Raw genomic sequence first — 90,810 nt, 5'->3', positions numbered from 1 at the left:
GCAGTTCGCACCAAGGAGGCGCTCTGGACGACCATCGGAGAACTGCTCGACAGCTTCCCGGCGGACGAATGCCAGAACTATCTCAGCAACTGCGGATACGAGTTCACCTAAATCGAATCCGCTCTAATATTGTGTCTAAGCTCTCTAATCCGCCCTAGTCGCGGATCCATGAATCATCAAGATTTTGCCGTTACAAAATTTTACCGATGGTTAGAATGATGGGAGCCGCCATGTCTAAAGGAGCTAGCGGCGTAACAGTCAGTGCCCTTGCCGGCTGGGCGGTGATTACCAGCTATTTCATGCAGCCAGAAGAACTGCCGCCGATATCGAGTTTCGTCGCCTTCTGCGGCTTTCTCTTCGCAGCTGTGGCAATTATATGGGCGATTGACGAACTCGCCGAGATACTACGGGCTTGCTATAAGCATTGGGCCGCCCAGCGAAGTTATTCAGACCAGAAGGGAACAAGTAAATCACCTTCTACGCCAGAGCGTCTCACTTAGGGGCTAAGCAGCCGCCGATTTGCAATATTGAAACCTCATCACTTCAGCAGTAGGATTTAACCAAATTCTAAATATCCGATATACTAATCCAGACAACAGGATATCTCTTGGTAAGCGGTCCAAATTTTATGCCGCGAGGCTCAGATGGACATTGTCAAGAGTATTAAGAATGAGAATCTCGTCTACTGGAGCTGGCGCGGCCTCGTACGCGCAAAATTTTCTTCCACAGCCCGCATAGGCTCGAGCGGTCTATCTCAGGAAATCCGCGTCCACGCGGCAGATAAGAAACACCGCACACTTGTCCTGACACGTGACATCCTCATTGAGAAGGATGACGATGTTTCCTTGGTCTACGTCCGCAGAATCGAAGCAGATAAGGGGGTTCTTGTCGGCATTGTGAATCATTCGAGGAGCAGCTTTCTCGCAATGCCGCAGGGAACTGCGCCTATCAAACTGAGGTCGCCTCTGCTCGTGAAGCTGCTCAAGCGCGTCGAACGCTTCTCGCTCATCGGTGCCATGAGCCTCCTGTCAAGTGTCGCAGCAATATGGCTCCACTTCCTGGTGAATATTCGATTTTCTCTGCCCACCTGGATTTTGATCGGCTCGACCGGACTTGCGCTCCTTTGGTCCTTTACGGTGCTAGCCGACTGGTGGGAAGATAGAGCCGCGCGTTTTCTCCTCTCGGAAACAGAGATCCTTCTGGCTGAAATTCTTTATGAAGGTAGTTTCTCAGAGAATGAGTCCGGCAGCGAGATTAACAACATGTCCAGCAGTTCCAAGTTCCTGCGAGGAACGGAACTCGCCTTGGAGACTGGACCTCTTGTGGACGGATCCCGAGAAACCGAACCTCTACTCCTAAACAGGGCCGAGGCACCGCGTGCGCATTCCTCCGCATCGTAGCGAGCAGTTCATCGATCTGCCCATCCTGCTGTGAAGAGGAGGCTGCGGGGATACGTTCAAAGTCGCTTTGTCGACGATTGTTCAATGATTGTTTCAGACGTCACAACCACCCATCCAGTTTTCGCCTGCTCAATCGATAGGATTTGACCTGCACCAGGTAATACGGCACCGGGAACTACGGCTCGAAGCCCGTCCGGCCCTTCCACCAAAGCGACACCCTGGCTCACGCTCCAAACCACGTACCGCTTGGAAGCCATCTTTACTTCCGATACGGAGGCAGAAGCCGTTTTCGAGCCTTGCGTCTGATCCACCGAACCGTCCTCTTTGAACACGGCCCCAGTCGTGGCTGGATCATAGTTCGTGAACCGTCCCTGAGCCGCGGCAGCAAGGCTTTTATTAACGGGAATGGTGCCGACGATGGGAGGCAGAATACGCGGCACATCCGGTTGACCGGCACTGGCGTGTATGGCGTAGACCGGGAATGCGATTGCAGATACTGTAAGCCCCAGGCCGAGGAATATTGTAACCCGATCTCCCGCCGCCTCTCTGGCGCGGATGATTTCCTCAGGACGCAGGCTCGCTCGCTCACCTGCGCCAGAGCCAAGCCCCTTACGGCCGGCCATTGCCACCTGCTCGAGCACCTTCGCGAATCGAACACTCATCGACGCCAACCTGGTTAGGACTATTTGTCGCAAATCCTGCATCAACAGGCTTAACGCTGGGTAAACAGCCTAAGGAGTATTATCTGCACATCACAGCGCGGCTCACGTGAGCGTCTGGCAGACGCATAATAACACATTATAACGTGCACACGTAAACTCTCTCGAACTCTAAGATACCAGCACAATTTTGAGCCTGATCGGTGCCCCTGATCGACTATTGCTAGTCATCCCTGAAACAATATTTTAGCATTGCCGTTAGCCGAACGAGTGGAAGAGTCTTCGAATACGCTTTTCGCCTAGAGCCAGCTTCCCAGGAGTTCTCCAATGACCACGCTCAAGGAATTCGAGGAAGCCTTGCGTGAGCAAGGAATGAATATGGCACTCGCCGTCCTGCAGAAGCTGCGTGAGCGGGATCGCGCCAAGCGATCCATTGCGCCAGCCCGACGGATCGCCGGTCGCAAAATGACTCCAGAACTTGCCAAGCAAATTCTGGATCTTCATGCGACGACGGATATGACCCAACAGGAAATAGCCTTCAGGCTTGGAGTCAACCAAGGCCGAGTGAATGAGGTCATCAAGCGCGGGAAGTGGCTGCAAGATGATCCTTCCGCACCTGAGGCTGTTGCAAGGGACCGAGCCAAGGCACGCTTGACCGATAGGACGCATACACCGCGCCAAGCCAAGCGAAAGAATCCGCACCCAAGCCCTCGTGAGCAGAAGCGTGATCGGCAGGGCGGAAGCCGCCAAACCGAGCTTGCCTTGGGAGGGGACTAAAGCTCTTAGGAACCATTCAGCCCGATTACTGCAGGTTTGTCCTCGGCTGCATTCCAAGTGAAAGCGTGAGCCGAATGATTCAGTCTCCGGTCAGAACCACCTCTCGACGGCAAGCCGAAGAACAATTTGCCCTTGAGGAAAGGCATAAAGGTGAGACCTACAGGAAGCAAAATAACCTGCGTTGGAGGGGCCGCTGTCGACCGCAAGCTTCGTTCGGAGGCTTCCGTTGTATTCGGGACATCGAACCCGGTGCGCTCCGAGCGCTCCTTTGGGGGAGTCGCTCGCAATGTCGCAGAAAACCTTGCGCGCCTTGGAGCGCAATGTTCTCTTATGTCCCTTCTCGGCAATGACGAGAATGGTCGCCTCATCCTACATCATCTTAATCAGGTCCGTGTCGACACAAGCCTGATCCTCATTTCTGAAGAATACGGCACAGCAGAGTATACAGTGGTCCTGCAGCCCGATGGAAATATTGCCCTCGGCTTGGCCGACATGTCGATTTTCGGCACTTTCTCGCCTGAGCTGTTGCAGAGGGCTTGGCCTGAACTCGCCTCCTCCTCCTGGATCTTTGCTGATTGCAACCTTCCGGCAGAGACGATAGCCGATCTTCTTTCATTGAAACGCCATCACTCTCCCATGCTTGCCGTTGATGCCGTTTCGAAATCCAAGGCATTGCATCTGCCGCCCGATCTGCGCGGCATTGACGCTCTGTTCCTGAATAGCGACGAGGCTCGCTCACTGCTGGGCCAGGATTCAGATGATGCATTCTCCGCGATCGAGGCCGCAGTGAGCCTTCGCCAGCGCGGCGCGGCGCGCGTTATCCTAACCTGCGGTGCAGCTGGGCTCATCGCAGCCGATGAATTGGAGGTAGAGTTCATCAGGGCGGAAGGCACACAGGTCATAGACGTCACTGGAGCCGGGGATTCTCTGATCGCAGCAACTCTGCTCGGGTTGATGAAGGGGAACCCTCTCGCGATCTCTGCCAGACTGGGAATGGTTGCAGCCCGCCTGACGATTGAGCATTCTGCAAGCGTTCGTCCCGATCTTTCGCTCGCCTTGCTGAAAGCATCTATGCCAAGTATTCAGAATCTCATTCTTGAACAAGGATTCCCATGACATCCTATATGGGCCAGCACCATTTCGATGTTGCACCGGAGGTGAAAGCTGCTCTGGAGAATGGTGGAGCGGTTGTCGCCCTTGAATCCACGATCATCACTCATGGGATGCCCCACCCGCAGAACGTTACGACAGCGCTGGACGTAGAGTCAGTCGTACGCAGTAACGGGGCTGTTCCTGCTACCATCGCCGTCATCGCCGGCCGGATCAAGGTAGGCTTGTCTCGGGATGAACTGGAATGGCTCGGCACGGCAGAAGATGTACTGAAACTGAGCCGCTCCGATCTACCCTATGCCGTCTCGGCCAACCGGCATGGATCGACCACTGTGGCGGCTACCATGATCTGCGCTCACCGTGCCGGGCTCAAGGTATTCGCAACCGGTGGCATAGGCGGCGTTCACCGCGGCGTCGAGAAGACAATGGATATCTCCGCGGATCTGGACGAGCTGGCTCATACACCCGTCACTGTTATATGTGCCGGAGCCAAGGCTATTCTCGACCTCCCGCGAACCCTAGAATATCTAGAAACCCGAGGTGTTCCTGTCGTTGGATATCAAACGAACCGATTTCCAGCGTTTTGGAGCCGGGAGAGTGAACTGCCGATCACTATTCGCATCGAGACGCCTGAGGCTGTTGCCGACCTCGTCACTGCAAAGCAGGAACTCGGTCTCAATGGAGGAATTCTGGTCGCCAACCCTGTGCCGGAGGAGGATGAGATTCCAATGCACGAGATGACCGGTTTCATAGAGGATGCCATTGAAGAAGCGAGGAACCACCATGTTACAGGAAAGGCAGTGACGCCTTTTCTGTTGTCTCACATCTTTGAGAAGACCGGCGGCCGCAGCTTGGAAACAAACATTGCTCTGATCAAGAATAATGCCGCCCTGGCGGCACGTATCGCCACTGCTCTCGCGCGACGCATCGGGTAACGTCTACCTCTGCGGGTCCCGCACGAGAGGTAGACGAGCGATCAGGACTCATCCGGCTGCGTCATAGGCCGGAGACGATCCTCATTGAAGGCGCGGCGGCTTCATGAAGCGATTCCGATCGGCAGACGTGACCGTGACATCAAACCTGTCGCCTTCGCGTTCCAGAGTAAGCGGCACATCCACCCCTGCCCTCCCGAGCGCCCACATCGCACGATAGAAATCCGGCAGCGATGAAACCGGCGCACCTGCTACCGCATGTACGATGTCTCCAGCGCGGAGGCCCGCCCGCTGTGCAGGCGCATCTCCTGCAAGCCCGACGATGATGACGAGGCTGTCTTCCGCTTCAGTCGCATAAAGTCCAAGCCAGGGCCGAGGTGGGCGGTTCGTCCGTCCCAAAGTCAGGAGGTCGTCAAGAATCGGCTTTAGGAGATCGATAGGCACACTCATGTTGAGCGGAACGGCGCGTCCACCCGATGCCTGGTGCTGCAGTTGAAGTGAGCCTATACCGACGAGATCACCCTTGGGTCCGATCAGGGCCGCGCCACCCCAATTAGGGTGAGCAGGCGCGGTAAAGATCGCATCATCAATGAGGTATTCCCAGTAACCGGCGAACTCCTGTCGGGCTACGACCTGCGCGGCAAGGGAACGGGAGGGCCCACCCGCGCCTCCCATAACGACGGAAGTCCCTGCACCTAGACGCCGTGCATCCCCCAATCCTAGGACCGGAACATCGAGCGCCCCCAGCGCCTGAACAAGGCCGAATCCGCTCTCATAGTCATAGGCGATTATGTGGGCCTGGACGGCTCGCCCGTCGCCTGTTCGAAGCCAGACCTCATCTGCCTCGGCGATCAGGTACCCTATGGTCAGAACGAGCCCATCGGTGCGAATGGCGACTCCGTACCCTGCTCGCTCCGTTCCAAGGGTATGTGCCGTGAAGGCATCGGAAGGAACTGTGGTTCTCAGGGATACGACCGCGTTCAAGGCATGCTTGAGGTCGTAAGAGAACGCCTTCGGATCGGGCTGAAAATCGGGCGGAATCTGCCACTCATCCGGTGTGTGCATGGGAGGCTCCTCAGCTCGGCTCGACTTGGTAACCTTCGCAATCGTGTAACGGTTCAATCTAGCCATAGAACTTAAGCCTGAGCGCACCCCCATTGAAGGACGGTTCGGCTGCTGTCATCCAGTTCGATCAGCCAATCACCGTTAGGCCATACTCTGCCTTGCACCGCCGCACCACGGCTTTTCTTTCCTATGCTCTGGCAGGCAGGGGCATTAGCCACCCTATAGATGCAAGCCTACTCGTCCCTTCTTCGGTGAAAAGGCTTGCCGGAAGGTGATTTCGATCCACTTTTTGTTCTTTCAGACACTGGAGGCCGCGATGGCACCGAGGCTCCGTAGTATAGTTACACTCCTGTCAGCGGCGTATTTATGGACATCCCTCTCGGTAACCGCCAAGGCAGAAACCGAAGTCGATCTCGCCCTTGTTTTGGCGGTTGACGTCTCGCGCTCCATGGATCCGGATGAACAGGAACTTCAGCGTCAGGGCTTCATCGAAGCCTTCCGTTCCTCTCTCGTGCACGACGCCATCCGCAACGGCATGCTTGGGCGGATCGCCGTTACCTATGTCGAATGGTCCGGTGTGGACGACCAAACCGTAATCGTCCCTTGGACGGTCATTGGCGATTCCGAAGGTGCGATAAAGTTCGCTGATGGGCTCAGCCAAACCCCCATCGGGCGCATACGACGTACATCTATTTCCGGCGCCATCGACTTCAGCGTGCAGCTACTTGGGGAAATGGACGTGGAGCCAATGAGAAGGGTTATCGACATCTCCGGAGACGGGCCCAACAGCAGCGGAAGGGGAGTCGTAAAAGCACGGGATGAGGCTGTTGCACGAGGCATAACGATCAATGGCCTCCCAATTATGCTGAAACGTCCCTCGGGCTTCGGCGATATGGAGAATCTCGACCATTACTACCGCGATTGTGTCATTGGCGGACAGGGCGCGTTCCTCATTCCTGTGCGCGAGCGTCATCAGTTTGCAGAGGCGATCAGAACGAAGATCATCCGCGAAATCGCGGGACTTCCCCCTCAGGCGCAAATCGAGAGAGTACAAGCAGAAGCCCCTGTAGACTGCTTGGCCGGTGAGCGTCGCATGTACCGTTGGAACAGGAACTGAGAGCAGAACCGCTCTTCTTTCAACCTCATGCATGAAGCCAAGGGACAATCTCTTGACACCCGCTTTCTTACGCTTCAGGCTTTCTGATCGGCAGTTAGCGTCTCAAGGTAGTTCGGCTACGGTGCGCCTCGCCCCATTTTCGTAGAGCCTGCGCAGACACTCAGTGACCGCATCCGTAAAGCGGGCATCATGAGGAAGGTCACGCCCGAAGATCTCAGTTACGGTGAAGAGCTTCTGCGAGAGGTGCTCAATGGATCCTTCAGCCTCGTTAGCCAATGACCGGAGACGCGCCGCCATCGGATCGCGTACATCGATCGGTGCACCGGTCTCGTCGAACCCGGTGACATATCGCATCCAGCCGGCAACTCCGAGAGCCAGGCGCTTGATGGGTGCATCCTCACGGAGCCGGTCACGGATTGTGCCTAGGAGCCTTTGCGGCAGCTTCTGTGAGCCATCCATTGCAATCTGCCAGGTACGATGTCGTAGGGCCGGATTCTTGAACCGCTCGATCAAGGCGCGCTTGTAGGACGAGAGGTCCGCGCCTGGCGGCATATGCAGAGTCGGCGTAACCTCCTCATCCATAAGCCCTTCCACAAGCCGGACGAAGGACGGATCGGCCATGGCTTCCGCGACCGTCCGGTACCCTGCAAGATAGCCGAGATAGGCCAACGTCGAATGGCTTCCATTAAGAAGCCTGAGCTTCATGTGCTCATAAGGCTCCACATCTGCCACGAACTCAGCCCCGGCGTCCTCCCAGGCGGGTCGCCCTTGCGGGAAGCGGTCCTCGATCACCCATTGGGTGAAAGGCTCTGTTACAACGGGCCATGCATCAGCCATGCCGAGACGCTGACTGATCCGCTGCCTGTCCTCATCGCTGGTAGCCGGCACAATCCTGTCCACCATCGTTGACGGACAAGAAACCTCCTCTGCTATGAAGCGCCCCAGCTGAGCGTCAAGCAACTCGGCAAAGCGCGTGATAACCCGCTTCACAGTACGGCCGTTCGCCGGAAGATTGTCGCAGGTGAGAACAGTAAAGGGCGGTACCCCTTTGGCATGGCGACGGCGCAAGGCTTCCACGATCAATCCAGGTGCAGTGTGGGGCCTGTTCGGTGTCGCCAAGTCTTGAAGGACATCGGGATGTTCCTCGTTGAGGTTGCCCGTCGCCGGATCATGGCAGTAGCCCTTCTCCGTGACCGTCAAGGTCACGATACGGGTTGCCGGGGTCGTCATGGCGTCGAGCAGGTCATCGACATTATCGCGCGCAACGATCACCCGCAGGATCGAGCCAATGACGCGTAATGCCTCGCCCTGCTGTGAGCGAACGGAAAGTGTGTAGAGGCCGTCCTGGGGAGAAAGAGCGTCGTAGGTATCGGGGCTGCGCAAGCTTGCGGCGACAATGCCCCAACTTGGATCACGGGCTAGCACGTCGTCCGTGTAGACGGCCTGGTGAGCCCGGTGGAAGGCACCCACACCCAAGTGCACGATACCCGGGGAAACACCCCTGCGCGAGTAGGCCGGACGCAGGATTTCGACAGGAACCTCTCCCAATCCGGCCGCATTCAAACGCCTCTTAGACATTCTGCCCTCAATGCGCCGGTTGCTGCTTCGCGCGGGTGACGATCTGAGTCGGATTCACAAATCGCAGGGCAATGATAAGCCATACCAGAGTCGTCACCATATAGATGACTGCCATGGCGTCGATGGATTGCACTGCCCGCACACCGGCCGCAAACACCGCATAATAGAGTGCCACAACGAGAGTCTGGCTCGTCGGTCCAGCCACCAGGAAGGTAAGCTCGAACATGGCGATGGTTCGCACGAGCACCAGCAGGAGCGCCGCGAGGATCCCCGGCAGGAGGAGCGGCAGGAGCACGTGGATGAACAGCTTGAAGGTGTTTGCTCCGAACACCCGGGCGGCGGCTTCGATCTTCGGGTCGATTTGCTCGATGAAAGGAATCATCACCAGGATCACGAACGGAACGGTCGGCACGAGGTTAGCGGCGACCACCCCCCAGAACGTGCCGGCGAGCCCGGTTTGGTAGAGAACGGTTGCAAGAGGGATACCGAAGGTGATCGGCGGGATCAGCAGCGGCAGCAGGAAAAGGAGCACAAGCAGCCGCTTGCCCATGAAGTCGCGTCGAGCCAGTGCATAGGCAGCAGTAACGCCAAGAATGCCGGAGATTAGAACAACAGCGCCTACAATCTGGAAGGTGACGAGGAGGACGTCTCCCAGTTGGAACTCGCTCCAGGCGGAATCGTACCAGCGGGTCGTCCAGCCGGCCGGCAGCCATGTGCCAAGCCAGCGAGTCGCGAAGGAACTTGTCACCACGGTTCCAATCATCGCGAAGAGATTAAGCACGAAAAAGATGACGATAGCCCAGATGGCGACAGCCCAGAGCTTTGCGGCGAGAGTAGTGTCGCGGATCATGAACTCATCCTTTCGCGCCGCTTGCTGGACCGCGGTAGAAGAGGCCACGGGAGGCAAGTACGGCTACTACGATACCAAGCTGCACGAAGCCCATGATCATGGCGACTGCCGAAGCCATCGAGTAGTCATACTCCTCGAAAGCCGCTTGGTAGGCGGCAATCGAGATGACGCGGGTGGGGCCAGCGGGAGCCCCGAGGAGTACGGCCGAGGGAAACACCGAGAAAGCTTGCACGAACGATAGGCAGAAAGTGATGGCAAAGCCCGGCATCAACAGCGGAAGGTAGATATATCGAAAGCGCTGCCAGGAGCTCGCTCCGAGCGTCGCTCCCGCCTGCTCCAATGCAGGATCGATCCCGGTCACGTATGAAAGGGTAAGAAGAAATGTGAATGGAAACCCGGTGATCACCAAGGACGCAAAGACGCCCCAGTAGTTATGGACAAGCTTGAGCGGCTCCGATATTAGCCCGATCGTCATCAGTGTGCGGTTGAACCAACCCTGCGGGCCCAGATAGTTCAACAATCCCTCAGCCACTAGCACCGTACCCAGCGTGATCGGCAGGACGAGAATTGTCGTCAGGAGCCGCTGATGCCGCATCAGGCGGACGCGAAAGGCGATCGGCACTGCCAGCAGTAAATTCAGGAGCGTCACGGGCACAGCTAGCCAGAGTGTCTTCGCGATGGTGTCATAGAGAAACGCATCGGAGAAGAAACGTCGGTAGTTGGCGAGCCAGTCGCCGCCGGCCTTAGGCGTGAAAGACAGAATGAAGCCGAAGGCAAAAGGGTAGACGAACAACAAAAGACTGAAGATGGCTGCCGGTACCACGAGGAGAGTGACCGCATCGAAGCCCCGAGCCGCGAACCTCTGACGCAGACTCGGTCCGTGAAGTGTGGCGGCAGGCGCTGGCGCGAGTGCATCCATCAATCCCTCCCTCGGATCGCGTCGGCGAAGACGAGAATGCGTTCGTCCGCAGCCCGAAGATGAATGTTCGCTCCAGGTTCAACGGCATGATGGGAGCGGAACACGAGGTCGAGCCCGCCTGCCGAATGGGCTGTGCCGACGAACTCGCGACCACGGTACTCCATGGTGTCAACCTTGACCGCAAGCGTATTGGAACCGGGCTCACCGACCTCAAGGTCGTCAGGGCGGATTGCAGCATAGGCTGCAGAGCCAAGTGATAGTCCCTCTCGCGCGACTCCGCTGATCTTGGCACCCTCCACATCGAGGATGATCCGGTCACTCTCGTTTGCGACCACCCGACCCCTAAGCTTGTTGCGGAAGCCCATGAAGTCGGCAACGTCGAGATGGGCCGGTTCCTCGTAAAGTTCTTTCGGTGTTCCCACCTGACGCACCACCCCATCTCGCAGGACCACGATCCTGTCTGCCAGTGAAAGGGCCTCGTCCTGATCGTGGGTGACGTAAATCGTCGTCGCGCCAAGTTCATTGTGGATGCGCCGGATCTCGGCTCGCATCTCAAGGCGTAGTTTCGCATCAAGATTGGACAGCGGCTCATCCATCAGGACCAGTGGTGGCTCGATAACGATGGCGCGAGCAATCGCTACACGCTGCTGCTGACCGCCTGAGAGCTGCCCAGGCAGCTTGTTTTCCTGTCCATGAAGGCGGACCAAGCCTAGAGCCTCATCGACTTTGCGGTCGATCTCAGCCTTCGGCACACCGCGCATCTTGAGACCGAACCCAATGTTTTGGCGCACATTCAGATGCGGAAAGAGCGCGTAGTTCTGGAAAACCATGCCGAACCCGCGCTCCTCCGGCCTCAGGGTATCGACCCGGCTTTTATCGAGCCAGATCGCTCCCCCCGTGACGGGAAGAAGACCCGCAATGCAGTTCAGCGTCGTTGACTTGCCGCAACCGGATGGACCGAGAAGCGCGATGAACTCGCGCCTTTTGATCGTTAGGCTCACATCGCGAAGGGCGTTGAGCGCCCCGAAGTCGCGACTGACGCGATCAAGCCGAACTTCCTCGAACTGTGAAAGAGCTATCGTCATTGCAGATCCTCTTCTCAGCTCTTACTTGCGTTTTGCCCCGCCGACCTGCTCATCCCACATCCGGAAGGCGACCACCATCTGTTCGGGCTGGAGCGGCAGCTCGATAGGATTCTCGGCAATCATCTTCTCGTATTCGGGACGTCCGAACTCCTCTATCGCCTGCTGGCTTTCCGGAGGAGCCATATCGAGTGTGACGCCCTTCACAGCCGGACCGGGATAGAAATAGCCTTCATCGTAGGTGTAGGCCTGCTGCTCCTTCGTCAGCAGGAAGCTCATCAAATCAAGAAGAACGGCGACTTTCTCGTTAGACAGCCCTTTTGGAACGCACATGTAGTGCGCATCCGCGACCCAATGGAATCCCTTCAGTGCCCCGATCTTGGCCTCCTTCGGCACGACACCGAGAACGCGGGGGTTGATGTCCCATCCAGTCGTGGTGACAGTCATGTCTCGAGAGCCCTCACCCAGCTCCTTCATGACCGCACCGGTGCCGGACGGATAATATTCGATGTTCTGACCGAGCTCCTTCAGGTAAGCCCAGGTCTTGTCCCAGCCCCTGGCCGGATCCTGCGGATTGCTATCACCGAGGATATAAGGCAGCCCCATGATGAAGGTGCGGCCAGGCCCGGAATTGGCCGGACGGGCATAGATGAACCGGTTTGGATTGGCCTTGGTCCAGGCAAGCAGTTCCTCGGCTGTTGTCGGGACGTTCTGTACCTTACCAGGCATGTACTCAAGGAGAGGACCGGAAGGGTAATAGGTGACGACGACGCCATGCCCTTTGGCAAGCGTCTGCATTCTGGCAGCAGCCGGAATGTAGATTTCCTCGAGGTTGGGAAGTGATTTTGCGTAGGTTGGGATCAACTCAACCCAAAGGTTTTGCTCAAGGCCGGCGGAGAGAGCATCCGTGCCGGTGAGGACGAGATCGATATCGACACGGCCGGCATCCTGTTGCGCCTTGATCTTGCCTGCGAGTTCCGGCGCAGGCGCCTTTGTGAAGGTGATGCGCGACACGAGATTGGGTTTCGCCTTCCGGTAGTTTTCGATCGCCTTTTGAGTCAAGGCCAAGTTGCCGGCTACGTCGATGATGTTCAGCGTAACGGGGCTCGTGGGTAGCGCTTGCTGCGCGAAGGCCGACCCACCGAGTGCCGCGACACCGGCAGCACCAGCCATACCACCGACGAAGGTCCTTCTGGTAATCAAGCTAGTCATCCTTTTCCTCCCGTTCTGTTCTGTGCAACATGACTTGCTGGACCCTGCCATGCGTCACAGTTTGTAGGCCTCTTTGGCGAGGCGATATGCGAGGTCGTAGGCCACCTCATGCGCCTCATCCTCGTCGAGGCGATGAGTCGTCACGAGTTTGGCGAGAAAAGCGCAATCGACGCGGCGGGCCATGTCATGGCGGGCAGGGATGGACAGATAGGCCCGAGTGTCGTCGTTGAACCCGACAGTGTTGTAGAAGCCGGCCGTTTCGGTCGTGAGCTCCCGAAACCTGCGCATTCCCTCGGGCGCATCGAAGAACCACCATGCCGGCCCCAGTTTCAGGGCCGGATAGTGTCCGGCAAGAGGGGCGAGCTCGCGCGAGTAACTCGTCTCATCAAGAGTGAAGACGATAAGCGTGAAATTGCGCTCGTTACCAAACCGGTCGAGCAAGGGCTTAAGAGCACGCACGTAGTCCGTCCGTGATGGAATGTCGGCTCCCATGTCCCGACCGAAGCGCGAGAAGATCGTCCGATTATGGTTGCGGAACGATCCCGGATGGATCTGCATCACCATGCCGTCTTCGACACTCATCGCAGCCATCTCCGTGAGCATCTGAGCCCGAAAGAGTTCCGCATCATCAGAGCTTGCTGCCGCAGTGGATACACGGCGAAACAGAGCCTCGGCCTCAGCCAGCGGGAGATTCGCAGTTCGGGCGGTTGGATGTCCATGATCGGTCGAGGTGGCGCCGTACTCGCGAAAGAAGGCACGGCGCCTGCGGTGGGCCTCAAGATAGCCATGCCAGCTCAGCGTGTCGCAGCCGGTGATCTCGCCGAATCGAGCAAGATTCTGCCGGAATCCTTCGAATTCGGGATCGATCACCGGGTCGGGACGATAGGCCGTGATCACGCGTCCGCCCCACCCGGATTGACGAATGGCCTCGTGCTGCTTCAGCGGGTCGAGTGGGCTCTCGGTCGTGGCGATAGCTTTGATGCCGAAGCGTTCGAATAAGGCCCGAGGGAGGAACTCCGGCGTGCGCAGCGCCGCATCGATCCGGTCGTAGTAGACGTCGGCGGTTTCCGCAGAAAGGCGCTCGGTGAATCCGAAGAGCGTTGCGAATGTGTGGTCGAGCCAGATCCGTGTCGGGGTTCCGCGAAACAGGTAGTAGTGCTCGGCAAAGCGTCGCCAGATCTTCCGTGGATCGCGCTCGACGGGACTTCCGTCTCTTGTCGGAACACCAAGGTCCTCCAGCCTTACGCCCTGGCTGTAGAGCATCCGGAATATGTAGTGGTCGGGAATAACGAATAGGGTTGCCGGGTCGGGAAAAGGCTCGTTTTCAGCAAACCACCGAGGATCCGTGTGGCCATGCGGCGACACGATGGGCAAATCCCGAATGCCGGCATAAAGCCGTCGCGCCACCTCGCGAGCAGAAGGTTCGGCAGGAAACAGCCTCTCCGGGTGGATCAGCATCGCATTCTCCCTGAACGCACCCGCCCCAGCCTTTTCTTCGGCTGGTTTCAGGCGCGACAGTAGACAGCTTAGAGCGGTCTCGGCACCTTTGCAATGCCCTACTAGTATGGTAGAGTGCCATGATGAATGACTTAACCCTTAAGAAAATTGATCTCGAGCGAGAACCGATAGCCCGACAGGTCACGCGCGCTCTGCGGCAAGCCATTGTGAGCATGCAACTCTTGCCAGGGGAGATGCTGTCGGAGCAGGAATTGGCCCGCCGGTTCGGCGTCAGCCGTTCACCTGTGCGAGAGGCTTTAATCAAGCTGAGTGAAGCAGGCCTGGTACGCGTACTCCCTCAGCGAGGCACGCAGGTCGTGAAAATTTCGCGCGCAGGGGTCGAAGATGCCCGGTTCATTCGGGAAGCGGTGGAATGCGCTGTCGTACGAGAAGCGGCGTTAAAGGCCACTCCTGTCATGATATCGGAATTGAGCGCCAGCCTCACGAGACAGCGCCGCGCTCAACGATCACTCTCTACAGAGGATTTCCTTGCTCTCGATGAAGAATTCCATCGCCTTTTGGCCGAAACAGCCGGGCGCCCTTCTGCATGGCGGATGGTAGAGGATATCAAGCCTCAGATGGATCGTGTGCGGTTTCTCGATATGACGAAAGCGGTACCGCGCCACGCGGTCATCGCACAACATGCTGTTATCGTAGATGCTATCAAGTCCAGGGATCCCGCTGCGGCAGAGGCCGCCATGCGCCATCATATGAGTGAAATACTCCGGTCCTTGCCGGAACTCGCCGGACAGCACCCCGACCTCTTCGAACCCGAAGCGGTTATGTCTCCTGAGGTGCTCAGCGCCTGAAGCCCGTCGTGTTTCGATCGCGACACAATAAGCATCGCTCAACACTCATGTCAGGCATCTCTCCAAAAATGGCCCAAGCTGTCGTTTAGGAAACCAAGTACGCTGCCGGCACCTGAGTTCGGCACCAATGAGGTGATCAGTATGGAGCAGACTTGGCGTTGGTTCGGTCCGGAGGATGTTGTCCAGCTTTCGCATGTCCGCCAGACAGGAGCGACAGGGATTGTAACCGCACTCCATCACATCCCTTATGGGGTCGTCTGGCCCGTCGAGGAAATCAAGGCCCGCAAGGCGCTCATCGAGTCAGATTCGTCCCTTCAGCTGCGCTGGAGCGTTGTTGAAAGCCTCCCGGTGCACGAGAGCATCAAGATTGGCGAGGGCCGTCTGGCCCCTTTATTCGATAATTATCGACAATCCCTGAGAAATCTCGCGGAATGCGGAATCACCACCGTCTGCTATAATTTCATGCCTGTCATCGATTGGGCCCGCACGGAACTCGCATTCCCTCTGCCCGGTGGCGGGACGGCTCTTCGCTTCAATGCACATGAGTATGCCGCCTTCGATTGCTTCATGTTGCAGCGTCCAAGAGCTGAAGCAGATCATTCACCCGACGTCCTAGCTCTCGCAAAGAAGTGGTTCGACAGCTCATCGGAATCCGACCGCGAAAGGCTTCTCGCCAACATCATGGCCGGCCTGCCTGGTGCCTTCGACCGCTACGATATCCCCGGTCTGCGTCGAGTGCTTGAACGCTACAAGGATGTCGATACGGGCCAGCTCCGGGAGAACCTCGCAACATTTTTGCGCGAAATCATCCCAGTTGCTGAGGAGGTGGGAATTCGGATGTGCATCCACCCTGACGACCCTCCACGCTCGCTGATGGGTTTGCCACGTATCGTGTCGAATGAGGATGATCTGGGCTTCATTCTTAGTGTGACCAACTCTCCTGCCAACGGATTGACGCTCTGCAGCGGATCCCTTGGAGCGAGCGCCTCAAACGACGTTCCAGCCATCGCAAAGCGCTTCGCAGACCGCATCTGGTTCGCGCATCTACGCAATGTTTCGAAAGAACCTGACGGCTCCTTCATGGAAGCCGACCATCTCGGCGGAGACACAGATATGGTTGCGGTCGTCATTGCTCTTCTCGAAGAGCAAAAACGTCGTTTGGAATCGGGAGTGCCATATTGGCGCATTCCAATGCGCCCGGACCATGGCCACGAGCTCCTCGATGATGTGGGAAAGCCGACGCATCCGGGCTATCCGGCCATCGGCCGGCTCAAGGGACTCGCCGAATTACGAGGTGTAATGACAGCTGTCGCCGCCCTTCGAAGCCTGCCGCTCTAACGCCCTTCACTGATAGCCGAACGCGCGGATATTCCTGCAGCAGGAAAAGCCGGGCTCCCATGAGGGCCTGTTTCCGAGCAATGCCATACGCTGCTACATCACGGCGCCAACCTGCCAGGGAACGAACTCCAGATCGCCGTATCCCAGATCCTCCGATTTCGTATGCTCCCCGGATGCAACCTGCAGGAGTCTCCCGAAGATCTCCTTCCCCTTGTCCTCAAGGGATACACCGTCGAGGATATCGCCGCAGTTGATGTCCATATCGTCCATCATACGGCGGTAGATGTCGGAATTTGTCGCCAGCTTAAGGGAAGGCACGGGCTTCGCGCCGAACGCCGATCCTCGGCCGGTGGTGAAGGCAATCAAGTTCGCACCGCCAGCGACCTGTCCGGTAGCAGCGACCGGATCGTATCCCGGTGTATCCATATAGACGAAACCGTGCTCGCGCACCGGTTCCGCATACTCGTATACGGCGCGAAGCGTAGACCGCCCGCCCTTCGCGGAAGCGCCAAGGGACTTCTCGAGGATCGTGGTAAGGCCGCCTGCCTTGTTGCCGGGTGATGGATTGTTGTTCATTTCACCGCCGTTGCGTGCCGTGTACTCTTCCCACCAGCGGATGCGAGAAACGAGCTTTTCACCCACCTCTCGGGTCGAAGCGCGCCGGGTCAGCAAGTGCTCGGCACCATAGATCTCGGGTGTTTCCGACAGGATCGAGGTTCCACCGTGGCGCACAAGCAGGTCGGAAGCCATTCCAAGCGCTGGATTAGCGGTCAGACCCGAGTAGCCGTCCGATCCTCCGCATTGGAGGGCGAGGACCAGCTCCGAAGCGGGTCGTGTCTCGCGCTGCGCCGCTGATGCGAGGGGCAGCATACCTTTCACGGCCTCTACGATGGCCTGGACTGTCCGTCGGGTCCCACCGGTCTCCTGGATTGTCAATGTCCGGAATGTATCGGTTTCCGTGAGCCCGTAATCCTGCTTCATGCGTCCGATTTGGAAGACTTCGCAGCCGAGGCCCACCATCACTACGCCTGCGAAGTTCGGGTGACTGGCATAGCCCCATTGTGTGCGACGGAGAATGTCGAAGCCTTCGCCATAGGCTGCGTGCCCGCAGCCCGTGCCGTGCACGATTGCGACGATGCCGTCGATGCCAGGGTAATCGCGCAGGATCCCTGAGCGCTCCACCTCGGCCGCCGCGAAGCGCGCAACGGAAGCCGAGCAGTTTACGGACGTGAGGATACCGATGTAGTTGCGGGTACCGGTCTTCCCCGAGGCACGGCGATATCCTTGGAACGTGGCCCGCATCTCGGGAGGCAGCAGTTCATCGTCGTGAGCATCCTCGCAGAAGGCATAATCGCGCTCGAAATCGTGCAGGCCCACATTGTGCTCGTGGACCCATTCACCTGGGGCGATATGGCCTTTGGCGAATCCGATGATCTGGCCGAACTTGATGACCGGCTCGCCTTCCCGTATCGGCTCCACGGCCATCTTATGGCCGCGTAGAATGCGCTCGCGGGCTGTCAGTCCAGCCGCCTGGTCCCCCTGCCCGACCAGATCGATGGCAATCACGACATTGTCGTCGGCAGAGAGGCGGATCGTGCGGGGCATGTTCATAGCAACTGCATCAATTTCAAAGATAACCAAGCTCTTTTAGGAAGCGTGGCAACCAAAGGACGGTTTCGGGAACGAAAGTAATCAGCACGAGAACGAGGAGGAGCGGTACCAACCAAGGGGCGCAAGCCCTCATACATTCTTCGAGCGAGATATTGGCAACCCGCTTCAGCACGTAGAGCACCATGCCGACAGGCGGCGTAAGAAGTCCGATCATGAGGTTCAGCACCATGATGATACCGAAATGGATCGGATCGATGCCGAGTTGCACTGCGACCGGTAGCAGCACGGGGGTCAGGATCGTGATCGCCGCGATCGTTTCCATGAAACAGCCGACGATCAACAGAAAGATATTGATGAGGATCAGGAACGTAACCGGGTTAGCCGCATAGGTGATGATCCATTCGCCGAGAGCATCGGTGGTTCGGGTCGTCGTAAGCACCCAGCCGAAAATGGACGCTCCCGCGACGATGAACAGCACGACCGCCGTGGTCTCGATCGTGTCCATCGTGACCCGGATGAACTGGCGCATGCTGAGCACGGAGTAGCGTGGCCGCTGCCCGCGCGCCATGAGCACGACATTAAAAACACGGTGAATAACGACCGACAGCAGAAGTGCGTACGCACAGGCGAAAACCGCAGCCTCTGTAGGAGTGAACAAACCGAAGCTCATGCCTCCGATGATGATCGCCGGCGTCAACAAGGGCAGGAAGGCGTTCACGAAAGACCAGCCCAGACGGCTCAGCTTGAACGAGGCATCTCGGCCGATACCGTACCGGTGCGCATAAATCACCACGGTTCCCGAAAGAACGACCGCCATGATCAAGCCGGGGATGATCCCGGCCACGAACAGGGCATTGATCGAAGCATTGGCGACGACACCGTAGATGACGAGAGGGAGGGATGGGGGGATGATCGGACCGATGGTCGATGACGCCGCTGTCAGGCCGACTGCGAGTTTGGTGCCATAGCCGTGATCGCGCATCGCTTTGATTTCGATGGTGCCGATGCCGCCTGCATCAGCGACGGCAGTGCCGGACATGCCTGCAAAGATGACGGATCCCGCGACGTTCACATGGCCGAGGCCGCCTTTCAGCCAACCAACGGCAGCCACGGCGAAATCATAAATCTGCTTCGTGATCCCCGATGAGTTCATCAGGTTTCCGGCCATGATAAAGAAGGGCACAGCCAGCAGGGGGAATGAATCCACGCCGTTCACCATCCGGTGAATGACGGTGATGACCGGAGTCGTCACCTCTCCCGTCCAACTCCCGACGAGAAGGAAGAGAAGGGATGAGCCGGCAAGTGCCACGGCGATGGGAACGCCGATGACGATCATGACGAGGAGTGCGGCAATCATCATACCGATGAGCATGTCGTTCTCTCCGTGCTCAATCGAGAATCAAGCCATGAGGCGTGTCTGCCCCTCGACCGCGCAGGCGGCGAGCAAAACGCAGGGCCGCATGAATCGTCATGCCGGCCAAGGCTGCGGAGACGGCCCAGTACAGGTATGCTTTCGGGATATCGATGGAAACCATATAGCCTGGCGCCAAGGCTCCAAGTTGGTAGGCATACCAGGCCATCGCGCCGCAGAAGAGCGCCACGAGCCCGTCCACCATTACCAACGTGGCATGCTTCACTTTGCGGGGCAGAAAGATAAGGAGCGCCTCCACCGCGATATGCGAACCCTTGCGCATGGCCGTGATGGAGCCGACGAATGTTACCAGAACAAGAAGATAACGAGCGATCTCCTCGGTCCATCCGAGGGAGTCGTTGAGGACGTAACGGGTCCAGAACTGGAGAAAGACGACCGCGAAAAGTGCCCAGAAGATCGCAAATACCACGATATCCGACCACCGCAGGTCAGAGAGGTCGACGTGCGCCTCCTTCTCTTGCCACTGCTCGAAGAGCACATCCACGTCGTTGTGCGAATGCTCCGACGCCGCGCTCACGTGGTGGGCGGCAGGCGCGCTGGAAGTACTGGTTCTTTGTTCCTTGGAACTGAGCTCTGGCATCTCGTCCCTCGCTGGACAGTGGCTCGATAACCCTCTCCCCGGAAGGGGAGAGGGCGGAGGGGCACAACTCAGTTGGTGCGAGATTGAATCGCCTGAAGGCGATCATAGACAGCCTTGTCCCACGTTGCGTCGGAGCCAAGATGCATCTTGACCACCGCTTCCCGGAAGGGCTTGCGATCGACGGCAACAACGTTCTTGCCCTCGCCCTTGAACCAGTCGACGAGGTCTTTCTCCATCTTGACGATATCGTTCGTGCAGTTATCCGCCGCTTGGGACAGGATTTCTGAGAGGATCTTCTGCTCGTCCGGCGTAAGTCGCTTCATCGTCCCTCCCGAAACGATGGTCAGCAGCGCATCCGTGATGTGCCCTGTCAGAACGATGTTCTTCTGGACCTCGTGAAACTTCTTGGCCTGGATCGTGACGAGCGGGTTCTCCTGAGCGTCGACCACGCCCTGTGACAGAGCAAGGTAGACCTCGGCAAAAGCAATGGGTGTTGGATTGGCGCCGACTGCCTTCGGGAACATCGCATAAAGGGGTGCGTCGGGCACTCGGATCTTCAGGCCCTTCATGTCCTCCGGCTTCGTGATGTCCTTATTGGCGGTGACGTGCCGTTCGCCGTAATAGGTAAGGCTCACGACCTGATGGCCAGTGCGCTTCTCGTAACCCTGGCCCAGCTCCTTGAAGAGGTCTGACTTGCGAAACGCATCCCAATGAGCAAAGTCGCGGAACATGTAAGGCGCGCCGCCAATGGCAAGAGGACCGTAGGCGCGTCCGGCGAAGAGCTGACCGGTATAGATCATGTCGACCGTGCCGAGGGAAAGCCCCTCGTTGATATCGCTCTCCTTACCGAGAGATGAGGCCGGAAAGACCTCGATGGCATATTTGCCGTTGGTTCTTTTGCTGAACTCCTCTCCAGCCCAAAGAGCCCACTTGTGATACGGCTCGCTGGCCTCGTACACATGTGCGAATTTCAGCTTCGTTTGGGCACTGGCAGGCAACGCCGGAACCACGAGGGCTGCGGTTGCGATGAGGCCGAACGCAAGGCGGCGGGTCAAAAATGACATGCAGGCACTCCTCCCTGAGTTTCCGGCTCTCCGGCCGGTTCGTGAGTGGATGCGAGCGGATTCGCTCACATGGAAACCGCGACAGGCTGATGGCGTCGCCTTGGCGGTTCAGCTAACATGTTAGTCTGATGAGAATACTGGACAAGAGAAAAAAGTACGATTTTCTTTCTCCCCTGGATCGTGGAACACGCGGAAACACGTCCGAGCGGGTGGAAAGCTCGCTTCGGGCGGCCATCGTGACCCTCGATTTCGCCCCCGGCGAATTCATCGACAAGGCAGCCGTCTGCGACAGGCTCGGCGTGTCCCGGTTTCCGGTGTCGGAGGCGCTGTCCCGCTTGGCAACCGAGGGGCTAGCCGAAATCCTGCCGCAGCGGGGCACCCGTGCAGCCCGAATTCGCTTACATGAGGTGAAGGAGGCCATGCTGATCCGCCGGGCCCTGGAAGCAATGGTGGCGGAGATTGCGGCGCAACGGCTGCCACCGTCCATCCTTACGGCACTTCATGAGAATCTCGCCGCTCAGCAGGAAGCTGTCGCTCGGGGAGATCGGGCCGGCTTCCATCTGCTCGACCTGTCGTTCCACACCCTTCTCGTCGATGGATTGGAGTTGCCGCGGGTAGCGAACGTGATCGAGGCGTCCCGCGCCAATATCGACCGGGTGCGCCGCCTGCTTTCGTCCCCGCGCCGCCATGCGGTAACGCTTTTCGAGCACCAGAAGCTGCTCGAGGCGATCGAGTCACGGAACCCCCGTGCAGCACGACGCGCCATGGAATCCCACCTGGACGGGGTCATGGAAGAACTGGAGCGCTTCTCCGCCGCCAATCCCGAGGTTTTCCGAAAGGACTGAAATCTCGACATGGGAGGCCTGTTGCCACATGCCACTGGCATATCGCCTTGGCCGATCCAGCCACAAAGCTATCTTATATCTTTCGAATACCGGATTTGCTTGGCCTCAGCGGTTCTTGGCCGCATTTTCTCCCCTATTGCCGAGACACTATAGTCCCGCTCTCCCTGCTAGGAGTTACCTTCATGCTGCCACGTCCGGTCATCGCCGTGCTCGCCATCACGCTCGGCCTGCCATTTCTCGTACTACTCGCCCTCGTCTCACCGGCATCCGGCGTGAACGCGGGCTTCCTCACGAGCATCCTCACCATTACCGTGCTTTCGGCATTCCTCACGCTGATGATATTCGAGATCAAACGTATCGCCGACCAGCCTTCGGACGAGCACTGACACTCCTGACTGCACTCTGAGTGCGGCCGGCTAGCTGGTCCGGTGTGGGATGCGTTCACCTATCATGTCCGGCCGTGTGCGCCTGTAAAAAGCCTCTGAATAAGGGCCGTGGGAGGGCCGATTCTACCACCAAATAGTTGGAACCTTCGCCTCGGAAATGAGTAAAGGATTGTGAGAAACAGTCGAGTTTGGGAGTAGGTCCATGGCTGAGATCATCGCATTCGAGAGCCTCAAGAAAGGCACTGCGGATTGTGAGGTTCTGGCTCTGTTCAAACATGGACCCTCGCCCAAAGCCAACAGCCGGCAGACCCCAAAGAAAGTCGATTTTCCAACCTCCCGATCTTTCATTTCGGGCAATATGAGCGACCTCTTCGAGCAGGCGAGCGCCGTTGCCATGCGGCACTACGATGGCGACAAGAGAGTGCCGGACGTCGTGGCGGAAAAGTGCCTCGAACTCCTGAAGGTTCTGTCGGACCACGCCGAGCCGGAATGATGCGCCGGAGCGGTTGAAAGGCTCTTGAGCAACCTGTCAGAGCCATGCGCATCTTCAGGAACTCGTCAGCGGTTATTCGCCCTTCGCCATGCTGAAAAGTCCGTATGGGTCTGCGGATCTGTCGGAGGGTAGAGGCCGAGAATGGACCGTCCGCTCAAAACCTCCTCGGCAACGAAGTCTTCGAATGCCGTCATCTCGACCGCCTCCGTGGCAATCTCCTCCGCAAGGTGGGCGGGAATAACGACCACCCCCTCCCCGTCCCCGACGACGATGTCACCCGGCCAGACTGGAACATCGCCGCAACCAATCGGAACGTTGATATCGACGGCCTGGTGCAAAGTGAGGTTGGTCGGAGAGGAAGGGCGGTTGTGATAGGCAGGAATGCCGAGTTTCGCGATCTCCGGCGAGTCGCGAAAGCCACCGTCGGTGACGATACCCGCAACGCCGCGCTTCATCAGACGGGAAACCAGAATACCACCGGCCGACGCAGCTCGAGGATCCTTGCGACTGTCAATGACCATGACTGCGCCAGGCGGGCATTCCTCGACGGCTTTGCGCTGCGGGTGGGAGCGATCCTGAAAAACGCTGATCGGGTTCAGGTCCTCGCGGGCCGGAATGTAGCGGAGCGTGAAAGCCTCCCCCACCATCGTGCCGGCGTGAGGGTTGAGCGGATGAACATCCTGGATGAACTGGTTGCGTAAGCCGCGTTTATAAAGGGCAGTGCAAAGGGTTGCCACGCTGACAGTCTTGAGTTTCTCGCGGGTGGCGGGGCTCAGTTGGGTCATGTTCTCCTCCGGAATCAGAAGATGGCCGGCTCTCCCGCAGGTGCACCGAAGCCTGTTTCGAGGAAGTCGAAATCGCACCCCTCGTGGGCTTGGCGGATGTGTTTCGCGAACATCCAGCCGTAACCGCGCTCGAAACGCGGTTGCGGGGTCGGCAGTAGGGCGCGCCTCATTTCGAGCTCCTCCTCCGAAACCTCGAGGGTGATGCGACGGGCCGGGATGTCGACGGAGATGATGTCGCCCGTACGCACGAGAGCGAGTGGGCCGCCCACATAAGCCTCAGGAGAGACATGCAGTATGCAGGCGCCGTAACTCGTACCGCTCATCCGGGCATCGGAGAGCCGGAGCATGTCGCGCACGCCTTGCTTTATCAGCTTCTTCGGGATCGGAAGCATCCCCCATTCAGGCATCCCCGGCCCGCCCTGCGGTCCGGCGTTGCGAAGGACGAGGATGTGATCCGCAGTAACGTCCAGATTCTCATCGTCGACAGCAGCCTTGAGAGAGGGATAGTCGTCGAAGACCAGAGCAGGCCCGGAGTGCCTTCGCAGACGCGGTTCGCAGGCGCTCGGTTTCATAACGCAGCCATCTGGAGCAAGATTGCCCTTGAGGACGGCAAGGGCCCCCTCCTCGTAGATGGGATTCTCGACCGCGCGGATGACATCGTCATTGTAGACTTCGGCGCCGGCAATATTCTCGCCGAGAGTTCGTCCCGTGACGGTCAGGACGTCCAAATGGAGCTTGTCGCGGATCCTGGCCATCAGAGCCCGGAGCCCTCCGGCATAGTAGAAGTCCTCCATCAGATACTCGGCGCCACTTGGACGGACGTTCGCGATCACAGGGACCTTGCGGCTGGCGATCTCGAAGTCCTCCAGGCCGATGTCGTGACCGGCCCGACGCGCCTGGGCGATGAGATGGATGACCGCATTGGTAGAACAGCCCATCGCCATGGCGACGGCGATGGCATTTTCGAATGCCTCGCGGGTCAAGATGTCGGCGGGCTTCAGGTCCTCCCACACCATACCGACGATCCGCCTGCCGGCCTCGGCACACATGCGGATGTGGCCGGCATCGGCAGCCGGGATCGACGACGCGCCAGGCAGGGTCATGCCAATGGCCTCTGCAATCGCCGTCATGGTGCTCGCTGTACCCATGGTCATGCAGTGACCGTAGCTGCGGGCGATACCCCCCTCCACGCCAACCCAGTCGGCTTGCGTGATGTTTCCCGCCCGGCGCTCGTCCCAAAACTTCCAGGCATCCGAGCCGGACCCGAGAACCTTGCCTTTCCAGTTTCCACGGAGCATTGGGCCGGCAGGAACGAAGATCGCCGGAATGCCTGCACTGGTTGCTCCCAGAAGGAGACCAGGCGTGGTCTTATCGCAACCGCCCATGAGAACGACCCCGTCCACGGGGTGGGAGCGGATCAACTCTTCCGTATCCATGGCCAGCATATTGCGATAGAGCATGGTCGTCGGCTTGACGAAGTTCTCTGCCAGGGAAAGGGCCGGCAGCTCTATCGGAAATCCTCCGGCCTGAAACACGCCTCGTTTGATATCCTCCACGCGGTGCTTGAAGTGGGCATGGCATGGATTGATATCGGACCATGTGTTGATGACCGCGATAATGGGGCGACCGACCCAATCTTCAGGGGCGTATCCCATCTGCATGATGCGCGAACGATGGCCGAAACCGCGCAGATCGTCAGGAGCGAACCATCGTGCACTTCGAAGGTCTTCCGGCTTTTTCATCGGCGTGATGTCCTGCCCCTTGAATCGACGGAGGAGATAAACCGGAGAAGGTGCGGCGTGTCAGAGCGGAAAAGGAGGCACCCTGCTGAGACCGGCGCTTGACGTAGGCGCAGCCCGTGGCGCCAAGGCAAAGACAGGAGCCCCATGCACTTCCTCCAGGCGCAGTCTCGTCCCAAGCCTGCTTTTGTTGGGATCGCGCTACGCTCCCCTAGCGTTACTTTCATCAACTAAAACGGCAGGGCACGGTCACGTCAATTGCTTTCCGCACAGGAGTGAGTTGTACCTATCGGACTTTGAAGGAGAGCTTTGCTTGCTCTGAGCGGGAGACGGGAGACTGGCGGAACGGGGGACAGGGCGCTATCTGGAATTCCAATCATTCGATCGAAAGGATCATGCATGTTTACTTTGACGATCAGCGACAAGCCTGTCGCGGTGACGAATGCCGCCGAGGACGAAGCACGGGAACTCTTCATGAGCGAGGAGTTCAAGGAAGATCTGAAAATCCTCGAGAGCGACGGCGCCCCGCTTTGGGACGGCTTTGCAACCCTCAACATCAGACCCGCCTCGGCTCAGGAGGTCGAGGAATTCGAGGATGCGGATCTCGACGAGGATGACGATGCGGACGACGATGACGGTCCTCTCATCATGTTCCTTGTCGACGTGACGGATCCGGACGATACCGAGGAAACCTGAGAAGTCTCCGCCTTATTCCATTCAGGGAATGAGGCGGCGATGTAGCCAATGAACCCAGGAGGGGATGATCCGCTGCGGTTGAGACGGTTGGCGTGCCAACAGCACCGCCCCCTCCTTGGTTTTCCGGATATGAAGGGTCCGACTGTGAAACTCCTCGAGCCCCGGGCGATGCCCGATGGAGAGGATCGATGCGCCGGCAAGCTCGCTCTCGAACAGGGAGAGCATGGCAGCTTGGCTGTCGTCGTCGAGGGCTGAGGTCGCCTCGTCCATGAAAACCCATGCCGGCTTGTGCAGCAGCACCCGCGCAAAGGCCACACGTTGCTGCTGTCCGAGCGAGAGGGTCCTGTCCCACCGATCATTGCGGTCCAGGGCCTCCGCAAAATCGCCGAGCATGCAACGCTCCAGGGCGGCCTTGACCGTGGCCTCGTCGAACGTTCCGGGAGCCGCGGGATAGGACACCGCCGCACGCAAGGTCCCCAGCGGAAGATAGGGGCGCTGCGGCAGGAACATCATGCTTTCCGGAGTCGGTATGCGTATGGTGCCGGAGCCCCATGGCCAAAGGCCCGCTATGGCCCGGAAAAGCGTGCTCTTGCCCGAGCCGGACTCGCCGACGATCAGCACTCGCTCCCCCGGTCGCACTTCCGCAGTCGCATCCTCAATGATGATGCTGCCATCGCTGAGGGCGATTGAAAGTCCTTCGAAGCTCAGCCATCCGCTGGGATGGGGAGAGATCTCGATGCGCCTGCTTTCGGCCGCGACATCGTCCAGATCGAGCGCCGCCTGCCGAAAGGTTGCGACCCGCAAGACCGCGGAGCGCCAATCGGCAATCTTGGGAAAGTTGTCAACGAAATATCGTAGTGCCGCCTGTACCTGATTGAAGGCGCCGACGACCATCATCATCTCGCCGAACGAGAGTCTGCCGCTGAAATAGCCGGGAGCGGCGGCAAGGATCGGCACGACGATGGCAAGCCAGCCATAGCCCGATGTGATCCAGGTGAGACGGGCGAGCGCTCCTGAAAGCCGGCGCGTCGCGGTGAGAACCGCTTCGACGAAACCGTCGAGGTTCCGCCGCTCGTCCGGCTCTCCAGAATAAAGCGCGACGCTTTCCGAACTTTCGTTCACCCGCACCAGAGCGAAGCGCAGATCTGCCTCTCGGGCGTAGCGCTCCGTATTGAGGCGGATCAGGGGGCGCCCCACGAGCCAGGTCAAGCCCGATCCGATCCCCGCATAGCCGATGGCGACCCAGACCATGTAGCCCGGGATCACCACTTCCTGCCCTCGAAATTCGAAGGTCGCATAGGACGACAGAGTCCAAAGCACTCCGATGAAGCTGACCAGCAGAAGGAACGATTGCAGCATTCCAACGCCCAGCTCGGTCGTGAATTCCGAGAACAGGCGACAATCTTCCTGCATCCTCTGATCGGGTTACGCGCCTGCCCTGCCCACCAGGCCGAGCTGATAGGCCCTGTTCGGCTTCAGCCAGACATCGAGGAGAACCTGCGTCAGGCGTTCGCGCAGGCGGATCTTGAGGCGCTCCTGCAGCCAGGTCTGCGCCACCACGAGCGTCAGCAGGACTGCGATGATGACAAGGAAAACCCCGAGCTGATTGATGAATGCCGTGGAGTTTCTGTTTTCAACGGCATCGAAAAAGGCACCGTTCCATTCATTCAGCCGGACCTGACCGAACATGTTGCCGACGAGCACGACCACGATCGCAATCGTCAGGCGCAGCATCGGCCACCCTTTGGAGCCGCGCAGCATGTCCCGAAAGAGCAGATAGAGCTCTTGCGTAACGCTGGCGCCCGGCTCGATTACTGCATCTCGGCCGCTGCTTTGGCGGACGAACCGTCCTGCCAGACTGGAGGGGGTGTCGTCTGCCTGTCCGAGAGCGACTTCCCGCTCAACTCCCGTTGATGCAGCAGGAACGATCCTTTTCGAGTCTCCTAGTTGAGAATCAACCATGCCCTGCCCGAGCAGCGACCAACCTGCAGCCTCCCTGTTGTTCGTATGTTCAAGGGCCTGTTTCGCTTAAGGTTCCCGAGCTTGAGTGAATTGCGCCTGCAGCGCAAGCCCAGCGAACCTTCCGGCCATCTCCCTGCGGGCGCGGCAATCCTTGTCTTGAAAGCCCCTGCCCTGCCGGTGTAGGCATGTATCAATCCCCAGATCCATCAGGTTTCCCATCGATGCCCCATTACCGTTCACGAACCTCCACCCATGGCCGCAACATGGCCGGCGCCCGGGGGCTTTGGCGCGCGACGGGCATGAAGGACGAGGATTTCGGCAAGCCCATCATCGCTGTCGTGAATTCCTTCACCCAGTTCGTGCCAGGCCACGTGCATCTGAAGGATCTGGGTCAGCTCGTGGCGCGGGAGATCGAAAAGGCCGGCGGCGTGGCCAAGGAATTCAACACGATCGCGGTCGACGACGGCATCGCCATGGGCCACGACGGCATGCTCTACAGCCTGCCCTCCCGCGAGATCATCGCAGATTCCGTGGAATACATGGCCAATGCCCATTGCGTGGACGGACTTGTCTGCATCTCCAACTGCGACAAGATCACGCCCGGCATGCTGATGGCGTCGCTGCGCCTCAACATTCCCGTCGTGTTCGTCTCCGGCGGCCCGATGGAGGCCGGCAAGGTCAATCTGCGTGGCAAGCTGAAGAAGCTCGATCTGGTCGATGCCATGGTGGCTGCCGCGGACGATACGATGACCGACGAGGAGGTCCAGGCCATCGAGCGCTCGGCCTGCCCGACCTGCGGCTCCTGCTCCGGCATGTTCACCGCCAATTCCATGAATTGCCTAACGGAAGCACTAGGCCTCGCCTTGCCCGGGAACGGAACGGTTCTCGCAACGCATGCGGATCGCAAGCGCCTCTTCGTCGAAGCCGGCCACCTCATCGTCGATCTGGTACGGCGGTACTACGAGCAGGACGACGCATCGGTCCTGCCGCGCAACATCGCCACGTTCGAGGCTTTCGAGAACGCCATGACCTTGGATATCGCCATGGGCGGTTCCACCAATACGGTTCTGCATCTGCTTGCAGCAGCCCATGAGGCCGAGGTCAACTTCACCATGGAGGACATCGACCGGCTGTCCCGCCGTGTGCCGGTACTGTGCAAGGTCGCGCCTGCCGTGGCAGATGTCCACATCGAGGACGTTCACCGGGCCGGGGGTATCATGGGCATCTTGGGCGAACTCGACCGGGCCGGCCTCCTCCATCGGGATGCGGGCAGCGTTCATGCCGCAAGCCTTGGAGACGCTCTCGACCGCTGGGATGTGAAGCGGACCGGAAGCGAGGCCGTCCAGACTTTCTATCAGGCCGCCCCCGGCGGCGTCCCCACGACGGTGCCCTTCAGCCAGGAGCGACGCTATGAGGAGCTTGATCTGGACAGGCAGAAGGGCGTGATCCGGGATGCGGCCCATCCCTTCTCCAGGGATGGTGGTCTCGCCGTCCTCACCGGCAACCTTGCGGCAGACGGCTGCATCGTGAAGACGGCCGGCGTCGACGAGAGCATTCTTGTCTTCAATGGTCCCGCCCGGGTCTTCGAGAGCCAGGATGCGGCGGTGCAAGGCATTCTCGGCGGAACCGTCAAGGCGGGTGACGTGGTCGTCATCCGCTATGAAGGCCCCCGTGGCGGGCCTGGGATGCAGGAGATGCTGTATCCGACCAGCTATCTCAAGTCGAAAGGCCTTGGCAAAGCCTGCGCCCTCATCACCGACGGGCGGTTTTCGGGTGGCACCTCCGGCCTTTCGATCGGACACGTATCGCCTGAGGCCGCCGAGGGCGGGTTGATCGGACTGGTCGAGGAGGGGGACCGGATCGAGATCGATATCCCGAACCGCACGATCAGGCTTGTGGTTTCGGATGAGGATCTGGCGCGCCGCCGCGCCTCCATGGAAGCACGTGGAAGCAAGGCATGGAAGCCGGCGGAGGACCGCAAGCGGAAGGTCTCGACTGCCCTTAGGGCATATGCCGCCTTGACCACGAGTGCTGCGAAGGGCGCTGTCAGGATCGTCCCCTAGGGCTCGTGAGGCCGACGCCCGGCGGCCTCTGAGCGCCGGACTGAGGCTATCGCCGGGGCAACGCAGTCGAGGCTGCCAAGGCTTGTAGAACTACGATTTTTCGGCCCCGGTTCGAGCGTGACAGTAGACAAATTCCACTCTTGGTCGTACCGAGGGGGCGGGGGAGTATGTCTATGGTCACGAAATCAACAGGCCCAGTCGATAAGATTATCGGAGCTCGCATCCGCCTCCAGCGGACTGCCATTGGGATGAGCCAAGAGAAACTCGGCGACATTCTCGGCATTACCTTTCAGCAGATTCAGAAATACGAGAAGGGGACCAATCGCGTTGGCGCAGCGCGCCTTCAGGCCATTGCCGACGCTCTCCGGGTCCCCGTCTCGTTCTTTTTCGAACAGCGTCCCGTCTCCGCCGACGCCCCTGACGCGCCGCTCGGGATCCAAGATCTCCTGACGAGCAAGGAAGGCATCGAGTTGGCTCGAGCCTTCCTCAAGATCGAGAACCCTGCGATGCGCCGGGCTCTGATCGATATGGCCCGGGCAGCGGCTACGGATTCCCAGAATCAGGATTAGGAGCTTCGGTTTCCTTCCGGAAGTCTCTGCCATCCCACCCGATCGCGCTCGGAAGCGATGATATTGCTTCTATGGCCCTCTCCAGCCCCTCGATCGACTTGATCTTCTCGGCCCCGAGCCGTTTCGAGATATCCCGTCCATAGGCCCAGAAGAGCAGGATCAGAAGCTCTTCATCGAGGTCCAGCCCCGCTGTCTCCTCAGTCATGGCTCACCTCGCAAAACGGCGGATACGCGGTTCCGGCTCGGCCAGAACCCGCTGCTGATTCCCGCGCATTTCCTGGAGCCGGGCGAGTGTTCGACGATCGAAAGTGGCTGTCACGGCCAGGACGTCCTGATCTCCGATCCTTTGCGGCAGCCCCAGAGGGATGGTTCGGAAATGAAGTTGAACGAGGCGGAGAAGCCAAAGAGGGTTCATCTCGATGATGATGGTGGAGATCCCTCTGTCCAATCCCCATTCGACGATTCCCGAAAGAAGAGCATTGGCCACGGGACTTAAGGTTCGGCCACGCTCCCGATACGCGGGCTCCACGCAGTAACGGGTCCATTCCCATATATGGGATCCGGACGGTCTTTCATCTTCGCATAGTTGGGGAAGAACATGCCACAGCAGGTGCGGCCTCGTCGAAGGCAGCATGCGCTGATAGCCCTGCACGACTCCATGGTCGATGTAGAGCATGTGGACGGCATGCTCATCGTCGAACTGATCTATTTCCCTACCGTCATCTTTGGCCAGCTCGGTCCATTTCATCTCGTCCACGAAAACTCGGTGGCGAAGGCGATAGGCCTGCTCCATCTCCTGCCGGTACAGGTGGCGGTTCTCTGATGTCACGATGTGGATCATTATGCCCTCCCATAGGTTGAGGACTTGTCTTTATCCAACCCATAAGTTGGGCATAAGTACGCGATGGCGTACCCTCTAGCTGATGAGCCCCTGCCGGATGGCTTCGGCGACGGCGTGAGTGCGGCTGGTGGTTCCCAGCTTCAGTCGGGCTGACCGCATGTGCTTGTCTACCCCGTGCTCGGATATTCCCATTCGTTCGCCGATCTCCCACTCCGACTTGCCTTCCGCCGCCCACTGAAGGGCCTCGCACTCGCGCGGAGAAAGGGAGGCTACAGGTCTCGATGGGGTCTCCCGCAGAAGGATGGCGCGCCCGAGAGCATAAGTCGCCATCAGCGTCAGCATTCCCCGCTCGCTCGGGGAGAGTTCGAGATGTTCTCCGGCCAGCGAGAAGCCGGCCACCTCGCCTTCCAAGGTGACGAGAGGAACGGTGAAACCATCCCTCAAGCTGAACTCGCCCGCTTCCTCCATGATTCTGCGGGCCTCCGGGCTTCTCCGGTAGGCTGGCTCAAGCTCCGTCCAGAGAAAGGGGGACATGCTCGTAGCCACGGCATGGATTGCCGGGTCCCGGAAGATGTATCCGTGCGCAAAATAGCGTTGGGTCCACTCCGGCGGCCATTGGTTGAGAAGAATGTTCGAGATCTGTTGCCGTCGGTTTTCGCCTGGGACGGGGATCGTTCCGGCCAAGAGATACTCAGCTCCGAAGCGACGAGCCGCTTGGATCATCTGACTGCAAATATCGGCCGCATCTCGAGTCCGGTCGAGATTGCGGATGAACTCGAGCGTCTGGTCGAAAACTTTGCGCGACATGACTTTCCGCCTCCCGAAACAATGTTTCTTCATTTCGGCTGTCCGTCAACGCTACCAATCAGAGACCACAAATCGGGCCGCCGGGAGGATTTGCTCGAGCAGCGCCCTATTTTCCATGCTCTTCCAGACTCAGCCTCCTGGGGAACATGAAAGCGCTCCGAACTCTGGCCGCTCTTGCGGTCATCATGTGGTGTCCCTCGGTCCTCGCGTCCGAAGAGGCCTGGCAGGCTCTTCGGACAGGCGGCACCGTGGCCCTGTTCAGGCACGCCCGAGCGCCAGGCACCGGCGACCCGTCCCACTTCCGTCTGGAGGACTGCTCATCACAACGGAATCTATCGGCGGAAGGCCGCAGGCAGGCCGCGGAGATCGGCTCACGGTTCAGGGCCAGGAACATCCGTGTGGAACGGGTTCTCTCGAGCCGGTGGTGTCGGTCTCTCGATACGGCAAAGCTTGCCTTCGGTGATCTGGCGGAACCCTTCCCGCCCCTCGACTCGTTCTTCGCGGAGCGGGATCGCCGCGACGCCCAGACCCGGGCGGTTCTTCAACTCATAGAGAGTTGGGACAGAAACGGCGTGCTGGTACTGGTCACGCATCAGGTCAACATCACTGCCCTGACAGACATCTTTCCAATCGAGGGAGAGATTCTCGTGCTGAGGCCCAAAGAGAAAGGGTTCGACCTCGTCGGAAGGATCCAGCCGTAGACCGGCATCGCTTTCCGCGATGGCTTACGCTCTCAGCACCCACACGAGAGCGGCAACCAACGCAAGCGCGACGATACTCCCGATCACAGCCCAGTGGGCGCCGCTCACCCCGCTTCGCAGGGACGGCCCGTCCTCTTCAGCGGCCTGCTCATTGCCGACAGGAGCTAAGTCCTGAGCAGGTTTGGGACGGCTGCCGGGACGCTTAGGAAAAGGTAGAATCACAGCGCCAGGCCCGGATGGCACTTGAACGTGCTGACGAGGTGCAAGCAAACTGTCTTCCAGGTCGACCGGGACACCTGCCTCCTCGAGCTCCACCACGATCAGGGCGACATCCTCGACACTCATCGACTCTGTGGGCAGGGCGGCTTGAAGGTCCTGGTTTGTCAGTCTGCCTCTCTGCCGTCCGAGAGCGATCAAACCTTCAAGGGTGTTTCTGTCAATCGCCGGCTGCATAGGGCACCATCTGCTGACTGGATTCAAAGGAAGAACATTCCGACCGTGCAGGGCCTCGGCCTCTCATGAGCTAACGCCAGACCCTGCCGGATGTTGCGTTTGAGTCTGCCTGTTCAGCCGAAAGGATGGGCTTCCTGCGAGTCTCAGCGATCCGCATCGCTCATCGAACGCGATCCCTGCTTGAGACCTGCAGCCATCGCGATCTGAACCAGTTCAGGCAGGCTCTGAGCTCCGAGTCGCTCCATGATGCGGGCGCGGTGAGCCTCGACCGTGCGGGGGCTTATGTCGAGATCCCTCGCGATGGTTTTATTGGTGCCTCCGGTGAGCAGACGCTCGAGAACCTCGCGTTCGCGAGCGGACAGGGCGGCAATCCGCGCCTTCGCAAGTTCGGCAGCCTGGTCGCGCTCGGCGATGTCCCGGATGGAAGCCTGCGCGGAGGCCACCGCATCGAGAAGCTGCTTCTGCTCATAAGGAACATCCAAGAAATCCAGAGCTCCGGCTTTCATGGCCTGCACGCCGAAAGCGACATTTCCATGCGCCTCTCCGACAACGACCACGGGCAATCCGATCCGTCGCGTCTTCAACTCTCGCAATATCGTCAGCTCTCCGGCTTCGGGAGCATGGAGATCGAGAACCACGCAGCCGGGTACGAGGACGGGCGCAACATCGAGAAAAGCCTGCCCGGAGCTGAACGTCTTCACCTGGTAACCGGCCCCCTGCAGCAGCAGGGACAGGTTCTGTCGTGAGGCCTCATTGCTGTCCACGACATAAACCATCGAACCGTCGTGCTTGGTGACGTCCTGGGCAATGCCTGCCACCCGCCGCACCTTCCCCCGCTCATCGAGGATCGGGAAACCTGTATTCTGAACCCAGCGTACCGTTCCATCGGGACGGACTACGCGGTACTCCTTCACGATGACTTCGCCCTCCTGCCGCACCCGAGCAAGAGCGGCGACGACATCATCTCGGTCGTCCGGATGTACGGACTGAATCCATTTGGCGAAATCTCGCGGCACCACGTCAAGCGGCTCGCCCCAGACCTGCTGGAAGGACGGGCTCAGGTACTCGAGCCGCATCGTCTCGACGTCGAGCACCCACAACACGGCCGATGAATTCTCCGCGAACTGACGGAAGCGCTCCTCGCTCTCGCGCAGAGCCTCCTCGGCCCGCCGGCGATCGTCGATGTCGGTGAGGGTGCCGAACCAGCGTACGACATTTCCTTGGGCGTCATAGACGGGAACGGCACGGTCCATGTGCCAGCGGTAGCTGCCGTCGGCCCGGCGAAGACGATACTCGACTTCAAAAGGGGTGCCCGTGCGAAGCGCTTGCGACCACGTCTCAAGCGTGTGGGAGCGTTCATCCGGATGGATGGTGCGCTTCCATCCCGCGGAGTAGCCTTCGTCTCCTCGCAAGCCCGTATAAGCGAACCAGCGCGAGTTGAAGAAATCGACATTGCCGCTGGCGTCGCTCGACCAGACGATCTGAGGCAACGCTTCGGAAATCTGGCGATAGCGCCCCTCCCCCTCCCACAGGCCGCTCTCCACCACATAATCCGAAGGAGTTCCTATGACCGTGAGGAGCAGCCCTTCAATACCGCCCGCCACACCTCTAAGCGGATTGTAGCAAAGGGTGAAGGAATTCTCTGCCCGAGACCTGTCATGGGCCTCGAGAATCGACTGCCCTGCAAGCGAGATCGTCTCGCCTTGGAGAACGCGGTCGCAGATGGATGCATTGATGTGCCACGTGTCAGGCCAATAGCTGCGTGCGGCCTGTCCCATGGCCTCCGGGTGCCGATCTCCTGCGATTCCGATATAGCCGTCGTTGTAGATCTGGATCAGATCCCTGCCCCAGAGCACCACCATCGGAAAGCAGGAGACAAGGATGAGATCGACGACGGTCTTCAAGGCCTGAGACCAAGTCTCGATATTCCCCAGGGAGGTCCGCGACCAATCGAAGTCACGGATCAGCGCGGCTGTTCGGCTGTTGCCGTAAGGCCAGTTTACACGTCCTGCGGTTTCGGACTCCATTTCTAGTCTCATAGGAGCGGCCAGACCGAGAGCCCGGCTTACGCAATGGTCCGCGTGAAGCCTTCTCTAGTGCGTTAGAAGTCAACGCTTTCTATCCGTCCAAGTTCGGTCCGGTCACGGACCCGTCGGCCTGCATGACGGATTACCGCGTCCGAGTCCTTGCTTTCTTGGCCAGAGCTACTCCCCTTGCCGTTGAGCCAGGACCTGTTGAACCATCAGCCGCCTCTGGCAGCCCAGATTCCGAACATCAGGATCAAGCCGACGACACCGATGAAACTGACGAAAACGACCGGAAAGCCATCGTGCTTGTTGTGAGTCGCTCCGGCCTTCCAGCCCCCTCTCATCCATCGCTCGAGATTCTCATAGTGCCGCGCTATGGCAATACGGCGCGCGCTAGGGGGTGTGCCGGCGGCTTCGTCATCTGTGCCGAGCGGTGACAGACCTGGATCGAAGACGGGATTCTTGTCGCCGGTTCGGCCGCTGTCGATGTCTCCCTTGAGCATGGCAGAGGTGGGTCGCTCCGAAGCAGGCGGCGGCTCCATAGGTTTGATGGTATGGGTTGGAGGAAGATCCGAGTGATTGGCCAAGTGACTCTCCATCACAACATTGTGTAAGCGATTGTCGGGCCAAGAGGCCCGCGAACATTGGCAGTTCTGGTCTCAGGCAACTAACGCTCCGGTGCACATGAAGCTCCCTGGAGAAGCCATACCGCTGAACGGGTGCGACGATGCTCCTTGCGGGCCTCCGCGCATAAGTGACTGAGATTTCGCCGATTCCTTCCTTAAGAACCGCTGCGCGCGAGAGCTGTTCCGCAGCGCCTGCGCACCTCCTCTTTCTCCAGGCCTCGGCTTTGGAGCCAAGCCGTGCGGCAACGGAGGCTTGGAACCAGGAAGGACTGCACAAGCGTTCCTTTCCAAGGTCCTAGCGAGGGGAGAGCGTCATGAGAGGCACTTGGAAACATATTCTGGGGAGCATTCCATTCCTGGCTCTGGTGACAGGCTCACCGGCAGCCCTTTCGCAGGAGGAACGCCGCTGGGTCGATCCTCCGTCGGATACCGGGCCCGCCCCTCTAGCTCCGGCCTCACCGGCAATGCCCAACCCAGATCCTGTTCCCAAGCGTCCACAAGCGGCCAGTCCTCCGGCTCCGCCGACGAGCGTAGCATCCGAGCCGAAGGAAGCAGCGCCCGAAGCGCTTCCGGAGACACCCAAGGAGAGTGCGAAGGTACGTCAGCCCTCCCGCAAGGCCGAGGAAACGGCTGCGGCGCAAGCGGAGCCGCGGCGCAAGGCTGCAACCGCATCTCGCAAGCGGTCCTCGTCCAAGTCAAAGGCGCTGGCCGCCAAGCGCAGCAAGGCCACCACGGCCAGCCGCGCCAGTGCCAAATCTGCCAAATCGCGCGTGCAATCGGCTACCCGTCCCAGCCGAGACAGCATCCGGTCCGCAAGAATTCGGGATGCCATCGATTCAGGGCTCGAGGTGATGAGCCTCCGCACCATCGAGCTTCCCGACGGCCGCCGGGTGGATGTGCTGGTCGAGCCGAGCCCGAGAACGCTGTCCCGTCTGACTGGCGAGCCCTACTGACGCTCACAGGTCAGTCGTATCGCCGCTCGTCGGCGATGACCTTGCCATCGTTCGGCAGAGAGCCGGGGGCGACAAGGGCAACCTGCCCCTTCAGCTTCATGATGGAATGAATGGATGCGGCTATGCCTTGGGCCAGATCCTCGCTTGCCGCATCCGTCTCCGCCGATAGCGTCATGACGTCCGTCTCGCCCTCGCGGCTGACGACGAGGCGCAGGCGCCGCAATTCAGGGTGCCGTCTTCCGATCTCCGCGACCTGCTCGGGGCGCACGAACATGCCCTTCACCTTGGTCGCCTGGTCGGCTCGTCCCATCCACCCCTTGATCCGCATGTTGGTGCGACCGCACGGGCTGGGCCCTGTCATAGCGGCCGTCATATCGCCGAGCGCCAACCGGATCCACGGATGGTTGGGATCGAGGCTGGTGACGACGATTTCTCCGACCTCGCCCGGTGGAACGGGATCGCCGGTGCCGGGGCGCACGATTTCGACGATAAGGTCCTCATTGACGACGAGACCGTCGCGCGCGGAGGTCTCGTAGGCGATAAAGCCGAGATCCGCTGTGGCATAGGCCTGATAGGCTTCGATGCCCCGGCTGGTGAATTCATCCTGCAACGACCTGGGGAAGGCGGCACCGGAAACGAGCGCGCGCTTGATGCAGGATATATCCCTTCCGGCAGCGGAGGCTCCGTCGAGAAGGATCTTGAGAAAGTCCGGCGTGCCGCAATAGGCGGCGGGGCGGTAGGCTTCGATAAGCTCGAGTTGCTGCTCCGTGTTTCCCGGACCGGCCGGTATCACGGCGCAGCCAAGGGCACGCGCGCCGGAATCCATGATGAAGCCGCCCGGCGTCAGGTGATAGCTGAACGTGTTGAGAACGATGTCTCCCTTGCGGAATCCTGCCGCATAAAGCCCGCGCGCGGCCCGCCATGGGTCGGGCTGCGCCGTTTCCGGCTCGAAGATCGGCCCAGGGGACGTGAACAGGCGCCCGAAGGAGCCCGCTCCATCCGGGACAAGGCCGCCAAACGGCAACTGGGCTCTTTGCAGGGCCGGGAGCTCCGACTTGCGCAGCACCGGCAAGGTTGCAAGCGCGTCACGACTCGTGACAGCCGCTAGATCATGCCCTCGCAGTCGCTCAGCATAGGCCGGTGCCGCTACGGCACGGCTCAGGACTTCCGTCAGCTTGGCGAAAAGATCCGCTTCTCGCTCGGCCGGCTCGCGAACCTCGAGCGCGTCATAAACTTCGTTCAAAGCCGCTGTCCCCCGTGAGCCAGAATACGATGTGCGATCAAGCCAGCCAGCGCTTGCGACGCTTATAGCTCTTCACGTTGCGGAATGACTTCCGGTCTCCCTCGGAGACGCCGAGATAGAATTCCTTCACATCCTCGTTTTCACGCAGCATCTTCGCAGGACCGTCCATGACCACGCGCCCGGTTTCCAGGATATAGCCATAGGTGGCGTACTTGAGCGCCATGTTCGTGTTCTGCTCGGCAAGAAGGAAGGATACGCCTTCTGACCCGTTCAGCTTGTGAACGATTTCGAAGATTTCCTCGACGATCTGAGGGGCAAGCCCCATGGACGGCTCGTCCAGCAGGATCATGCTCGGCCGGGACATCATGGCCCTGCCGATGGCGCACATCTGCTGTTCGCCGCCGGATGTATATCCGGCCATGGAACCCCGCCGCTGCTTGAGGCGGGGAAAATACTCGTAGATGGCCTCGAGATCCCGTCGGATGGCGGCATTTCCGTCGCGCCGCGTGAAGGCCCCGGTAAGAAGGTTTTCTTCGATTGTCAGGTGTCCGAAGCAATGGCGCCCCTCAAGCACCTGAATGCAGCCGCGACGCACCAGTTCGTTGGGGGAGAGGCGGTCGATGCGCTCGCCCTTGAATTCGATGGTTCCCTTGGTGACCTCCCCGCGTTCGGCGCGGAGCAGATTCGAAATCGCCTTCAGGGTCGTCGTCTTTCCGGCTCCGTTGGCCCCGAGCAATGCGACGATGCCGCCTTTGGGAACGGTGAGCGAGACGCCCTTGAGGACCAGGATCACGTGATCGTAGATAACCTCGATATTGTTGACCGACAGAACGGTTTCCGCCGATTCCGGCTGATCCGACACGGGCATCTGGGCAGCGGTGCTCATCGGCGCATCCTCTTGGTTTCGGGTCATGTGGGCGGAAAGCCTTCCGCCCACATGCTGTTCAAGCGAGGCGTTGTTCGGGCGCCTCGGTCACGAAGGCTCAGCTCGCCTTGTCGCAGGCCTCGGTGCGCTTGGGCCAGCCGGGGTTCTTCTCGGCATAGTCCTTCGCCGCCGCATCGAGCTGGGCGCGAACCTGCTCGGTCATGGGCTGGATGGGCTCGGAGATCTTCACCCATTTGGTGCCGTCCCACTCCTGCATGAAAGCAGGGCTGTGACTGTTGTGATCAGAGCAGGTCAGCTCCATCCCGCCGGTGAAGCCTTCGAGCCCCAGTTCCTTCAGGCGGGCCGGGTCGAGCTTGATGTTCTCCATTCCACGGCGCACATCCTCGCCGGTCACGACCTTCTTGCCCGTGAGCTTCTGCGCAGTGGCGATGGCCTCCGCGATCAGAAGCGAGTTGTAGACGCCGCGGTTGTAGAGAAGCGTGCCCACACTGTCCTTCGGTGCTTTGGAAAGCCCCTTATCGACCACGTGCTTCTGGATGTCCTTCAGGGCCGGCAAGTCGGCTCCGACCGAATGCCAGTTGAGCATCTTGAAGCCCTTGGCGCCTGCGCCGCCGGCACGGGCATCGTCCTCGCTCGGCCACCACACGGAATAGAACTTGTCCATGGGATAGCCCGAACGGACCGCTTCCTTGACCGCGGCGCCGTTCATGGAGCCCCATCCCCACATGATCATGTAGTCGGGGCGATCGCGGCGCACGCTCAGCCACTGCGACGATTGGTTCTGCATGTCCTGGGCGGCGACCGGATAGAGCTTCACCTCGAAGCCGTATGTCTTTGCAAGCTCGTTGAGAAGCGGAATCGGCTCCTTGCCGAAGGCGGCATCGAGATGCAGGAATCCGATCGTCTTGCCTTTCAGTTTCTCGAGCCCCCCTTCCTTCTCGCCAATGTATTTGACGATCATCGACATGCCGTCCCAGTAGGTGGCCGGCGGATTGAAGATCCACGGGAAGATGTCGCCGCGGGCGGAGGCCGAGAGGCCGTAGGCCATGGACAGGATCGGGATCTTGTCCACCGAGGCTCGTGGAATGAGGGGAAGGGTGATGCCCGTCGACCACGGATTCACGACGACCGGGTTCTTGCCCTTCACCGACTCGTAGCATTCGACGCCCTTCTTGGTGTCGTAGCCGGTCTCGCACTCTTCAAGGGCGAGCTTCACGCCGCCGATGCCTCCGTCGCGCTCGTTGAGCATCTGGAGGTAATCATGCATGCCGTCGGCGATGTAGATGCCGGAGCCCGCAAAGGGTCCGGTGCGGTAGGTGAAGAGGGGGACGTAGACGGAATCCTGCGCGAAAGCAGGCAGGGCTGCGCCGCCGACCAAGCTCGCAACGGCTAATCCTAGGCTCAATTTACGAAACGACATTTCTCGTTTCCTCCCGTTGTTGTCCGGCTGAGCCGGATTTTCGAGTTCCCGTCTCCTTGCAAGGATCTGCCGTCAATAAGGGAACGGCCAGACCAGGAGCTTCTGTTTGCCGATCTGCCAAAGCCGCGCGAGTCCGTGCGGTTCGACGATCAGGAAGAAGATGATGAGCGCGCCCACGATCATGAAGCGCAGGTGCTCGATGGTGTCGGACCCCACCGAAATGCCGAAGGGGGAGAACATCGCCGGCAATACGATGCCGAGGACGATCGGCATGATGAAGATCAGCGCTGCGCCGAAGAACGAGCCGATCAGGCTCCCGAGACCGCCGATGATCACCATGAAGAGGATGAAGAAGGACTGATTGATGTTGAAGACGTCGTATTCCGCGCCGCCATACCACAGGAAGACCAGAAGAGCCCCGGCCACACCGCAATAGTAGGAGGAAACCGCAAAGGCTAGGAGCTTCGTCTGCAGAGGGCGGATGCCCATCAGCTCCGCGGCGAGGTCCATGTCGCGAATAGCGATCCAGGCGCGACCGATGCGGCCATGGACGAGGTTCGACGCCAGCCAGGTCAACACGACAACGATGGTGAGGACGACGAGGTAGCGCGTCTGCGGCGTCGCCGTGGCGCCGATGATCGGAACCCCGAAAAGCGTGCGCAGCGGAGCATCAAGAGCACCCGAGACATTGTAGTTCACCAGCCACGGGATGCGGATGAAGCACCACTGAAGGAAGAACTGAGCCGCCAGGGTCGCCACGGCCAGATAGAACCCCTTGATGCGCAGCGATGGCAGGCCGAAGAGCGCCCCGATGGCTGCGGAGAAGAAGCCGGACACAAAGATCCAGACGATGACGTTCACATCCGGAAAGGCCGTCATCAGTTTGTAGCAGGCGTAGGCCCCGACGCCCATGAAGGCGCCCGTGCCGAGAGACAGCAGGCCTGCATATCCCGTGAGGATGTTGAGCCCGATCGCCGCCAGCGAGAACACCAGGAACGGGATCATCACCGCCTGCAGCAGGAAGCTGTCGCCGAGAAAAGCCAGGGAATAGGCGGCCAGAATGATGACGCCAATCCCGATCTTGTCCTCCCGCAGGGGGAAGATCGCCATATCGGCTTTATAGTTCGACTTGTACTGGCCGGCCTCGCGATAGAACAACCGGAATCTCCCTTAAATTCGCTCGATGATCTTTTCGCCGAACAGGCCCTGCGGCCGGTACAGCAGGAAAAGAAGCGCAATGACGTAGGCCAGCCAAGTCTCGATACCGCCGCCGACGAGCGGCCCCCAGTAGAACTCGCCGAGCTTCTCGCCGACGCCGATGATGAGCCCGCCGATGATGGCGCCCGGAATGGACGTGAAGCCGCCGAGGATGAGAACCGGCAGCGCCTTCAGGGCGATGATCTGCAGCGCGAAGGAAACGCCTGAACGGGCGCCCCACATGATTCCGGCGACCAGTGCGACGATGCCGGCGGCGAACCACACGATGACCCAGATCTGGTTGAGCGAGATGCCGACCGAGAGCGCCGCCTTGTGACTGTCGGCCACGGCACGGAGGGCGCGCCCGATGCGGGTCTTCGAGAAGAAGACGGCCAGCACGCCGATCATGATGGATGCGATGACTGCCGCGGCGATGTCGAGGTGCTGGAAACGGACCATTCCGCCGAGAAGATCCACCTCCGTCGTTCCCTGCGGCAGATAGAGAGCGTCGGTGATCATCTCCTTCGGGCTTCCGCCGAAAATCAGCTCGCCGAAGCCGATCAGGAAATAGGTCAGACCGAAGGTGGCCATGAAGAGGATGATATCGGGCTGGTTGACCAGAGGCCTCAACACCACCCGCTCGACGGCCATGGCGAGGAGCAACATCGCCCCGACGGCAAGGAGCAGCGCCAGAAAGGCCGGCACCCCTTTCTCGTAAAGTCCCACAAGGATCAAGGCCGAGAACACGACCATGATGCCTTGCGCGAAGTTGAAGACGCCGGATGCCTTGAAGATGAGGACGAAGCCCAAGGCGATCAGAGCGTAGAGGACGCCCGAAACCAGCCCCTCCCAAAGAGTCTGCAGAAGAAGATCCGGCGCCTCCCCCATGAAGACGAAAGGCTCGATGAAGATTTTGTAGAGAATGTCCATCGTTACCTCTCAGTGCGCGACGCCGAGATAGGCATCGATCACGCGCTGATTGCTCTTCACCTCGTCCGGAGTGCCGTCCGCGATCTTCTGACCGTATTCCAGCACCACGACCCGGTCTGACAGGTCCATCACGACTCCCATGTCATGCTCGATCAAGGCGATGGTCGTGCCGAACTGCTGGTTCACCTCAAAGATGAAGCGGGACATATCTTCCTTCTCTTCCAGGTTCATGCCCGCCATTGGCTCGTCCAGCAGGAGAAGGTCGGGCTCCATGGCGAGAGCCCTCCCGAGCTCGACCCGCTTCTGGAGGCCGTAGGGAAGCCGTCCTACGGGAGTTTTTCGGATATGCTGGATTTCGAGGAAGTCGATGATCTCCTCCACCACGCGCCGGTGTGCGACCTCCTCCGTCATGGCCGGGCCATGGCGAAAGAGCTGCCAGAAGAAACTCGACCTCATCTTGAGCGAACGTCCGGCCATGATGTTGTCGAGGGTCGACATGCTCTTGAAGAGAGCCACGTTCTGGAAGGTCCGCGCGATGCCGCCCCGCGCCGCCTCGTAAGGCCGCATCTTCGGCCTCTTGAGTCCCTTGAAGGTGATGCTGCCCTCGGTCGGATAGTAGAAGCCGTTGATGCAGTTGAGCATCGACGTCTTACCGGCGCCGTTCGGCCCGATGATGGCGCGGATCTCCCCCTTCCGGATGTCGAAGGACACGTCCGTCAGAGCCTTCACTCCACCGAACCCGAGAGAGACGTTCTCGACAGCGAGGAGGACACCGTCCTTGACGGCGACGGGATTGTCGGGAGCTCTCATTCCGCGGCCTCCGGCAGGGGTGCTGCGTGCTCGATCGGATAGAGCTTCATGTCTTTCACCTTGACGCGCGCCGCGATGACGCCCTTGCGGCCATCCTCGAACGTGACCTCCGTGGAGATGTCCGCCTCGCTCGAACCGTTGTAGAGCGCCTGGATCAGGGGATCGTAACGCTCGGCAATGAAGCTGCGCCTCACCTTCTGCGTACGTGTCAGTTCACCGTCGTCCGCGTCGAGTTCCTTGTGCAGGATCAGGAAGCGCTTGATCTGGGCGCCTCCCATGCGCGGCTCGGAAGCGAGCGAGCGGTTGACCTCGTCGACATGCTTCTCGATCATGTCGTAGACCAGCGGGTGGCCGGCCAATTCCTGGTAAGACGCATAGGTCACGCCGTTGCGCTCGGCCCAGTTGCTGACCGCCACCAGATCGATGTTGATGAAGCAGCCGACGAAATCGCGCCCGTCGCCGAAGCAGACCGCCTCCTTGATGTTCGGATAGAACTTGAGCTTGTTCTCGACGTATTTCGGCGGGAAGAGCGAGCCATCCCTCATCTTGCCCACATCCTTCGCGCGGTCGATGATCTTGAGATGTCCGGTCTCGTCGAAGAAACCGGCATCACCCGACCGGACGAATCCGTCAGGCGTCTTGGTTTCGGCCGTCTTTCCGTCGTCCTTGTAGTACCCGGTAAACACCCCGGGCGAGCGATAGAGAACCTCGCCGTTTTCATCGATGCGGATCTCGACCCGCGGTGCGGGCCTCCCCACCGTGTCGGCCCGTATTTCGCCGTTGGGCTGCATGGTGATGTAAACGGAGGCTTCGGTCTGGCCGTAAAGCTGCTTCAGGTTCACGCCGATCGACCGATAGAATTTGAAGATCTCCGGTCCGATCGCCTCGCCGGCCGTGTAGCCCACCTTGACGCGGGTCATGCCGAAGCGGTTGCGCAGCGGGGCATAGACGAGAGCGTTGCCCACGTGCCAGAGCAACCGATCCCATGCGCCGACACCCGACTGGCGGTTCAGGATCCTCTCGCCGACCTTGCCCGCATGGTCGATGAAGAACTTGAACATGCGCCGCTTCAGCGCTCCTGCGTCCTCCATGCGGACCATGGTCAAGGTCAACATGCTCTCGAAGACCCGCGGCGGCGCGAAGACATATGTCGCGCCGATCTCCCGCCGGTCCTCCGCAATGGTTTCGGGGCTTTCGGGACAATTGACGCAAAGCCCTGACAGGATCGCCTGCGCATAGGAAAAGATGTGGTCGCCAACCCACGCAATGGGGAGATAGGCGATGATCTCGTCGGTCTCGTCCAGCTTGTCGAAATCGCAGCCGATTTCGGCGGCTGCAATCACGCTTTCGAAGGTCAGCATGACGCCCTTGGGCCGCCCTGTCGTTCCGGACGTATAAAGAATGATTGCGAGGTCGGAGCCCTTCCCCCTTGCCAGTTCCTGCTCCAGCCTGTCGCTCTCAGACGCGTCGCCGAGCCGGGCGCGACCTTCCTCGATGACTGAAGCGATCGCGTGCAGCCGGCTATGGTCGTAATCCCTCAGGCCCCGGTCCTCGTCATAGAGAATCCGGTCGAGCTGCGGCATCTGTTCGGAAACAGAGAGGAGCTTATCGACCTGCTCCTGGTCCTGCACCGCCGCGTGGCTCACCTCGGCATGGGCAAGCACATAAGCCATCTCCTCCGCCACGGAATCGGCGTAGACAGGAATCGGGACCGCTCCGATCCACTGTGCGGCGATCATCGTCCAGTAGAGATAGGGGCGGTTATAGCCGATGATGGCGATCTTGCTGCCACGCTTGAGCCCCAGAGCCTCCAGCCCCGACGCGTAAGCTCGAACGGCTTCGTGCACCTCGGCCCAGGTCCAGGACTGCCAGATTCCGAGATCCTTATGACGGAACGCCGTTCTGTCCGGGCGTACGCGCGCATTGCGCGCGAGCAGCTTTGGGAATGTATCGTCGCGCAAGCTTGCTGCCGTCGTCACCGACGTCACCTCCTGGGGCCCGCGCACTCAGTGAGCGCGCGATGCGGCTACGTTTCCTCTGGCGCGTAGTTGATCTACGCAATCTGCCGGCCAATGGCCGGCAGGGCTCATTCTTGAGCTTCGTTGAACGCATTCTGTATCGGCGGATAGGGATCGACAAGGGCCAACGTCCGATCCGCGACCGCTACCATGGGCTAATGCCCCTCCAGGCCGGCCGGATGCCGGAGAGCGTGACATTTCTCCGGCAGTCGGGATTGGCGGACCGGATTATCAGCTGAGGCAGGAATCCCAGGCTTGGCGCAGCATGTCGGCATCTGCGAGCCTCATGCCGCAGGTCCTAAGCGCCTGCGCCGCCCGGTCGACGAGATCGGCATTCGTCTCGGCTCTCGCGCCATCCGGAAGGTCGAGATTGTTCTCGAAACCGACGCGCACATGCCCGCCCAGGAGCCCCGCCGCAGTCACGCAGGCGGCCTCGCGACGACCGAATGCGCACACCATCCAGTGCGGGAAAGCAGGCATTCCCGGCCCGATATAGGGGAGCAGATCGCTCGGGCTCGATGTCTGCGCCACTGTGTAACGGCCCAGGGCATAAAGAACCGGAACGGATTCGAACGGTACGACGCCCCGCTTCAGCAAGGCGGCCAGCCTGACTGCCTCCTCGGGCGCATAGAGGATGAAGTGAGGGGCAATCCGCTCCCGCTGGATCCATTGCATGAACTCTGCGAAAGCGGGCTCCGAGGCTTCATCGGGAACGAGCTCTCTCAGGGCCAGCGAGACCGCCTCCGGGCGGGTTTCCCTCACGACGGCCATCTGCTCCTCGGGGCGATAGAATCCCAATGTCTCGCTGGTGATCTGAACGACCAGACGCTCTCCGACCGCTTGGCGGATTGCTGCAGAGGCCTGCCTATAGGCGTCCGCATCGAGAAGATGGCGCCCCTCGTCGTTGCGCACGTGGATGTGGATCATGCAGGCGCCTGCCGCGAGGCATTCCGAGGCGGTTCGAGCCAGCTCGTCCGGCGTCATCGGGAGGGCCGGATGGTCCGCTTTCGTCCGCCGCCCGCCATTCGGCGCAACGGCAATGCTCACCGGTGTCGGCTCCGCTTCGGTCGCTTCTGCCTGCATCGAGGGCTCCTCCAATCCAAATGTTTCCTTGATTGGGCATATCAAAACAAATGTTGCGCGGTCCGCAAGCCGAATCTAATCTCCGCCTCATGGACCCTGCTCCCCTGACAGCCAAGATCATCGCCGCCTTTCCCGATATGCCGGCGCAGCTTCAGACCGCCGCGAGGTATGTTCTAGAAAGTCCGGATGACGTGGCCCTCCTGTCCATGCGTGAGCAGGCCAGACGAGCGGGCGTGCAGCCTGCCACCATGACGCGTCTGGCCAAGCGGCTCGGGCTCGCCGGGTACGACGACATCCGGGATCTCTATGCGCAGGCCATCCGCGAGGGAGGCTTGAGCTTCGCCGGAAAGGCAGGAGCTCAGGTCGCCAGCCAGAAGGCCAAGGGCGAGCAGGCGCTCGCGGCCGAGATGGTAGTGTCCCTGACAGCCCAGATTTCGAGGCTCGGAGAGCCGGAGGCGCTGGAAAGGCTGTCCCGGGCGGCGACGCTCCTTGCATCCGCTCACCGGATCTATTGTCTCGGGTTGCGTTCGTCCCATCCCGTGGCTTGGCACATGACCTACGTGCTCTCGCTGCTGGGCGAGAAGGCGGTTCTTCTGGACGCCGTGGCCGGAGTGGGCGCGGACCCCATCAGGATGGCGACGGACAAGGACGCGCTCTTCGCCGTCAGCGTCGCCCCCTATACCCGCGCCACGATCGACATCGCCCGCTACGCCCGAACGCAAGGCATTCCCATCGTGGCGATCACCGACAGTGCCGTGTCGCCGCTGGCGCAGGTCGCCCGGATCGCCGTTCTGGTCTCCACGGAGGGACCTTCCTTCTTCCATGCCATCACCCCGGCCTTCGTCGTGGGCGAGATCCTTGCGGCTCTCGTCGCCGGGCAGGGAGGGGAGGCATCGCTTCAGGCGCTCAGGCGTACGGAAGATCAACTGACAGCCTTCAACATCCATTGGTCGCCGCAGGACGACAGGAGAACCTGATGAGCCGCATCCTTCACCGCCAAATTCACACGCCCCTGCCGATAGCCGTGGGGGGCAAAGGCGTCGAGCTGTTCGACGCCGAGGGGCGCTCCTACATCGACGCTTCGGGCGGGGCGGCCGTTTCCTGCCTCGGGCACGGACATCCCGATGTGACGGCTGCTCTTCACGCCCAGGCCGACAAGCTGGCTTATGCCCATACCAGCTTCTTCACCACGGAACCGGCAGAGGCCCTCGCAGACCGTCTGATCGAGGACGCTCCCAAGGGGATGTCCCACGTCTACTTCGTCTCCGGCGGCTCGGAGTCCGTGGAAGCCGCGCTCAAGATGGCACGGCAGTACTTCGTCGAGCTCGGCCAGCCGGAGCGGCGGAACGTCATCGCCCGGCGCCAGAGCTATCACGGCAACACTCTTGGCGCCCTCGCCACCGGCGGCAATGAATGGCGCCGAACCCAGTTCCGCCCCCTGCTCGTCGAAACCCACCACATCGACCCGTGCTTCGCCTACCGGTTTCAGCAGCCGAACGAGAGCGATCAGGACTATGCGGCTCGCGCCGCGCAGGCGCTCGAAGACAGGATCCTCGAACTCGGCCCAGAGACGGTCATGGCTTTCGTTGCGGAAACCGTCGTCGGCGCCACGGCGGGGGCCGTGCCGCCCGTTGCCGATTATCTCAGGCGCATCCGCGCCATCTGCGACCGCTACGGCGTTCTCCTCATCCTGGACGAGGTCATGTGCGGCATGGGCCGGACCGGCACTCTCCATGCCTGCGAGCAGGATGGGGTCGTGCCGGACCTCATGACCATCGCGAAAGGGCTCGGAGGCGGCTACCAGCCCATCGGGGCGGTGCTGCTCGGGCGGCATATCTTCGATTCGTTCGCGAACGGCTCCGGCTTCTTCCAGCATGGCCACACCTATCTCGGCCATCCCATGGCGTGTGCCGCCGCCCTTGCCGTACAGGAAGTTATTCGCCGCGACGGTCTCCTCGGCAACGTAAGGGAAATGGGCGCCCGGATGACCCGCCGCCTCGGGGAGCGCTTCGGCAACCACCCCCATGTTGGGGATATTCGCGGTCGCGGCCTCTTCATGGCGGTCGAATTGGTGGAGGACCGCTCGACCAAAGCGCCCTTTGACCCTAAAGAGAAGCTTCACGCGCGCATCAAGCGTGAAGCGATGGCGCGGGGTCTCATGGTCTATCCCATGGGCGGAACGATCGACGGAGCCCGAGGCGACCATGTGCTGCTGGCCCCGCCTTTCATTGTCGATGAACAGATCGTCGACGCAATCGTGGAGCGCTTGGGAGATGCCGTGGACGCGGCTCTCGCAGGCGTCAAACTGAAGGCCGCTTGAAGGCCGGCGCTGACCGGTCCTCAGGAGGCCTCGCAAGAGGGAAACGAAATGAACGTTTTGACGAAATCTCTGGTCGGCGTCGCGACCGCCGCCCTGACTTTCACGGCCATTCCGGCTCAGGCCCAGCAGAAGTTCGTGACCATCGGCACCGGCGGCGTGACCGGAGTGTACTACGCGGTCGGCGGCGCCATCTGCCGTTTGGTCAACAAGGACCGCAAGGACCACGGCCTGCGCTGCTCGGTCGAATCGACCGGCGGCTCCGCTTACAACGTCAACACCATCAAGGCCGGTGAGCTCGACCTCGGCCTTGCCCAGTCGGACGTGCAGTACAACTCCCTCAAGGGTGAGGGCGCCTTCAAGGACAGCGGTGCCTTCGGCGATCTGCGCGCGGTCTTCTCGGTCCACCCGGAGCCCTTCACGGTTCTGGCCCGCAAGGAAGCCAACGTTTCCGACTTCCAGGATCTCAAGGGCAAGCGCGTGAACGTCGGCAATCCCGGCTCCGGCACCCGCGCTTCCATGGAGCAGCTGCTCGGCGCGCTCGGCTGGAAGCTGTCGGACTTCTCGCTCGCCTCCGAGCTGAAGGCCGACGAGCACGGCCCCGCCCTGTGCGACAACAAGATTGACGCCTTCTTCTACGGCGTCGGCCATCCTTCGGCGAACATCCAGGACCCGACCACGACCTGCGGCGCCAAGCTCGTCTCGATCACGGGACCTGCCGTCGACAAGCTCGTGGCCGAGAATCCTTATTACGCCAAGGCGACGATCAAGGGCGGCCTCTACAACAACAACCCGCAGGACACGAACACCTACGGCGTGCTTGCGACGGTCGTGACCTCGGCCAAGGTTCCGGAAGAGACCGTCTATCAGATCACGAAGGCGGTGTTCGAGAACTTCAACGAGTTCAAGTCGCTCCACCCGGCCTTCGCCAATCTCGAGCCCGAGAAGATGATCAAGGACGGCCTTTCCGCTCCGCTCCACCCCGGCGCGGCCAAGTACTACAAGGAAAAGGGCTGGCTGAAGTAAGCTGGCCATAAGCTGGAAGCCTACTAAAATGGGGGCGGCTCAGGGCCGCCCCTTTACCTTGTCCGGACCAAGGATAGAGATCATGTCGACAACCGAGAAAACCGCGATCGCCCCTTCCGCGGAGCTGGAACAGCTCGTCGCCGAGGCCGACACGGGAGGGCGCAAGCCGACAGGTTACGCCGCCGCCCTCATCACGGGTGTCGCCATCGCGTGGTCCCTCTTCCAGATCTGGTACGCCTCGCCGCTGCCCTTCGTGCTCGGCTTCGGCATCTTGAACGACACGGAAGCGAGATCCATCCATCTCGGGCTTGCGCTCTTTCTGGCCTTCACGGCCTATCCGGCCTTTCGCTCGTCCCCCCGTTCCTACGTCCCCACATTCGATTGGGTGCTCGCCGTCGCGGGCGCCTTCGCCGGGGCCTATCTCTTCCTGTTCTACCGCGATCTCGCGACCCGCCCCGGTCAGCCGATCCTGATCGACCTCGTGACGGCGGGAGCGGGCATCCTCCTTCTTCTGGAGGCGACACGCCGGGCTCTCGGCATGCCGATGGTGATCGTCGCCTCGGTCTTCATTCTTTTCACTTTCGCCGGCCCCTACATGCCGGATGTGTTGCTGCACAAGGGCTCTTCGATCTCGAAGTTCCTTCAGCATCAGTGGCTGACGACCGAAGGCGTGTTCGGTATCGCTCTGGGCGTTTCCACGAGCTTCGTCTTCCTCTTCGTGCTGTTCGGCACGCTGCTCGACAAGGCGGGGGCCGGCAACTGGATGATGCAGATCTCCATTGCCCTTCTCGGCCATCTTCGGGGCGGACCGGCCAAGGTCGCCGTCGTTTCCTCGGCGCTCAACGGGGTCGTGTCGGGCTCCTCCGTTTCCAACGTCGTTTCGGGCGGCATCTTCACGATCCCGCTCATGAAGCGGACCGGCCTTTCCGGCGTCAAAGCCGGCGCCATCGAGGCGGCGTCGTCCATCAACGGACAGATCATGCCGCCCGTGATGGGTGCCGCCGCATTCCTCATGGTGGAATATGTCGGCATTCCCTATGCGCAGATCGTGACGCACGCCCTGCTGCCGGCCATCGCATCCTACATCGCACTTCTCTACATCGTGCATCTCGAGGCGCTGAAGATCGGAGCAAAGCCGATCCCGCGCGAGCCCATGCCGGCGAAGATGAGACTGCTGCGCACCGGCCTCGGCCTCAGCGGCTCGGTGGTGGTGCTCTGCCTGCTCTATTACGGCGTCATCGGCGTCCAGGCGGCCTTCGGAGACGGCTCTCCGTGGATTCTCGGCACTGCAGCGCTCCTGGTTTACATTGGAACGGTCGCCTATGCGGCACGCTTTCCCGATCTCGAGCTCGACGATCCGAACACGCCGATCATTACGCTTCCTCGCGCCTGGGAGGTGACCCGGACGGGTCTGGACTTCCTGATCCCGCTGGTCGTCCTGCTGTGGTGTCTGATGGTCGAGGAGATGTCCCCCGGGCTGTCCGCCTTCTGGGCGACGCTGACGATCATCGGCATCGTCGCCACCCGGCGCCCGCTGCTCGCCCTGTTCCGGCGCCAATCCGTCGGCGTCGCGATGAAAGCGGCCTTGGCCGATCTGATGGAGGGCTTCGCGGTCGGCGCCCGCAACATGATCGGCATCGCCATCGCCACGGCGACGGCCGGCATCATCGTCGGAACCGTGACCTTGACCGGCCTCGGCCTCATGATGACCGAGGTCGTCGAGTTTATCTCCGGCGGCAACGTCATCATCATGCTCATCCTGATCGCCGTCATCAGCCTCATCCTCGGCATGGGCATTCCGACGACGGCCAACTACATCCTGGTCGCCACTCTCATGGCTCCGGTGGTCGTGGAGCTCGGTGCCCAGGCAGGACTGGCGATTCCATTGATCGCGGTCCACCTCTTCGTCTTCTACTTCGGCATCATGGCCGACATCACCCCACCCGTTGGCCTGGCCTCCTTCGCGGCGGCGGCGATTTCGCGCGAGGATCCGATCGCAACCGGGTTCCAGGGGGCGTTCTATGCCCTGCGGACGGCTCTCCTGCCGTTCATCTTCATCTTCAACCCCGCCATGCTGCTCATCGGGGTGCAGAACTGGGCCGATGCCGCCCTCATCATCGGGGTCAATATCGCGGCGATCCTCATCTTTTCGGCCGCCACCATGAACTACTTCGTGACCCGCAGCCGGCTGTGGGAAAGCGCCGTTCTCCTCATCGTGTGCTTTGCCCTGTTCCGCCCGGACTGGTGGCTCAACCAGGTTCATCCGGCGACGGTGGAGGCACCTGCGAGCGAGCTGATGACGGAAGTGGCGCAGGCGCCCGCCAATCACCGCCTCGCCTTCGTGGTCGAGGGAATGACCATCGAGGGCGACGATGTGCGCAAGACCGTCAGCCTGAACCTCGGCGAGCAGAAGCCGACCCCGCAGGAGCGTCTACGGGCCGCTGGCCTGACCGTTGTCGGTCTTGGCGGACAGCTCACGATCAGCAACGTCGCCTTCGGATCCTACGCCAAGCGCGTCGGGCTGGAGCCCGGCTATCAGGTCGTGGCCGTCATCCAGCCGGCTCCCGGACGCCCCTCCACCGTCTGGGTCTATGTTCCGGCCTTTGCGGTGGTGGGGCTGATCTGGTGGCTCCAGAGGCGGCGGGCGAGAACCGCTCATGATGCCGCCGCTGCCCCGGAACTTGCGGTCAGACACACCACCTGATGCCTCGGTCCTCGCCGGTGAGTGGGCGGGGACAGTTTCAGATCAGCGAAGGTCAGCGACGCTGTCGCGAATGATCAGGTCGGTCTTGAGGCGGATGCGCTTGGGCGCCATGCGCCCCTGCAGGAGGTCGATCAACGTACTGGCTGCAGCCTGCCCCAATTCCCGCCGGGGCTGGTGGACCGTCGTCAGGGCCGGTTGGGCTGCGGCCGCGAACTCTATGTCGTCGAAGCCGGCCACGGATATGTCGTCAGGCACACGCAGACCTGCGGAACGCAGGGTCCGCACGAGCCCGATCGCCATTTCGTCGCTGGTGCAGAATACGGCCGTCGGCCGCTCGGGCTTGGCGAGCAGGAGCTGACCGGCCTGCGTTCCCGAATCAAGGGTGTAATCCCCCGGAAGGACGAGGGCAGGATCGAACGGGAGATCCCAGGCCCGCAAGCCTTCGCGGTAGCCTTTGAAGCGCTCATGCTCCAGCACGTTCTCGGGCGGGCCACTGACATAGGCGATGCGCCGGTGTCCGAGCGAGGCGAGGTGCTGGGTCATCCGACGGGCCGCGGCCCGGTTGTCGATCTCGATCTGAGGAATGTCCGCGCCTGGAATGGCCTCGCAGAGCGCGACCAGAGGGATGTTGAGGTTGGCAGGCGTCCCCTTCCCGTCTCTGCTCTGCCCGAAGAGGTGCCCGTTGAGGAGAATGGCGCCATCGACCCGCCCCGCCGCCGTGAAAGCCGCGAAATGCGCCTCCTTTTCGGGGGAGCCGTCGAGATCGCTGATGATCATGCCGTAGCCGGCATCGAAAAGCGTCTCCTCGATGCCGCGCAGGATCCTGGAGAAGAACATGTTCGCCAGGTCGGGTAGAACCACGAGCACCATGTAGGTCTTCTGCGAGCGCAGTGAACGCGCGGCGGGATTGGGCACGTAGCCGGTCTTCGCGATGGCATCGAACACGCGCGCACGCGCCTCGGGAGAGACCCGATCCGGAGTCGCCAAGGCTCGGCTCACGGTCGCCGTCGAGACGTCGGCCAGCCGCGCGACGTCCTGGATCCGCGCAGCGCGCGCTTGGCCGTCGCCGGGCCTAAGCCTGCGTTTTTGTCCGATTTCGTCCATCGCCCTTTCCCACAGGCGCTCCTGTTTGACAGAGGCAATCATTGCGGTAAAGTGAATGTAATCGTTTACATGGGAGCGTTGTCAAACCCTGCACCGCTCTCAAGCCATCGAAGCGTCCCGCAAGAGGACGCAGACACATCTGGAGGAAACGAATGCCGGCTCTTGCGTCTTCAGGCTGATCCGTAGCGGCGCATTCGCGCCCGATTGAGCGTTTTCGCCAACCGAAAGCGGCCCATCCGTTCGAAACGGTCCGGAGCAGTCCATGGCCTCTGTTCTTCGCGCAGACAATATTTCGAAATCCTTTGGTCCCATCGAGGTTCTGAGCGGCATTTCGCTCGACCTGAGGCCGGGCGAAGTCCACGCGGTCATCGGCGAGAACGGTGCGGGCAAGTCGACCCTGATGCGCATCCTTTCGGGGCACCTCCCGCCAACGAAGGGCAGCCTCTTCCTGAACGATCAGCCGACCACCTTCTCGGGCCCCGTCGACGCCGAGAACCGAGGGATCGTGCTCGTCCACCAGGAAATTCTGCTCGCGGAGGATCTGACGGTCACACAGAACCTCTTCCTCGGACGCGAGCTGCGGCGTTTCGGTTTCGTGGACGACAGGGCGATGCGGGAGCAAACCCGCGCGGCTCTGGCGGAGCTCGGCTCCTCCATCGACCCCGACCGGGAGGTGCGCCGCCTCTCCATCGCCGACCGGCAGCTCGTCCAGATCGCCCGTGCCCTTCTCGTGCCGCACAAGGTGGTCGCGTTTGACGAGCCGACTGCCGTCCTCACCCCGATCGAGGCCGAGAGCCTCTTTCAGATCATCCGCCGGCTGCGAGCCCAGGGCGTGGCGATCCTCTACATTTCTCATCGTCTCAACGAGGTGAAGGCGGTTGCGGATCGAGTGACCGTGCTCCGCGACGGCCGCCTCGTCACCGTCCGGGACATCGAGGGGCTCGAGCCGCTGGAAATGGCGCGCCTCATGGTGGGGCGGGACATGTCCAAACTCTATCCCGACAAGCCCTTGACCGCTTCCGACCAAGACATTCTCTCCGTGCGGAACTTGGTCGTGCCGGGCTATGTGGAGGACGCCTCGTTCACGCTCCGCCGTGGCGAAATCCTCGGATTCGGCGGCCTCATCGGCGCCGGGCGCACCGAATTGTTCGAGGGCCTCGTCGGCCTTCGTCCCAGCCATGGCTCGATCGCCATCGATGGCCGCAACGTTCATTTCCGCGACGCGCGCGAAGCCATGGCAGCCGGTGTCGTCTACCTGTCGGAGGACCGGAAAGGCAAAGGCCTCCTCCTTCAGCAGGACCTGCGGGTCAACCTGACCCTGGCTGCGTTGGACAAGTTCGGGCGTGGCTCGTTCATCGACGTGCCCGCCGAGGAAAGAGCGCTGGATGCGGCCGTGAGGGATTTCGACATCCGCGCCCGACGGCGGGACCTGCTGGCCGGGCAGCTCTCCGGCGGGAACCAGCAAAAGCTTCTTCTTGCGAAGATGATGCTGGTGGAGCCCCGCATCGTCATCATCGATGAGCCGACCCGAGGGGTCGATATCGGGACGAAGGAGCAGATCTATCGCTTCATCGCATCCCTGGCCGAACAGGGTCGATCCGTCATCGTCATCTCCTCGGAGATGCAGGAGCTGATCGGCCTGTGCCATCGCGTTCTCGTCATGCGCAACGGGCGGATCGCGGGTGAGGTGGCTCAGGCCGAGCTCTCGGAAGATGCAATCGTCTATCTCGCAACAGGCGTCCACGAGGAAAGGGCGGCGGATATCGCCGCAGGCCATGCATGACCGAAACCGTGCTTCGCACCACCCCTGAAAAGCGCAGATTCACTGTCGACATGCGGGCGCTCTCGCCCTTCATTGCGCTGATCGTCCTCGTGATCGCGGGCGCGCTGATCAATCCGGATTTCCTGACCGCGTCGAACATCCTGAACGTGGTGACGCGCTCGGCATTCATCGCCATCATCGCCGTCGGCGCGACCTTCGTGATCGCCGGGGGCGGTCTCGACCTTTCCGTCGGCTCCATGGCGGCGCTCGTTGCCGGCGTCATGATCCTGACCCTGAACAATCTCGGTGGCGGCGATATGGGAACGCTGGCGATCGGCATGGCCGCTGCCATTGCCCTGGGCGCCGCGTGCGGCCTCGCGAACGGCCTCATCGTCACATTCGGCCGGATCGAGCCCTTCATCGTGACGCTTGGCACCATGGGCATTTTCCGCTCGCTGGTCATCTGGCTCGCGGCCGGCGGCACCATCACCATGCGCAGCTCGGAGTTGCGCGAGCTCTATCGCCCCGTCTACTTCGGCGACATCGCCGGCATTCCCGTGCCGATCATCGCCTTTCTCGTGGTCGCTGCGATCGGTGCCTTGATCCTCTACAAGACGTCCTTCGGACGCCACGTGATCGCCCTCGGCTCGAACGAGGACGTGGCACGCTACTCGGGCGTTCCGATCTGGCGGGTCCGCACGCTGACCTATGTCATTCAGGGCATCTGCGTCGGCATCGCGATCCTGGTCTACGTGCCGCGCCTGGGATCGGCCACCCCCACCACAGGGCTGCTCTGGGAGCTCCAGGCCATCACGGCGGTCGTCATCGGCGGCACGGCGCTGCGCGGCGGCATAGGGCGTGTCTGGGGCACCGTCGTCGGCGCCATCATCCTGGAGCTCGTCGCCAACATCATGGTCCTGTCGAACTTCGTCTCCGAGTTTCTCGTGGGCGCGGTCCAGGGTGCCATCATCATTATCGCCATGCTCGTGCAGCGCTCTCTTCAGCGCGGGCGATGAAGCCGGTCGGGGTCCACCGGAAGCAAGAAGGACTCAGCCAACCCTCAGGGAGGAAAACATGAGAGGAAAGGCACTGAAACTGGCAGCTGCAGCAGGCCTCTTCGCCGGGCTTGCGACGGGCGCCTTCGCTCAGCAGAAGAACGTGACCATCGGCGTCTCCATTCCGGCCGCGACTCATGGCTGGACCGGCGGTGTCGTCTATCACGCGCAGGAAACCGCCAAGCAACTGGAGAAAACCTATCCGGGCCTGAAAGTCGTGGTGAAGACCTCGCCCGACGGCGCGTCCCAGGCCAATGCGCTCGACGACCTGTCGGCGCAGAATATCGATGCGCTCGTCGTCCTGCCCTTCAACTCGGACGAGCTCACGAACCCGGTCGGCGAGGTCAAGAAGCGCGGCACCTTCATCACCGTCGTGGACCGCGGCCTCAAGGATGCCTCGATCCAGGACATCTACGTGGCGGGCAACAACCCGGAATTCGGCCGTGTCGCCGGCAAGTACTTCGTCGACAACCTGAAGGAAGGCAACGTCGTGGTCCTCCGCGGCATCCCGACCGTGATCGACGAAGAGCGCGTCACCAATTTCGAGAAAGCCGTCCAGGGCTCCGGCGTGAAGGTCATCGACAAGCAATACGCGAACTGGAACCGGGACGACGCCTTCCGGGTGATGCAGGACTACCTCGCCAAGCATCCGAAGATCGATGCCGTCTGGGCATCGGACGACGACATGGCGCTGGGCGTTCTGGAAGCCATTCGGCAGGCGAAGCGGGACGACGTCAAGTTCGTCCTCGGCGGCGCCGGCATGAAGGATATGGTCAAGCGTGTGATGGACGGGGACAAGATGGTGCCGGCCAACGTGTCCTATCCTCCGGGAATGATCGCGACCGCGATGTACGTGACCGCGGGACAGTTCTTCGCCAATGCTCCGATGCGCGGCACCTATGTGATCAATGCCGAGCTGATCACGAAGGACAACGCGAAGAACTTCTACTTCCCCGATTCACCGTTCTAACCGGCTCGTCTCTCGCCCTTTCCCACGGGAAGGGGCGAGGACAACGGTAAGGCGCCGATAACCGCAGTGGCGACTTTCCCTTGTCCTTCAATATCAAAGCCCCAGGGAGTTAGCCCATGAAAACCATGAAGGGTCCAGGCCTTTTCCTTGCCCAGTTCGCAGGCGACGAGGCTCCGTTCAACTCGCTGGACTCGATCTGTCGCTGGGCGGCGGCACTCGGCTACAAAGGGGTGCAGATTCCCACATGGGACGCTCGCCTCTTCGACCTGAAAAAGGCGGCCGAGTCCGACACCTATTGCGACGAGATCCAGGGCATCGTCCAGAGTCATGGCCTCGACATAACCGAGCTGTCGACCCATCTGCAGGGCCAGCTCGTTGCGGTTCACCCTGCATTCGACGAGGCATTCGATGGGTTTGCGGCTCCCGAGGTGAGAGGCAATCCGAAGGCACGGCAGGCCTGGGCCGTCGAACAGATGCTCATGGCGGCGCAGGCCTCCAGGCGCCTTGGCCTCACCGTCAGCGTGTCCTTCTCGGGCGCCCTCGCCTGGCCCTTCGTCTATCCCTGGCCGCAGCGGCCGACGGGTCTCATCGAGACCGCCTTCGAAGAGCTGGGACGGCGCTGGCGCCCGATCCTCGATGCCTATGAGGATGCAGGCTGCGACGTCGCCTACGAGATTCATCCTGGGGAAGACATCCACGACGGCGCGACCTTCGAGCGCTTCGTCGACGCGGTTGGCGGCCATGCCCGCGCCTGCATCAACTACGATCCCAGCCACTTTCTGCTGCAGCAGCTCGACTACGTCGCCTTCATCGATCTCTACCACGACCGCATCAAGGCCTTCCACGCCAAGGACGCGGAGTTCAACCCCACGGGCCGTGTCGGCGTCTATGGCGGGTACGAGAGCTGGATCAATCGAGCCGGACGGTTCCGGTCCCTGGGAGACGGACAGGTGGACTTCACCGCAATCTTCTCCAAGCTGGCCCAATACGATTACGATTCCTGGGCCGTTCTCGAGTGGGAATGCGCCTTGAAGCATCCGGAGGACGGCGCGCGCGAGGGCGCCGAGTTCATCAGGAATCACATCATCCGCGTGACGGAGAAGGCGTTCGACGACTTCGCCGCCGGCGGAACGGACGAGGCCGCCAACCGGCGGATGCTCGGCATCGAAACAATGCGTGCGGCCGCGGAGTGAGACGATGACGATTACCGCATCTCAGGATCAAAAGCTGAGCCGCCGCCTCCGTCTCGGCATGGTCGGCGGCGGGCGCGGGGCTTTCATCGGTGCGGTGCACCGGATCGCGGCCCGGCTGGATGATAGATGGGAGCTCGTCGCGGGCGCCCTTTCCTCGGACCCGGAGCGCGCCCGTGTGTCGGGAGAGGACCTCCTTCTGAAACCGGATCGCGTCTATGGCGACTTCAACGAGATGGCGCGCCGGGAACGGCGTCTGAAGGACGGGATTGATGCTGTCGCCATCGTGACGCCGAACCATGCCCACGCCGCTGCCGCCCGTGCCTTTCTCAAGGCCGGCATTCATGTGATCTGCGACAAGCCCCTCACGACCACGAGGCGGGAGGCCGATCAGCTCGCGAAGCTCGCCCAGGAATCCGGTCTGATCTTCGCGGTGACCCATAACTACACAGGATACCCGCTGGTGCGTCAGGCCCGGTCGATGGCGAAGGACGGCCAACTCGGCAAGATCCGGGTCGTGCAGGTGGAATATGCCCAGGACTGGCTTGCCACCCGCACGGAAGAGACGGGCAACAAGCAGGCGGAGTGGCGGACGGATCCGGCCCGGTCCGGCCCTGCCGGGGCGGTCGGCGATATCGGCACCCACGCGTTCAACCTGGTCGAGTTCATGACCGGCGACGAGGTGACGTCTCTTTCTGCCGAGTTGCACACCTTCGTGGAAGGCCGCAGGCTCGACGACAATGCGCACATGATGCTGCGCTTCGCCTCCGGCGCCCGCGGCATGCTCTGGTGCAGCCAGGTTGCGTCGGGTCAGGAGAACGGCCTGCGCATCCGGATCTACGGAGAGAAGGCCGGTCTCGAATGGCACCAGGAGAATCCCAACCTGCTGGTGTTCTCGCCTCTCGGAGAGCCGCCACGGCTCATCCGCCGCAACGGTGCCGGGGCGAACGACGTGTCGCGCGCGGCCTCCCGCATCCCGGGAGGGCATCCCGAAGGGTATCTCGAGGGCTTCGCGCAGATCTACACCGATGTGGCCGAGCAGATCGCGGCGCGTCTCGAGGGACGGGATCCCGATCCGCTCTCGCTCCAGGCCCCCACGGTCGAGCACGGGGTCAGGGGCGTCCGCTTCATCGATGCCGCCGTCCGCTCCTCTCAGAGGAAGGCGGCCTGGGTCGACCTCTGATCGACCGTTCCGGACGAGTCCCGCAATCGCTCTTGCCACGGTGGCGGGTCTCCGTCAGGAAGACCTGAGGATGCTCATTCAAAAATGGCCGGTTGGAGCCTATATGATGAGCATCGCAGGTGGAAATCGATGGCGCCGACACATCACAACCATGCCGTAGACGAGTTGAACGAGACGCAGAAGCGCGTCTATCGGATCCTGGTCGCCGCTCAGAATCCGCTCTCGGCCTACGAGGTTCTGGATCGGATGCGGTCGAAGGGCGCCGTTACGCCGCCGACGGTCTACCGTTCCCTCGACAAGCTCATCGAGAAGGGACTGGCGCACCGACTCGAGAGCCTCAACGCCTATGTCACCTGCAGCCATCCTCACCATCACGACATGGCAGCCTTTGCCATCTGCGAGGAATGCGGATCGGTGAAGGAATTCACCGACTCGCAGATCAGCGAGCGCCTGTCTCACTGGAGTGACGCCCACGCGTTTTCCCCAAAGAAAGTCACCGTTGAGGTCAGGGGACTTTGCGAAACCTGCGCAAAGTAGAATAGCGGCACTTTTCCCGAAATTTCTTTCCGGCACCGGATGTTAGTGCCGATTCCGGCGATCCGGGCGCGCTTTCCGACAAGCACGCGTGGCTGCATTCATCTGCATAATTGCAAGTAGAAATTGCAACGATACCACATTGTGCAAGCCAGGCTTTACCTATATGAACATATAGGATTCGTAGTAACAGGAGCCAGGTTCATGAGTGCCCGAGCCCTCAAGAAAGAGGAAGAGGAAAATCTCCTCCGCCGCGCCGACGATTTGTGCCGCGAGAACAATCTGCGGCTGACGCCCATCCGTGAGCGCGTTTATCGCGAACTCGTCCAGAGCGGGGGACCGGTCGGGGCCTATGACCTCGTCGACCGCCTGAGCAGCGACAAGAAGCGCCTTGCGCCGGTGACGATCTACCGGGCCCTGGATTTCCTGCGCGACGCCGGCCTCGTGCATCGGCTTGCGACGCAGAACTCCTACATCGTCTCGCACGGTCAGCCGGAAGTGAATGCGATGAAGGTCATGTTCGTCTGCACGAAGACCGGGGAGACGGTCGAGGTCCACTCGACCGAAGTCGCCGAAGCGGTCCGAAAGGCTGCGGAGCAGGCAGGCTTCAAGAATCTGTCGCCCTTCATCGAAGTCGAGGGCGAGATTTCCCGCTAAAGATCAGGGCAGGTGCCGGCAAGGCCCTGCCCTTTTAAATACCAGAATCGAAAGGCCGGGCATTGCCCGGCCTTTTTCTTATTCGGCTGCGAGAGCGGGGTGTCGGACCTGCGGCTCGCCCGCATGTTCGACCCTCTTCGTCTCCCGCGAGATGAAGGTGTAGAACATCGGCACCACGAAGAGGGTGAAGATCGTTCCGATCGACATGCCCGACGCGATCACAAGGCCCATGGAGAACCGGGCCGCCGCACCCGCGCCGCTGGCATAAAGGAGCGGAGCCACACCGAGCACCATGGCCGCGGTGGTCATGAGGATCGGGCGCAGACGGACGCGTGCCGCCTCCTCGATCGCCTCGCGCCTGCTGACACCGTGCTTCTCCTTCAAGTCGTTGGCGAACTCGACCATCAGGATGCCGTGCTTGGTGATCAGCCCCACCAGGGTGATCAGGCCGACTTCCGTGTAGATGTTCAGGGTCGCCAGGCCGAGATTGAGGAAGATCATCGCGCCGAACATCGAGAGCGGCACCGACATCATGATGATGAAGGGATCCCGGAAGCTCTCGAACTGCGCCGCGAGCACGAGATAGATCACGATGATGGCCAACCCGAACGCCAGCAGGATCGAGCTTCCCTCCTGGACCTCGAGGCGGGACTGACCGGCATAATCCTCATAGAAGCCCTGCGGCATCACCTCCTGGGCGATGGAGCGCAGGACCTGGAGGCCTTCCGACGTCGTCACGCCCGGCAGAGGAAGCGCCGAGAGCGTGGCCGCGTTCAGCTGGTTGAACTGCTCGATGGCCGCAGGCGCCGCATCGGTCTCGATCCGCACCAGAGCGGAAATCGGCACCATGGAGCCGTCGGCCGCGCGCACATAGTACTCTCCCAGGCGCTCCGGATTCAGGCGATCGATCTGACGCACCTGGCTGATGACGTCGTAGCTCCTGTTGTCCCGGTCGAACTTCGAGATCGGTGCACCGCCGACGAGGGCCCCGAGGGTATTGCCGATCTCGCTGACCGGCACGCCGAGTGCCGCCGCCCGGTCGCGGTCGATGATGATCCGCGCGCGGGGCGTCTGATAGGTCACCGAGTTCTGGACCACGATGAACTTTCCGGACTGCATCGCCCGCTGCTTCACCTGCTCCGCGACCTCGTAGGCCTGGGACGGATCGCCGATCGTCCGCAGGACATACTGGATCGGGAGGCCGCCGCCGGCGCCGGGCAGGGACGGCGGAGCGAAGACGAAGGCCTGAACACCTGCGTTCTCGTTCAGGAGGTTCTGAATCTCCTGCTTGGTCTCGGCACCCTTCTTCGTGCGCTCGCTCCACTCCTTGAGCTTGAAGCCCACGAAGCCGCCGCCGCCACCGTCGATGCCGATGATGAGGAAGTTGTCGTCGATCTCCGGAATCTTCTCGGCAGCGTTCGTGAACTGCGCCGCAAAAGCCTGGGTATAGTCCGGCGTGGCGTATTGCGGCACGTTGACGATGCCCAGATAGGCACCCTGGTCCTCCTCCGGAGCGAGTTCGAAGGGGGTCTTGACGAACATGAAGGCCGTCGTCCCGAGGAGCGCCGCCACGATGAGCAGCGTCACGGGCCGGTAATCGAGCGACCCCTTCAGGCGCCGTGCATACCAGTTCTCCACCTTCGTGAAGGTCCGATCCACGAAACCGGCGAAGCCGCGCTGTCCGCCATGGCCGTGAGGCTTCAGGAGCTTCGAGGACATCATGGGCGACAGCGTCACGGCGATGATGCCCGAAATGATCACCGACCCCGCTAGGGTGAAGGCGAATTCCCGGAACAAGGTGCCCGTGAGGCCTTCGGTGAAGCCGATCGGGGCATAGACCGCCGCGAGCGTGATCGTCATCGACACGATCGGAAGGAAGATCTCCTTCATGCCGACAATGGCCGCATCGATGGGCTTCAATCCCTCCTCGATATGGCGGTGGATGTTCTCCAGCACCACAATGGCGTCGTCGACGACGAGGCCGATGGCCAGCACCATGGCGAGCAGGGTGAGCAGGTTGATCGAGTAGCCCAGTGCGTAAAGGACGAAACAGACGCCGACCAGCGACAGCGGGATCGTCACGATCGGGATGAGCACCGAGCGGAAGGACCCGAGGAAGAGCAGGATGACGACGATAACGATGAGCGCCGCCTCGCCGATGGTCTTGAACACCTCCTCGATCGAGGCCGAGATGAAGTTCGACGCATCGTAGACGATCTGAACCGTCATGCCTTTCGGCAGGGTCGGGCGGATCGTGTCGATGGCCTTCGTCACCTCTTCGGCCACGGTCAGCGGGTTGGCGGCCGGCGTCGGCGTGATGCCGATGAAGGTGCCTTCCTTGCCGTTGAAGCTGACCTTGGTGTCCGTGCTCTTGGGCCCGAGCTCGACGTCGGCGACGTCGCTCAAACGCACGACCTGGTCGCCGTTGGAGCGGATCGGGAGCGTGGCGAACGACTCGGGCGTCTGGAACGTCGTCTGCATTTCGAGCGCATAGGCGACGTATTCGTTCTTGGTCTTTCCGGGCGCAGCCAGGAAGTTGCTGGCGCGGATCGCGGCCACCACGTCGCCGGCCGTCACCCCGCGGGCGGCAAGGCGGACCGGGTCGATCCACACCCGCATGGAGAAGTCGCGGCCGCCGAGAATGTCGGCGGAGCCGACGCCTTCCAGGGTCGCGAAGCGGGGCTGCACGACGCGCGTCAGGAACTCCGAGACCTGCTCGGGATTCATCTCCGAACTGGCGAAGGTGATGTACATCAGGGCGAAGGTCTGACCGGTGCCCTTCACGATGACCGGATCCTCGGCGTCGGCCGGCAGCTGAGCGCGCACCTGCTGCACCTTGGAGGTCACCTCGGTCAGCGCCGCGTTCGGATCCGTATTGAGGCGCATGCGCACGGATACGGTGCTCAGGCCGAGGCGGCTCTGCGACGTGACGTAGTCCACGCCCTCGGCGCTCGAGACCGACTTCGCGATGGGCGTGCTGATGAAGCCCTGCATCAGATCGGCGCTCGCACCCGTGTAGGTGGTCGTGATCGTGATCGTGGTTTCCTCGACCTCCGGGTACTGGCGCACCTGCAGGTTCATCAGGCCCTGCGCACCGAGCAACAGGATCAGGAGGCTCACCACCATCGAAAGGACGGGGCGGCGGATGAACAGTTCTGTGAAGCTCATGGCTTTATGCCTATTGTCCGTTCGCGAGCTTGGTCGCGTCGAACTTGGTCACATCGATGGAGTTGTCGATCTTGACGGTCGCTCCCGCCTGAAGCTTGTTCTGCCCCGAGGCGACGACCTGCTGACCGGGCGCGATCCCTGACAGGATTTCGAGAGAGCCTCCACGGCGGCGGCCGGTCTTCACGAAGACCTGCTTGACCACCTGGACCGGCTGACCCGCCTTCTCTTCCTGCTCGATCGTATAGACGTAGTCCCCGTACAGGCTCGTGATGACAGCCGTCTGTGGCACGGTGATGACATCCGGCTCCGGCGGCAGGACCGCTTCCACGTGCAGGAACTGGCCCGGCAGGATCGCGCCGTCCTTGTTCTCCTCGACGAGGGCCTGGACGGCGACGAGCCGTGTCTTGGGATCGACGCGCGGGTCCTTGCCGACGACCTTGCCCACGAAGGGAAGGTCGCCCTCGGTCATGCCCAGTCGAACTTCCTGGCCAAGCTGGATGCTGCTCGCGAGCTGCTCCGGAACGGTGAAGTCGACCTTCATGGACTGAAGGTCCTGGAAGCTGGCAACCGTCGTGCCGGGCTGCACGTACTGCCCGACATCGATGCGGGGAATGCCGATCACGCCGGAAAACGGCGCCTTGAGAGCCTTCTGCTCGATGATCGCCTTGGCGCGCGCTTCCTGCGCACGAGCGGTCGCGAGCTGGGCCTGGGTCTGATCGAAGGTCGCCTCTGCCGCATAGCCGCGGGAGGCCAAGGTCTTGGAACGCTCGAAATTGGCTTCGCTCAGCCTGACCGTCGCCTGCGCATTCGCGAGATCGGCGCGGTCCACCGCATCGTCGATCTGGACCAGAACCTCGCCCTGCTTCACCCGCTGGTTCGGCTTGAAGTTGATCTCCTTGACGAGGCCGCCTGCCTGGACGGCGAGTTCGACGCCGTTCGCGGCCTTGGCCGTACCGATGGCGTTGATGCCCGGCGTCCATGTCTTCGCCTCGACCTTGGCCGCCGACACAACCTGCGCGGGCTGCTGCATGTTGGCGAAGAAGTTCTGGATCATCTTGTCACGGAAGAAGTTGAACCAGATCAAGCCGGCGCAGAGTCCAATCGCGAGGATGAAGACGAGGGAGACTACGATGCGCCGTTTCATGGGACTTTTCCGATATTCCGAAGTCCGGGCCGACCGGACCTATATGTTCATGGAGGCAGGCCCATAGCTCAACTTGCCCTTGACGCCAAGGCCGCGGAACCTTTTATATACCGTCTAGACGGTTCAGTACAAGAGGTGAGAATGTTCGTTTGCGCCCGAGGACGCAAGAGTTCAAGAGAAAAAATTCTCGACGCAGCTGCCGAGCTCGTCACGGAAATCGGCTCAGGGCGCCTGACGCTCGATGCCGTGGCCGAACGGGCCGGCCTCAGTAAAGGCGGACTTCTCTACAATTTTCCTAACAAGGAAGCCCTTCTCCAGGGCATGATCCAGCGGATGATCGACGAAGTCTCCGCGGAGAAGGAGGCACTTCGAAGGCAAGCCGAGCCCGGCCGCAACCTGGAAGCGAGACTCTGCACGGCAGCCATGCTGAAAATGCGCTGCGGCACCATGAAGGACGTGGCGAACGGCATGCTCGCCGCCTCGGCCGAGAACCCACGCCTGCTCGAACCCGTCCGTCAGGTGATCAGGGAAACGCTCGACAATCTGAAATCGACCTCGGACGACCTGGATGCCGCCCTGCTGGGCTGGCTTGCCGTCGAAGGTCTGAACAGTTTGGAGATGCACGATCTCAGCCCACTCTCGGAGGCCGACCGCGAGCGGGTCGTGCAGGCGCTGGAACGCCTCCTGAGCAAGGGCATAGCCGAGTAGGACCTGCGGGTTTTCAGGCGACCCAGGAGGGATCGCTCAGGACCTCGTCCGTGTGCTCTCCCAGGCGGGGCGAGGGACGGCTTGCAGCCATAGGCTGGCCATCGAGCACGATCGGGGACCGTACGGACGGGATCGATCCGGCCTTCGCCGCCGGCGCGGGCAGGTCGATCCGCATGCCGCGGGCGACCACCTGCGGATCGTCGAAGACATCGGCCACCGTGTTGATGGGCCCGGCCGGAACGCCTTGACCCTCGAGAGCGGCCAGCAGGGAGTCCCGGGTCACCTTGAGCGTCAGCTCTGTCAGAACGGGAACCAGTTCGGGGCGATGGTGCACCCGCCCCGCATTGGTCCTGAAGCGCTCGTCCTGCGCCAGATCCGGCCGTCCGAGCACAGAGACGAAGCGGGCGAACTGCCCGTCATTGCCCACGGCGACGATCACATGCCCGTCGGCGACCGGAAAGACCTGATAAGGCACGATGTTGGGGTGGGCATTGCCCATGCGCCGGGGCGATTTGCCCGAAGCGAGATAGTTCATGGCCTGATTCGCCAGGACGCTCGTCTGGACGTCGAGCAGCGCCATGTCGAGATGAGCGCCCGTCCCGGTCTGGTCGCGGCGGCGAAGGGCCGCCAGGACTCCGACCACGGAATAGACGCCGGTAAAGATGTCGGCGAAGGCCACACCGATCTTCTGCGGTTCCCCGTCCGGATCGCCGGTCAGATCCATGATCCCGCCCATGCCCTGGATCATGAAGTCGTAGCCGGCCCGCGCCGCATAGGGGCCGTTCTGGCCGAAGCCCGTGATGGAGCAGTAGACCAGGCGCGGGTTCACGGCCTTGAGGCTCTCGTAGTCGAGGCCGTACTTCTTCAAGCCCCCGACCTTGAAGTTCTCGATGACCACGTCCGCATGGGCCGCAAGCCTGCGAACGAGGTCCTGCCCCTCGGAGGTCTCGAAATCGACCGCGATGGAGCGCTTGCCCCGGTTGCAGGAATGAAAATAGGCCGCGGAAAGGTCGTCTCCGTCGGCGCCTTCGATGAAGGGCGGACCCCAGCCGCGGGTGTCATCTCCCGCGCCGGGCCGCTCCACCTTCACCACGTCGGCGCCGAGATCGGCCAGGAGCTGGCCGACCCAGGGCCCGGCCAGGATCCGGGCGAGCTCCAGGACTTTGAGCCCTTCCAGCGGCTTCGTCATGCGATCGGCCCGCCCTGCTTAAAAGAACGCCTGCAGACCCGTCTGGGCGCGGCCCAGGATGAGGGCGTGCACGTCATGCGTACCCTCATAGGTGTTGACCGTCTCCAGGTTCTGCGCATGGCGCATCACGTGATACTCCTCCTGGATGCCGTTGCCGCCATGCATGTCGCGGGCAACGCGGGCGATCTCCAGGGCCTTGCCGCAATTGTTGCGCTTCACGAGGGAAATCATCTCCGGCGCCAGGCGCCCCTCGTCGAAGAGGCGGCCGACGCGCAGGGACGCATGGAGACCCAGCGTGATCTCGGTCATCATGTCGGCCAGCTTCTTCTGAACCAGCTGGGTGGCCGCCAGCGGCCTGTTGAACTGCTTCCGATCGAGGGTGTATTGCCGGGCCCGGTGCCAGCAATCCTCCGCCGCGCCCATAGCGCCCCAGGAAATGCCGTAGCGCGCCCGGTTGAGGCAGCCGAACGGCCCCCGCAGGCCGGACACGTTCGGCAGAAGCGCATCCTCGCCCACCTCGACGCCGTCCATGACGATCTCGCCCGTGATCGAGGCGCGGAGCGAGAGCTTGCCGCCGATCTTGGGGGCGGAAAGGCCCTTGAGTCCCTTGTCGAGCACGAAGCCCCGGATCTGGTTGTCATGGGCCGCCGACTTGGCCCAGACCACGAACACGTCCGCGATCGGCGAATTCGAGATCCACATCTTGGTGCCGGTCAGACGATAGCCGCCGTCGATCTTCTCCGCACGGGTCTTCATGCCGCCCGGATCGGAGCCCGCATCCGGCTCGGTCAGGCCGAAGCAGCCCACGAACTCGCCCGAGGCGAGCTTGGGCAGATACTTCCGGCGCTGCTCCTCGGAGCCGTAGGCATAGATCGGGTACATCACCAGCGAGGATTGCACGCTCATCATGGAGCGGTAGCCGGAATCGACCCGCTCGACCTCACGCGCGACGAGGCCATAAGCCACGTAGGAGGCGCCGGCGCAGCCGTAATCCTCCGGCAGGGTGACGCCGAGAAGGCCGAGCTCGCCCATTTCGTTGAAGATCTCGCGGTCCGTGCGCTCCTCGCGATACGCCTCGATCACCCGCGGCAGGAGCTTGTCCTGCGCATAGGCCCGGGCAGTGTCCCGGATCATGCGCTCGTCATCGGTCAGGAGATCGTCGAGGAGCAGCGGATCGTCCCACTGGAGTTTTGCCAGGTCTTGAGCGCCAGCCATGATGAGTATCCTTCTCGTGCGTCGCTTCCGGTCGCCGGCCGCGCCGGTCGAACCTGTTGAATTTGGGCGGCAAAATCGCGCTGGACAGCCGGAATGTAAAGCGACATCTTCGAAGCAGGTTATTCTCGAATGGAATGAACTGGTGCTTCGACGCGGCTTCCTTCCCAATATGGGCAACCTCCTCGCCTTCGAAGCGACCGCCCGCCATGGCAGCGTGTCCAGAGCCGCCGAAGAGCTGAATCTGACGCAAAGCGCCGTCTCGCGCCAGATCCAACATTTGGAGGAATCTCTCGGCGTCTCCCTGTTCCGGCGCTCCCGGCAGCGGGTCGTTCTGACCGATGTGGGCCGCATGTATGCCGCCAATGTGCGGGGCATGCTGGCGGAGCTGTCGAACGCCACCCATCAGGCCATCGCCCTTTCGGGAACGCGCGGCGTGCTCAACCTGGCCGTTCTGCCGACCTTCGGAACGCGGTGGCTCATCCCGCGCATGCCGGAATTCTTCGCGCAGCACCCGGACGTGACGGTGAATTTCGGCGTGCGACTCGTGCCGTTCGACTTCGCGGCGGAGCCCTTCGATGCCGCCATCCATTTCGGGCAGCCGCACTGGCCGGGCGCGGTCTGCGAGCATCTCATGAACGAGGAAGCGGTCCCCGTGTGCAGCCCGTCTTACCGCGAGCGGGAGGGCATCCGCTCGCCTCGGGATCTGACCCGCGTCACGCTGCTCCAGCAGAGCACCCGTCCGACCGCCTGGGCCGAGTGGTTCGCCAGCGTCGAGGTCGAGGTCGGCAATCCGTTGCGCGGGCCACGCTTCGAGCAATTCGCCATGGTGGCTCAGGCGGCTGCGGCGGGGCTCGGAGCTGCCCTGATCCCGCATTTCCTCATCGCCGACGAGCTTGCGACCGGCCGCCTGGAAATCCTGTTTCCCCAGCGCCTGCTGAGCAGCGGGGCCTATTATCTGGTCTATCCGGAGCCCAAGGCAGAAGCGGCGCTCGTGCGCTCCTTTCGCGACTGGATCATGAGCAGGACCGCTTAAGGAAAGACCTGAGCCGGCTTCAGGGTTCTGCGGCTCAAGGCGAAGGCCATGAGGCCGCAGGCCGCAATGGCGCCGACCATGGACAGACTGGTGCCGTCGTAGAAGGCGCTCACCAGCACGATCATCACCGCACCGGTGCTGAGCTGCAGCGTCCCCATGAGGGCGGAGGCCGTTCCTGCGATAGGACCGTGATTCTCCAGCGCCAGAACCGCCGTCGACGGGATCACGAAGCCAAGGCAGCCGAAGGACACGAAGAGAAGCCCCCAGAGGACGAAGGCATTGTCCACGCCCCCGACGGTGAGCAGGAACAGGATGAGGGTCAGACAGGCGAAGCCCGTGATGGCGATGCGCACGACGCGCTCGGCCCCGAAACGGCGCATGAAGAAGCTGTTGAACTGCGCGCTGCCGATGAAGGCGATCGCATTGGAGGCGAAGACCAGGCTGTAGCCGGACGGGGTCAGGCCGAAATGCTCGATGAAGATGACGGAGGAGCCGGCCAAGTAGGAGAAGAAGCTGGCCTGGCTCAGGCCGCCGATGAAGGCGAGCCCGAGGAAATGGCGGTCCTTCAGGAGGCTCTTATAGGTGCCGAAGACATGACCGAGGCCGCGCTTGCCCGGATCGGACGTGTGGGTCTCCGGCAGCAGGAAGGCCACGACGAGAAGGCCTCCCAGGCCGATGGCCGCGATGGCCCAGAAGATGATCCGCCAGTTGAAGAACTCCGACAGGGCGCTCCCCGCCAGGGGAGCCAGGATCGGCGAGACGCTGAACACGAGCATGGTCGTGGCCATCAGACGGGCAGCCTCGGCTCCGGTATGCAGGTCGCGAATGATGGCCCGGGGCATGACCATGCTGGCGCAGGCCCCGACGCCCTGCAGGAACCTGAACGCGATGAGCGCCTCGGCGCTCTGGGCGAAAGTGCATCCGATGGCGCCGAGGATGAACAGGCCGAGGCCGAAGAAGAGCGGCGGCTTGCGGCCGACCCTGTCGGAAATCGGCCCGTAGACGACCTGGCACAGGGCCACGGCCACGAAAAAGCTCATCAGGCTCATCTGGACCGCGCTCACATCGACCTGCAGCTCGCGTGCGATGGCCGGAAAGGCAGGCAGATACATGTCGATGGCGAACGGCCCGATGGCCGAGAGCATGCCCAGGACAAGCGCGTTGCGCAGGAAAACCGACTTCATGGAAAGAGACTTCCGTGGCCCCGGCGGGAGGCCGGGATTGAGAAAGATCCTGCGCTCGAAGGGAGCACAGAAACGCGGATACGCGGGAAATGGGGCGCCGAAACGGGCGTCTGCAACTGAAAGGAAGTTGCAGACCATGCTTTTATGCCGCACGGGGCCGAGGTCAAGACAAGAATGGAAAAAGGCGCGCAGCGGGTGCCCGTCGCGCGCCTTCCGGTCCAGGATACCAACCTGCCGTTACAGCAGGGCGCTCTCCTTGCGCCCCGAGAGATGGAAGGCGGCATAGACTGCGGCTACCGTCATGACCAAGAGGATGGTGGAGAGTGCGGAGGCCGTGCCGTATTCCCCGTCCATGACGGAGAGATAGATGCGGACCGGCATCGTGATCGTGCTGCCCACATAGAGCACCAACGAGGAGGAGAGTTCGTTCATGGCCGTCACGAAGCTCATGAGAGCCCCCGCCAGGATGCCGGGCACGATCAGCGGCACGGTCACCTTCATGAAAGCCTTGCCCGGAGAATAGCCCAGGCTCACGGCGGCGTCCTCCAGGTTCGGCCCGACCTGCTTCAGGGCCGCCGAGACGGAGCGGGCCGAATAGGGCAGACGGCGGATATAGATGGCCAGGATGATGATGAGCCCGGTGCCGGTCAGCGCAATGGGCGGGTCGTTGAACCGGGTGATGAAGGCGATGCCCATCACGATGCCCGGCACCACGTAGGGAACCATGAGAATGGCATCAAGACTGCCCGTCGCAAAGCTCGGCCGCCGGGAGATCAGGTAGCCGATGAGGGTTCCCGTGATGACGATGGCGACGACTGCGATCGACGAGAAGATCAGGGTGTTCCAGATCGGTTCCGACACCGTCGAGATGACCTTTTCATAGCTCTGCAGGCTCAGTCCCGGCTGGAACACCGGTCCGCTCGTGCGCCGGAACGAGAACAGCACGACGATGATCGCGGGCAATGCGCCGAAGAGGACGATCCCGTAGGCCAGAACGTGCAATCCCAAGGACTTGAGCCCTGAGACCTGCTGCCGCTCCGGTTTCTTGATCATGTTGCTGTAATAGACGTTCTTGCGCAGCACCCAGCGCTGTCCGAACACGATGATCATCGACAAGGCGATCAGCACGATGCTCAGCGCCGAAGCCATTCCGGGATTTCCGCCGACCTCGCCGCCGTAGAGGTTGAAGGCTTCCGTCGCCAGGACGTTGAAGTCGCGTCCGATGATGCGGGGCGTGCCGAAATCGGCGATGGACAGGACGAAGGTCAGGAGCGCACTCGCCGAGATGGCCGGCAGGATGAGAGGGAAGGTGATGGTGAACAGGCGCTTCATGGGCGAGACGCCCAGGCTCTCCGCAGCCTCCTCGACCGAGCGGTTGATGGCGGCCAGGGCTCCCGAGGTAATCAGGAACACGTGCGGGAAGAACTTGAAGCTGAACACCATGATGACGCCGGCGACGCCATAGAGCGGTGGGATGGAAATGCCGATGGCGGCCAGTGCCTTGCGCACGACGCCGCTGGCGCCGAACAGGACGATCCAGGCATAGGCGCCGATGAAGGGCGGTGAAACGAGCGCGATGACCGCGAGCGTCTGGATGACGGCGCGGCCATAGATGTGGAACCGCGTCGTGACGAAGGCGAGCGTCACGCCGAGGATGAGCGCGCCCGTCATGCCGCCGAAGCCGGCGATCATGGTGTTGCCGATGGCGCGCTGATAGACCCTCGTGGTGAAGATTTCGACGTAGTGGACGAGGGAAAGGGTCCCCGTCTCGTTGTCGATAAGGCTAGCTCTCAGGATGGACGAGAGCGGCCAGATCAGCAGGATGAGAAGAATGGCCCACGCGCCGATAAGCACGAAGGTCCAGATATCGAACCGGAACCGCCTGCTCATCATCCCTGCCCCGCCTCGACCACGTCCCCGTTGGACTTGAAGAGGGCAACCCTGCCGAGGGGCAGCTTCACCTCGATGGGCCGGCCTTCCATCTCGATGAAGTCGCGCTCGGGATCCGCGACCTGCGCGACGATCTCCCCGGCTTCGGTGCTGAGGGTGTAGTGGGCCTCGCGCCCCAGAAAGGTCACCTTGCGCACCTCGCCCTTGAGGGTGATCGCCTCGCCCCGGTGAGGATCTCCCGCAAGCAGGACGTTCTCCGGCCGAATGGCGACCTCGATGGGACCGTCGATTCCTCCGGCAGGGGACGGGATGGACTGGCTGCCGATGCTCAGCCGCCCTCCCTCGATCCGTCCCGGCAGGAAGTTCATGGTGCCCACGAAGGCCGCCGCGAAACGGCGCAAGGGCTTGCGATAGATTTCGAACGGGGTGCCGATCTGCTCCACATTCCCCTTGTTCATCACGCAGATCCGGTCGGACACGGCAAGCGCCTCCTCCTGATCGTGCGTGACGTAGATCGTGGTGATGCCGAGCCGCCTTTGAATGTCGCGGATGTCCTCGCGCAGCTCGATGCGCAGCTTCGCGTCCAGGTTGGAGAGCGGCTCGTCCATGAGAAGGAGGGTCGGGCGGATGGCCATGGCGCGGGCCAGGCCGATGCGCTGCTGCTGACCGCCGGACATCTCGGCCGGCAGGCGGTTCTGGTAACCTTCGAGCCGCACCATGGCGAGGCTCTCGTCGACGCGGGTCTTGATCTCGGATTTCGGCAGCGAGCGGGCTTTCAGGCCGAAGGCGACGTTTTCGGCGACGGTGAGGTGGGGAAAAATCGCGTAGTCCTGAAACACCATGCCGATGTCCCGCTTGTGGGCCGGCTTGTGGTCGATGCGTTCGCCGTTGACGATGATCTCGCCCCGGTCCTGGCTCTGGAAGCCGGCGATCGTCCGAAGCAGGGTGGTCTTTCCGCAACCGCTGGGACCGAGAAGCGTGAAGAACTCTCCCGATGCGATATCGAGGTTGATATTCTCGAGGACCCGCACCTCCCTGTAGCTCTTCGCCAGCCCCTGGATCTTCAAACCCGCCACGCCCCACTCCTTTTGTCGCATAACTACGCCTTATACGGCGCCGACTTTACAAAACCTATAGGGTTCATCAACATGCCGTAGCTTTGCTACCTAATCCGGGGAGGATGGAATGTTGAAAGTCGGTTTGACCGCGGGCGTGCTGCTCGCGTCGTTGAGCGTCGCCGCCATGGCGCAGGACAAGTCGGTCGTCGTCTACACGGCCCACAAGGCGTCGATCGTCGATGCGCTGGTTCCGAAGTTCGAGAAGGAAACCGGCATCAAGGTCGATGTGGTGAAGGCCGGTTCCGGCGACATCATCAAGCGGGTGAAGGCGGAGTCCTCCTCGCCCAAGGCCGACGTGATCTGGAGCATCGGCGGCGAACAGCTCGAGGACAACAAGGACCTTCTGGCGACCTACAAGCCGAAGGACGATGCCGCGCTGCTGCCGAACTACAAGGTCAGCCCGGAATGGATCCCCTATACCGGCATTCTTCTGGTGATGGCGGTCAACAACAAGGAGCTGAAGCCGTCCGAGTATCCCAAGACCTGGGCGGAGCTGGGCGACCCCAAGTGGAAGGGCAAGATCTCCTCGGCCCGCGCCGACAGCTCGGGCTCGTCCTTCCAGCAGCTCGCCACGGTTCTCATCGGCCACGGCGAAAAGGGCTGGGACGTCTACAACAAGATCCTCGGCAATATGACCCTCTCCGACTCGTCCGGGGCCGTTCCGCGCTACGTCAACGACGGTGAGGCGCTCGTGGGCCTGACGCTCGAGGACAATGCCCTCGACTACGTGAAGGGCGGCGGCAATATCGACATCGTCTATCCGGAGGACGGGTCCTCCACGGTGGCGGACGGCGTCGCGCTCGTGAAGGGTGCGCCCCATGCCGAGAACGGCAAGGTCTTCATCGACTGGCTGCTGTCCAAGCCCGTCCAGGAGCAGCTCGTCAACGAAATCGGCCGCCGCTCCGTCCGCAAGGACGTCACCGGATCGGGCCTGAAGCCGATCAGCGAGGTCAAGCTCGTCGACTACGACATCAAGGAAGTGGCTCAGAAGCGGGACGAGTGGATCGCCAAGTGGAAGGCTGCCCTCCAGAACCGCTGATCCGACTGCCGGAAACGAAGCCATCATGCTGATCGAGGCATTCTCCGAGGCGAAGGATCCATCCGCGCCTCACATGAACGAGGACCGCCTCGTGATCCTGCCGGGCCGCGCCTATGCCGTCATCGACGGCGTCACGGACCGGCTGGGAACCCGCTACGATGGAATGCTCGCCGGCCAATATGCGGCGGTGATCGTGAAGGGCGCGCTCGAGCACATGCTGAGCGCGCCCGCCGGCCCGAAGAACGGGCATGAGATCGTCCGGGCGCTCACGGCCCGGATCGAGAGCGCATACAAGGCCCACAACATCCTGGAGAAGGCGCAGTCCGACTGGAACGTGCGCATCTCGGCAGCCCTTGCCCTGGTTCTCGTTCAGGACGAGACACTGGAGGTCGTCCTGGTCGGGGACAGCGGCGTGCGCATCAACGGCGTGCACACCTTTCGCATGGAGAAGGATCTCGACCTGATCACCTCCATCCTGCGCCAGCAGGCATGGCCGGTGATCGGCGAGAGGACGTCCGATCCGGAAAAGCGCGAGCAGATGTCCCGCAGGGTGACATGGCACGGCACCCGTCAACCCCTCGATGCGGTGGCGGACACATTGAACGCCGGAGACATGGCGCTCATCGAACGGCGCGCCATCGAGGCCAATGTGAAGGCGCTGCCCCACGTCCCTCGGCCCGACATCGAGAACCTGGTCCAGGGCGGCATCGTCAACGCCCAGGGCGGGTATCAGAACAATGCCTCCAAGCTGCTGGGCTATCCCTGCCTCGACGGCTTCATGGTCCCCGAGCGCATGATCCAAATCGAAAATCTGCCCCGCGCGGAGGTCGAGACGATCGAGATCTTCTCGGACGGCTATTTCAAGCCCGGGGACGGGTTCGGCGTCGCAGCCTGGGAGAAGGCTTTCGCAGAGGCCGAGCGGGAGGACCCCGCGAAGGTCGTGTTGTATGCCTCGCCCAAGGGATCGATAGGGTCCACCTGGGCCGACGACAGAATCTACCTCGGGGTCCGCTTCTAGCGCCACCGCATGGCAAGGAGGTCGGAATGAACCGTCCCGCCAATCTCATCGAGAGCATCGAGCAGATCGTCCCCAACCTCAGGAAGGCGGAGCGTCGGGTGGCGGATCTCGTTCTTCAGGACATCGAGGCCACGACCCGGATCAGCATCAAGGCCTTCGCGGCCCAGGCCCAGGTCAGCGAACCGACCGTCATGCGCTTCGCACGGCGCGTGGGATGCGGCGGCTTCAGCGACTTCAAGCTCCGTCTCGCCCAGGACTTCGCCGTTGGGCGCATGTATATCGAGGCGGAGCGGAAAGCGCAGTCAGGCGACGTGGAAACCACGGCGCAGCGCGTCTACCAGTCCGGCGTCGACGCGCTCGCGACCGCTTTCGCGGGTCTCGACGACGAGGCGCTGGCCGTCGCCGCATCCGCCATCGCGCGGGCCGGAAAGGTTGTCTGTCTCGGGGTCGGCGGCAGTTCCGCCCTCATGGCCCAGGAAATGGAAAACCGCCTGTTCCGGTTCGGGCTGTCGGTCACCGCCTCGGCCGATGCCTACAAGCAGACCATGCTCGCCGCCATCGCCGACAAGGGCGACGTGTTTCTGCTCTTCTCGGTCACGGGCAAGCCGCATTCGCTGGTCGATGCGGCCGAAATCGCATCCGGCCGCGGAGCCGTGGTGATCGCCGTCACCGTGCCGCACAGCCCCCTCGCCATCAGGGCGGGCATCCTGCTGCCGCTGGAGATCCCCGGCGACGAGGTTCACTTCAACTTTCCGAACCGGACCCGCTACGGCCAGCTTCTGATCATCGATTGCCTGTCGGCCCTCGTGGGCTCATTGAAGCAGCCGGTCTCCGCCCGGAAGCTGCATCGGATCAGAACGACGCTGCTCTCCCTGCACGGCCATACCGAAGCGCAGCCCATCGGGGACTGAAACCGCGGAACACCGAGGACCCATGCCCATCTCCGACTACATTCGGTCTTTGAGGGAAAGGATCGGAACCGATCTCGTGATGATGCCCGCCGTCACGGTTCTCGTCTTCGACGATGAGGGTCGCCTGCTCCTCGCTCAGGAGCGCGGCACGGGCCTTTGGATGACCATCGGCGGCGCGATCGATCCCGACGAGTCGCCGGCGGATGCCGCCGTTCGGGAATGCTGGGAGGAGACCGGCCTGCATGTCGAGCCGGTGCGTCTCGCGGGTGTTTTCGGCGGCCCGAAATATCGCATCACCTACGACAACGGGGATGTCGTCTCCTACACGACGATCGTCTTCGAGGCCCGTGTGACCGGAGGCAAAGCGAAGGCGGATGGCGAAGAGGCCGTCGCCCTTCGGTTCGTGACGCAATCCGAGGCCGGGACGCTGCCCATGGCGGTCTGGACAGAGGAGCTCGTCCGCCATGCCTTCGAGAGGCGCGGCGAACCCTGTTTCGCGCCGCCGACCTGGGTGCCGCCTACGCCTTAGAATTCGGCCCCGCAGAATTCCCGCGCCATGGTGGTGGAGCCGACCGACAGGCCCCCGTCGACCGGCAGGATCGCGCCTGTGATCATCCGCGCATCGGGCCCGATCAGGAAAGCCGCGACGCCCGCGACGTCTTCGGGAACGCAGATATCGCCCAAGGGATACCATCGTTTCAGGCGCTCGAAGATCTCCGGGTTCTTCTCGACCCGCTCCTTCCAAGCCTGGGTCTTGACGCTGCCGGGCGCGATGGCGTTCGCCCTTATTCCGTAGGGGCCGAGCTCGACGGCGAGAAACCGCGTGAGCTGCATCAGGCCGGCCTTGGCCGAACTGTAGGCCGGGTAGCCGTAGATCCCCGCGCCATTGACGGAGGAGATGTTGAGGATCGCGCCGCTGCGGCGTTCGACCATGCTGTCCTGTACGGCTCGGACGCAGCGCCAGGCTCCGTTGAGATTGAGCTCGATATCGGCCAGCCAATCGGCCTCTTCCGTCGTGCGGAGCGTCGGGCTCACGACTCCGCCCGCATTGTTGACGAGCACATCGACCGCCCCGTGACGGGCCTCGGCCTCTGCCATCGCCTGCCGCACCGATTCCAGATCGGTCACGTCCGCCCTGACGCCGAGCAGCGCCTCGGGCGACCCGAGAGCCGCAACGGCCTTGTCGAGAGCGGCCTCGTCCCGGTCCAGCATCGCGACCCGGTTTCCGTCGGCCAGGAACCGTCGGCAAAGCGCCTGCCCGATATCTCCGGCTCCACCCGTGACGACGATCGTTCGGCTCATCATCCCTCTCTTTTTTGGAAGTGTCGGCTGAATGCAGCCCGATGTGAATTCCTGCCGGATGGAACCTGTACTCCGGCAGGCTGCGCGTTGTTAAGCGACGTTTTTGCCCATACGGTCTCGTGACGTGAGCAAACCACCCAGCCAGGACGTCCCCATGCCAGACACCAATCCGTTTCCGCCGTCCGATGAGGCGCGCCACGCTATCTGGGAGATGCTGGTCCACCGGGACATCGACGCCTATGTGGCAGGCGACTGGGACGCTCACTTCAAGGATTTCGCGCCGGACATCTTCTTCGGCATCGATGCGCGCTTCTCCGACAATCCGGACAGCTGGCGCGTCACCTACGCGGATATCGCCCGCTATCGCGAGGCGTGGCTTTCCGGAGCGCAGGAGCTGAAGGGACGGATCGCGGACGCCGAGCTGCGCCGATCCATCTTTGCCCTCACCACATTGCGCGACATCGAGATCATGGGCGACTTCGCCCTCGCACGAAAGAAGTTCGACGGCACAATCCGCCTCGATGACGGCGACACCGTCACCCTGCGTTGGCAGACGCAGTATTTCTGCCGCCGGATCGACGGGCGCTGGCGCATCGCAGGTTTCCTCGGATACCTGCCCAACCCCATGGGCAGCCCTGCCCCCTCCACGCCGGAGCGGTGAAGCCATGAGATGGGAAAAGCTTACGAGCCGCGAAATCGGCGCCCTCGACCGTTCGATCCCCGTCATCCTCAACATCGCGGCCATCGAGCAGCACGGCCCGCACCTGCCTCTCGACACGGATGCCCGCATCGGCGCTCATTTCCTCGGCGAGTTCGACGCCCGGGATCCCGATCAGGCGCTCATCCTTCCGCCGGTCGTGGTCTGCGCCTCCGAGCACCACATGGACTTTCCGGGCACCCTCACGGTCCGGCACGCGACCCTGCTCGCCTATGTGACCGACATCCTCAACTCGGTCGCGGCCCACGGCTTTCGCAACATTCTGCTGTTCAACAGTCATGGCGGCAACCAGGCCATCGGCCAGGTCGTGGTGGAATCCTTCGGCTCCCGCTACCGGGACTGCCGCATCGGCCTCCTGACCTGGTGGCGGATCGCCGCCGAGCGTCTCGCCGAAGTGCAGGAGGGCGGCTTCGGCAGTGTCGGCCATGCCTGCGAGTTCGAGACGTCCCTGATGCTGCACATCGACGAGGGCAGCGTCAGGAGAGAGCTCATTCCCGGCCCCAGCCACGTCATGACCCACGACTGGGCCAACAACGACCTTCTGTGCGGCGGCAGGGGCTCCCTGTTCCGGACCATGGCCGAGATTTCCGGCGGCAGCGGGGTCGTCGGCGACCCAAGCCTTGCCTCCGCCGAAAAAGGCCGCGCCATCACCCGAATCGTCGTCGACGCCCTGACGGAGATCGTCGCCACGATGAAATAGCCTTACGTTGCAAGGGCCTGACAGCACCGTCAAGCACGCTTCTCGAGGGATGGCCGGATCGCCTGCGGGACAATAATCCGGCAAGGTCGGCGATCGTTACGCTTCATTAACTATGTTTGGCCATCTCTGGTTAAGCATACAGCCCCGCGCTGGCCCGTGCGGAAGGAGCCTCTCCCTCCCGCGACGCCGTCGCAGGCTGCTCCCTTGGCTGCCAGATCAGTTGCTTTCATGCCCCAGTCACTGCCCCAGGATCGGAAAGGCTTCGGCGCCCGCCGCGACGTCGCAGGTGCCGGTCGTTCCCGTGCGGCGGCGAAGGCGTGGCTCGGCAGGGTCTCGAAAGCCTTTCTCACTGTCTTCGCTCTGGCAGCGGCCGGGTGTTCGACACGGTCCGATCTCGGCTTCATGACTCTGATGAGCGAGGTGCCGGCTACCCAGGCCATCATCGTTCCGCCTCCAGGCGGCCCCGCGGTCGTCGCGGTTCTGCAGCGCAGATACCAGAACGGCGTTTCGCAGGAGATCGCCCTTTCGACCGCCTCCATGACACTGGGGCAGAATGCCTTTTACGTGAGCATGGTCAACGATCCCGAGACGCTGTCCGAGATCGACGACACCCTCAGGATCCGCCCCCTGACGCCGGAGATCATCCAGGCCGAGATGGAGGAGCGCTTTCCGGGAATCGACATGCGGACGTCGCTTCTCTACGCGCAGAACAAGTACGGGCCCTTCGGCTTCGCCACGGGACGCTCGGCGACGGGGGACCTGTGCCTCTACGCTTGGCAGCAGATCGAGCCGAGCGAGCCGGCCATTTTCATGACGCACGGGGCGATCTCGCTTCGCCTGCGCCTCTGCGACGCAGACGCGACGGAGGCCCAGCTCCTGCGGACCATGTACGCCTTCACCATCCCGGCCTATTTCATGTCGAGCGCCTGGAACCCCTACGGCGCCCCGCCTCCGCCGCCGGCCTATCTCGGGCAGATGAATGCTCCCATCAATCCGCTCGCCATAGGCGCAACCGAAGGTCTCCTGGGATCTGGTCCCCGCAGCCTCGCCCCTGCACGCCGCGTCATTGTCCAGGAGAGCGTGGAGCCGGCACGCGCCATCGTCGACAAGGATACGGTGCTGCCGGAGCCCGCCCAACCGGACGTGCCCTCGGCCCCTCTCTCCGGCTATCCTGTGGTGCCCCCGCCGCCGCCGGCGCAGTAGCGCCCCAAATCGTCCACAATTTTATTACGTATCACATCCAGGCAGACTTCGTTCACTATAGCTGCGTAAATTGGAAGCAGAACAGTCGAGGAGATAGTAATAGATCCTCATTATGTCCTGCTCTATGCCTACCGCATGCCTTAGAGAAACATCAACCGAGAACCTGGACTGATGCAAAAGGGTCTTATCTTGGCCTTTTGGGCCGTGGCGGCCGCGCTTATTTTCTTGCTCGTCGCCCTTCCCATCAGCCTCCAGACACATCTCATTGCCGGCCTCGTGGTCGTTGCCAGCATGATCGTGTTGAAGTTCTTCCGGGCTCAGGGCGTCTGGCGCCTCATCGCGCTGGCCCTCGGTACGGCGATCGTCCTGCGCTACGTCTTCTGGCGCACCACCAGCACCCTGCCGCCGATCACCGAGTTCACGAACTACATTCCGGCCTTCCTGCTCTATATGGCCGAAATGTACAGCGTGATGATGCTGTTCCTCAGCCTGTTCGTGGTTTCCAGCCCCCTGGGCTCACGGACGGCACCGCCTCTCGACCGGGACAACCTGCCGACCGTCGACGTCTTCGTTCCGAGCTACAACGAGAGCGCCCATCTCCTGGCCACGACCCTGTCGGCCGCGAAGGGCATGGCCTATCCCCCGGACAAGCTGACCGTGTGGCTCCTGGACGATGGCGGCACCGACGAGAAATGCGAATCGCCGAATCCGGCCCTTGCCAGGGAGGCACGGGAGAGGCGCGCCGAACTCCAGGCCCTCTGCGCGTCGCTGGGGGTCAATTATCTCACCCGTGCCAGAAACGAGCATGCGAAGGCAGGCAACCTCAATAACGGGCTCGAGAATTCCACCGGCGACCTGGTCGCCGTCTTCGATGCCGACCATGCTCCCGCCCGAAGCTTCCTCGAGGAGACGGTCGGGTATTTCAGCACAGAGAAGGACCTCTTTCTGGTCCAGACCCCCCACTTCTTCATCAATCCTGACCCTCTCGAGCGGAATCTGGGCACCTTTCAGACGATGCCGTCCGAGAACGAGATGTTCTACGGCGTGATCCAACGGGGCCTGGACAAGTGGAACGCCTCCTTCTTCTGCGGATCCGCCGCCATTCTCAAGCGCGAAGCCCTGCAGGAGACCGACGGCTTCAGCGGCCTCAGCATCACGGAGGACTGCGAAACCGCGCTCGAACTCCATTCGCGGGGCTGGAGAAGCATCTATGTGGACAAGCCGCTGATCGCCGGCCTGCAGCCGGAGAGCTTCGCGAGCTTCATCGGCCAGCGGTCCCGATGGGCCCAGGGGATGGTGCAGATCCTGCGCTACCGGTTCCCGCCCCTGAAGCGCGGCCTGAGGATCTCGCAGCGCCTCTGCTACATGTCGAGCTCGTTCTTCTGGCTCTTTCCCTTCACCCGGTTCTGCTTCCTGGTCTCTCCCCTCTGCTACCTGTTCTTCTCGCTCGAGATCTTCATGGCCTCGGGGGGCGAGTTCCTGGCCTACACGTCCACCTACATGATGGTGAACTTCATGATGCAGAACTATCTCTATGGCCGCTACCGCTGGCCATGGATTTCAGATCTGTACGAGTACATCCAGACCTTCTACCTGCTGCCGGCCCTCCTGTCCGTGATCGCCAATCCCCGCAAGCCCACCTTCAAGGTGACGGCGAAGACGGAGGTCATGAACCAGAACCGCGTATCCGAACTGGGGGCGCCCTACTTCATCGTCTTCGGAATCCTGCTGCTCGGCGTGGTCGCGACCGTCGTGCGGATCTGGGCCGAGCCCTACAAGGCCGATGTCACGCTCGTGACCGGAGCCTGGAACTTCCTGAATCTGATCATCGCCGGCTGCGCCCTTGGGGTCGTGTCGGAACGCGCCACCCGGCGCCAGAGCCACCGCGTCGTCGTCGATCGCCCCTGCCGGTTCGTGATGGGCGACAAGGTCGTCGAGGGCATCGTCAGGGACGTGTCGGTCGGAGGAGCGAGCCTGCGCCTCTCGCAATCCGCCCTGCCCGGCCTCAAACGCGGCGCCTTCGGCACGCTTGAATTCACGCCGCTCTCCGACCTGCCGATCAACCAGCTTCCGATGGAAGTCCGCAAGATGACCATCGACGAGAAGGGAATTCTCATCGGCTGCCGTTTCCTCACCGAAACGCCGGAGCATCACCGGCTCATCGCGGACCTGGCCTTCGCCAATGCGGATCAGTGGAGCCATTTCCAGAAGCGCCGGCATCAGGATATCGGCATCCTCCGCGGTACGCTCTGGTTCCTCACGGTGTCGATCTATCAGACCGGCAGAGGGCTCGCCTATCTCTCCGGGTTGCAGCGCTTCGGCGCTTCGATCCCGCCCGTTCCGGCGGTCAAGTAGGCTCCGCCATGCGTGCGCACCTCATCCCCCTCCTGGCGATGTTCGGCCTCTTGGGAGCCGGACCTGCCTTCGCACAGGCGGCCCCCTTCACGATGTCGCCCACCCGGCCGGGGGCACCGCCCGTGTCGTCTCCCGCCGCGCCGGCCGCGCCGCCACGGGAGGAAGCCCCCGCCGCAGCGCCGTTCAGCATGCAGCCGGGGGGCGTCGCGCCGGCCCGTCCGCCCGTTCCGCGACCGGCTGCGCCGGCTTCGAGCACGCCCGCGGCTCCGTTCGACATCGCGCCTCAGGATACGCGCCAATCTCCTCCGCCCCAGGCCGGGAGACCGACGCCGCCGGCCGTCCGTCCTCAGGGAGCAATCCAGACGGCGCCGGCAACCACGCAGGCATCCGCTCCGCGCAACACGGCCCGCCTCGAGCGCCCCCTCCTGCCTTTCGAGATGATCCGTCTCGACGGGGAGAACGACAGCAGGAGCTGGGCCTTTCATCTCACGCCGGATGAGGCCGCGAGCCGCGCGAGCATCGCCATCGCCTATCAGAATGCCGTCGTGGTGATGCCCGAGGCCTCGCGCCTCAGGGCGATCATCAATGGGGAAGCGGTCGTCAACGTTCCGATCTCCTCCTCGCAGGGATTCCAGCAGATCGTTCTGCCCATCCGCCCCGGTCTCCTTCGCGGCGGCCAGAATATCATCCGGCTGGAAGCGCTCCAGCGTCATCGGACGGACTGCACCGTCCGGGCCACCTACGAGCTCTGGACCGACATCAGCGCCGAAGCCACCAAGCTCGTCTTCGAAGGTTCGTCCAAGACGCTCCGCAGCCTGGAAGATCTGCCTGCGGTCGGAATCGACCAGAAGGGCGTGACGACGATCCGTGTGGTCGCCCCCAAGATCTACCGGCCCGAGATCCGCGACCGGCTCCTTCGCCTGGTTCAGATGGTCGCCCTGCGCGGGCGCTACGCTCATCCGGTCATCCAGGTATTCGAAGCCGATCCGGGCCCATCCCCTGTCGGAACGATCAAGGTCGTCATGGGAACGGCGGGCGAGCTGCGGAGCCTCGTTGCCGCGCTGCCGGAAGCAGCGGCAGTGCAGCCCCTCGCGATCATGATGCAGGACGGCACATCCTCCATGCCGTCCCTCGTCGTCACGGGCCCGACCTGGAACGACCTCGACACCGCGATCAACATCGTCGGAGGAGCGGCCTTCAACGGACGCGTCCTGGACCGCACCACGATCGATACCGCGAGCTGGCACTGGCCGGAGGTGCCGACCACGTTGGGCCGGCGCTCCATCCGCTTCGCGGATATGGGCATCCCCACCCAGGAGTTTTCGGGACGGCGGTTCCGGGCGCGCTTCGCGATCAATCTCCCGTCGGACTTCTACGCGACGGATTACGGGGAAGCCACCCTGTCCCTCGATGCCGCGCATACATCGATGGTCAAGCCCGGCAGTCACTTCGACATCTACGTGAACGGCAAGATCGCCTCGACCATGACGATCACCTCGCGCGGAAGCGTCTTCCGGCGGCAGGAGATCAGGGTCCCGATGCGGAATTTCGAGGCGGGCATCAACCACCTCTCGCTGGAAGCCGTGCTCCTGACGGATGCGGATGAGCGCTGCGCTCCCGGCGAAACCCTGTCGGAGATGAACCGGTTCGTTCTCTTCGACAGCACGTCGCTCAACATCCCCAATTTCGGCAGGATCGGACGCGAGCCCGATCTCGCAGCGCTCAGCTCCGGCGGTTTTCCCTATGGGGATTTCCCGGCCACCTTCGTGCTGGCGCGTCCCGATCCCCTCACCTATTCAGCCTCGGGCACGCTCCTCGCCCGCATGGCGCGGGATTCGGGCGCTCCCGTACGTGCGCAGTTCGCCAATGCCGCGTCGCTCAGCGACCGGTCCGTAGTCTTCGTCGGCGCCATTGATCAGCTTCCCGCGGGTCTTCTCGATCGGGTCAACGTGTCGGAGAATCTGAGGATGATCTGGCAGTCGACTCCCTCGCCGGGTCGGCTGGCGCCGTCCGGCGCCGCGGAGAGCCGCAGCGAGAGCCAGGGTCTGCAGGTTGCAAGCACCCAATATGACCCCACCATGAGCCGGATGGTGCTCGATCAGTCCGACATGAACTCCACGGACGAAGTCCGCAGGCGTTGGTCGGAAAGCATCCAGCGGCGCGGCATCATTCAACAGACCATCGCCTCGTTCAAAGACTGGATGGAGCGGACCTTCAACCTGTCCCTCGCCTCGCTGAGCCTGGAAGACAAGGGCAGCCTCGCCTACGAGCCGCCTCAGCGCTCCACCCTGCTGCTGGCGCAGAACCGGACGGAGGGAGCAGGCACCTGGACCCTGGTGACGGCTCGAACGGAGGAATCCCTCGCGCAGGAAACGGCGCGGCTCGCGGCTCCGATGCTCTGGTCCCAGGTGGCGGGCCGCGCCGCGGCCCTCGAGCCGAGCGAGGAGAAGCTCGCGGTCCAGCCGATCGACGATTTCATCTTCGTTCAGACGCTGCCTCTCTCGTTCTGGAACCTGAGGCTCGTCGCGGCGAACTGGATGTCCATCAACATCCTTCAATATGCTCTTCTCATGGTGGCATGCTGCACCCTCCTGGGAGCGGCGACCTATGTGCTCCTGAGCCGGCTCGGACGCCGCTCATGATGAGTCTCCTTCATGCTTCGTTTCGCCGTCTTCGGTTCGCCTCCGCGTTTCTCGTTCTGGCCGCGGCCATGCAGCCGCTGCACGGGGCAACCATCGAGCAGTTGAGGATGACGGGAACGGTCTCCTCCTCCGACTGGGAGGCTTATCGCTCCCGTTTCGTCGAGGACAACGGACGCGTCGTCGACAACGCGAACGGCAACATCAGTCACAGCGAGGGACAGGGCTACGGCCTGCTCCTCGCCTACGCCGCCGGGGACAGGCGAACGTTCGAGAAGATCTGGACCTTCACCCTGACCGAGTTCCTGATCCGTGACGACGGCCTCTCCGTCTGGAAATGGGATCCTTCGGCACGGCCCCGGGTGTCGGACCCGAACAATGCCACGGACGGCGATATTCTGATCGCCTACGCTCTTGCCAAGGCGGGGGTGCTTTGGAACGAGCCGCGCTACACGGCAGCCGCGCAGAAGCTCGCCAAGGCCATCGGGAAGAACGCCTTCCTTCGCACCAGCGGATCGACCCTTCTCCTCCCGGCGTCCAGCGGCTTCGGCGAGGATGACAGGACCGACGGACCTGTGATCAACCTGTCCTACTGGATCTTCGAAGCCTTTCCGACGCTGGCCGCCCTCGCGCCGGAATACGACTGGGCCGGTGTTGCCCGAAGCGGCCTTTCGCTGCTCCGTCAGGCGACGTCCGGCAGGACGAATCTCCCGGCCGACTGGATTTCGGTGCGCAGCAGGCTGCAAACCCAGCCCGCAGAGGGCTTTCCGCCGGAGTTTGGTTACAACTCGTTAAGGATACCGCTTTACCTGTTGAGAGCGGGAATGACGAATGTGGAGTGGCTCAGAACTCTCAATCAGCGCTGGTCGGCGAACAACGAAGGTGTGGCCGTCGTCAATGTCCTGACGGGTGCCGTCAGGGAAAGATTGACGGACCAAGGCTATGTCGCCCTGTCCGCGGTCCTGTCCTGTGCGCTCGACGGAACGCCCGTTCCGCAAGCGCTCAAGGAGTTCAAACCACAGCTCTACTACCCGTCGACCCTGTACCTGTTGTCGATGTCGCTGATTGGTGAAAAGTATCCGCAATGCCTTTAGCTCGTGGCGCCATAGCGATTGCGGTCGTCGGCCTCGGCTTCGCGGCCCTCGCTCAGCAGTTCGGCGACGGCAATGCTCAGGCGCCCAATCCGGCAGCCCCTGCCCCGGCAAGCAGCTCTCCAGGTTCTCCTCCTGCAGGTTCCACGCCGCAGGTCGATGAATCCGCGCTCCGCTATTTCGCATCGCAGGGCGATACGCGCCGGGTCGATGCGGAGATCGCCCGTCTCCGCGCGCTCTACCCCAATTGGACGCCCCCCGGCGATCTCTCGCAGCTTTCCGCAGGACCTGTCGTTCCCAAGGATCCCCTGCTGGATCAGCTGTGGAACCTCTATACGGAGGGCCGCCTTGCCGAGATGCGGGCCGCCATTGCGGAGCGCCAAGGCTCGGACCCGCAATGGAAGCCGCCGCAGGACTTGCTGACGGCCCTCGAAACCGCGGAATCGCGCCGACGCCTGATCAATGCGTCCGACAGCGAGCAGTGGCGGACCGTCCTGAGCGTCGCGACCGATGCCCCGAGCCTGCTGACCTGCGCCAATGTCGATATCCTCTGGCGTGTCGCCGAGGCCTTCGCCAAGACCGACCAGCCGGGCCGGACGAAGGACGTCTACACCTACCTGCTCACCAACTGCACCGATCCTGCCGAACGCCTCGGCACGCTCCAGAAGGCCCTGGAACTCCTCCCCGAGGAGCAGGTGACGGATCTTCTGCGGTTCGAGCGGGCGGGCACGGACGATTTCGGCGCCGTTCGCGACGAGCTCGCCCGCCGCCGGGTCGAGCGCGCCTCGGCCGACAGCAAACAGACTGCCGCCGCGGAGGACCTCGCGGTCGTTGCGCGGCTCGCCGAGAATGAGAGCGGGGCGGGAAATGCGCTTCTGCTCGGGTGGTACAACTATCACCACGACAATCCCGCGAAGGCCCTCGACTGGTTCAAGACCGCCCTCGACCGCAATGGCGGCCCCAAGGCGGCGGAGGGCTATGCCATGTCCCTCCGCGCCCTCAACCGGCTCACGGAGGCCGAGGCTTTCGCCTATGAGTGGCGGGACAAGTCCGCCGACACCATGAAGGCCTATCTCAATATCGCGACGGCGCTTTTGAGCCAGGATCCTCCGCCGCGTCTCGATCCTCCCGTCGTCACGCGAATCGTGCCCGTGGTCACCCAGCAGCGCCATGCCGACGGGGCTCAGGCCCTGGGCTGGTACTCGTACAATACCGGACAGATCCCGACGGCCCGGCAATGGTTCAGGACCGCCCTGGGCTGGAACGCCGATGACGAAGCCTCGGCCTATGGCCTTGCCCTGGCGACCCAGCGGCTGAGGGACCGTGCAGGCTTCAATGCCATCGTTTCCCGGTGGCGCGGCCGCTCCCAACGCATCGCCGATCTTGCCGCAGGCCGGAACCCGGGACGGGCGGCGGCGGTCCCGCAGCCCATCGTTCCGCCCCCGCCCGAGACGGCGCCGGAGGCCGTGGTTCGGACCGTGGAGCAGGTGTCCGTAGGGGCATCACGCGCAGCTCCCGTCGTAAGCCGGGCGGCACCCGCCGTCGTTTACGAGACGGTATCGCGACCAAGCGCCCCCGTTCAGGTCAGGACCGGCGCGAGGCGCAACTGCGCCGTCACGCGCAGCCCCGGCAACCTGTCCGCCGATGCCGCGCTGAGCCTCGGCTGGTGCCTCATGGAGATCAACCGCCCCCTCGAAGCGGTTGCCGCCTTCGATCAGGCCCTTCGGAACGGCGGCGCCCGCACCCGGGAAGAGGCGGCTTATGGCAAGACCCTCGCCTATCTGCGCAAGGACCTGACCTCCCACGCCGCCATCGCGGCAGCCGCCGCCCCGCAGACGACGGAGCGGCGGGTTGAGCTCCAAGCGACGATCCTGGCTCAACGGGCCGTCGCCGCCTACCGGGACGGACGCTACGTGGAGGCCATCCTGTCCCTCGACGAGCGGGGGCGGATCGTTCCCGAGCAGAACGACCTGATGCTGATCAAGGGGTGGTCCTATCTCAAGCTTGGCCGTTATCGGGACGCCGAGCAGATCTTTCGCGCGGTCCAGCGTACCGGCTTCTCCGAGGAGGCGAATGTCGGGCTCAACGCCGTCCAGGACGCTCTGCGCCCCCCTCGCTGACCCGACGGCCGGGATCCGCCTTGCCGGACATTGCAGGCCGCGCGTCGGCGCCCAATATATCGCCGCACGAGGCGCAAGCCCTCCCCCCGCCGAACCGATCAGAACGTGAGCAATGGCGAGCCTGCAGGTCATACTCTTCGATGTGAGCGGCATCGCCTGCGCCCTGCGCAGGCATTCCGTCAAGGAACTTCTGCCGCTGCCGCGCCTCTGGCATCCGCCGGGCCTGCCCCGGCCCGTGGCCGGCTTCTTCAACCTGAGCGGCGCGGCGGTTCCGGTCGTCCGGCTGGACGTTCTCTTCGGTCTTCAGAGGCGCGAGGGAGCCACCGAGGCGGATCTCTATCGTCACCTTATCCTGATCGACAAGGTGACGGATTCGGGCCCCGCGGCGTTTCTCGTCGATCGGGTCCTCGACGTCACCGATGTCGGCGAAGCTCAGCTCTCCCCCGTCAGGCCGGAGAACAGCCTGAATGGCTGCGTCGAGGCCGAGATCGACCGAAACGGCCGCCTGGTCCACCTTCTGTCGCTGGAGCGCGTCCTCTTCGCCGAGGAGAAGCAGGTTCTGGACGAACTGGGCCGGAATGCGCAATCCCGGTTGAACGAGTGGACGGTTCCGGCCTGATGGCCGCGCGACCGGCCCCCGGCCTTCCCCTCGATGCAAGCTTCCCCAGGCTGAAAAGCCTCGTCATCGAGCGCACGGGCCATTTCTACTACCAGGACAAGGACGACCTCCTCTGGGAGAGGGTGCGCCGCCGCCTTCAGGCGACCGGCCTGCGCGATTGCTCGCAATACCTGGACCTGCTCCGCAATCCGGCGTCCGGACCGGTGGAATGGGCGCGCTTGGAGACCGAGATCACCATCGGCGAGACGTTCTTCTTCCGCTATGCGGAGCAGTTCGCGGCCCTGCGCAGGACGATTCTGCCCGAGATCGTTGAGCGAAAGCGCCCCGAGCGGCGCCTGCGCATCTGGAGCGCCGGCTGCGCAACCGGCGCGGAGCCCTATTCGCTCGCGATCCTCGTCAGGCAGCTTCTGGGCGGCGAGCTGGAAAACTGGCGCATCGGCATCGTCGGAACGGACATCAACGAGAACTTTCTCGTGACCGCCCGGCAGGCGAGGTTCGGCAAATGGGCCCTCCGCTCGATCCCGCCGGAGGAACGAGCCGAGTATTTCCTGCCCATGGAACGCGAGCAGTGGCAGCTCAAGCCGGAATTCCGGTCCCTCGTGCGCTTCGAAAAGCACAACCTGCTCAGCCTCCTGGACGGCACATCTCCCCTCCAATTCACCGAATTCGACCTGATTCTGTGCCGCAACGTCCTCATCTACTTTCACCCCGAGACCGTGAACCAGGTCGTTGGCGCCCTGCGCAACTGCCTTCTGGACGACGGCTGGATGCTCGTGGGGCACGCCGAGCCCAATCCGTCATTCTCGGCGATGATGCAGGCCGTGAGCCTGCCGGGAACCGTGGCCTACCGCCGCCGTTCCGGGGAATACCAAGCCCCCGACGCACCGCCGGAGGCGCCGACGCAGGAGCCGTCCGTCTGGCTTCCGAAGCTGCCGCCGCCTTCCTCCCCACCCCCTCCGCCGGACCGGGGGACCAGGAGTTCCGGCCCCTCCCCCACCAAAGCCGTAGGGACCAAGGCTCCGGCCCGCCCGGCTCAGCCCGCGGGGGACATCCTGGCCGCGGTCAGGGCCAAGGCCAATGCCGGAGAGCTTGCAGCGGCCGATGCCCTGGCCCGGAAGGCCTTGGTCGACGAGCCCCTGAGTGTCGCCCTCCACTTTTACCAAGGATTGATCTCTCAGGCCATGAAACGCCCGGCCGAGGCCGAGAAGGCCTTCCGTCGCTGCATCTATCTGGATAAGAGCTTTGCCATGGCTCATTACCACCTCGGACTCTTGCTCCTGGCGGACGGGCGCTCCGGACCCGGACGGCGTGCCATGGCGAACGCGGCCCTCATCGCGGGCACCCTGCCCGACGACCATGCCATCACCGAAGGAGACGGC

General features: G+C 62.1%; 79 protein-coding genes and 1 pseudogene (1 of these 80 running past the window's edge). 41 read left to right on the top strand and 39 right to left on the bottom strand.

From position 1 onward, the window contains the following. Window positions 1-215 precede the first annotated feature (215 nt). Both ACFOYU_RS27360 and ACFOYU_RS27355 read left to right on the top strand, forming a co-directional pair. Entirely contained in the window at window positions 216-500 is a 285-nt protein-coding gene (locus ACFOYU_RS27360; RefSeq protein WP_377035952.1) for a hypothetical protein, read from the top strand. Window positions 501-644: 144 nt separating this feature from the next. After that, the gene (locus ACFOYU_RS27355; RefSeq protein ID WP_377035951.1) at window positions 645-1,400 is read left to right on the top strand and encodes a hypothetical protein; all 756 of its coding nucleotides are present in this window, start codon (window positions 645-647) and stop codon (window positions 1,398-1,400) included. A 56-nt stretch (window positions 1,401-1,456) separates the two neighbouring features. Here ACFOYU_RS27355 and ACFOYU_RS27350 read toward each other — a convergent pair whose 3' ends face one another. Beyond that, on the bottom strand, window positions 1,457-2,062 hold the full coding sequence (locus ACFOYU_RS27350) for a hypothetical protein (RefSeq protein WP_377035950.1): 606 nt from the start codon (window positions 2,060-2,062) through the stop codon (window positions 1,457-1,459). 324 nt (window positions 2,063-2,386) lie between these two features. On the opposite strand from ACFOYU_RS27350, the gene ACFOYU_RS27345 reads away from it, so the two are divergent. From ACFOYU_RS27345 to ACFOYU_RS27335, 3 genes are all read left to right on the top strand, one after another. Then, entirely contained in the window at window positions 2,387-2,836 is a 450-nt protein-coding gene (locus ACFOYU_RS27345) for an RNA polymerase subunit sigma-70 (protein ID WP_377035949.1), read from the top strand. 150 nt (window positions 2,837-2,986) lie between these two features. Continuing rightward, on the top strand, window positions 2,987-3,952 hold the full coding sequence (locus tag ACFOYU_RS27340) for a carbohydrate kinase family protein (RefSeq protein ID WP_377035948.1): 966 nt from the start codon (window positions 2,987-2,989) through the stop codon (window positions 3,950-3,952). Further along, entirely contained in the window at window positions 3,949-4,881 is a 933-nt protein-coding gene (locus ACFOYU_RS27335) for a pseudouridine-5'-phosphate glycosidase (protein ID WP_377035947.1), read from the top strand. The genes ACFOYU_RS27340 and ACFOYU_RS27335 overlap by 4 nt, the downstream gene beginning before the upstream one ends. Window positions 4,882-4,962: 81 nt before the next feature. Here ACFOYU_RS27335 and ACFOYU_RS27330 read toward each other — a convergent pair whose 3' ends face one another. After that, window positions 4,963-5,943, bottom strand: coding sequence for a S1C family serine protease (locus ACFOYU_RS27330; RefSeq protein ID WP_377035946.1), 981 nt, complete (start codon window positions 5,941-5,943; stop codon window positions 4,963-4,965). 316 nt (window positions 5,944-6,259) lie between these two features. Here ACFOYU_RS27330 and ACFOYU_RS27325 point away from each other — a divergent pair, with 316 nt between their 5' ends. Beyond that, the gene (locus tag ACFOYU_RS27325) at window positions 6,260-7,060 is read left to right on the top strand and encodes a DUF1194 domain-containing protein (protein ID WP_377035945.1); all 801 of its coding nucleotides are present in this window, start codon (window positions 6,260-6,262) and stop codon (window positions 7,058-7,060) included. 102 nt (window positions 7,061-7,162) lie between these two features. On the opposite strand, the gene ACFOYU_RS27320 is transcribed toward ACFOYU_RS27325, so the two are convergent. Genes ACFOYU_RS27320 through uxaC form a run of 6 tightly spaced genes read right to left on the bottom strand, consistent with a single transcriptional unit; the run spans window position 7,163 to window position 14,159 of the window. Next, window positions 7,163-8,638, bottom strand: a complete 1,476-nt coding sequence (locus ACFOYU_RS27320) for a mannitol dehydrogenase family protein (RefSeq protein WP_377035944.1) — start codon at window positions 8,636-8,638, stop codon at window positions 7,163-7,165. Window positions 8,639-8,645: 7 nt separating this feature from the next. After that, window positions 8,646-9,488 carry an ABC transporter permease gene (locus ACFOYU_RS27315; protein WP_226739154.1) on the bottom strand — a complete coding sequence of 281 codons (843 nt, stop codon included), beginning with the start codon at window positions 9,486-9,488 and terminating at the stop codon, window positions 8,646-8,648. A 4-nt stretch (window positions 9,489-9,492) separates the two neighbouring features. Further along, entirely contained in the window at window positions 9,493-10,407 is a 915-nt protein-coding gene (locus tag ACFOYU_RS27310) for an ABC transporter permease (protein ID WP_226739152.1), read from the bottom strand. Beyond that, window positions 10,407-11,492, bottom strand: coding sequence for an ABC transporter ATP-binding protein (locus ACFOYU_RS27305; protein WP_377035943.1), 1,086 nt, complete (start codon window positions 11,490-11,492; stop codon window positions 10,407-10,409). The genes ACFOYU_RS27310 and ACFOYU_RS27305 overlap by 1 nt, the downstream gene beginning before the upstream one ends. Window positions 11,493-11,513: 21 nt before the next feature. Next, on the bottom strand, window positions 11,514-12,701 hold the full coding sequence (locus ACFOYU_RS27300) for an ABC transporter substrate-binding protein (RefSeq protein ID WP_226739148.1): 1,188 nt from the start codon (window positions 12,699-12,701) through the stop codon (window positions 11,514-11,516). Window positions 12,702-12,755: 54 nt separating this feature from the next. Beyond that, on the bottom strand, window positions 12,756-14,159 hold the full coding sequence (gene uxaC / locus ACFOYU_RS27295; RefSeq protein ID WP_226739146.1) for a glucuronate isomerase: 1,404 nt from the start codon (window positions 14,157-14,159) through the stop codon (window positions 12,756-12,758). Between the two features lie 119 nt (window positions 14,160-14,278). Between uxaC and ACFOYU_RS27290 the strand changes: the two genes are divergently transcribed. Together ACFOYU_RS27290 and uxuA are read left to right on the top strand one after the other, a co-directional pair. After that, a complete protein-coding gene (locus ACFOYU_RS27290) occupies window positions 14,279-15,007 on the top strand; it encodes a GntR family transcriptional regulator (RefSeq protein WP_377035942.1) in 729 nt (242 codons plus the stop codon). Window positions 15,008-15,148: 141 nt separating this feature from the next. Then, complete coding sequence (uxuA, locus tag ACFOYU_RS27285; protein WP_377035941.1) at window positions 15,149-16,345, top strand: mannonate dehydratase; 1,197 nt, start codon at window positions 15,149-15,151, stop codon at window positions 16,343-16,345. 93 nt (window positions 16,346-16,438) lie between these two features. On the opposite strand, the gene ACFOYU_RS27280 is transcribed toward uxuA, so the two are convergent. From ACFOYU_RS27280 to ACFOYU_RS27265, 4 genes are all read right to left on the bottom strand, one after another. Further along, window positions 16,439-17,956, bottom strand: a complete 1,518-nt coding sequence (locus tag ACFOYU_RS27280) for a UxaA family hydrolase (protein WP_377035940.1) — start codon at window positions 17,954-17,956, stop codon at window positions 16,439-16,441. 16 nt (window positions 17,957-17,972) lie between these two features. Next, entirely contained in the window at window positions 17,973-19,322 is a 1,350-nt protein-coding gene (locus tag ACFOYU_RS27275; RefSeq protein ID WP_377035961.1) for a TRAP transporter large permease, read from the bottom strand. 22 nt (window positions 19,323-19,344) lie between these two features. Beyond that, window positions 19,345-19,968 carry a TRAP transporter small permease gene (locus ACFOYU_RS27270; RefSeq protein WP_377035939.1) on the bottom strand — a complete coding sequence of 208 codons (624 nt, stop codon included), beginning with the start codon at window positions 19,966-19,968 and terminating at the stop codon, window positions 19,345-19,347. Between the two features lie 68 nt (window positions 19,969-20,036). Continuing rightward, window positions 20,037-21,032 (bottom strand): sialic acid TRAP transporter substrate-binding protein SiaP, encoded by a 996-nt coding sequence (locus ACFOYU_RS27265; RefSeq protein ID WP_226739274.1) that lies wholly within the window; start codon window positions 21,030-21,032, stop codon window positions 20,037-20,039. A 209-nt stretch (window positions 21,033-21,241) separates the two neighbouring features. Here ACFOYU_RS27265 and ACFOYU_RS27260 point away from each other — a divergent pair, with 209 nt between their 5' ends. From ACFOYU_RS27260 to ACFOYU_RS27250, 3 genes are all read left to right on the top strand, one after another. After that, complete coding sequence (locus tag ACFOYU_RS27260) at window positions 21,242-21,877, top strand: GntR family transcriptional regulator (protein ID WP_377035938.1); 636 nt, start codon at window positions 21,242-21,244, stop codon at window positions 21,875-21,877. Window positions 21,878-22,059: 182 nt separating this feature from the next. Next, complete coding sequence (locus ACFOYU_RS27255; protein WP_226739135.1) at window positions 22,060-22,263, top strand: hypothetical protein; 204 nt, start codon at window positions 22,060-22,062, stop codon at window positions 22,261-22,263. Window positions 22,264-22,465: 202 nt separating this feature from the next. Next, window positions 22,466-22,756, top strand: a complete 291-nt coding sequence (locus ACFOYU_RS27250; RefSeq protein WP_377035937.1) for a hypothetical protein — start codon at window positions 22,466-22,468, stop codon at window positions 22,754-22,756. 65 nt (window positions 22,757-22,821) lie between these two features. Here ACFOYU_RS27250 and ACFOYU_RS27245 read toward each other — a convergent pair whose 3' ends face one another. Further along, window positions 22,822-23,541: a ribonuclease activity regulator RraA gene (locus tag ACFOYU_RS27245; RefSeq protein ID WP_377035936.1), complete on the bottom strand. Its 720-nt coding sequence runs from the start codon at window positions 23,539-23,541 to the stop codon at window positions 22,822-22,824. A 14-nt stretch (window positions 23,542-23,555) separates the two neighbouring features. After that, a complete protein-coding gene (araD, locus tag ACFOYU_RS27240) occupies window positions 23,556-25,283 on the bottom strand; it encodes an L-arabinonate dehydratase (RefSeq protein ID WP_264196380.1) in 1,728 nt (575 codons plus the stop codon). A 396-nt stretch (window positions 25,284-25,679) separates the two neighbouring features. Here araD and ACFOYU_RS27235 point away from each other — a divergent pair, with 396 nt between their 5' ends. After that, a complete protein-coding gene (locus tag ACFOYU_RS27235; RefSeq protein WP_226739129.1) occupies window positions 25,680-25,976 on the top strand; it encodes a hypothetical protein in 297 nt (98 codons plus the stop codon). Between the two features lie 21 nt (window positions 25,977-25,997). On the opposite strand, the gene ACFOYU_RS27230 is transcribed toward ACFOYU_RS27235, so the two are convergent. Further along, window positions 25,998-26,780 (bottom strand): ATP-binding cassette domain-containing protein, encoded by a 783-nt coding sequence (locus tag ACFOYU_RS27230; protein ID WP_377035960.1) that lies wholly within the window; start codon window positions 26,778-26,780, stop codon window positions 25,998-26,000. A 39-nt stretch (window positions 26,781-26,819) separates the two neighbouring features. After that, window positions 26,820-27,665, bottom strand: a pseudogene (locus ACFOYU_RS27225) (ABC transporter ATP-binding protein/permease); the annotation flags it as partial. A gap of 494 nt (window positions 27,666-28,159) precedes the next feature. On the opposite strand from ACFOYU_RS27225, the gene ilvD reads away from it, so the two are divergent. Both ilvD and ACFOYU_RS27215 read left to right on the top strand, forming a co-directional pair. Further along, on the top strand, window positions 28,160-30,001 hold the full coding sequence (gene ilvD, locus ACFOYU_RS27220) for a dihydroxy-acid dehydratase (RefSeq protein WP_377035935.1): 1,842 nt from the start codon (window positions 28,160-28,162) through the stop codon (window positions 29,999-30,001). 167 nt (window positions 30,002-30,168) lie between these two features. Then, window positions 30,169-30,570, top strand: coding sequence for a helix-turn-helix domain-containing protein (locus ACFOYU_RS27215; protein WP_226739125.1), 402 nt, complete (start codon window positions 30,169-30,171; stop codon window positions 30,568-30,570). Here ACFOYU_RS27215 and ACFOYU_RS27210 read toward each other — a convergent pair. The 3 genes from ACFOYU_RS27210 to ACFOYU_RS27200 form a co-directional block, all read right to left on the bottom strand. Next, entirely contained in the window at window positions 30,545-30,775 is a 231-nt protein-coding gene (locus tag ACFOYU_RS27210; RefSeq protein ID WP_377035934.1) for a hypothetical protein, read from the bottom strand. The two genes, ACFOYU_RS27215 and ACFOYU_RS27210, sit on opposite strands and share 26 nt — an antisense overlap. A gap of 3 nt (window positions 30,776-30,778) precedes the next feature. Then, the gene (locus tag ACFOYU_RS27205) at window positions 30,779-31,411 is read right to left on the bottom strand and encodes an acyl-homoserine-lactone synthase (protein ID WP_377035933.1); all 633 of its coding nucleotides are present in this window, start codon (window positions 31,409-31,411) and stop codon (window positions 30,779-30,781) included. Window positions 31,412-31,486: 75 nt separating this feature from the next. Continuing rightward, a complete protein-coding gene (locus ACFOYU_RS27200; RefSeq protein WP_377035932.1) occupies window positions 31,487-32,218 on the bottom strand; it encodes an autoinducer binding domain-containing protein in 732 nt (243 codons plus the stop codon). A 398-nt stretch (window positions 32,219-32,616) separates the two neighbouring features. Between ACFOYU_RS27200 and ACFOYU_RS27195 the strand changes: the two genes are divergently transcribed. Continuing rightward, entirely contained in the window at window positions 32,617-32,919 is a 303-nt protein-coding gene (locus ACFOYU_RS27195; RefSeq protein ID WP_377035931.1) for a hypothetical protein, read from the top strand. A gap of 24 nt (window positions 32,920-32,943) precedes the next feature. Here ACFOYU_RS27195 and ACFOYU_RS27190 read toward each other — a convergent pair whose 3' ends face one another. The 11 genes from ACFOYU_RS27190 to ACFOYU_RS27140 all read right to left on the bottom strand — a co-directional run bounded on the left by ACFOYU_RS27190 (window position 32,944) and on the right by ACFOYU_RS27140 (window position 46,565). Then, complete coding sequence (locus ACFOYU_RS27190) at window positions 32,944-33,372, bottom strand: RNA polymerase sigma factor region1.1 domain-containing protein (protein ID WP_226739118.1); 429 nt, start codon at window positions 33,370-33,372, stop codon at window positions 32,944-32,946. A gap of 143 nt (window positions 33,373-33,515) precedes the next feature. Beyond that, the gene (locus ACFOYU_RS27185; RefSeq protein WP_377035930.1) at window positions 33,516-35,399 is read right to left on the bottom strand and encodes a PAS domain-containing protein; all 1,884 of its coding nucleotides are present in this window, start codon (window positions 35,397-35,399) and stop codon (window positions 33,516-33,518) included. A 215-nt stretch (window positions 35,400-35,614) separates the two neighbouring features. Then, the gene (locus ACFOYU_RS27180) at window positions 35,615-35,941 is read right to left on the bottom strand and encodes a hypothetical protein (RefSeq protein ID WP_377035959.1); all 327 of its coding nucleotides are present in this window, start codon (window positions 35,939-35,941) and stop codon (window positions 35,615-35,617) included. A 1,047-nt stretch (window positions 35,942-36,988) separates the two neighbouring features. Beyond that, window positions 36,989-38,221: a phenylacetate--CoA ligase family protein gene (locus tag ACFOYU_RS27175; RefSeq protein ID WP_377035929.1), complete on the bottom strand. Its 1,233-nt coding sequence runs from the start codon at window positions 38,219-38,221 to the stop codon at window positions 36,989-36,991. A 37-nt stretch (window positions 38,222-38,258) separates the two neighbouring features. Then, window positions 38,259-39,107: an ABC transporter ATP-binding protein gene (locus ACFOYU_RS27170; protein ID WP_377035928.1), complete on the bottom strand. Its 849-nt coding sequence runs from the start codon at window positions 39,105-39,107 to the stop codon at window positions 38,259-38,261. A gap of 97 nt (window positions 39,108-39,204) precedes the next feature. Beyond that, window positions 39,205-40,527: an ABC transporter substrate-binding protein gene (locus ACFOYU_RS27165; RefSeq protein ID WP_377035927.1), complete on the bottom strand. Its 1,323-nt coding sequence runs from the start codon at window positions 40,525-40,527 to the stop codon at window positions 39,205-39,207. A gap of 72 nt (window positions 40,528-40,599) precedes the next feature. After that, window positions 40,600-41,685, bottom strand: coding sequence for a branched-chain amino acid ABC transporter permease (locus ACFOYU_RS27160; protein ID WP_226739108.1), 1,086 nt, complete (start codon window positions 41,683-41,685; stop codon window positions 40,600-40,602). Window positions 41,686-41,697: 12 nt separating this feature from the next. After that, complete coding sequence (locus ACFOYU_RS27155; protein ID WP_226739105.1) at window positions 41,698-42,654, bottom strand: branched-chain amino acid ABC transporter permease; 957 nt, start codon at window positions 42,652-42,654, stop codon at window positions 41,698-41,700. A 9-nt stretch (window positions 42,655-42,663) separates the two neighbouring features. Then, a complete protein-coding gene (locus ACFOYU_RS27150) occupies window positions 42,664-43,464 on the bottom strand; it encodes an ABC transporter ATP-binding protein (protein WP_226739103.1) in 801 nt (266 codons plus the stop codon). Further along, window positions 43,461-45,452 carry an AMP-dependent synthetase/ligase gene (locus ACFOYU_RS27145; RefSeq protein WP_377035958.1) on the bottom strand — a complete coding sequence of 664 codons (1,992 nt, stop codon included), beginning with the start codon at window positions 45,450-45,452 and terminating at the stop codon, window positions 43,461-43,463. Before ACFOYU_RS27145 ends, ACFOYU_RS27150 begins: the two co-directional genes overlap by 4 nt. Window positions 45,453-45,713: 261 nt before the next feature. Further along, window positions 45,714-46,565: a 3-keto-5-aminohexanoate cleavage protein gene (locus ACFOYU_RS27140; RefSeq protein WP_377035926.1), complete on the bottom strand. Its 852-nt coding sequence runs from the start codon at window positions 46,563-46,565 to the stop codon at window positions 45,714-45,716. Between the two features lie 89 nt (window positions 46,566-46,654). Between ACFOYU_RS27140 and ACFOYU_RS27135 the strand changes: the two genes are divergently transcribed. The 4 genes from ACFOYU_RS27135 to ACFOYU_RS27120 all read left to right on the top strand — a co-directional run bounded on the left by ACFOYU_RS27135 (window position 46,655) and on the right by ACFOYU_RS27120 (window position 52,612). Continuing rightward, entirely contained in the window at window positions 46,655-47,542 is an 888-nt protein-coding gene (locus tag ACFOYU_RS27135; protein WP_377035925.1) for a MurR/RpiR family transcriptional regulator, read from the top strand. Continuing rightward, entirely contained in the window at window positions 47,542-48,885 is a 1,344-nt protein-coding gene (locus ACFOYU_RS27130; RefSeq protein ID WP_377035924.1) for an aspartate aminotransferase family protein, read from the top strand. The genes ACFOYU_RS27135 and ACFOYU_RS27130 overlap by 1 nt, the downstream gene beginning before the upstream one ends. 48 nt (window positions 48,886-48,933) lie before the next feature. Continuing rightward, entirely contained in the window at window positions 48,934-49,908 is a 975-nt protein-coding gene (locus tag ACFOYU_RS27125) for a TAXI family TRAP transporter solute-binding subunit (RefSeq protein ID WP_226739093.1), read from the top strand. Between the two features lie 82 nt (window positions 49,909-49,990). Beyond that, window positions 49,991-52,612, top strand: coding sequence for a TRAP transporter permease (locus ACFOYU_RS27120; RefSeq protein WP_377035923.1), 2,622 nt, complete (start codon window positions 49,991-49,993; stop codon window positions 52,610-52,612). 42 nt (window positions 52,613-52,654) lie between these two features. On the opposite strand, the gene ACFOYU_RS27115 is transcribed toward ACFOYU_RS27120, so the two are convergent. Beyond that, on the bottom strand, window positions 52,655-53,716 hold the full coding sequence (locus tag ACFOYU_RS27115) for a LacI family DNA-binding transcriptional regulator (RefSeq protein WP_377035922.1): 1,062 nt from the start codon (window positions 53,714-53,716) through the stop codon (window positions 52,655-52,657). 262 nt (window positions 53,717-53,978) lie between these two features. Here ACFOYU_RS27115 and ACFOYU_RS27110 point away from each other — a divergent pair, with 262 nt between their 5' ends. From ACFOYU_RS27110 to ACFOYU_RS27080, 7 genes are all read left to right on the top strand, one after another. Further along, window positions 53,979-55,499, top strand: coding sequence for a sugar ABC transporter ATP-binding protein (locus ACFOYU_RS27110; protein WP_377035921.1), 1,521 nt, complete (start codon window positions 53,979-53,981; stop codon window positions 55,497-55,499). Next, window positions 55,496-56,494, top strand: coding sequence for an ABC transporter permease (locus ACFOYU_RS27105; protein ID WP_226739085.1), 999 nt, complete (start codon window positions 55,496-55,498; stop codon window positions 56,492-56,494). Before ACFOYU_RS27110 ends, ACFOYU_RS27105 begins: the two co-directional genes overlap by 4 nt. A 58-nt stretch (window positions 56,495-56,552) precedes the next feature. After that, window positions 56,553-57,503 carry a substrate-binding domain-containing protein gene (locus tag ACFOYU_RS27100; protein ID WP_377035920.1) on the top strand — a complete coding sequence of 317 codons (951 nt, stop codon included), beginning with the start codon at window positions 56,553-56,555 and terminating at the stop codon, window positions 57,501-57,503. Between the two features lie 116 nt (window positions 57,504-57,619). After that, window positions 57,620-58,696 (top strand): sugar phosphate isomerase/epimerase family protein, encoded by a 1,077-nt coding sequence (locus ACFOYU_RS27095; RefSeq protein ID WP_377035919.1) that lies wholly within the window; start codon window positions 57,620-57,622, stop codon window positions 58,694-58,696. A 4-nt stretch (window positions 58,697-58,700) separates the two neighbouring features. Beyond that, entirely contained in the window at window positions 58,701-59,876 is a 1,176-nt protein-coding gene (locus ACFOYU_RS27090) for a Gfo/Idh/MocA family protein (protein ID WP_377035918.1), read from the top strand. A 129-nt stretch (window positions 59,877-60,005) separates the two neighbouring features. Then, window positions 60,006-60,413 (top strand): Fur family transcriptional regulator, encoded by a 408-nt coding sequence (locus ACFOYU_RS27085; protein ID WP_226739078.1) that lies wholly within the window; start codon window positions 60,006-60,008, stop codon window positions 60,411-60,413. 201 nt (window positions 60,414-60,614) lie between these two features. Beyond that, window positions 60,615-61,067 (top strand): Fur family transcriptional regulator, encoded by a 453-nt coding sequence (locus ACFOYU_RS27080; protein WP_226739076.1) that lies wholly within the window; start codon window positions 60,615-60,617, stop codon window positions 61,065-61,067. Window positions 61,068-61,145: 78 nt separating this feature from the next. Here ACFOYU_RS27080 and ACFOYU_RS27075 read toward each other — a convergent pair whose 3' ends face one another. Next, entirely contained in the window at window positions 61,146-64,235 is a 3,090-nt protein-coding gene (locus ACFOYU_RS27075; protein ID WP_377035917.1) for an efflux RND transporter permease subunit, read from the bottom strand. A gap of 10 nt (window positions 64,236-64,245) precedes the next feature. Continuing rightward, a complete protein-coding gene (locus ACFOYU_RS27070; RefSeq protein ID WP_226739072.1) occupies window positions 64,246-65,379 on the bottom strand; it encodes an efflux RND transporter periplasmic adaptor subunit in 1,134 nt (377 codons plus the stop codon). 141 nt (window positions 65,380-65,520) lie between these two features. On the opposite strand from ACFOYU_RS27070, the gene ACFOYU_RS27065 reads away from it, so the two are divergent. Next, the gene (locus tag ACFOYU_RS27065) at window positions 65,521-66,087 is read left to right on the top strand and encodes a TetR/AcrR family transcriptional regulator (protein WP_226739070.1); all 567 of its coding nucleotides are present in this window, start codon (window positions 65,521-65,523) and stop codon (window positions 66,085-66,087) included. A 13-nt stretch (window positions 66,088-66,100) separates the two neighbouring features. Here ACFOYU_RS27065 and ACFOYU_RS27060 read toward each other — a convergent pair whose 3' ends face one another. Beyond that, window positions 66,101-67,276 carry a CaiB/BaiF CoA transferase family protein gene (locus tag ACFOYU_RS27060; RefSeq protein ID WP_377035916.1) on the bottom strand — a complete coding sequence of 392 codons (1,176 nt, stop codon included), beginning with the start codon at window positions 67,274-67,276 and terminating at the stop codon, window positions 66,101-66,103. An 18-nt stretch (window positions 67,277-67,294) separates the two neighbouring features. Continuing rightward, the gene (locus ACFOYU_RS27055; RefSeq protein ID WP_377035915.1) at window positions 67,295-68,491 is read right to left on the bottom strand and encodes an acyl-CoA dehydrogenase; all 1,197 of its coding nucleotides are present in this window, start codon (window positions 68,489-68,491) and stop codon (window positions 67,295-67,297) included. 169 nt (window positions 68,492-68,660) lie between these two features. Between ACFOYU_RS27055 and ACFOYU_RS27050 the strand changes: the two genes are divergently transcribed. Beyond that, on the top strand, window positions 68,661-69,524 hold the full coding sequence (locus tag ACFOYU_RS27050; RefSeq protein ID WP_377035957.1) for a LysR family transcriptional regulator: 864 nt from the start codon (window positions 68,661-68,663) through the stop codon (window positions 69,522-69,524). On the opposite strand, the gene ACFOYU_RS27045 is transcribed toward ACFOYU_RS27050, so the two are convergent. From ACFOYU_RS27045 to ACFOYU_RS27035, 3 genes are all read right to left on the bottom strand, one after another. Further along, window positions 69,521-70,708, bottom strand: coding sequence for a multidrug effflux MFS transporter (locus ACFOYU_RS27045; protein ID WP_226739063.1), 1,188 nt, complete (start codon window positions 70,706-70,708; stop codon window positions 69,521-69,523). The two genes, ACFOYU_RS27050 and ACFOYU_RS27045, sit on opposite strands and share 4 nt — an antisense overlap. A 237-nt stretch (window positions 70,709-70,945) precedes the next feature. Then, on the bottom strand, window positions 70,946-72,601 hold the full coding sequence (locus ACFOYU_RS27040; RefSeq protein ID WP_377035914.1) for an ABC transporter permease: 1,656 nt from the start codon (window positions 72,599-72,601) through the stop codon (window positions 70,946-70,948). Beyond that, window positions 72,598-73,674 carry an ABC transporter ATP-binding protein gene (locus ACFOYU_RS27035; protein ID WP_377035913.1) on the bottom strand — a complete coding sequence of 359 codons (1,077 nt, stop codon included), beginning with the start codon at window positions 73,672-73,674 and terminating at the stop codon, window positions 72,598-72,600. Before ACFOYU_RS27035 ends, ACFOYU_RS27040 begins: the two co-directional genes overlap by 4 nt. A gap of 109 nt (window positions 73,675-73,783) precedes the next feature. Here ACFOYU_RS27035 and ACFOYU_RS27030 point away from each other — a divergent pair, with 109 nt between their 5' ends. The 4 genes from ACFOYU_RS27030 to ACFOYU_RS27015 are packed head-to-tail and all read left to right on the top strand — an operon-like array spanning window position 73,784 to window position 77,213. Beyond that, window positions 73,784-74,755 carry an extracellular solute-binding protein gene (locus ACFOYU_RS27030; protein WP_226739057.1) on the top strand — a complete coding sequence of 324 codons (972 nt, stop codon included), beginning with the start codon at window positions 73,784-73,786 and terminating at the stop codon, window positions 74,753-74,755. A 25-nt stretch (window positions 74,756-74,780) separates the two neighbouring features. Next, window positions 74,781-75,773, top strand: coding sequence for a hypothetical protein (locus ACFOYU_RS27025; RefSeq protein ID WP_377035912.1), 993 nt, complete (start codon window positions 74,781-74,783; stop codon window positions 75,771-75,773). 26 nt (window positions 75,774-75,799) lie between these two features. Then, the gene (locus ACFOYU_RS27020) at window positions 75,800-76,684 is read left to right on the top strand and encodes a MurR/RpiR family transcriptional regulator (RefSeq protein WP_377035911.1); all 885 of its coding nucleotides are present in this window, start codon (window positions 75,800-75,802) and stop codon (window positions 76,682-76,684) included. 22 nt (window positions 76,685-76,706) lie between these two features. Beyond that, a complete protein-coding gene (locus tag ACFOYU_RS27015) occupies window positions 76,707-77,213 on the top strand; it encodes an NUDIX domain-containing protein (protein ID WP_377035910.1) in 507 nt (168 codons plus the stop codon). Here ACFOYU_RS27015 and ACFOYU_RS27010 read toward each other — a convergent pair. Then, on the bottom strand, window positions 77,210-77,989 hold the full coding sequence (locus ACFOYU_RS27010) for an SDR family oxidoreductase (RefSeq protein ID WP_377035909.1): 780 nt from the start codon (window positions 77,987-77,989) through the stop codon (window positions 77,210-77,212). The genes ACFOYU_RS27015 and ACFOYU_RS27010 overlap by 4 nt on opposite strands. A gap of 151 nt (window positions 77,990-78,140) precedes the next feature. Between ACFOYU_RS27010 and ACFOYU_RS27005 the strand changes: the two genes are divergently transcribed. The 9 genes from ACFOYU_RS27005 to ACFOYU_RS26965 form a co-directional block, all read left to right on the top strand. Further along, window positions 78,141-78,647: a hypothetical protein gene (locus ACFOYU_RS27005; RefSeq protein ID WP_377035908.1), complete on the top strand. Its 507-nt coding sequence runs from the start codon at window positions 78,141-78,143 to the stop codon at window positions 78,645-78,647. 4 nt (window positions 78,648-78,651) lie between these two features. Beyond that, window positions 78,652-79,404 carry a creatininase family protein gene (locus ACFOYU_RS27000; RefSeq protein ID WP_377035907.1) on the top strand — a complete coding sequence of 251 codons (753 nt, stop codon included), beginning with the start codon at window positions 78,652-78,654 and terminating at the stop codon, window positions 79,402-79,404. Window positions 79,405-79,632: 228 nt separating this feature from the next. Then, window positions 79,633-80,607 carry a cellulose biosynthesis protein BcsN gene (gene bcsN / locus ACFOYU_RS26995; RefSeq protein ID WP_377035906.1) on the top strand — a complete coding sequence of 325 codons (975 nt, stop codon included), beginning with the start codon at window positions 79,633-79,635 and terminating at the stop codon, window positions 80,605-80,607. Window positions 80,608-80,778: 171 nt separating this feature from the next. Further along, window positions 80,779-82,962: a UDP-forming cellulose synthase catalytic subunit gene (gene bcsA / locus ACFOYU_RS26990; protein WP_377035905.1), complete on the top strand. Its 2,184-nt coding sequence runs from the start codon at window positions 80,779-80,781 to the stop codon at window positions 82,960-82,962. A gap of 8 nt (window positions 82,963-82,970) precedes the next feature. After that, window positions 82,971-85,604, top strand: coding sequence for a cellulose biosynthesis cyclic di-GMP-binding regulatory protein BcsB (locus ACFOYU_RS26985; protein WP_377035904.1), 2,634 nt, complete (start codon window positions 82,971-82,973; stop codon window positions 85,602-85,604). Further along, window positions 85,601-86,695, top strand: coding sequence for a glycosyl hydrolase family 8 (locus ACFOYU_RS26980; RefSeq protein WP_377035903.1), 1,095 nt, complete (start codon window positions 85,601-85,603; stop codon window positions 86,693-86,695). Before ACFOYU_RS26985 ends, ACFOYU_RS26980 begins: the two co-directional genes overlap by 4 nt. Beyond that, window positions 86,686-88,812: a hypothetical protein gene (locus ACFOYU_RS26975; protein WP_377035902.1), complete on the top strand. Its 2,127-nt coding sequence runs from the start codon at window positions 86,686-86,688 to the stop codon at window positions 88,810-88,812. The genes ACFOYU_RS26980 and ACFOYU_RS26975 overlap by 10 nt, the downstream gene beginning before the upstream one ends. A 112-nt stretch (window positions 88,813-88,924) precedes the next feature. Next, window positions 88,925-89,431: a chemotaxis protein CheW gene (locus tag ACFOYU_RS26970; RefSeq protein WP_226739032.1), complete on the top strand. Its 507-nt coding sequence runs from the start codon at window positions 88,925-88,927 to the stop codon at window positions 89,429-89,431. Then, window positions 89,431-90,810, top strand: the 5' portion of a protein-coding gene (locus ACFOYU_RS26965) for a CheR family methyltransferase (protein ID WP_377035901.1). 75 nt of this gene lie beyond the right edge of the window; only the first 1,380 of its 1,455 coding nucleotides appear in the window; its start codon is at window positions 89,431-89,433; the stop codon falls past the right edge of the window. Before ACFOYU_RS26970 ends, ACFOYU_RS26965 begins: the two co-directional genes overlap by 1 nt.

Source organism: Microvirga sp. GCM10011540, assembly GCF_042650665.1.
Taxonomy (GTDB): domain Bacteria; phylum Pseudomonadota; class Alphaproteobacteria; order Rhizobiales; family Beijerinckiaceae; genus Microvirga; species Microvirga lenta.
Note: the sequence above shows the minus strand (reverse complement) of the source record. Positions and strands in the feature narration are given on the sequence as shown.

Excerpts from the sequence above, each read along its gene's own strand:
- ACFOYU_RS27165 (WP_377035927.1), bottom strand. The coding sequence starts at position 40,527 with ATGTCGTTTCGTAAATTGAGCCTAGGATTAGCCGTTGCGAGCTTGGTC.
- ACFOYU_RS27170 (WP_377035928.1), bottom strand. The coding sequence starts at position 39,107 with ATGAGCACCGCTGCCCAGATGCCCGTGTCGGATCAGCCGGAATCGGCG.
- araD (WP_264196380.1), bottom strand. The coding sequence starts at position 25,283 with ATGAAAAAGCCGGAAGACCTTCGAAGTGCACGATGGTTCGCTCCTGAC.
- bcsN (WP_377035906.1), top strand. The coding sequence starts at position 79,633 with ATGCCCCAGTCACTGCCCCAGGATCGGAAAGGCTTCGGCGCCCGCCGC.
- uxuA (WP_377035941.1), top strand. The coding sequence starts at position 15,149 with ATGGAGCAGACTTGGCGTTGGTTCGGTCCGGAGGATGTTGTCCAGCTT.
- ACFOYU_RS26980 (WP_377035903.1), top strand. The coding sequence starts at position 85,601 with ATGATGAGTCTCCTTCATGCTTCGTTTCGCCGTCTTCGGTTCGCCTCC.
- ACFOYU_RS27280 (WP_377035940.1), bottom strand. The coding sequence starts at position 17,956 with ATGAACATGCCCCGCACGATCCGCCTCTCTGCCGACGACAATGTCGTG.
- ACFOYU_RS27130 (WP_377035924.1), top strand. The coding sequence starts at position 47,542 with ATGAGCCGCATCCTTCACCGCCAAATTCACACGCCCCTGCCGATAGCC.
- ACFOYU_RS27150 (WP_226739103.1), bottom strand. The coding sequence starts at position 43,464 with ATGAGAGCTCCCGACAATCCCGTCGCCGTCAAGGACGGTGTCCTCCTC.
- ACFOYU_RS27215 (WP_226739125.1), top strand. The coding sequence starts at position 30,169 with ATGTCTATGGTCACGAAATCAACAGGCCCAGTCGATAAGATTATCGGA.
- ACFOYU_RS27320 (WP_377035944.1), bottom strand. The coding sequence starts at position 8,638 with ATGTCTAAGAGGCGTTTGAATGCGGCCGGATTGGGAGAGGTTCCTGTC.
- ACFOYU_RS27180 (WP_377035959.1), bottom strand. The coding sequence starts at position 35,941 with ATGGAGCCGCCGCCTGCTTCGGAGCGACCCACCTCTGCCATGCTCAAG.
- ACFOYU_RS27355 (WP_377035951.1), top strand. The coding sequence starts at position 645 with ATGGACATTGTCAAGAGTATTAAGAATGAGAATCTCGTCTACTGGAGC.
- ACFOYU_RS27065 (WP_226739070.1), top strand. The coding sequence starts at position 65,521 with ATGTTCGTTTGCGCCCGAGGACGCAAGAGTTCAAGAGAAAAAATTCTC.
- ACFOYU_RS27290 (WP_377035942.1), top strand. The coding sequence starts at position 14,279 with ATGATGAATGACTTAACCCTTAAGAAAATTGATCTCGAGCGAGAACCG.
- ACFOYU_RS27110 (WP_377035921.1), top strand. The coding sequence starts at position 53,979 with ATGGCCTCTGTTCTTCGCGCAGACAATATTTCGAAATCCTTTGGTCCC.
- ACFOYU_RS27155 (WP_226739105.1), bottom strand. The coding sequence starts at position 42,654 with ATGGACATTCTCTACAAAATCTTCATCGAGCCTTTCGTCTTCATGGGG.
- ACFOYU_RS27000 (WP_377035907.1), top strand. The coding sequence starts at position 78,652 with ATGAGATGGGAAAAGCTTACGAGCCGCGAAATCGGCGCCCTCGACCGT.
- ACFOYU_RS26970 (WP_226739032.1), top strand. The coding sequence starts at position 88,925 with ATGGCGAGCCTGCAGGTCATACTCTTCGATGTGAGCGGCATCGCCTGC.
- ACFOYU_RS27190 (WP_226739118.1), bottom strand. The coding sequence starts at position 33,372 with ATGCAGCCGGCGATTGACAGAAACACCCTTGAAGGTTTGATCGCTCTC.
- ACFOYU_RS27245 (WP_377035936.1), bottom strand. The coding sequence starts at position 23,541 with ATGACCCAACTGAGCCCCGCCACCCGCGAGAAACTCAAGACTGTCAGC.
- ACFOYU_RS27030 (WP_226739057.1), top strand. The coding sequence starts at position 73,784 with ATGTTGAAAGTCGGTTTGACCGCGGGCGTGCTGCTCGCGTCGTTGAGC.
- ACFOYU_RS27185 (WP_377035930.1), bottom strand. The coding sequence starts at position 35,399 with ATGGAGTCCGAAACCGCAGGACGTGTAAACTGGCCTTACGGCAACAGC.
- ACFOYU_RS27025 (WP_377035912.1), top strand. The coding sequence starts at position 74,781 with ATGCTGATCGAGGCATTCTCCGAGGCGAAGGATCCATCCGCGCCTCAC.
- ACFOYU_RS27265 (WP_226739274.1), bottom strand. The coding sequence starts at position 21,032 with ATGTCATTTTTGACCCGCCGCCTTGCGTTCGGCCTCATCGCAACCGCA.
- ACFOYU_RS27075 (WP_377035917.1), bottom strand. The coding sequence starts at position 64,235 with ATGAGCTTCACAGAACTGTTCATCCGCCGCCCCGTCCTTTCGATGGTG.
- ilvD (WP_377035935.1), top strand. The coding sequence starts at position 28,160 with ATGCCCCATTACCGTTCACGAACCTCCACCCATGGCCGCAACATGGCC.
- ACFOYU_RS27360 (WP_377035952.1), top strand. The coding sequence starts at position 216 with ATGATGGGAGCCGCCATGTCTAAAGGAGCTAGCGGCGTAACAGTCAGT.
- ACFOYU_RS27095 (WP_377035919.1), top strand. The coding sequence starts at position 57,620 with ATGAAAACCATGAAGGGTCCAGGCCTTTTCCTTGCCCAGTTCGCAGGC.
- ACFOYU_RS27300 (WP_226739148.1), bottom strand. The coding sequence starts at position 12,701 with ATGACTAGCTTGATTACCAGAAGGACCTTCGTCGGTGGTATGGCTGGT.
- ACFOYU_RS27205 (WP_377035933.1), bottom strand. The coding sequence starts at position 31,411 with ATGATCCACATCGTGACATCAGAGAACCGCCACCTGTACCGGCAGGAG.
- ACFOYU_RS27105 (WP_226739085.1), top strand. The coding sequence starts at position 55,496 with ATGACCGAAACCGTGCTTCGCACCACCCCTGAAAAGCGCAGATTCACT.
- ACFOYU_RS27010 (WP_377035909.1), bottom strand. The coding sequence starts at position 77,989 with ATGATGAGCCGAACGATCGTCGTCACGGGTGGAGCCGGAGATATCGGG.
- ACFOYU_RS27090 (WP_377035918.1), top strand. The coding sequence starts at position 58,701 with ATGACGATTACCGCATCTCAGGATCAAAAGCTGAGCCGCCGCCTCCGT.
- ACFOYU_RS27330 (WP_377035946.1), bottom strand. The coding sequence starts at position 5,943 with ATGCACACACCGGATGAGTGGCAGATTCCGCCCGATTTTCAGCCCGAT.
- ACFOYU_RS27060 (WP_377035916.1), bottom strand. The coding sequence starts at position 67,276 with ATGACGAAGCCGCTGGAAGGGCTCAAAGTCCTGGAGCTCGCCCGGATC.
- ACFOYU_RS27040 (WP_377035914.1), bottom strand. The coding sequence starts at position 72,601 with ATGATGAGCAGGCGGTTCCGGTTCGATATCTGGACCTTCGTGCTTATC.
- ACFOYU_RS27070 (WP_226739072.1), bottom strand. The coding sequence starts at position 65,379 with ATGAAACGGCGCATCGTAGTCTCCCTCGTCTTCATCCTCGCGATTGGA.
- ACFOYU_RS27125 (WP_226739093.1), top strand. The coding sequence starts at position 48,934 with ATGAACGTTTTGACGAAATCTCTGGTCGGCGTCGCGACCGCCGCCCTG.
- uxaC (WP_226739146.1), bottom strand. The coding sequence starts at position 14,159 with ATGCTGATCCACCCGGAGAGGCTGTTTCCTGCCGAACCTTCTGCTCGC.
- ACFOYU_RS27305 (WP_377035943.1), bottom strand. The coding sequence starts at position 11,492 with ATGACGATAGCTCTTTCACAGTTCGAGGAAGTTCGGCTTGATCGCGTC.
- ACFOYU_RS27085 (WP_226739078.1), top strand. The coding sequence starts at position 60,006 with ATGGCGCCGACACATCACAACCATGCCGTAGACGAGTTGAACGAGACG.
- ACFOYU_RS27255 (WP_226739135.1), top strand. The coding sequence starts at position 22,060 with ATGCTGCCACGTCCGGTCATCGCCGTGCTCGCCATCACGCTCGGCCTG.
- ACFOYU_RS27020 (WP_377035911.1), top strand. The coding sequence starts at position 75,800 with ATGAACCGTCCCGCCAATCTCATCGAGAGCATCGAGCAGATCGTCCCC.
- ACFOYU_RS27100 (WP_377035920.1), top strand. The coding sequence starts at position 56,553 with ATGAGAGGAAAGGCACTGAAACTGGCAGCTGCAGCAGGCCTCTTCGCC.
- ACFOYU_RS27335 (WP_377035947.1), top strand. The coding sequence starts at position 3,949 with ATGACATCCTATATGGGCCAGCACCATTTCGATGTTGCACCGGAGGTG.
- ACFOYU_RS27005 (WP_377035908.1), top strand. The coding sequence starts at position 78,141 with ATGCCAGACACCAATCCGTTTCCGCCGTCCGATGAGGCGCGCCACGCT.
- ACFOYU_RS27345 (WP_377035949.1), top strand. The coding sequence starts at position 2,387 with ATGACCACGCTCAAGGAATTCGAGGAAGCCTTGCGTGAGCAAGGAATG.
- ACFOYU_RS27310 (WP_226739152.1), bottom strand. The coding sequence starts at position 10,407 with ATGGATGCACTCGCGCCAGCGCCTGCCGCCACACTTCACGGACCGAGT.
- ACFOYU_RS27235 (WP_226739129.1), top strand. The coding sequence starts at position 25,680 with ATGTTTACTTTGACGATCAGCGACAAGCCTGTCGCGGTGACGAATGCC.
- ACFOYU_RS27250 (WP_377035937.1), top strand. The coding sequence starts at position 22,466 with ATGGCTGAGATCATCGCATTCGAGAGCCTCAAGAAAGGCACTGCGGAT.
- ACFOYU_RS27115 (WP_377035922.1), bottom strand. The coding sequence starts at position 53,716 with ATGGACGAAATCGGACAAAAACGCAGGCTTAGGCCCGGCGACGGCCAA.
- ACFOYU_RS27325 (WP_377035945.1), top strand. The coding sequence starts at position 6,260 with ATGGCACCGAGGCTCCGTAGTATAGTTACACTCCTGTCAGCGGCGTAT.
- ACFOYU_RS26985 (WP_377035904.1), top strand. The coding sequence starts at position 82,971 with ATGCGTGCGCACCTCATCCCCCTCCTGGCGATGTTCGGCCTCTTGGGA.
- ACFOYU_RS27140 (WP_377035926.1), bottom strand. The coding sequence starts at position 46,565 with ATGCAGGCAGAAGCGACCGAAGCGGAGCCGACACCGGTGAGCATTGCC.
- ACFOYU_RS26975 (WP_377035902.1), top strand. The coding sequence starts at position 86,686 with ATGCCTTTAGCTCGTGGCGCCATAGCGATTGCGGTCGTCGGCCTCGGC.
- ACFOYU_RS27055 (WP_377035915.1), bottom strand. The coding sequence starts at position 68,491 with ATGGCTGGCGCTCAAGACCTGGCAAAACTCCAGTGGGACGATCCGCTG.
- ACFOYU_RS27135 (WP_377035925.1), top strand. The coding sequence starts at position 46,655 with ATGGACCCTGCTCCCCTGACAGCCAAGATCATCGCCGCCTTTCCCGAT.
- ACFOYU_RS27315 (WP_226739154.1), bottom strand. The coding sequence starts at position 9,488 with ATGATCCGCGACACTACTCTCGCCGCAAAGCTCTGGGCTGTCGCCATC.
- ACFOYU_RS27350 (WP_377035950.1), bottom strand. The coding sequence starts at position 2,062 with ATGAGTGTTCGATTCGCGAAGGTGCTCGAGCAGGTGGCAATGGCCGGC.
- ACFOYU_RS27270 (WP_377035939.1), bottom strand. The coding sequence starts at position 19,968 with ATGCCAGAGCTCAGTTCCAAGGAACAAAGAACCAGTACTTCCAGCGCG.
- ACFOYU_RS27015 (WP_377035910.1), top strand. The coding sequence starts at position 76,707 with ATGCCCATCTCCGACTACATTCGGTCTTTGAGGGAAAGGATCGGAACC.
- ACFOYU_RS27210 (WP_377035934.1), bottom strand. The coding sequence starts at position 30,775 with ATGACTGAGGAGACAGCGGGGCTGGACCTCGATGAAGAGCTTCTGATC.
- ACFOYU_RS27050 (WP_377035957.1), top strand. The coding sequence starts at position 68,661 with ATGGGCAACCTCCTCGCCTTCGAAGCGACCGCCCGCCATGGCAGCGTG.
- ACFOYU_RS27200 (WP_377035932.1), bottom strand. The coding sequence starts at position 32,218 with ATGTCGCGCAAAGTTTTCGACCAGACGCTCGAGTTCATCCGCAATCTC.
- ACFOYU_RS27120 (WP_377035923.1), top strand. The coding sequence starts at position 49,991 with ATGTCGACAACCGAGAAAACCGCGATCGCCCCTTCCGCGGAGCTGGAA.
- bcsA (WP_377035905.1), top strand. The coding sequence starts at position 80,779 with ATGCAAAAGGGTCTTATCTTGGCCTTTTGGGCCGTGGCGGCCGCGCTT.
- ACFOYU_RS27045 (WP_226739063.1), bottom strand. The coding sequence starts at position 70,708 with ATGAAGTCGGTTTTCCTGCGCAACGCGCTTGTCCTGGGCATGCTCTCG.
- ACFOYU_RS27080 (WP_226739076.1), top strand. The coding sequence starts at position 60,615 with ATGAGTGCCCGAGCCCTCAAGAAAGAGGAAGAGGAAAATCTCCTCCGC.